Origin of the sequence: Enterobacter sp. GER_MD16_1505_Eko_090, assembly GCF_003331015.1 — a bacterium.
GTDB classification, from domain to species: Bacteria; Pseudomonadota; Gammaproteobacteria; order Enterobacterales; family Enterobacteriaceae; genus Enterobacter; species Enterobacter roggenkampii.
Genome location: NZ_PUQF01000014.1, coordinates 57,158 through 146,048, shown reverse-complemented (window position 1 = coordinate 146,048; position 88,891 = coordinate 57,158). Strand labels below are relative to the sequence as shown.

At 56.9% G+C, this 88,891-nt stretch carries 84 protein-coding genes, 1 tRNA gene and 2 pseudogenes (1 of these 87 only partly in view); 35 read left to right on the top strand and 52 right to left on the bottom strand.

Annotation, left to right across the window (positions count from 1 at the left end):
* Nucleotides 1-69: 69 nt before the first annotated feature.
* A pseudogene (locus C6A40_RS16935) lies at nucleotides 70-762 on the bottom strand (restriction endonuclease); the annotation flags it as partial.
* A 363-nt stretch (nucleotides 763-1,125) separates the two neighbouring features.
* Between C6A40_RS16935 and C6A40_RS25295 the strand changes: the two are divergent.
* Both C6A40_RS25295 and C6A40_RS25290 read left to right on the top strand, forming a co-directional pair.
* Nucleotides 1,126-2,895: a hypothetical protein gene (locus C6A40_RS25295; protein ID WP_239991052.1), complete on the top strand. Its 1,770-nt coding sequence runs from the start codon at nucleotides 1,126-1,128 to the stop codon at nucleotides 2,893-2,895.
* Nucleotides 2,838-4,433 carry a DEAD/DEAH box helicase gene (locus C6A40_RS25290; protein WP_239991051.1) on the top strand — a complete coding sequence of 532 codons (1,596 nt, stop codon included), beginning with the start codon at nucleotides 2,838-2,840 and terminating at the stop codon, nucleotides 4,431-4,433. Before C6A40_RS25295 ends, C6A40_RS25290 begins: the two co-directional genes overlap by 58 nt.
* A gap of 373 nt (nucleotides 4,434-4,806) precedes the next feature.
* On the opposite strand, the gene C6A40_RS16925 is transcribed toward C6A40_RS25290, so the two are convergent.
* The 4 genes from C6A40_RS16925 to rraB form a co-directional block, all read right to left on the bottom strand.
* Nucleotides 4,807-4,891, bottom strand: a tRNA-Leu gene (locus C6A40_RS16925).
* Nucleotides 4,892-4,996: 105 nt separating this feature from the next.
* Nucleotides 4,997-5,719, bottom strand: coding sequence for a hypothetical protein (locus C6A40_RS16920; RefSeq protein ID WP_021240664.1), 723 nt, complete (start codon nucleotides 5,717-5,719; stop codon nucleotides 4,997-4,999).
* 30 nt (nucleotides 5,720-5,749) lie between these two features.
* Nucleotides 5,750-6,508: a tRNA isopentenyl-2-thiomethyl-A-37 hydroxylase MiaE gene (gene miaE / locus C6A40_RS16915; RefSeq protein ID WP_045335525.1), complete on the bottom strand. Its 759-nt coding sequence runs from the start codon at nucleotides 6,506-6,508 to the stop codon at nucleotides 5,750-5,752.
* 46 nt (nucleotides 6,509-6,554) lie between these two features.
* Complete coding sequence (gene rraB, locus C6A40_RS16910; protein ID WP_025759886.1) at nucleotides 6,555-6,980, bottom strand: ribonuclease E inhibitor RraB; 426 nt, start codon at nucleotides 6,978-6,980, stop codon at nucleotides 6,555-6,557.
* A gap of 99 nt (nucleotides 6,981-7,079) precedes the next feature.
* Between rraB and argL the strand changes: the two genes are divergently transcribed.
* From argL to xynR, 3 genes are all read left to right on the top strand, one after another.
* Nucleotides 7,080-7,175, top strand: coding sequence for a putative translational regulatory protein ArgL (argL, locus tag C6A40_RS25285; protein WP_213014347.1), 96 nt, complete (start codon nucleotides 7,080-7,082; stop codon nucleotides 7,173-7,175).
* On the top strand, nucleotides 7,145-8,149 hold the full coding sequence (gene argF / locus C6A40_RS16905) for an ornithine carbamoyltransferase (protein ID WP_045335524.1): 1,005 nt from the start codon (nucleotides 7,145-7,147) through the stop codon (nucleotides 8,147-8,149). The genes argL and argF (C6A40_RS16905) overlap by 31 nt, the downstream gene beginning before the upstream one ends.
* Nucleotides 8,150-8,340: 191 nt before the next feature.
* On the top strand, nucleotides 8,341-9,099 hold the full coding sequence (gene xynR / locus C6A40_RS16900; RefSeq protein ID WP_045335523.1) for a DNA-binding transcriptional repressor XynR: 759 nt from the start codon (nucleotides 8,341-8,343) through the stop codon (nucleotides 9,097-9,099).
* A gap of 4 nt (nucleotides 9,100-9,103) precedes the next feature.
* Here xynR and C6A40_RS16895 read toward each other — a convergent pair whose 3' ends face one another.
* The 5 genes from C6A40_RS16895 to C6A40_RS16875 all read right to left on the bottom strand — a co-directional run bounded on the left by C6A40_RS16895 (nucleotide 9,104) and on the right by C6A40_RS16875 (nucleotide 15,901).
* A complete protein-coding gene (locus C6A40_RS16895; protein ID WP_045335522.1) occupies nucleotides 9,104-10,714 on the bottom strand; it encodes a glycoside hydrolase family 43 protein in 1,611 nt (536 codons plus the stop codon).
* An 11-nt stretch (nucleotides 10,715-10,725) separates the two neighbouring features.
* Nucleotides 10,726-12,108 carry an MFS transporter gene (locus C6A40_RS16890; protein WP_021240668.1) on the bottom strand — a complete coding sequence of 461 codons (1,383 nt, stop codon included), beginning with the start codon at nucleotides 12,106-12,108 and terminating at the stop codon, nucleotides 10,726-10,728.
* A 226-nt stretch (nucleotides 12,109-12,334) separates the two neighbouring features.
* A complete protein-coding gene (gene yagF, locus C6A40_RS16885; protein ID WP_058657713.1) occupies nucleotides 12,335-14,302 on the bottom strand; it encodes a xylonate dehydratase YagF in 1,968 nt (655 codons plus the stop codon).
* Nucleotides 14,303-14,316: 14 nt separating this feature from the next.
* Nucleotides 14,317-15,225: a 2-keto-3-deoxygluconate aldolase gene (gene yagE, locus C6A40_RS16880; RefSeq protein WP_045335521.1), complete on the bottom strand. Its 909-nt coding sequence runs from the start codon at nucleotides 15,223-15,225 to the stop codon at nucleotides 14,317-14,319.
* Nucleotides 15,226-15,448: 223 nt separating this feature from the next.
* Nucleotides 15,449-15,901, bottom strand: a complete 453-nt coding sequence (locus tag C6A40_RS16875) for a YhcH/YjgK/YiaL family protein (RefSeq protein ID WP_045335721.1) — start codon at nucleotides 15,899-15,901, stop codon at nucleotides 15,449-15,451.
* Between the two features lie 675 nt (nucleotides 15,902-16,576).
* On the opposite strand from C6A40_RS16875, the gene arcA reads away from it, so the two are divergent.
* The 5 genes from arcA (at nucleotide 16,577) to C6A40_RS16850 (ending at nucleotide 21,761) form a co-directional block, all read left to right on the top strand.
* Nucleotides 16,577-17,797: an arginine deiminase gene (gene arcA, locus C6A40_RS16870; RefSeq protein WP_114191316.1), complete on the top strand. Its 1,221-nt coding sequence runs from the start codon at nucleotides 16,577-16,579 to the stop codon at nucleotides 17,795-17,797.
* Nucleotides 17,798-17,807: 10 nt separating this feature from the next.
* Nucleotides 17,808-18,719: a carbamate kinase gene (gene arcC / locus C6A40_RS16865; protein WP_045335520.1), complete on the top strand. Its 912-nt coding sequence runs from the start codon at nucleotides 17,808-17,810 to the stop codon at nucleotides 18,717-18,719.
* A 26-nt stretch (nucleotides 18,720-18,745) separates the two neighbouring features.
* A complete protein-coding gene (gene argF / locus C6A40_RS16860) occupies nucleotides 18,746-19,750 on the top strand; it encodes an ornithine carbamoyltransferase (RefSeq protein WP_045335519.1) in 1,005 nt (334 codons plus the stop codon).
* A gap of 47 nt (nucleotides 19,751-19,797) precedes the next feature.
* A complete protein-coding gene (locus C6A40_RS16855; RefSeq protein WP_008501387.1) occupies nucleotides 19,798-21,201 on the top strand; it encodes a YfcC family protein in 1,404 nt (467 codons plus the stop codon).
* 80 nt (nucleotides 21,202-21,281) lie between these two features.
* Nucleotides 21,282-21,761, top strand: coding sequence for an arginine repressor (locus C6A40_RS16850; RefSeq protein WP_025912003.1), 480 nt, complete (start codon nucleotides 21,282-21,284; stop codon nucleotides 21,759-21,761).
* Nucleotides 21,762-21,764: 3 nt separating this feature from the next.
* On the opposite strand, the pseudogene C6A40_RS16845 reads toward C6A40_RS16850, so the two are convergent.
* Nucleotides 21,765-21,882 (bottom strand): annotated as a pseudogene (locus tag C6A40_RS16845) (hypothetical protein).
* Here C6A40_RS16845 and C6A40_RS16840 point away from each other — a divergent pair.
* The 4 genes from C6A40_RS16840 to ridA all read left to right on the top strand — a co-directional run bounded on the left by C6A40_RS16840 (nucleotide 21,862) and on the right by ridA (nucleotide 23,867).
* Entirely contained in the window at nucleotides 21,862-21,966 is a 105-nt protein-coding gene (locus tag C6A40_RS16840) for a pyrBI operon leader peptide (protein WP_022646880.1), read from the top strand. The pseudogene C6A40_RS16845 and the gene C6A40_RS16840 sit on opposite strands and share 21 nt — an antisense overlap.
* Nucleotides 21,967-22,000: 34 nt before the next feature.
* A complete protein-coding gene (gene pyrB / locus C6A40_RS16835) occupies nucleotides 22,001-22,933 on the top strand; it encodes an aspartate carbamoyltransferase (RefSeq protein ID WP_045335518.1) in 933 nt (310 codons plus the stop codon).
* A gap of 12 nt (nucleotides 22,934-22,945) precedes the next feature.
* Nucleotides 22,946-23,407 (top strand): aspartate carbamoyltransferase regulatory subunit, encoded by a 462-nt coding sequence (gene pyrI / locus C6A40_RS16830; protein ID WP_008501390.1) that lies wholly within the window; start codon nucleotides 22,946-22,948, stop codon nucleotides 23,405-23,407.
* A 73-nt stretch (nucleotides 23,408-23,480) separates the two neighbouring features.
* A complete protein-coding gene (gene ridA / locus C6A40_RS16825) occupies nucleotides 23,481-23,867 on the top strand; it encodes a 2-iminobutanoate/2-iminopropanoate deaminase (protein ID WP_008501391.1) in 387 nt (128 codons plus the stop codon).
* A gap of 51 nt (nucleotides 23,868-23,918) precedes the next feature.
* Here the strand turns inward: ridA and C6A40_RS16820 are convergent, their stop codons facing one another.
* Together C6A40_RS16820 and mgtA are read right to left on the bottom strand one after the other, a co-directional pair.
* On the bottom strand, nucleotides 23,919-26,303 hold the full coding sequence (locus C6A40_RS16820; RefSeq protein WP_045335517.1) for a beta-N-acetylhexosaminidase: 2,385 nt from the start codon (nucleotides 26,301-26,303) through the stop codon (nucleotides 23,919-23,921).
* Nucleotides 26,304-26,502: 199 nt separating this feature from the next.
* Nucleotides 26,503-29,211, bottom strand: coding sequence for a magnesium-translocating P-type ATPase (mgtA, locus tag C6A40_RS16815; RefSeq protein ID WP_045335516.1), 2,709 nt, complete (start codon nucleotides 29,209-29,211; stop codon nucleotides 26,503-26,505).
* 391 nt (nucleotides 29,212-29,602) lie between these two features.
* Between mgtA and treR the strand changes: the two genes are divergently transcribed.
* From treR to nrdG, 5 genes are all read left to right on the top strand, one after another.
* Nucleotides 29,603-30,550, top strand: coding sequence for a trehalose operon repressor TreR (gene treR, locus C6A40_RS16810; protein WP_021240675.1), 948 nt, complete (start codon nucleotides 29,603-29,605; stop codon nucleotides 30,548-30,550).
* A 129-nt stretch (nucleotides 30,551-30,679) separates the two neighbouring features.
* A complete protein-coding gene (treB, locus tag C6A40_RS16805; RefSeq protein ID WP_045335720.1) occupies nucleotides 30,680-32,098 on the top strand; it encodes a PTS trehalose transporter subunit IIBC in 1,419 nt (472 codons plus the stop codon).
* A gap of 51 nt (nucleotides 32,099-32,149) precedes the next feature.
* Nucleotides 32,150-33,793 (top strand): alpha,alpha-phosphotrehalase, encoded by a 1,644-nt coding sequence (gene treC / locus C6A40_RS16800; RefSeq protein WP_045335515.1) that lies wholly within the window; start codon nucleotides 32,150-32,152, stop codon nucleotides 33,791-33,793.
* A 375-nt stretch (nucleotides 33,794-34,168) separates the two neighbouring features.
* Nucleotides 34,169-36,307 (top strand): anaerobic ribonucleoside-triphosphate reductase, encoded by a 2,139-nt coding sequence (gene nrdD / locus C6A40_RS16795; RefSeq protein WP_008501397.1) that lies wholly within the window; start codon nucleotides 34,169-34,171, stop codon nucleotides 36,305-36,307.
* Between the two features lie 105 nt (nucleotides 36,308-36,412).
* Nucleotides 36,413-36,877 (top strand): anaerobic ribonucleoside-triphosphate reductase-activating protein, encoded by a 465-nt coding sequence (nrdG, locus tag C6A40_RS16790; RefSeq protein ID WP_045335514.1) that lies wholly within the window; start codon nucleotides 36,413-36,415, stop codon nucleotides 36,875-36,877.
* Nucleotides 36,878-36,880: 3 nt separating this feature from the next.
* On the opposite strand, the gene C6A40_RS16785 is transcribed toward nrdG, so the two are convergent.
* The 14 genes from C6A40_RS16785 to pmbA form a co-directional block, all read right to left on the bottom strand.
* Nucleotides 36,881-37,165 carry a type II toxin-antitoxin system RelE family toxin gene (locus C6A40_RS16785; protein WP_008501399.1) on the bottom strand — a complete coding sequence of 95 codons (285 nt, stop codon included), beginning with the start codon at nucleotides 37,163-37,165 and terminating at the stop codon, nucleotides 36,881-36,883.
* Complete coding sequence (locus C6A40_RS16780; protein WP_008501400.1) at nucleotides 37,155-37,397, bottom strand: type II toxin-antitoxin system RelB/DinJ family antitoxin; 243 nt, start codon at nucleotides 37,395-37,397, stop codon at nucleotides 37,155-37,157. The genes C6A40_RS16785 and C6A40_RS16780 overlap by 11 nt, the downstream gene beginning before the upstream one ends.
* A 77-nt stretch (nucleotides 37,398-37,474) precedes the next feature.
* Nucleotides 37,475-39,385, bottom strand: coding sequence for a BglG family transcription antiterminator (locus C6A40_RS16775; RefSeq protein ID WP_045335513.1), 1,911 nt, complete (start codon nucleotides 39,383-39,385; stop codon nucleotides 37,475-37,477).
* 19 nt (nucleotides 39,386-39,404) lie between these two features.
* Nucleotides 39,405-40,541, bottom strand: coding sequence for a lactonase family protein (locus C6A40_RS16770; protein WP_045335512.1), 1,137 nt, complete (start codon nucleotides 40,539-40,541; stop codon nucleotides 39,405-39,407).
* 25 nt (nucleotides 40,542-40,566) lie between these two features.
* Complete coding sequence (gene dagF, locus C6A40_RS16765) at nucleotides 40,567-41,307, bottom strand: 2-dehydro-3-deoxy-phosphogluconate aldolase (protein WP_008501404.1); 741 nt, start codon at nucleotides 41,305-41,307, stop codon at nucleotides 40,567-40,569.
* Complete coding sequence (locus tag C6A40_RS16760) at nucleotides 41,304-42,422, bottom strand: DgaE family pyridoxal phosphate-dependent ammonia lyase (RefSeq protein WP_032664559.1); 1,119 nt, start codon at nucleotides 42,420-42,422, stop codon at nucleotides 41,304-41,306. The genes dagF and C6A40_RS16760 overlap by 4 nt, the downstream gene beginning before the upstream one ends.
* Nucleotides 42,406-43,539 (bottom strand): amidohydrolase/deacetylase family metallohydrolase, encoded by a 1,134-nt coding sequence (locus C6A40_RS16755; protein WP_045335511.1) that lies wholly within the window; start codon nucleotides 43,537-43,539, stop codon nucleotides 42,406-42,408. Before C6A40_RS16755 ends, C6A40_RS16760 begins: the two co-directional genes overlap by 17 nt.
* 42 nt (nucleotides 43,540-43,581) lie before the next feature.
* Nucleotides 43,582-44,223, bottom strand: coding sequence for a DUF4310 family protein (locus C6A40_RS16750; protein ID WP_008501407.1), 642 nt, complete (start codon nucleotides 44,221-44,223; stop codon nucleotides 43,582-43,584).
* Nucleotides 44,224-44,236: 13 nt separating this feature from the next.
* Nucleotides 44,237-45,013 carry a DUF4311 domain-containing protein gene (locus C6A40_RS16745; protein WP_008501408.1) on the bottom strand — a complete coding sequence of 259 codons (777 nt, stop codon included), beginning with the start codon at nucleotides 45,011-45,013 and terminating at the stop codon, nucleotides 44,237-44,239.
* A gap of 22 nt (nucleotides 45,014-45,035) precedes the next feature.
* Nucleotides 45,036-45,335 carry a DUF4312 family protein gene (locus C6A40_RS16740; protein ID WP_006810338.1) on the bottom strand — a complete coding sequence of 100 codons (300 nt, stop codon included), beginning with the start codon at nucleotides 45,333-45,335 and terminating at the stop codon, nucleotides 45,036-45,038.
* A gap of 2 nt (nucleotides 45,336-45,337) precedes the next feature.
* A complete protein-coding gene (locus C6A40_RS16735; RefSeq protein WP_006810339.1) occupies nucleotides 45,338-45,700 on the bottom strand; it encodes an SFCGS family glycine-rich protein in 363 nt (120 codons plus the stop codon).
* Between the two features lie 10 nt (nucleotides 45,701-45,710).
* The gene (locus tag C6A40_RS16730; RefSeq protein ID WP_025911967.1) at nucleotides 45,711-46,049 is read right to left on the bottom strand and encodes a glycine dehydrogenase; all 339 of its coding nucleotides are present in this window, start codon (nucleotides 46,047-46,049) and stop codon (nucleotides 45,711-45,713) included.
* Between the two features lie 315 nt (nucleotides 46,050-46,364).
* Nucleotides 46,365-46,751, bottom strand: a complete 387-nt coding sequence (gene cybC / locus C6A40_RS16725; RefSeq protein ID WP_008501412.1) for a cytochrome b562 — start codon at nucleotides 46,749-46,751, stop codon at nucleotides 46,365-46,367.
* A 38-nt stretch (nucleotides 46,752-46,789) separates the two neighbouring features.
* On the bottom strand, nucleotides 46,790-48,142 hold the full coding sequence (gene pmbA, locus C6A40_RS16720) for a metalloprotease PmbA (protein ID WP_008501413.1): 1,353 nt from the start codon (nucleotides 48,140-48,142) through the stop codon (nucleotides 46,790-46,792).
* A gap of 95 nt (nucleotides 48,143-48,237) precedes the next feature.
* Here pmbA and yjgA point away from each other — a divergent pair, with 95 nt between their 5' ends.
* On the top strand, nucleotides 48,238-48,789 hold the full coding sequence (gene yjgA / locus C6A40_RS16715) for a ribosome biogenesis factor YjgA (RefSeq protein ID WP_008501414.1): 552 nt from the start codon (nucleotides 48,238-48,240) through the stop codon (nucleotides 48,787-48,789).
* Between the two features lie 77 nt (nucleotides 48,790-48,866).
* Here yjgA and mpl read toward each other — a convergent pair whose 3' ends face one another.
* Complete coding sequence (mpl, locus tag C6A40_RS16710) at nucleotides 48,867-50,246, bottom strand: UDP-N-acetylmuramate:L-alanyl-gamma-D-glutamyl-meso-diaminopimelate ligase (RefSeq protein ID WP_045335509.1); 1,380 nt, start codon at nucleotides 50,244-50,246, stop codon at nucleotides 48,867-48,869.
* Nucleotides 50,247-50,443: 197 nt separating this feature from the next.
* Here mpl and fbp point away from each other — a divergent pair, with 197 nt between their 5' ends.
* Together fbp and C6A40_RS16700 are read left to right on the top strand one after the other, a co-directional pair.
* Nucleotides 50,444-51,442, top strand: a complete 999-nt coding sequence (gene fbp / locus C6A40_RS16705; protein ID WP_008501416.1) for a class 1 fructose-bisphosphatase — start codon at nucleotides 50,444-50,446, stop codon at nucleotides 51,440-51,442.
* A gap of 150 nt (nucleotides 51,443-51,592) precedes the next feature.
* Nucleotides 51,593-51,949: a helix-turn-helix domain-containing protein gene (locus C6A40_RS16700; RefSeq protein ID WP_039024039.1), complete on the top strand. Its 357-nt coding sequence runs from the start codon at nucleotides 51,593-51,595 to the stop codon at nucleotides 51,947-51,949.
* On the opposite strand, the gene C6A40_RS16695 is transcribed toward C6A40_RS16700, so the two are convergent.
* The 5 genes from C6A40_RS16695 to ytfQ form a co-directional block, all read right to left on the bottom strand.
* A complete protein-coding gene (locus C6A40_RS16695; RefSeq protein ID WP_023326568.1) occupies nucleotides 51,921-53,492 on the bottom strand; it encodes a methyl-accepting chemotaxis protein in 1,572 nt (523 codons plus the stop codon). The genes C6A40_RS16700 and C6A40_RS16695 overlap by 29 nt on opposite strands.
* Before the next feature lie 84 nt (nucleotides 53,493-53,576).
* Nucleotides 53,577-54,578 carry a galactofuranose ABC transporter, permease protein YjfF gene (gene yjfF / locus C6A40_RS16690; protein WP_008501419.1) on the bottom strand — a complete coding sequence of 334 codons (1,002 nt, stop codon included), beginning with the start codon at nucleotides 54,576-54,578 and terminating at the stop codon, nucleotides 53,577-53,579.
* Nucleotides 54,565-55,590, bottom strand: a complete 1,026-nt coding sequence (gene ytfT, locus C6A40_RS16685; RefSeq protein WP_161958632.1) for a galactofuranose ABC transporter, ATP-binding protein YtfT — start codon at nucleotides 55,588-55,590, stop codon at nucleotides 54,565-54,567. Before ytfT ends, yjfF begins: the two co-directional genes overlap by 14 nt.
* A 10-nt stretch (nucleotides 55,591-55,600) precedes the next feature.
* On the bottom strand, nucleotides 55,601-57,103 hold the full coding sequence (gene ytfR, locus C6A40_RS16680) for a galactofuranose ABC transporter, ATP-binding protein YtfR (RefSeq protein WP_029741733.1): 1,503 nt from the start codon (nucleotides 57,101-57,103) through the stop codon (nucleotides 55,601-55,603).
* Nucleotides 57,104-57,208: 105 nt separating this feature from the next.
* Nucleotides 57,209-58,165, bottom strand: coding sequence for a galactofuranose ABC transporter substrate-binding protein YtfQ (gene ytfQ, locus C6A40_RS16675; protein ID WP_021240696.1), 957 nt, complete (start codon nucleotides 58,163-58,165; stop codon nucleotides 57,209-57,211).
* A gap of 309 nt (nucleotides 58,166-58,474) precedes the next feature.
* Here ytfQ and ppa point away from each other — a divergent pair, with 309 nt between their 5' ends.
* On the top strand, nucleotides 58,475-59,005 hold the full coding sequence (gene ppa / locus C6A40_RS16670) for an inorganic diphosphatase (protein ID WP_008501423.1): 531 nt from the start codon (nucleotides 58,475-58,477) through the stop codon (nucleotides 59,003-59,005).
* Between the two features lie 54 nt (nucleotides 59,006-59,059).
* Here the strand turns inward: ppa and C6A40_RS16665 are convergent, their stop codons facing one another.
* From C6A40_RS16665 to tamA, 3 genes are read right to left on the bottom strand one after another with little or no spacing between them, the layout of a single operon-like run.
* Nucleotides 59,060-59,404: a gamma-glutamylcyclotransferase family protein gene (locus tag C6A40_RS16665; protein ID WP_008501424.1), complete on the bottom strand. Its 345-nt coding sequence runs from the start codon at nucleotides 59,402-59,404 to the stop codon at nucleotides 59,060-59,062.
* 2 nt (nucleotides 59,405-59,406) lie between these two features.
* Nucleotides 59,407-63,183 (bottom strand): autotransporter assembly complex protein TamB, encoded by a 3,777-nt coding sequence (tamB, locus tag C6A40_RS16660; RefSeq protein ID WP_058657716.1) that lies wholly within the window; start codon nucleotides 63,181-63,183, stop codon nucleotides 59,407-59,409.
* Nucleotides 63,180-64,913 (bottom strand): autotransporter assembly complex protein TamA, encoded by a 1,734-nt coding sequence (gene tamA / locus C6A40_RS16655; protein ID WP_008501426.1) that lies wholly within the window; start codon nucleotides 64,911-64,913, stop codon nucleotides 63,180-63,182. The genes tamB and tamA overlap by 4 nt, the downstream gene beginning before the upstream one ends.
* Nucleotides 64,914-65,137: 224 nt before the next feature.
* Between tamA and msrA the strand changes: the two genes are divergently transcribed.
* Both msrA and C6A40_RS16645 read left to right on the top strand, forming a co-directional pair.
* A complete protein-coding gene (gene msrA, locus C6A40_RS16650) occupies nucleotides 65,138-65,779 on the top strand; it encodes a peptide-methionine (S)-S-oxide reductase MsrA (RefSeq protein ID WP_008501428.1) in 642 nt (213 codons plus the stop codon).
* Between the two features lie 211 nt (nucleotides 65,780-65,990).
* The gene (locus C6A40_RS16645) at nucleotides 65,991-67,328 is read left to right on the top strand and encodes a hemolysin family protein (RefSeq protein ID WP_008501429.1); all 1,338 of its coding nucleotides are present in this window, start codon (nucleotides 65,991-65,993) and stop codon (nucleotides 67,326-67,328) included.
* A 71-nt stretch (nucleotides 67,329-67,399) separates the two neighbouring features.
* Here C6A40_RS16645 and C6A40_RS16640 read toward each other — a convergent pair whose 3' ends face one another.
* Nucleotides 67,400-67,606 (bottom strand): DUF1107 domain-containing protein, encoded by a 207-nt coding sequence (locus C6A40_RS16640; protein ID WP_008501430.1) that lies wholly within the window; start codon nucleotides 67,604-67,606, stop codon nucleotides 67,400-67,402.
* Nucleotides 67,607-67,930: 324 nt separating this feature from the next.
* Between C6A40_RS16640 and C6A40_RS16635 the strand changes: the two genes are divergently transcribed.
* A complete protein-coding gene (locus C6A40_RS16635; protein ID WP_023326561.1) occupies nucleotides 67,931-68,488 on the top strand; it encodes a YtfJ family protein in 558 nt (185 codons plus the stop codon).
* On the opposite strand, the gene cysQ is transcribed toward C6A40_RS16635, so the two are convergent.
* The gene (gene cysQ, locus C6A40_RS16630) at nucleotides 68,482-69,222 is read right to left on the bottom strand and encodes a 3'(2'),5'-bisphosphate nucleotidase CysQ (protein ID WP_008501432.1); all 741 of its coding nucleotides are present in this window, start codon (nucleotides 69,220-69,222) and stop codon (nucleotides 68,482-68,484) included. The two genes, C6A40_RS16635 and cysQ, sit on opposite strands and share 7 nt — an antisense overlap.
* A gap of 190 nt (nucleotides 69,223-69,412) precedes the next feature.
* Between cysQ and C6A40_RS16625 the strand changes: the two genes are divergently transcribed.
* Complete coding sequence (locus C6A40_RS16625; protein WP_032655227.1) at nucleotides 69,413-71,356, top strand: bifunctional 2',3'-cyclic-nucleotide 2'-phosphodiesterase/3'-nucleotidase; 1,944 nt, start codon at nucleotides 69,413-69,415, stop codon at nucleotides 71,354-71,356.
* 91 nt (nucleotides 71,357-71,447) lie between these two features.
* Here C6A40_RS16625 and C6A40_RS16620 read toward each other — a convergent pair whose 3' ends face one another.
* Nucleotides 71,448-71,834, bottom strand: coding sequence for a winged helix-turn-helix transcriptional regulator (locus C6A40_RS16620; RefSeq protein ID WP_008502885.1), 387 nt, complete (start codon nucleotides 71,832-71,834; stop codon nucleotides 71,448-71,450).
* An 84-nt stretch (nucleotides 71,835-71,918) separates the two neighbouring features.
* On the opposite strand from C6A40_RS16620, the gene C6A40_RS16615 reads away from it, so the two are divergent.
* The 3 genes from C6A40_RS16615 to C6A40_RS16605 all read left to right on the top strand — a co-directional run bounded on the left by C6A40_RS16615 (nucleotide 71,919) and on the right by C6A40_RS16605 (nucleotide 74,714).
* Nucleotides 71,919-72,767: an SDR family oxidoreductase gene (locus C6A40_RS16615; RefSeq protein WP_045335506.1), complete on the top strand. Its 849-nt coding sequence runs from the start codon at nucleotides 71,919-71,921 to the stop codon at nucleotides 72,765-72,767.
* 81 nt (nucleotides 72,768-72,848) lie between these two features.
* The gene (locus C6A40_RS16610; protein ID WP_008502887.1) at nucleotides 72,849-73,673 is read left to right on the top strand and encodes an AraC family transcriptional regulator; all 825 of its coding nucleotides are present in this window, start codon (nucleotides 72,849-72,851) and stop codon (nucleotides 73,671-73,673) included.
* Between the two features lie 75 nt (nucleotides 73,674-73,748).
* A complete protein-coding gene (locus C6A40_RS16605; protein ID WP_045335505.1) occupies nucleotides 73,749-74,714 on the top strand; it encodes a DMT family transporter in 966 nt (321 codons plus the stop codon).
* An 87-nt stretch (nucleotides 74,715-74,801) separates the two neighbouring features.
* Here the strand turns inward: C6A40_RS16605 and C6A40_RS16600 are convergent, their stop codons facing one another.
* A complete protein-coding gene (locus tag C6A40_RS16600) occupies nucleotides 74,802-76,451 on the bottom strand; it encodes a methyl-accepting chemotaxis protein (RefSeq protein WP_045335504.1) in 1,650 nt (549 codons plus the stop codon).
* Between the two features lie 244 nt (nucleotides 76,452-76,695).
* Between C6A40_RS16600 and ytfE the strand changes: the two genes are divergently transcribed.
* Nucleotides 76,696-77,358, top strand: coding sequence for an iron-sulfur cluster repair protein YtfE (ytfE, locus tag C6A40_RS16595; protein WP_008502890.1), 663 nt, complete (start codon nucleotides 76,696-76,698; stop codon nucleotides 77,356-77,358).
* Nucleotides 77,359-77,444: 86 nt separating this feature from the next.
* Here the strand turns inward: ytfE and cycA are convergent, their stop codons facing one another.
* Together cycA and fklB are read right to left on the bottom strand one after the other, a co-directional pair.
* Nucleotides 77,445-78,854 carry a D-serine/D-alanine/glycine transporter gene (gene cycA, locus C6A40_RS16590; protein ID WP_008502891.1) on the bottom strand — a complete coding sequence of 470 codons (1,410 nt, stop codon included), beginning with the start codon at nucleotides 78,852-78,854 and terminating at the stop codon, nucleotides 77,445-77,447.
* 312 nt (nucleotides 78,855-79,166) lie between these two features.
* Nucleotides 79,167-79,787 (bottom strand): FKBP-type peptidyl-prolyl cis-trans isomerase, encoded by a 621-nt coding sequence (fklB, locus tag C6A40_RS16585; RefSeq protein ID WP_008502892.1) that lies wholly within the window; start codon nucleotides 79,785-79,787, stop codon nucleotides 79,167-79,169.
* 233 nt (nucleotides 79,788-80,020) lie between these two features.
* Between fklB and C6A40_RS16580 the strand changes: the two genes are divergently transcribed.
* Nucleotides 80,021-80,665 (top strand): OapA family protein, encoded by a 645-nt coding sequence (locus tag C6A40_RS16580; protein ID WP_008502893.1) that lies wholly within the window; start codon nucleotides 80,021-80,023, stop codon nucleotides 80,663-80,665.
* A gap of 68 nt (nucleotides 80,666-80,733) precedes the next feature.
* On the opposite strand, the gene rplI is transcribed toward C6A40_RS16580, so the two are convergent.
* From rplI to rpsF, 4 genes are read right to left on the bottom strand one after another with little or no spacing between them, the layout of a single operon-like run.
* The gene (gene rplI, locus C6A40_RS16575) at nucleotides 80,734-81,183 is read right to left on the bottom strand and encodes a 50S ribosomal protein L9 (RefSeq protein ID WP_008502894.1); all 450 of its coding nucleotides are present in this window, start codon (nucleotides 81,181-81,183) and stop codon (nucleotides 80,734-80,736) included.
* A 41-nt stretch (nucleotides 81,184-81,224) separates the two neighbouring features.
* Nucleotides 81,225-81,452, bottom strand: coding sequence for a 30S ribosomal protein S18 (gene rpsR, locus C6A40_RS16570; protein WP_000135199.1), 228 nt, complete (start codon nucleotides 81,450-81,452; stop codon nucleotides 81,225-81,227).
* A gap of 4 nt (nucleotides 81,453-81,456) precedes the next feature.
* Entirely contained in the window at nucleotides 81,457-81,771 is a 315-nt protein-coding gene (priB, locus tag C6A40_RS16565) for a primosomal replication protein N (RefSeq protein ID WP_008502895.1), read from the bottom strand.
* A gap of 6 nt (nucleotides 81,772-81,777) precedes the next feature.
* Nucleotides 81,778-82,173: a 30S ribosomal protein S6 gene (gene rpsF, locus C6A40_RS16560; RefSeq protein WP_008502896.1), complete on the bottom strand. Its 396-nt coding sequence runs from the start codon at nucleotides 82,171-82,173 to the stop codon at nucleotides 81,778-81,780.
* A gap of 341 nt (nucleotides 82,174-82,514) precedes the next feature.
* Between rpsF and yjfY the strand changes: the two genes are divergently transcribed.
* Nucleotides 82,515-82,790 (top strand): DUF1471 family protein YjfY, encoded by a 276-nt coding sequence (gene yjfY / locus C6A40_RS16555; RefSeq protein WP_008502898.1) that lies wholly within the window; start codon nucleotides 82,515-82,517, stop codon nucleotides 82,788-82,790.
* A 140-nt stretch (nucleotides 82,791-82,930) separates the two neighbouring features.
* Here the strand turns inward: yjfY and C6A40_RS16550 are convergent, their stop codons facing one another.
* The 6 genes from C6A40_RS16550 to ulaA are packed head-to-tail and all read right to left on the bottom strand — an operon-like array spanning nucleotide 82,931 to nucleotide 87,338.
* Entirely contained in the window at nucleotides 82,931-83,617 is a 687-nt protein-coding gene (locus tag C6A40_RS16550; RefSeq protein WP_045335503.1) for an L-ribulose-5-phosphate 4-epimerase, read from the bottom strand.
* Entirely contained in the window at nucleotides 83,610-84,470 is an 861-nt protein-coding gene (locus C6A40_RS16545; RefSeq protein ID WP_008502900.1) for an L-ribulose-5-phosphate 3-epimerase, read from the bottom strand. The genes C6A40_RS16550 and C6A40_RS16545 overlap by 8 nt, the downstream gene beginning before the upstream one ends.
* A 9-nt stretch (nucleotides 84,471-84,479) precedes the next feature.
* Entirely contained in the window at nucleotides 84,480-85,130 is a 651-nt protein-coding gene (gene ulaD / locus C6A40_RS16540) for a 3-keto-L-gulonate-6-phosphate decarboxylase UlaD (RefSeq protein ID WP_008502901.1), read from the bottom strand.
* Nucleotides 85,131-85,142: 12 nt separating this feature from the next.
* Nucleotides 85,143-85,610 carry a PTS ascorbate transporter subunit IIA gene (ulaC, locus tag C6A40_RS16535; RefSeq protein WP_003856024.1) on the bottom strand — a complete coding sequence of 156 codons (468 nt, stop codon included), beginning with the start codon at nucleotides 85,608-85,610 and terminating at the stop codon, nucleotides 85,143-85,145.
* Nucleotides 85,611-85,619: 9 nt separating this feature from the next.
* The gene (gene ulaB / locus C6A40_RS16530) at nucleotides 85,620-85,925 is read right to left on the bottom strand and encodes a PTS ascorbate transporter subunit IIB (RefSeq protein ID WP_003856022.1); all 306 of its coding nucleotides are present in this window, start codon (nucleotides 85,923-85,925) and stop codon (nucleotides 85,620-85,622) included.
* 12 nt (nucleotides 85,926-85,937) lie between these two features.
* Nucleotides 85,938-87,338, bottom strand: coding sequence for a PTS ascorbate transporter subunit IIC (ulaA, locus tag C6A40_RS16525; RefSeq protein WP_021240705.1), 1,401 nt, complete (start codon nucleotides 87,336-87,338; stop codon nucleotides 85,938-85,940).
* A 359-nt stretch (nucleotides 87,339-87,697) separates the two neighbouring features.
* Here ulaA and ulaG point away from each other — a divergent pair, with 359 nt between their 5' ends.
* A complete protein-coding gene (ulaG, locus tag C6A40_RS16520; RefSeq protein ID WP_006810379.1) occupies nucleotides 87,698-88,762 on the top strand; it encodes an L-ascorbate 6-phosphate lactonase in 1,065 nt (354 codons plus the stop codon).
* Between the two features lie 109 nt (nucleotides 88,763-88,871).
* On the top strand, nucleotides 88,872-88,891 hold the 5' end (the start) of the coding sequence (gene ulaR / locus C6A40_RS16515) for an HTH-type transcriptional regulator UlaR (protein ID WP_008502904.1). Its footprint extends 736 nt past the window's final position; 20 of the gene's 756 nt are visible here — the first part of the coding sequence; it begins with the start codon at nucleotides 88,872-88,874; its stop codon lies off the right edge, out of view.

The window sequence follows — 88,891 nt, the reverse complement described above, 5'->3', positions numbered from 1 at the left end:
TGTATTCAGAGGAGCAGATTAACCCCTGGATCAATTTTCAACCGCTGGGGTGGATCAGTTTTGCACCGTTGGTAACACAATGATATCTTTCCCACGGTCAGCACCTGCAGGCGATACCTGAGTGTTATATCCCATGCTGCGTAACACGCCAGCGACCAGATTCTGCATCTCATCCCAGTCGAGACGGTTGATACGATCCTTGATACCTTCAAAAGCGATCATCTCCATGTCGCGCAGAGGATTAGAAACAACCTCATCCTCTCCATCTGAAACAGGTACTTCCGGCACAACATCTGAGACAGGCTTTTTGCCCTGCACTAATTCATTCACTGCAAAATCAGGCACCTGAAAAACCGTTAGCGTAGAGCCAAGGGTGTTTCTGGTTGCATCGCTCAGACTATCGCGCTTAATCTCTTCCGCGTTCCACTTCACTTTACGAGCGATGCCCATGCCATCTTCAAGCCACTCGGCATGAAACTCAAAATCTGAGGCGATTTTCCCTATCAAATAAGTCCGATTAGAAGGTGAATAAGTGATAGCCCAGTCACCTTTCTGCATCTCATTCACAAAGCGCCAGACCTGGGAAGCACCGGAACGAACTGTGCCTGGCTTAGTCTGTGGCTCAAGCTCCTGATACCGGGTAAACAACTGCTCTCTTGAGCATCCCGGTTTCACATAGGGAGCGAGCTGCGACCAGCCGATTGCAACAACCTGTTTGTCCCTGAAGTCATCGTACAATTTTCCGCCATCACCGCGGATCATCCACATTTTCCATGTCATAGTTTGCCCTTTTGAATCAGCTTCTGGCCGCTACTTTAGCATGATGAGAAGCACTTTACCGGGAGTTAATCATTTATACGTTATATCTGCTTGTTCACTTCTGCGAAGCTATTCTGCATAAGCTTACCCCTAAGCTAGCATTAATTTCGTTCGTTCACGAAGCCGCAATACGTACCTTCTAATATAGCTCTTCCAACTAACCAGCCTCGCAGCGCTTTAGTTGCACCTCAGGTTGGGTTCAGTTAATTTTTTGCTCCACCAAGAGTAGTCTGGCTCTACACAAACATTGCAGAAGAGAGTAATCTTAACAGCCTAAATAGAAATTGTAGAAATAAAAGGGCTAAGATGGCCAGAACATCTCAACAACATGATATATTACGAGCATGGCAACGTATTGAATTTTTTCACCCTTACACTCTTGAGCATAAAGAGAGTTTCCTGAGAATTTCTCTTGAGAAACTCATCAAATATGGTGATATTTTACTTCCGTGGCATTCAGAGGAATTATGTCAACAACAACAAATCCCGCTTAAATCTAACTTTACTCTACATATTGGTATCTTTGACAAAAGCATTGCGAACGAAATTAGCCGAGAAATATTAGGTGACAACCATGATGAAGAGTGCGAGCAGCGACTGAATCAGGAAGGAATGACATGTTTTGCCAAAGTACAGTTAAATAATGAAGGCGTACCAGCCCTAGATAAGTTATCAGTTAGCTCACTCCCCTGGGCTCTTGGGCATTTAAAAAATGAGCGATTCCAGAAGCTTGAATCAAAGATATTTGCCACGGACTGCAGGCAACTTGCCGATACGCTCAGTATGTTCAGGAATACACTAAAACCAGCACAAAAAGAGGGTCCTGGTGTATTACGCTCTAGTGACATCATTACGCTACTGCTAACACATTTAGTTGAGTGGGCTGATTTTAGGCCTGAATGGCAATATGCAATACAAATTGAATGGTTTGAGAGTAATGCAACCAGAGAAAAATCTCAACAGGATGAATTAGATGAGGATGAAGCAGAAAAAATATTTTCACTCCCCATCCTAAATAGTTTCTATTTCGAAGACCTGGAAAGCACTATTGAGGAACTACGGCATAACAAGGGGAAAGCTCTTAATAGTTATCTTTCTCAAGGGATAAATAGAAAGCCAGACCTATACTCAAAAGGGGGCCTTGCTTCAATTATTGATAAATTGCATCCAAGCAGAATGCCGCAAGGACGATGGCCTTCAGAGCCAAATCATACCATGTCGCTAATGCAACAATTTACGATAAATACAGCTGTAGAAGAACTTGTAGATGGAGGCCTTTTATCTGTCAATGGACCTCCAGGCACAGGAAAAACGACTCTTCTCCGAGATCTTGTAGCACATAATGTAGTTGAGCGTGCGAAAGTACTTGCAAAATATGACAACGCTGAAGATACATTAGATCAGCAGGGCTTTATCGTCCCGGAATTAACCGGGTACGAAATGATCATTGCGTCTTCCAATAATTCGGCAGTAGAAAACATTTCAAAGGAGTTACCGCAAAAAAATTCCCTGGCGAAAAATTTTCAAAACTTTGAATATATTTGTGCTACAGCTAACCAAGTTGCAGCCGAATACTTACCAAAAAGCAAACGAAAAAAATACAAATCATTAAGCGGCAATGAAAAAGAATTTAATATTTTTCGACCACTTGATGATGATAAACTGTGTTGGGGCTTAGTATCAGCGGCGTTAGGGAAAAAGCATAATAGGGAAAACTTTTCTCAAAGACTATTATTTGATGAACATTTCTTACGCAATACTTTATCTGAATCGCAGCGCTCAGATAAAGATAATTTCCTGAGCCTGTGGCGATGGAAAGCGTGTCAACATAAGCTTTCATTCGCTGATTCTAAAAAGCATTTTGTCAATGCCCTTCGTAAAGTCGAAGAAGAGCAAAGACTGTTAGAAACCTACTGCAAGCTCTTGGATGAAAAACCAGACAATACTTATACTGAGCTTTCTTTTGAGTTGGAAAAAAAACAATCCAACGCGAAAATGACCTCAATAAAATCAATGAATTGGAACTGGAAAGAGATATCATTTCCAAAAAAATCGATCATACAAATCGTCAGTTAAAACTCATAAAAAGCGAAGCACCTGGATTTCTGTCGCGTCTATTTAATAGAAAAAAAACAAATTCCTATAAAGATCTAACAAATAAAACAAAACAGCAATTAGTTGAGTTGACAAAACATTTGATTGAGAAAATGCAGCACGTTGCGGACAGTAATATTGAGCTGATAAAAAACCAAACGGCAATCCGAGATATAGAGTTTAGATTGAATGAAATAAAAAAACAAAAAGCAACAAGCGAGCAAAAATTAAATGATTTACAAAATAGATTCCATAATATCGCTATCCCTAACCATAATTTATCCATTGATGATGCAAATCTGCAACGTACTGCATTCTGGCAAAATGAGGAGATAAATCGTCTGCGTTCAGAACTTTTTCTGACAGCGATGAGCTTACATGAAGCATGGCTATATGAAGCAATGGAGATAAAGCGTTTCAAGAGTTTCATTTTTACACTAAACAAATTTCTCAGCGCTCCTCAACATCACCCTACCCCATTACGATGCTGGCAAACGCTATGTATGTTCGTTCCTGTACTGTCTACTACTTTTGCCTCTATCGGCCGAATGTTGACGGGAGTGAAAAGTGAAGAAATTGGATGGTTAATGATTGATGAGGCAGGTCAGGCATCTCCGCAACAGGCTGTTGGGGCCATTTTTCGAGCAAAACGTGTATTAGTCGTAGGAGATCCATTACAGATCGAGCCGGTATTTACTGCCTCGCCAAGTTTGGTTAAACGTCTCTGCGAAGATGTTTTACAAGAACGAGCGGATGACTGGAATCCTGCAAAACTATCAGTTCAGCAGCTGGCAGATCGCATTAACCATTGGGGTTGTGAATTAGAAGTAATGAATAAAAATATATGGATTGGTATCCCATTATGGGTGCATCGGCGTTGTATCGAGCCTATGTTTAGCATAGCCAACAAGCTCGCTTATAATAATCGAATGATCCATGGTCTCGATGCTGCAAAAATTCGTAGTCAATTTGTAAATGGAAATCTTGATAATCACTGGCTCGTTGCGAATGGCGGCCAGGGCGAACGACAGTATCGGGACAGCCACGGGCAAAGCCTACTTATATTACTTGATCGTCTTTTATATGAAAATGTCCCTCTGGAGTCAATTTTTGTAATTACCCCTTTTAAAGCGGTGAAATCGGAAGTATCTAAACTTATAACACAACGCCCCTTGCAAATCTGGCAACAATCCTCACCATTGATTAAGGCAAAAAGTATTAAGCAATGGCAAAAAAATTGTATTGGGACAGTGCATACATTTCAGGGAAAAGAAAATGATATTGTAATTTTCATCCTTGGATGTGACGAAGAAAATAATGGCGGTGCTAAGTGGGCCTCAAGCAAACCGAATCTGTTAAATGTTGCTGTAACGCGCGCCAAAAAGAATATATTTTTCATTGGTGATCCGAATGTTTGGAGCGCTTTACCTGGATTTAATAGTGTTACATATACTCTAAAAGAGCTTCAGCCTAATGACATTGCAATGCTCAGCGACCGTGAACATTTTTTAGAGCTTTAAGGCTGGCAAAGCTGAAGTAGCAGGTGGACAGAACCGTTACCACCAAATTCCATAGCAGAAACATCAAAGCCATGCTGGACCAGAAGCAATCTACTGCTCCAGCAACTTCTTTAGGCTCTCCGCTAGTTTGCTTGGAATAGTTATCGATTAAATTGCAGTACTTCTGTATGAATCAGACGACTGTGTTGTACGGAACAAGAACGCGTGCCTTGGCTAGCCGGAATGCAAATGGAGTTTTTACACAATATACGTAAAAGGAAGTCGTTTGCCAGCATGCACGTTAAAATCCCTGCATAGAGGTATGTCAAAAAATCTCTTCACACATTGATTTTAAAGAAATAAAAACTTTCTCGGATGGTCTTGGAAGTACTAATGGTGCCGAAGGCCGGACTCGAACCGGCACGTATTTCTACGGTTGATTTTGAATCAACTGCGTCTACCGATTTCGCCACTTCGGCACTGAAGGGGATGCGGAAACGTTGTGGATTATACCTGTCGCGCGCCGCCATGCAAGCGACGACGCGCTAAACCCGCGCTAAGTGCCCAAAAAACCAGCGCTACCGTCAGTCCAGCTCAGACACCGCCAGCCGAATCACCCTCGCTGCCTTCTGCTCCGGCAGCGCCAGCACCTTCGCCCACATCTCCTGCACCATATCGCAGGAGAGCTTCTCTTTGCCCGCCGCCTTCTCCGGCATCTGCAGCAGCTGGATGTCCTCGCCGTACTTATCGGCAAGCGCCTTCATAATCGGCCGCACATCCTCGACAGCCGCCTCGCGTTCGGCCGGGGTCACGGTGTGGCGATTTTTGCCGTAGGCCGCGCGCATCATGTCGGCATCGGCCTGCATGCGCCGCGCCATCAGATCTTTATCCAGCATGCGCATTGGGTTGATGCCGCCCTTCACCATCGGGTAGAGGAAGCGGAAGCAGGCGTCGTCGCTCACCTTCTGGATGGCGGCGGTCTGCTCCATGTTGATGGTCATGTAGTTCACCACGTTGGCGTCCGGGGCGTTTTGCAGGCGCGACATCTGCAGATGCAGGATCTGCGGCTGGATGGTGTCGATAATCTGCTGCTCCGGCTCGCCCGCTTTTTGCAGGGCGGCCATCTGGTCGAGGATGCGCTGATGCAGCGCGGGCTCCTGCTCCTTAATCACCTGCCAGGCGGGCATCGCGTTAAGGGCGTTATCCATCTGCCGTTCCGGGGCGCGCTGCCTGTCGAAAAACACCCAGAACGCCACGGCGGCAGCCGCAATGACGACAATCACAATACGGGTCCACGTTTTATTCATCTCGCATCCTTATCCTTGAGTTATGCCGGTTTACACCGGCACGCCGCTGTGGAAGCGAAACTCGTTGTCCGGTGTCGAGATAAGTGTGGCTTCAATTTCGCCAAAAAGCTTTATACGCGGTGAGATATCGTCGTCGCTCACCTGCTGCGCCAGCGTCAGGTAATCCTGATAGTGGCGCGCTTCCGAGCGCAGCAGCGAGAGATAGAACTTCTGCAGGTCGTCGTCGAGGAACGGAGCCAGCGCGGCGAAGCGTTCGCAGGAGCGGGCTTCGATGTAGGCACCACAGATGAGCTTGTCGATCAGCGTCAGCGGTTCGTGGGTGCGCACTTCTTTCAGCATCCCTTTGGCGTAGCGGCTGGCGGTGATTTTGACGTACGGAATGTCGCGGGCCAGCATCGCCTCTCGCACCTGCCAGAAGTGGTGCAGCTCCTCTTTAATCAGCAGCACCATGCTGTCGATGAGCGCCTGGCCCCACGGGTCGTCGGTTTTGGGCATCACGCTTTTGCCAATCTGCCTGTGCAGGGCGATGAAGTCTGGCTCCGGGCCGTCGCGGAAGGTGAACTGTTCGTAGGGTTTGAGCCACTCGAGCAGCGCGTCGGCACCGCTTTCGTCGGCGACGTATTTACGCACCAGCAGCAGCGCGGTCTGGGCGGCCTTGAGCTCGCACACCATGTGGTCGGTGAGCAGCAGCGGCAGGTTCGCCGGGTCGCGGGCTTTATCAATCCATGCTTGCGAGGTCGGGCACTGGAGGAAGTTGAGTACGGGGGCGAGTATCTGCGGGTAATCCATGGTTCTGCCTTGAAAAAGCGGTGGCGCGGGCCACCGCCTGAAACGCTTAGTGACGCACGCCGTCGTCGTCTTCGTCGATATAATCTTCGTCGTCGCCTTCTTCGCCGTCTTCACCGTTCGGATCTTCGAAGTAGGTCCCCCAGCCGTCGTATTCCACATCAAACTTCTCGGCCAGGTTCATCAGCTGTTCTACCTGCGCGTCGATCAGCTCCGCCTTCAGCGCGCCTTCGCTCAGAATGTCGCAGCAGATGACGGTGTCGCCCTCTTCCACTTCCAGCTCTTCAGGCTCGGTCACTTCGTAACCCAGCTTGAAGGCTTCCACGGCCATTTTTTCCAGCGCGTCGAAATCATCCGCAGAGAAATGGTGCTCGATGGTGTACAGCGCGTCCGGATCGCTACCGTCTTCCAGCAGCTCTTCAATAATCAGACGCGTCTCTTCGCGTTGCTCTTCCAGGTGTTCCGGGTTTGCCATGGCTCAATCCTCTTTAAAGTGCGGCAGATACTTCTATTTTCACACACGGACGGGTTTGCCTCCACCTTTGTTGGAAAGATTTGTGAAACGGGGTTGCAAATGAATAATTACACATATAAAGTGAATTTTAATTCAATAAGTGGCGTTCGCCATGTGAGGATAAAATGTCTGATCTGTACAAGAAACACTTTCTGAAATTGCTCGACTTTACCCCTGCACAGTTCACTTCTCTGCTGACCCTTGCCGCACAGCTCAAGGCCGATAAAAAAAAGGGCAAGGAAGTACAAAAGCTTACCGGTAAGAACATCGCGCTCATCTTCGAAAAAGACTCGACCCGTACCCGTTGCTCTTTCGAAGTTGCCGCATTTGACCAGGGTGCGCGCGTTACCTATTTAGGGCCGAGCGGCAGCCAGATTGGGCATAAAGAGTCAATTAAGGATACCGCGCGCGTGCTCGGGCGGATGTACGACGGCATTCAGTATCGCGGCCACGGCCAGGAAGTGGTCGAAACGCTGGCGCAGTATGCGGGCGTGCCGGTGTGGAACGGGCTGACCAACGAGTTCCACCCGACGCAGCTGCTGGCGGACCTGCTGACCATGCAGGAGCACCTGCCGGGCAAGGCGTTCAACGAGATGACGCTGGTCTACGCGGGCGACGCGCGCAACAACATGGGCAACTCGATGCTGGAAGCGGCGGCGCTGACCGGGCTGGATCTGCGCCTGGTGGCCCCGAAAGCCTGCTGGCCGGAAGAGAGCCTGGTGGCGGAGTGCAGCGCGCTTGCGGAAAAGCACGGCGGGAAGATCACCCTGACGGAAGACGTGGCGGCGGGCGTGAAGGGCGCGGACTTTATCTATACCGACGTGTGGGTGTCGATGGGCGAAGCCAAAGAGAAGTGGGCGGAGCGGATTGCGCTGCTGCGCGGGTATCAGGTGAACGCGCAGATGATAGCGCTGACCGGCAACCCGGACGTGAAGTTCCTGCACTGTCTGCCGGCGTTCCATGACGACCAGACCACGCTCGGCAAGCAGATGGCGAAAGAGTTCGACCTGCACGGCGGGATGGAAGTGACGGACGAGGTGTTTGAGTCGGCGGCGAGCATCGTGTTCGACCAGGCGGAAAACCGGATGCATACGATTAAGGCGGTGATGGTGGCGACGCTTGGGGAGTGATCCTTTCTCCCACTTTATTGATTCGGTGTGCTCTTCTTGCCGGGTGGCGCTGCGCTTACCCGGCCTACACAACCCGTAGGCCCGTGCAAGCGTAGCGCCGCCGGGCGGATCAGGCCAGCTCCATTTCATTGATTTTTCACCCCGAAAAAGGTACGTTTTCGCCTTAATTCCAGCGTGGACATACCAGCATTATGCCGATTATTCAGTCTGTTGAACGTGCGTTGCAGATCCTCGACCTGTTCAACGAGCAGGCCACCGAGCTTAAGATCACCGACATCAGCAAACTGATGGGGCTGAGCAAGAGTACCCTCCACTCGCTGCTGAAAACCCTGCAGCTGCATGGCTATATCGATCAGAACCCGGAAAACGGTAAGTATCGCCTCGGCATGAAGCTGGTCGAGCGCGGCCATTTTGTCGTGGGCTCCATCGATATTCGGCAGAAGGCGAAAGGCTGGCTGACGGAGCTGTCCCAGCGTACCGGGCAGACCACCCATCTGGGGATCCTGGACGGGCGTGAAGGGGTTTATATCGAGAAGATTGAAGGCAAGCTGGCCGCCATCGCCTATTCGCGCATTGGCCGCCGCCTGCCGGTTCACGCCACCGCCATCGGCAAGGTGTTGATTGCCTGGCTGGGCGAGGCCGAGCTGAACGCCCTGCTGGAGGGTTATCAGTACACCACCTATACCCCTTCCACCCTCGCCTCTCGCGAAGCATTAATGGCCGCTCTGGCGCAGACCCGCGAGCAGGGTTACGCCCTGGATAGCGAAGAGAACGAGCAGGGCGTGCGCTGCGTGGCGGTGCCGGTGTGGAACCATGAATCCCGCGTCATCGCCGCCCTGAGCCTGTCGACCCTGACCTCGCGCGTGGACGACGCAGAGCTGGCTAATTTCCGCGAGCAGCTTCAGCAGGCCGGGCTCGCGCTGTCACGCGCGCTGGGCTACCCGGCCTGAGCCGTTAAACCGGCTCGTAGGTGAAGTAGTCGAAGTCCGCGTGACAGCCGTCGCCGCTGATGTCCTCGCAGTGCAGCCCCACAAACGCGCCGGTAAAGAAGCCGCGCCCGCCGATGTAGTCATCCGACAGCTTCCACGCCTCATACGTCACCGGCACGGTGTGCCACGTCTCGCCGTCGAACGAGTAGCTGTAGCGGTAAACCAGCGTATCCACGTCCACGCGCAGCCAGATGCTCTCTGCATGTTCCGGCACCGGAATCGGCTGCTCGTGCAGCGGCCATGACGGCACGTTGTGGTCGAGCTGAATAACCTTGATGGTTCTCCCCTGCCCCTCCTCGTAGTCCACAAAGCAGTAGCTCCAGTTTTTACTGTTGTAGTAGCAGGTCAGTCCGGCGCTTTGCTGGAAGTGAACCGGCGAGAACTGCATCCGCGTTTCTGAGCGGAAAGCGAAGTGCTGCCAGCGGCGCGCCACGGTCGACTGGGTGAAGGTGGAGTTGAGCGAGTCGTTGCCGTAGAGCCGTAAATAGCCGGGGCGTGCGGTGAGTGAGCCGAGAGTGTCGTCGAACGGGATGCGCAGGGTCTGCAGTTCCGGGTCAAGCGTGCTGCCGTCAAAGTCCTCCCGCCAGTTGCCCTGAACGGATGCAGGCTGTTCCGCCACCTGCGGGCCTTTCACGGTTAGTTGCGCGTGCTTGCCCCCTTCCACGTACGGCCAGCCGTCGCGCCATTCAATGCGGGCGATACCGGTCTCGCGTCCCAGCGGGCAGTAGCCGCGTCCGCCGGAGGCCAGCAGCGGCACGCCGGGCAGACGCAGCGGGCGGCTGGTGAGGTAGGCCATGTACCACTCCCCGGTGTGGGTCTGCAGCAGCGAGCCGTGGCCGCTCTTCTGCAGCGGGTTCTCCGGCAGGTGCCAGCTGGTCATCATCGTCACGTCCGGGTGCAGCTCGTACGGCCCGTCGATGGTTTTTGAACGCAGCACCACAACCGCGTGCTCGTAGCTGGTGCCGCCTTCGGCCACCATCAGGTAGTACCATCCCGCGTGGCGATACAGGTGCGCGCCTTCGGTGTAGCAGAGCGGCGTGCCGGTAAACAGGGTTTTGCGCTCCGGCGAGAGCGTGCCGGTCTGCGGATCAAACGCCTGCAACACGATGGTGTTGTGCGGGTTGCTGTGGTGGCGCGGCCCCCACGGGCGGTAGAGGTAGTACTTGCGGCCATCGTCGTCGTGGAACAGGGACGGATCAAACCCGCCGTTGCCCATCGGGATCGGCTCGCTCCACGGTCCCTCAATGGACGGCGCGGTGACGAGGAAGTTGCGGCCGTTTTTCCACGGCGAGTCGACAATCTTTACGTCGGTGTAGAGCAGCCAGAATTTGCCGTCGGCGTAGCTCAGGCACGGCGCCCAGATGCCGCCGGAGTCCGGGTTGCCCTTCATGTCCAGCATCGACACGCGGTCCAGCGGCGTGCTGACCAGCGACCAGTTTTTCAGGTCACGGGAGTGGTAGATGCGCACGCCCGGGAACCACTCGAAGGTCGAGGTGGCGATGTAGTAGTCCTCGCCCTGGCGGCACAGGGACGGGTCCGGGTTGAAGCCGGTGAGTATTGGGTTGGTGATTTCCATATTGCCTCCGGTTAATGGGATGCGGCTGTCGCGGCGTCGGGAACGGCCTCGCCCTGCGCCGCGCGGTGCTTGATCAGCTGCTGGCTGATGGCCTCCACGCGAGCGTCGGTGAGCTTGTAGAACGACAGCATGATGAACATGCCCGCGTAGAGCACCACCGGCACCACGCAGAACAGAATTTTGATGGTGGTCAGCACCTCGACCGGCTGCACGCTGCTGCTGGCGGAGTAGTTCACGTACGCCAGGATCCAGCCCACCACCGCCCCGCCAATTGCCAGGCCAATCTTCAGGCTGAACAGATAGGTGGAGAACACCAGCCCGTCGAGGCGGCGCCCGCTGCGGCTCTCCTCGTAGTCCACCACGTCAGAGGCCATCAGCCACTGTAGCGGCGTGGTGGTGTTAAAGACGAACAGGAAGAGGATGTTGAGGGCGAAGATCAGCGCGATGTGCTCGGCCGGGGTGACGAAAATCAGCAGGCTGATGAGCGAGTAGGCGACGATGATCCACTTGAAGGCGGTGACGCGATCGAAGCGGCCCAGCAGTCGGGAGGAGCAGAGCGAGCCAAACATGGTGGCGAGGCTGCCGTAGAGTAAAAACTGGGTCGCCATCTCCGGGTGATCCATCACGTATTTGACGAAGTAGAGCGTCGCCCCGCCGCGCACCACGTTGGAACAGGTCGCCATCATCTTGAACGCGCACATGATCCGCCACTGGCCGTTGCCGAGCAGCAGCCTGAGATCTTTCGCCACCGACGAGCCCGGCTGCACCTCAAAGGTGTAACGTTCTTTGGTGGTAAAGAAGCAGACGTAGAGCAGCACCACGCCGGTCAGTCCCAGCACGCACATGGCGCCGAAGTAGCCCGCCTGCTCGTCCCCTTTACCGATGATGCTCACCAGCGGCAGCGCGATGCCGCTGATGGCGAGCGATCCCGCCGCCGCCAGGAAGAAACGCCAGGACTGCAGGGCGTGACGCTCTTTCGGGTCAGCGGTGATGACGCCGGGCATGGCGCAGTACGGCACGTTAACGAAGGTGTAGACCAGGGTCAGGAGAATGTAGGTCACGCAGGCGTAGATGATTTTGCCCTGCGCGGAGAAGTCCGGCGTGTAGAAGGTCAGCACGCAGACGATGCCAAACGGGATGGCGCCCCACAGCAGGAACGGGCGGAACTGGCCGTGACGCGTGCGGGTGCGGTCGACCAGCAGCCCCATCAGCGGGTCGGTGACGGCGTCGAGCACGCGGGAGACCAAAAACAGCGTGCCCATAATCCCCGCCGACAGGCCGAAGACGTCGGTGTAGAAATAGGCCAGCAGGAACATGGTAGCCTGCCAGACGAAGCCGCAGGCGGTGTCACCCAGCCCGTAGCCAATTTTGTCTTTCATGGTTAATTGCGTCATCAGAATTACACCCTTATGTAGTGTGCTGAATTACAACATCGTGTTAATGGAGTGTAATGAGCTGTTCAATTAACCAGCAATGGTCATATCTTATTTCTGAATTACGTTATTTTGCTTTTGTGACGCCAACGATATATCGCAAACCATTGCTTAAATTACTAAATTTCAGAAACGAGAAAGCCGTCCGCGGAATATTTCCCGCAGACGGTTTTATCTCTGAAAATAATTAAATGCCGAGCGCTTTTTTACCGGCGTTAATTACCTCGATAATTTTATCGGTGTCATAAATACAGCCTTTCCAGGTGCCGCCGCTCACCGACTGCAGTGCTGCCCACAGGCGGGTGTCGTCCGGCAAAAAGTCGTGGGCGTGCAGGTCCGGGTGCGTCTGCCGCATTGCCAGCTCGCGTGCCCCCTCCTCCGGCGTCAGCGGGTTGTCCGCGGTGCCGATAAAGTTCACGCTGCCCGTTAACGTCAGCCGGTCGACGGCTATCTCGATGATGTCATTATCGCGCAGCTTGCCAATCGGCCCGCCCGCCAGCGCCTCCGGCGACACGTGGCCGAAGCAGGCGCCTGTCGACACGCCCGAGAAGCGCGCATCGGTGATTAACGACACCGTCTTGCCCCACGAGATATGCTTCAGCGCGGAGGTGAGCTGGTAGGTCTCTTCCATGCCGGTGCCGGACGGCCCGCCGCCGATCACCACCATGATATCGCCCTGCGCAATCTCTTCCCGCTTGATGGCCTTGATCGCCTGCGCTTCCGAGACAAACACCCGCGCCCGACCGGTGTGGCGGTAAACGCCATCTTCACCGACGACCGACGGGTCGATCGCCGTGGCCTTGATCACCGATCCTTCCGGCGCAATGTTGCCCGTCGGGAAGCAAACCGTCGAGGTCAGCCCTTTCGCTTTTGCTTTCTCCGGCGGCAGGATCACGTCATCCGGATCCACGCCATCCTGCTCGCGCAGGCACTGGCGGAAGCGCTTACGTCGCTCGGACGCCTGCCACCAGTCGAGGTTCTCGCCGACCGTCTGGCCGGTCACGGTCATGGCGTCCAGATGCAGCAGGCCAAGATCGCGCAGGTGGAGCATCACCTCCGGCACGCCGCCCGCGAGGAAGGCGCGCACGGTCGGGTGATAGTCCGGGCCGTTGGGCAGCACGCTCACCAGGCGCGGCACCCTGCGGTTGACGCGCGTCCAGTGCTCTACGTCCGGGATTGTGCAGCCCGCCGCGTGGGCGATGGCCGGAATGTGCAGCAGTAAATTGGTCGAGCCGCCGAACGCCGCATGGATCACCATGGCGTTTTCGATGGCTTTGTCGGTGAGGATATCGCGCGTGGTGATGCCGCGGTTATCCAGCTCGCTCACCGCCCGCGCCGACTGGCGGGCGATCTCCAGCCACACCGCCTGCCCGGACGGCGCCAGCGCGGAGTGCGGCAGCGCCAGCCCCAGCGCTTCGGCCACCACCTGCGAGGTGCCAGCCGTGCCGAGGAACTGACACCCGCCGCCCGGCGAGGCGCAGGCGCGACAGCCCAGCTCGGCGGCCTCCTGCAGGGAGAGTTCGTGGTTGGCAAAGCGCGCGCCGATGGTCTGCACCTTGCCCGCGTCTTCCCCCACGGTTGGCGGCAGCGTCGCCCCGCCCGGCACCAGAATGGTCGGCAGGTCGTGCATCGCGGCCAGGGCAATCATGGTGGCGGGTAGCCCTTTATCACAGGTGGCGACGCCAATCACCGCCCGGCGCGTCGGGAGGGAACGGATCAGGCGGCGAAACACGATCGCCGCGTCGTTACGGTACGGCAGGGAGTCGAACATGCCGTGCGTGCCCTGCGAGCGCCCGTCGCACGGATCGCTGACGAAGGCCGCAAACGGGATCCCGCCGTTGCGGGTGATCTCCTTCGCCGCCGCCTGCATCTGCATGCCGATCTCCCAGTGCCCGGTGTGGTAGCCCAGCGCGACCGGGCGTCCGTCCCCGGCGCGGATGCCGCCCTGAGTGCCGATAATTAGCACCTCTTTGCCGGTCAGCTTGTTGGCATCCCAGCCCATCCCGGCGTTCTGCGTCATGCCGAACAGGTTGCCGCTGGGGGATTCCATCAGCATCTGCGGGGTCAGCGGCAGCGCGCCCTGCGGCCCCGCCGCGTGGGTGATCACCGCATAAAACGCATCGTCCTGTGGGGTGAAAATCTTCTCGATGGTCATGGTTATCGTCCGGCTCAGCAGAGCTTGAGCTGTTGCAGCAGGGTTTTCAGCTGCGCCTTACGCGGCTCGTCCAGCGCAGAGGCAGGCGGCAGCACGTGCGTGGAAATCGGGCGGCCGCAGAGCACAATCGCCTCTTTAATGACGTTCACAAACGGCGTATCCAGCTGATACATCTGCGGAATTTGCAGCAGGGTCTGATGATACTCAGCCGCTTTCGCCACGTCTTTATCCCGCCAGGCTTTCAGAAGATTCACCGACACCTGTGGGGCAAAGTTGCCGCTGGCCGAGATCGCCCCGTCGCCGCCGAGCAGCAGGGTATTAAAGAGATGATCGTCGTAGCCGCACAGCACGGTGAAGTGCGGATGGGCGGCTTTGACGGTGTGGATCATGCTGCGCAGGTGGGCCACGGAATCGATGGTGTCTTTGATGCCGACGATGTTGCTGCGCGAGTCGGCCAGGGTTTTGACCAGCGGCGGGGTCAGATCCTGCCCGGTCAGCGCCGGGAAGTTATAGAGCATCACCGGCAGCGTGACGCTGTCCGCCACCTGCTCGAAATAGCGGATCAGGTTCGCTTCCGACACTTTCCAGTAGTAAGGGTTGATCACCACGATGCCGTCCGCCCCCGCCTGCTGCGCGTGCTGGCTGAGCGCAATGGTTTCACGGGCGTTGGTGCCGCCGGTGCCGATCAGGACCGGCACGCGACGATCGACATGATCGATCGCAAATTGGGCAATGGTTTTACGCTCTTCGGCGCCGAGCTGGGAGAACTCGCCGCCGCTGCCCAGGAAGAACAGGCCGTCAACGCCTGCTTTGATGAGATCGTCGATCAGCGCGGCGGTGCCCTGCTTATCGAGCTGGCCGTCGGCGGTAAAAATGGTGGAGACAGGGGGAATGATTCCCGTAAACAACGCGGACTGCGGCATGAGATCTCCTTGCTGAATCATTTTGTTCTACATTATAGAACAGCGTTCGTTAAATTAACGATCATACTATGACGCAGGAAAAGCGCAGGTAAATGAGAGATGAAGAGGGAGTGCGGGAAATTTAAGCTGGATCACATATTGGAAGGTGCGGCCTGATGCCCTCACCCTAACCCTCTCCCACAGGGAGAGGGAACTTTTACACCCTCTCCCCTTGGGAGAGGGGTTACTCTACAAGCATCTTCACCACCACTTTCCTGACCTTAGCAGGCGCACCCACCGCGCACAGCGGCTTGTGCACCTCACCCGGCCAGAACACCACAAAATCCCCTTCGCTCAGCACCACGGTTTTCTCCTGCTCGCCTTCCGGCAGGAAGGCGATATCTTTATCCGCCAGCCAGTCGGTGTCCGGCGTGCCGGGCGGCAGGGTGCTGAAGGTCATCCCTTCCTGACCCTTCATCACGATCTGAATATCCAGATAGCGCGCGTGGTACTCGGCGCGACGCTCGGCGAACGGCTGGGTTGTATCTTCGGAGACCAGATAAAACAGGCTGTTGCCGTTGACGTCGTGCTTGCCGAGCGGCGTGGTGTCGGTGACGTGAGTTTTAACGTGCTCAATGGCCTGTCGCAGCTCGTCAGGCAGCCAGGAGTGCAGATGGTGGATGTTGCCGATAATCATCAGAAAACCCTCGATATAAAACATCGTTTCATTTTTATCTTTTATACGAGAATCCCGACTGCCATACCAGCGCTTTTTAGACGGGTTTTGCGCGAACGCATGTTTATCGGGAATGGTGTTAATTTGCTGTTAAGCCCTCGCAGGCATTTATGCAGTCATTATGCATATCTTCAGCTCTTCGTTATCCCGCCCTTGCGCTAACTCATTGATCGTCAGGCCTTAACAACAAAACTGGCTACCGCTTCACATTTTAGCACTTTGATAATTTGCTATTAAATTCAATAAATATTTATTGATTTTCCTTAAGCCAAAAATAGTTAATTAGCAATATTGCATAGTCATTCCACGAAAACCACAAAGACATTTAAAATCAATATCTTAACAAAATATTTCAAAGCATTAAATTCTACAAAACACTAACAACTGCAAATAATGACAACGGATAGTGCTTAGCTATTCACCTCGCCAGAATAGCCAATTAATCATTATCTGATGCGAATCATGCAAATGAAAACAAACCGCTTAATATCCATTTTCGCGTGAGCAATATCACAATACGGATTATTTAACTGCCTAGTATGAACCACGAAATCAATTGAGCTTAGCCGCCATGCAATTAAATACATGACATGGCGCATGCCCTTTTTATTCTGAAAAACAGTTAAAGGAATAATTATGGAAAAGCATTACGTCGGTTCTGAAATTGGTCAATTGCGTAGCGTTATGCTGCACCGCCCAAATTTAAGTCTGAAACGGTTAACCCCCTCAAACTGTCAGGAGCTGCTATTTGATGACGTGCTCTCGGTTGAGCGGGCGGGTGAGGAGCATGACATCTTCGCAAACACGCTGCGTGAGCAGGGGGTGGAAGTCCTGCTGCTGACCGACCTGCTGATACAAACCCTTGATATCGCTGAGGCGAAAGCCTGGCTGCTGGAGACGCAAATCTCTGACTACCGCCTCGGCCCAACCTTTGCTGGCGACGTGCGCGGCTGGCTGGCGGATATGCCGCACCGGGAACTGGCGCGCAGATTAAGCGGCGGATTAACCTACGGTGAAATTCCGGCAGCCATTAAAAATATGGTGGTGGATACCCACACGGCGAATGATTTTATTATGAAGCCACTGCCCAACCATTTATTTACCCGCGATACCTCCTGCTGGATCTATAACGGCGTCTCTATTAACCCGATGGCCAAACCGGCGCGTCAGCGTGAAACCAATAACCTGCGGGCAATATATCGCTGGCACCCGGCGTTCGCCGACGGCGATTTTATTAAGTATTTCGGCGACGAGAATATTAATTACGACCACGCCACCTTAGAAGGCGGTGACGTATTAGTGATTGGCCGCGGTGCGGTATTGATCGGCATGTCCGAGCGCACGACGCCGCAGGGCGTGGAGTTCCTCGCCAACAGCCTGTTCAAACACCGTCAGGCCGAGCGTGTGATCGCCGTTGAGCTGCCAAAACACCGCTCCTGCATGCACCTCGACACCGTCATGACCCACATCGACGTGGACACTTTCTCCGTCTACCCGGAAGTGGTGCGTAAAGACGCCCAGTGCTGGACGCTCACCCCGGACGGACGCGGCGGCCTGCTGCGCACCCAGGAAACCGACCTCCTGCACGCCATCGAGAAAGCGCTCGGCATTAATCAGGTACGCCTGATCACCACCGGCGGCGACGCCTTTGAAGCTGAACGCGAGCAGTGGAACGACGCGAACAACGTGCTGACCATCCGCCCCGGCGTGGTGATCGGCTACGAGCGCAACGTCTGGACCAACGAGAAGTACGACAAAGCGGGCATCACCGTGCTACCCATCCCTGGCGACGAGCTCGGACGCGGCCGCGGCGGCGCGCGCTGCATGAGCTGCCCGCTGGAACGCGACGGAATTTAAAGGAGCCATAATGGAACGAAAACCCACTCTGGTTGTGGCCCTGGGCGGCAACGCGCTGCTCAAGCGCGGCGAGCCGCTGGAAGCGGAGATCCAGCGCCAGAACATCGAGCAGGCCGCCCGCACCATCGCCGGCTTAACGGCGCAGTGGCGCGTGGTGCTGGTGCACGGCAACGGCCCGCAGGTCGGACTGCTGGCGCTGCAAAACAGCGCCTACGACAAAGTCACGCCCTACCCGCTGGACGTTCTCGGCGCCGAAAGCCAGGGAATGATCGGCTACATGCTCCAGCAGGCGCTGAAAAACAGCCTGCCGCAGCGGGAGGTGAGCGTTCTGCTCACCCAGGTAGAAGTGGACGCCGCCGACCCGGCCTTCAGCAACCCGACCAAATACATCGGCCCGGTCTACAGCGAAGCCCAGGCGAAAGCGCTGGCCGCGGAGAAAGGCTGGGTGTTCAAGGCCGACGGCAGCTACGTCCGCCGCGTGGTGCCGTCGCCGCAGCCGAAGCGCATCGTCGAGAGCGACGCCATCACCGCGCTGATTCAGCGCGACCACCTGGTGATCTGCAACGGCGGCGGCGGCGTACCGGTGGTGGAAAACGCCAACGGCTATCGCGGGATTGAGGCGGTGATCGACAAAGACCTCTCCGCTGCCCTGCTGGCGAGGCAGGTCGAGGCCGACGCCCTGCTGATTTTGACCGATGCCGACGCGGTGTACCTCGACTGGGGCAAACCGACCCAGCGTCCGCTGGCGCAGGTGACGCCGGAGCTGCTCAGAGGCATGCAGTTCGACGCCGGATCGATGGGGCCGAAGGTGGCCGCCTGCCGCGAGTTCGTTGAAGCCTGCAATGGGATAGCCGGGATCGGCGCGCTGGCCGACGGCGCGGAGATCCTCGCGGGCGAGAAAGGCACGTTGATTCGTAACTGAACACTCATTTTAAAAAGGATTTACCCATGACCATCAACCTGAAAAACCGCAACTTCCTCAAACTGCTGGACTACACCCCGGCGGAGATCCAGTACCTGATCGACCTCGCCATCGAGCTCAAGGCCGCCAAAAAAGCCGGGCGCGAGAAGCAAACCCTGGTCGGGAAAAACATCGCCCTGATCTTTGAAAAAACCTCCACCCGCACCCGCTGCGCCTTCGAAGTGGGCGCGTTCGACCAGGGCGCGCAGGTCACCTATCTCGGCCCAAGCGGATCGCAGATTGGCCATAAAGAGTCAATGAAAGACACCGCCCGCGTGCTGGGCCGCATGTATGACGGCATCGAATATCGCGGCTACGGGCAGGCCATCGTCGAAGAGCTGGGCGAGTACGCGGGCGTGCCGGTGTGGAACGGCCTGACCGACGAGTTCCACCCAACGCAAATTCTCGCCGACCTGATGACCATGCTGGAGCACTCCCCGGGCAAAACCCTGCCTGAGCTGAGCTTTGCCTATCTCGGCGACGCGCGCAACAACATGGGCAACTCCCTGATGGTCGGTGCGGCCAAGATGGGGATGGATATCCGCCTCGTTGCGCCGAAATCCTTCTGGCCGGAGGCAGGCCTGGTTGAGCAGTGCCGCGCCATTGCGAAAGAGACGGGCGCGCGCATCACCCTCACCGACGACGTGGATGAAGGCGTGCAGGGGACCGATTTCCTCTACACCGACGTGTGGGTCTCCATGGGCGAGCCGAAGGAAGCCTGGGCCGAGCGCGTCAGCCTGATGAAGCCGTATCAGATTAACGCGCAGGTGATGAAGGCCACCGGCAACCCGAACGTCAAATTCATGCACTGCCTGCCGGCATTCCACAACGAGCACACGAAGGTGGGCCGCGAGATCGAGATGGCGTACGGGCTGAAGGGGCTGGAGGTGACGGAAGAGGTCTTCGAATCACCGAACTCCATCGTCTTCGACGAAGCAGAGAACCGCATGCACACCATTAAAGCGGTCATGGTGGCGACACTCGGCGACTAATCACCGCCCGGCGCGCCGCGGGGTGCGCCGGGTTTCAGGAGAACATCATGGGCAAGTTCAAGTTTCCCTCCGCTTACACCATTCTCTTTTTTCTGATTGCCGTCGTGGCCGTGCTGACGTGGATTGTCCCGGCCGGGCAGTACCATATGGCAATGAACGAGGCGCTCGGCAAAGACGTCCCCGTTGCAGGCACCTACGCGCACGTCGCGGCGCATCCGCAGGGGCTGGTTTCGGTGCTGATGGCGCCGATTGCCGGGCTGTACGATCCGGAATCCGGCCAGGCCGGGGCGATCGACGTGGCGCTGTTTATTCTGATCATCGGGGGATTCCTCGGGATCGTCACCAAAACCGGGGCGATTGACGCCGGGATCGAGCGTGTGACCACCCGACTGCGCGGACGCGAGGAGTGGATGATCCCGATCCTGATGGCGCTGTTTGCCGCAGGCGGCACGATTTACGGTATGGCCGAAGAGTCACTGCCCTTCTATACCTTACTGGTGCCGGTGATGCTGGCCGCGCGGTTCGATCCGGTTGTCGCTGCCTCTACCGTGCTGCTCGGGGCGGGGATCGGCACCCTCGGCTCCACCATTAACCCGTTTGCCACGGTGATCGCCGCCAACGCCGCCGGGATCCCCTTCACCAACGGCATCGCCCTGCGCGTGGCGCTGCTGGTCATCGGCTGGATCATCTGCGTGGCGTGGGTGATGCGCTACGCCCGCAAGGTACGCAAGGATCCCTCGCAGTCCATCGTTGCAGACAAGCAGGAGGAGAACCTCGCCCATTTCCTCGGCAACAAGGGCGAACAGTCCCTGGAATTCACCCCGGTGCGCAAAATCATCCTGGTGATTTTCGCTCTGGCCTTCGCGGTGATGATTTACGGCGTGGCGGTGCTGGGCTGGTGGATGGCGGAGATTTCAGCGGTATTTCTCGCCAGCGCGATCATCGTCGGCCTGATTGCCCGCATGAGCGAAGAGGAGCTGACGTCGACGTTTATCAACGGCGCGCGAGATTTGCTGGGCGTCGCGCTGATTATCGGCATCGCGCGCGGTATCGTAGTCATCATGGATAAGGGCATGATTACCCACACCATTTTGCACAGCGCGGAAGGGCTGGTCAGCGGGTTGTCCACGGTAGCGTTTATCAACGTGATGTACTGGCTGGAAGTCGTGCTGTCGTTTCTTGTGCCTTCTTCATCCGGCCTGGCCGTTCTGACGATGCCGATCATGGCGCCGCTTGCTGATTTCGCTAACGTCAACCGCGACCTGGTGGTTACGGCTTACCAGTCGGCCTCCGGCATCGTTAACCTCGTCACGCCGACCTCTGCGGTGGTCATGGGCGGGCTGGCTATCGCCCGGGTACCTTACGTGCGCTACCTGAAATGGGTGGCGCCGCTGCTGGCGATCCTGACGGTGGTGATTATGGTGGCGTTAAGTCTGGGGGCGTTGTTGTAATTTGCCGGATGGCGCTGCGCTTATCCGGCCTACGGATCGGTGCGGTGTCACCGGTTATTTCGGGAACTGATATGGGAAACATGATGGATTACGAAGAGTACTCTCCCAAAGAACAGCTGCAGCTCACGGTGTGCCAGCGTTTGATCGCCGAAAAGAGTTACCTTTCGCAGGAAGAGATTCGCCGCGACCTGCAGGAGAGAGGGTTTGACAGCATCAGCCAGTCGACCGTTTCGCGATTGCTGAAGTTGCTCGGAGTCATAAAAATTCGAAATGCCAAAGGGCTAAAGATTTATTCGTTGAATCCTCAGCTGCGCCCTGCCCCCGACGCCGCGCGTACCGTTTCGGAAATGGTGGTCAGCGTTGAGCATAATAGCGAGTTTATCCTTGTCCATACCGTCGCCGGATATGGCCGCGCGGTGGCGCGTATTCTGGATTATCACCAGCTTCCGGAAATTTTAGGCGTGGTGGCCGGCAGCAGTATTGTCTGGGTCGCCCCCCGGGTGGTGAAGCGCACCGCGCTGGTGCATAAGCAAATTAATTATTTACTCAGAACGCATTAATATTCACAAAGAACCGTTTGCATTGAGTAAAGCGTGCATTAAATCGCTTGATCCGAAAAGCGAGCTGCGTATAATGCCCGACAATTTGCCGGGAGGAAGCATGGTCAAGCGTGTACGACACAACGTCTTACCGCGTCTGAAATCAGACGCTGGCCTGCCGTTTTTCTTCCCGTTGCTAAACCTATTCCCAGAGCCCCTCATTTGAGGGGCTTTTTTTTGCCCGGCGTCAGGAGATAAACATGAATCCGCTTTATCAAAAACACATCATTTCCATAAACGACCTCAGCCGCGAAGAGCTGGAACTGGTTCTGGAAACCGCGGCAAAACTGAAGGCCAATCCGCAACCGGAGCTGCTGAAGCACAAGGTGATTGCGAGCTGCTTCTTTGAAGCCTCGACCCGCACCCGCCTCTCCTTTGAGACCTCCATGCACCGCCTGGGCGCGAGCGTGGTGGGCTTCTCTGACAGCAGCAACACGTCGCTGGGTAAAAAAGGCGAGACCCTGGCGGATACCATTTCAGTGATCAGCACCTACGTCGACGCGATTGTGATGCGTCACCCGCAGGAGGGCGCGGCGCGCCTGGCAACCGAGTTTTCCGGCGGCATTCCGGTGCTGAACGCCGGTGACGGTGCCAACCAGCACCCAACGCAGACGCTGCTGGATCTGTTCACCATTCAGGAGACCCAGGGCACGCTTGAGAACCTGAACATCGCCATGGTTGGCGACCTGAAGTATGGCCGCACCGTCCACTCCCTGACCCAGGCGCTGGCGAAATTTAACGGCAACCGCTTCTACTTCATCGCCCCGGAGGCGCTGGCGATGCCGCAGTACATTCTCGACATGCTGGACGAGAAAGGCATTGCGTGGAGCCTGCATGCCAGCATCGAAGAGGTGATGAGCCACGTGGATATTCTGTACATGACCCGCGTGCAGAAAGAGCGTCTGGATCCGTCCGAATACGCCAACGTGAAGGCGCAGTTCGTGCTGCGCCCCAGCGACCTGGAAGGCGCGCGCGACAACATGAAGGTCCTGCATCCGCTGCCGCGCATCGATGAAATCACCACAGACGTGGATAAAACGCCGCACGCCTGGTACTTCCAGCAGGCCGGGAACGGCATCTTCGCTCGCCAGGCGTTACTGGCACTGGTTCTGAATCGCGAATTAGCTCTGTAAGGGGAGACGACCATGACACACGATAACAAACTCCAGGTTGAAGCCATCAAGCGTGGCACCGTGATTGACCATATCCCTGCGCAGGTGGGCTTTAAGCTGCTGACGCTGTTCAAACTGACCGAAACTGACCAGCGCATCACCATCGGCCTGAACCTGCCGTCGGGCGAGATGGGCCGCAAAGACCTGATCAAAATCGAGAACACCTTCCTGACCGACGAGCAGGTTAACCAGCTGTCGCTGTACGCGCCGGACGCCACCGTCAACCGCATCGACGAGTACGAAGTGGTCGGCAAATCACGCCCGAGCCTGCCAGAACGTATCGAAAGCGTGCTGGTCTGCCCGAACAGCAACTGCATCAGTCATGCTGAACCGGTTTCCTCCAGTTTCGCAGTGAAAAAGCGCGCGAATGACATCGCGCTCAAATGCAAATACTGCGAAAAAGAGTTTTCTCATTATGTGGTGCTGGCCAACTAATTGAGGTTGGTAATGAAATCCCGGCTGTTATAATGGCCGGGAACATTCTTAACGCTGTAATTCTGGAGAAAACATGAGCAAAGTACTCGCGACGGAAAATGCACCAGCCGCTATCGGCCCTTACGTTCAGGGCGTTGATCTGGGCAGCATGATCATCACTTCAGGTCAGATCCCCGTAAACCCAAAAACCGGCGCGGTGCCGGAAGATGTCGCGGCGCAGGCGCGTCAGTCGCTGGAAAACGTGCAGGCTATCGTGGAATCTGCCGGTCTGAAAGTGGGTGATATCGTGAAAACCACCGTGTTCGTGAAGGATCTGAACGATTTCGCGACCGTTAACGCCACCTACGAAGCGTTCTTCACCGAGCATAACGCCACCTTCCCGGCGCGCTCCTGCGTGGAAGTGGCGCGTCTGCCAAAAGACGTGAAAATTGAAATCGAAGCGATTGCCGTTCGTCGCTAATTCGCTTTGGCGATGAAAAAAGGCAGCCCAGGCTGCCTTTTTTGTTGCTTGCTACTGATTCCGCGTGGCGCGCAGCAGCGTCTCCAGCGGGTACACCGCCGCAATCACCACTTCGTCCTGCACCTTCGCCGCGTTATCCAGCTCGCTCTGAATCGAGGCGATCTCTTTGTCATCCAGCGTGCCCTGACGCGCCACCAGGTCGGTGAGCCGCAGGCCAATCGAGGCCAGCTTATCCACCTCCTGGATCACCGGCTTCATCGCCTTCAGCTGATAGCTGTTTTCGCTTAAGGCCAGCGCGTCGCTGGTGTTGCTCTGCCAGCGGTTAAAGATGTGGCGCAGGGCGTCGGCGCTTTCCGTGTCTTCCGCATCGCTCACCAGACGGTCCGCCCACTTGTGCATCTGGCGCACGGTGGCGCTTTCAGCGTTCAGCGCATCCGCAAAGCGGTTGAGCGGCTCGAACTGATGATAGTTTCCGGCCTGGAACTTCAGGTGCTGACGGGTGTAATACTGCGCCGGTTCAATGGCCTGAGCGAGGATCTGCAGCGGCAGGGTGTCGGCATTACCGGCGAGGCGCGTGAACTGCACCTGCTGCTGGGTATGCTGCTGCAGCCCGACCGACACCGTCGACCAGCTGTCCATCGCCTGCAGGCGGGTGTACATGTTGTCGACGTCGTTGACGTCCTGCGCGGACCAGAGCCGCTCCGCCACCGCAAACGTACGCGGCCACAGGCGAATATCCAGCACCGGCGCCACCACGTTTTCCGCCCACAGCGCCGCTTCGCCGCCGAGCAGGTTGGACTGGTTCGCCACGTCCGGCACGACGGGCGGAACGCCTTTCGGCACGTCGTCCAGACGCGTGCCGCTAATCGGGTAGCGCGTATTCCCGACGAGGAAATAACCGGAGAGTTTGTCGTTATCAACGGTGACAACCGGGCGCGTTTCGCCCATCCAGGTATCGACGGTGAAGGTCACCTGATTGTCATCCCGCCATTCAATATCCTGCACCGCGCGGCGGGATTTCCCGGCAAAATCAATAAACCCGCGCCAGCCGGCATCCCCTTTCACCAGCGTGAAGCTCCCCTCCACCGGCTTGCCCTTCAGGCGCGGCATGGAGAAGGCCCAGCTCTGGGCGCTGTCGGTGTCCGCTATCACGTCCACGCCGTTTAACCCCTGCGGGACGATCTCGTTGCGGTAGTGATAGGCGGTGGACTGGGGCTGGTCGAGATAAAAGCCGGTCGACAGAATGCCCCTGTAGCCGTTCTGCGCCACCTGCCCCAGCGCGTCCTGGCCCTGCCAGGACTGGATCAGAATGCTTTTCGGCAGGTCAGGATGGTAGATCTCATCCCAGCCGACCATCTGGCGGTGATGCTTCTCAAGGATCGTTTCCAGCCTGCGGTTGAAGTACGCCTGCAGCGCGTGGCTGTCCGCCAGCCTGTTGTCGCGCATAAACTGCTGGATGGCCGGATTCGCTTTCCACTGGCTGTCGTCCACCTCGTCACCGCCGATGTGCAGATACGGATCGGGGAAAATCGCCGCCAGTTCGCTGACCATCGCGTCGGCAAAGGCGTAAGTTGCGTCTTTTGTGGGATCCAGCACCGGCTTCAGCACGCCCCAGTGGCGTTCCATGGCGTATGGCCCCGGGGCGCTCATCAGCTCCGGATAGGCCACGGCAATCGCCGAGGCGTGGCCCGGCATGTCGATCTCCGGCACCACGCGAATGCCGCGCTCGGCGGCGTAACGCACCACCTCGCGCATCTGCTCAGGCGTGTAGAACAGCCCGTCGCTGGCAAGCTGGGTTAATTTTGGATAACGCTTCGAGCTGAAGCGCCAGCCCTGGTCGTCGGTCAAATGCCAGTGCAGCACGTTGAGCTTCGCCGCGGCCATGCCGTCGATCTGGCGTTTAATATCCGGCAGCGGGAGAAAGTGGCGTGCCGAATCGAGCAGCAGCCCGCGCCACGGGAAGCGCGGTGAATCTTCAATGGTCACCCACGGGATCGAGGTGTTTTCCGCTCCGTTCTGCACCAGCTGGAGCAGGGTTTCCATGGCGCGCAAGGCACCGAAGCGGGTGTTGGCAGAGATGTTCACGCCGTTGGCGTCCACCGTGAGCTTATAGCTTTCATCGCTGTCCGGCAGCGGCTGCGGCTTCACCTTTTTAGCGATGGCGATGCGGATAGTTGGTTTGTCTGGCTTTTCAGCCTGAGGCTGCAGCGTCCAGCCGGTTTGCAGGGCGATGCGCTGGCGCAGTCGGTTGACGGCGTCACCGAGATCGTCCCCGCTGACGCTTACAGAAACGTTGTTGCTGAGCACCAGTGCGCCCTGGGTGGTCGGGCGTTCGACCTTCGCAGGCCAGGGCATTAAGGGGAGATCCCCTGCCGGGGCGGCAAAGGCAGAGGCGCCGAGCATCAGCCCGGCGGTTAAGAGACTGTACCGTAACATGAATGTTCCTTATCTGACGGGCCAAATAAAGGCAAAACATTCTGTTAACATGCGCTCATTTTGTCGTCAAGCGAATGCGCCGACGGAGATCACAGGTTGTTGAATTTGGGAGGAAAGCTATTGCCGGGTGGCGGCTTCGCCTTATCCGGCCTACGATCCGAACGTAGGCCCGGTAAGCGCAGCGCCACCGGGCTTGCCGTTACTGCCAGCCATACCGACGCGCATAGAACCCTTTCACCATCTGGGTCAGCACCATATAACCGGCGAGGATCGCCACCAGCCACGGGAAGTAGCTCAGCGGCAGCGCCTGCAGCTGCAGGTAGCTTGCCAGCGGTGAGAACGGCAGCGCGATGCCGAGCGCCATCACAATGCCCGTCATTACAATCAGCGGCCACGCGGCACGGCTCTGGATAAACGGAATGCGGCGGGTGCGGATCATATGCACAATCAGCGTCTGGGACAGCAGACCTACCACGAACCAGCCGGACTGGAACAGCGTCTGGTGTTCCGGGGTGTTGGCGTGGAACACAAACCACATCAGGCAGAAGGTCAGGATGTCGAAGATGGAGCTGATCGGGCCAAAGAACAGCATAAAGCGCCCAAGATCTGCCGGGTTCCAGTGCTGCGGCTTCTGGATCTGCTCGTCGTCCACGTTATCAAACGGGATCGCCACCTGAGACACGTCGTACATCAGGTTCTGGATCAGCAGGTGCAGCGGCAGCATCGGCAGGAACGGCAGAAACGCGCTCGCCACCAGCACGCTGAAGACGTTACCGAAGTTGGAGCTGGCGGTCATCTTGATGTACTTGAGCATATTGGCAAAGGTACGGCGCCCTTCAATCACGCCCTCCTCCAGCACCATCAGGCTCTTTTCCAGCAGAATGATATCCGCCGCTTCGCGGGCAATATCCACCGCCCCGTCTACGGAGATACCGATATCCGCCGCACGCAGGGCGGGCGCGTCGTTGATGCCGTCGCCCATGAAGCCCACCACGTGCCCTTCTCGCTTAAGCAGGGTGACGATGCGCTCTTTGTGCATCGGCGTCAGGCGGGCAAACAGCGTGGTGCGCTGGGCCAGCTTCGCCAGCTCGTCATCGGAGAGATGTTCAATATCGCTCCCCACCACCACATCACCCGCGTCCAGCCCCACCTCGTGGCACACTTTCGCCGCCACCAGCTCGCTGTCGCCGGTGAGGATTTTCACGGTAATACCGCTCGCCTTCAGCGCTTTCAGCGCCGGGGCGGTGGTCTCTTTCGGCGGATCGAGGAAGGCGATGTAACCCTCGAGGATCAGATCGGATTCGTCGATACGCTGATAGTCCCCCTCGCGCGCCGGCAGGAACTTGCTCGCCACCGCCACCACGCGCAGCCCCTGACGGTTGAGGTTGTCGGTGACGCGCTTGATGCGGCGCAGCATGGTGTCGTCCAGCGGCACGATGTCGCCGTTATAGCGTACCTGCGTCGACACGTTCAGGATCTCCTGCAGCGCCCCTTTGCAGATCAGCTGATGCACATCCGTCTGCTCGCTCACCACCACCGACATGCGGCGGCGCTCGAAGTCGAACGGGATCTCATCCACCTTCTGCCAGCGGCCGGAGAGCGTGCGGGCTGACTCTTCATCTACCCCTTCCAGCACCGCGACGTCGAGCAGGTTTTTCAGCCCGGTCTGATAATGGCTGTTCAGCCACGCGCTGTGCAGCACGCGCTCGCTGGTTTTGCCGGAGATATCAGTGTGGTTCTCCAGCACGATTTTGTCCTGCGTCAGGGTGCCGGTTTTATCGGTGCAGAGAATGTCCATCGCGCCAAAGTTTTGAATGGCGTCGAGGTGTTTGACGATCACCTTCTGTTTAGAGAGCTTCACCGCCCCGCGCGCCAGCGTAGAGGTGACAATCATCGGCAGCATTTCCGGCGTTAAGCCGACCGCCACGGAGAGCGCAAACAGCGCCGCCTCCCACCAGTCGCCTTTGGTGTAGCCGTTAATCAGCAGCACGATCGGCGTCATCACCATCATAAAGCGGATCAGCAGCATGCTGACGCGGCCAATCCCTTTCTGGAAGGCATTCGGCTCGCTCTCCTGCTCGCTGACGCGCCCGGCAAGCTGACCAAACCAGGTGTTGCCCCCGGTGGCGGTGACAATCGCCTGCGCGGTGCCGCTGACGACCGTGGTCCCCATAAAGCACAGGGTGTCGCACTCGAGCGGGTTCATCTGCTGCGGGTCGCGGCTGCGCGCCACCTTCTCAACGGGCAGGGATTCGCCGGTCAGGGAAGCCTGCGCCACAAACAGATCGCGCGCCTGGATGATGCGTAAATCCGCCGGGATCATGTCCCCCGCGGCCAGCTTCACCAGATCGCCCGGCACCAGCTGGTCGATAGGCAATTCCACCCAGGCGTTTTCGCCGAGATCGTTGATCACGCGCGAGACGGTCGCGGTGTTGCTGACCATCGCCTTCAGGGCGTCCGCCGCTTTGGTGGAGCGGGCCTCCTGAATAAAGTTCAGCAGCGTGGAGATGCCCACCATCAGGGCAATCACCCCTGCGGCAAACAGATCTTCCGTCGCGTAGGAGATGAGGCCGAGCACGGTCAGCAGCAGGTTGAACGGGTTGCGGTAGCAGAGCCACAGATGCACCCACCACGGAGACGGCTTTTGCGCCGGAATGAGGTTATCGCCATGCACGGCGCGGATTTTTTCCACTTCTGCCGCGTTCAGCCCTTCCGGGTGTCCGCCAAAGGCGCGCCAGACTTCGTTTTCATCCATCGCCGCCACGTTCAGGCAGCGTTCGGTCAGGGACGCGGGGATCGCCGCCCCCGCCATGTTTTTGGCGTTTGGCAGCGGGTCGCGCTGAACAAGACGGTGTGGCAGGTGGCGGCTCAGCAGGGCCTGCAGCTGCCGGGTGATATTTTTAAACATCGTCATTCCTCCGCATCCGCAAAGGCGGACGCAGCATTTCCTTCAGGCGTGGCAAAGCCGTACCTGAGAGGCACTCAATTTTTCAAGCAGGAACGTTTGGAACGCTGCTGCCTCACATCACCGGTGAGTCAGCAACAGGCTGGCTTACCGGAAAGAACGCATTCTCCCGTTCAGGAGAGGTGTGGGATCGGGATCCATGAAGCCTCCGGTAAGTAAAAAGTAGGGTGTCGCCGCGCAGTATAAGGATTTAAGCGTACCCTTTTTGATGATTCGGGCGGTATTATACCCCCCTGCAAATAAACCGAACGTAAACCAGATTTAGCCCATAGCGAAATCGCGCTATAGCATTAGGCTCAATTCATTACATTGTCGTTGTTACAGGGAATACAGCATGCAGAACCGCCTTACGATTAAAGACATCGCGCGTTTAAGCGGCGTGGGGAAATCGACCGTCTCACGCGTGCTGAACAACGAAAGCGGCGTCAGCGAACGCACCCGCGAGCGCGTTGAGGCGGTCATGAATCAGCACGGCTTTTCCCCTTCCCGCTCCGCGCGCGCCATGCGCGGGCAGAGTGACAAAGTGGTCGCCATCATTGTCTCGCGTCTGGATTCTCTGTCTGAAAACCTCGCCGTGCAGACCATGCTGCCCGCCTTCTACGAGCAGGGATATGACCCGATCATGATGGAGAGCCAGTTCTCGCCCCAGCTGGTGGAAGAGCATCTGGGGATGCTTCAGCGGCGCAACATTGACGGCGTGGTGCTGTTCGGCTTTACCGGCATCAAAGACGAGATGCTGAAACCCTGGCAGCCGTCGCTGGTGCTGCTGGCGCGCGATGCCCACGGTTTTGCCTCCGTCTGCTATGACGACGAGGGCGCGATTATCACCCTGATGCAGCGCCTGTTTGACGAAGGCCATCGCCACATCAGCTTCCTCGGCGTACCGCACGCGGACGTTACCACCGGCAAGCGACGCCATGAGGCCTATCTGGCGTTTTGCAAAAAGCACAACCTCTCCGCCGTGGCCTCCCTGCCGGGGCTGGGCATGAAGCAGGGCTACGAGCAGGTCGCCAGCGTCCTGACGCCGCAGACCACCGCGCTGGTGTGCGCCACGGATACGCTGGCGCTGGGCGCGAGTAAATATCTGCAGGAGCAGCGTATCGACGGTCTGCAGGTGGCGAGCGTCGGCAGCACGCCGCTGATGAAGTTTTTGCACCCGGAGATCATCACCGTCGATCCGGGCTACGCTGAGTCCGGCAGACAGGCCGCCGCGCAGCTGATCGAGCAGATCAACGGGCGCGCAGAGCCGCGTCAGATCGTTATTCCTGCCCACCTTTCATAACCCCCACCAATCGGTTTATTGTGATCTTCGCCCGATTTCGGGAACGTTCCCATTTTCGCCGTCACGCTGAAGGAGTAGGCTTGCGCTCAGGTCATTACACCCCCTCACCATCTGTCATGAGGTTTCATGATGAGTAAAGTCAAACAAGCAGATATTGATCAGCTGATCGTCCTGGTCGGCGGCCGCGAAAACATCGCAACCGTCAGCCATTGCATTACCCGCCTGCGCTTCGTGCTGAACGATCCGGCCAAAGCGAACCCGAAGGCGATTGAAGAGCTTTCCATGGTAAAAGGCTGCTTCACCAACGCCGGTCAGTTCCAGGTGGTGATTGGTACCGAAGTGGGCGATTACTATCAGGCTCTGCTGGCGACCACCGGGCACAGCGCGGCGGATAAAGAGCAGGCCAAGAAGGCTGCGCGCCAGAATATGAAGTGGCACGAGCAGCTGATTTCCCACTTCGCGGAGATCTTCTTCCCGCTGCTGCCGGCGCTGATCAGCGGAGGCCTGATTTTAGGCTTCCGTAACGTCATCGGTGATGTGCCGATGAGCGACGGCAAAACCCTGGCGCAGATGTACCCGGCGCTGAAAACCGTGTACGACTTCCTGTGGCTGATTGGCGAAGCGATCTTCTTCTATCTGCCGGTCGGGATTTGCTGGTCCGCAGTGCGCAAGATGGGCGGTACGCCGATCCTCGGTATTGTACTCGGCGTCACGTTGGTCTCTCCGCAGTTAATGAACGCTTACTTACTTGGTCAACAGGTGCCGGAGGTGTGGAACTTTGGCCTGTTTACCATCGCCAAAGTGGGCTATCAGGCGCAGGTCATTCCGGCCCTGCTGGCGGGCCTGGCGCTGGGCTTTATTGAAACCCGACTGAAACGCATCGTGCCGGATTACCTTTATCTGGTGGTGGTGCCGGTGTGCTCGCTGATTCTGGCGGTCTTCCTGGCGCATGCCTTTATCGGTCCGTTTGGCCGCATGGTTGGCGACGGCGTGGCCTTCGCGGTGCGTCACCTGATGACCGGCAGCTTCGCCCCGATTGGCGCCGCGCTGTTTGGCTTCCTGTACGCCCCGCTGGTGATCACCGGCGTGCACCAGACCACGCTGGCGATTGATATGCAGATGATCCAGAGCCTCGGCGGCACGCCGGTCTGGCCGATTATCGCCCTGTCTAACATTGCCCAGGCGTCCGCGGTGACCGGCATCATTATCGTCAGCCGCAAGCACAACGAACGCGAGATCTCCGTTCCGGCGGCCATCTCCGCCTACCTCGGCGTCACCGAACCGGCAATGTACGGTATCAACCTGAAATACCGCTTCCCGATGCTCTGCGCGATGATCGGTTCCGGTCTGGCAGGCCTGGTGTGTGGACTGAACGGCGTGATGGCGAACGGGATTGGCGTCGGCGGCCTGCCGGGCATCCTCTCCATCCAGCCCGCTTACTGGCAGGTGTTTGCCCTGGCAATGGCCATCGCCATCATCGTCCCAATGGCGCTCACCACCGTGGTTTACCAGCGTAAGTTCCGTCAGGGCTCGCTGCAGATTGTTTAACTTCATCTTTCGGGGCGCAGTTGCGCCCCTTCGCATTTGCAGGAACGCATTATGAATACCCTTCCTCACTGGTGGCAGAACGGCGTCATCTACCAGATTTACCCAAAGAGCTTCCAGGACACCACCGGCAGCGGCACCGGCGATTTACGCGGCGTGACGCAGCGTCTGGACTATCTGAAAACCCTCGGCATTGACGCCATCTGGCTGACGCCGTTTTATATCTCTCCGCAGGTGGACAACGGCTACGACGTGGCGAACTACACCGCCATCGATCCGGCCTACGGCACGCTGGATGATTTCGACGAGCTGGTCGCTGAGGCGCACGCGCGCGGCATTCGCATCGTGCTGGACATGGTGTTTAACCACACCTCAACCCAGCACGCCTGGTTCCGCGAGTCGCTGAACAAAGCGAGCCCGTACCGCCAGTTCTACATCTGGCGCGACGGCACGCCGGAGCAGCTTCCCAACAACTGGCGCTCCAAGTTTGGCGGTAACGCCTGGCGCTGGCACGCCGAGAGCGAGCAGTATTATCTGCACCTCTTCGCCCCGGAGCAGGCGGACCTCAACTGGGAAAACCCGGCGGTGCGCGCCGAGCTGAAAAAGGTGTGCGAGTTCTGGGCCGATCGCGGCGTCGACGGCCTGCGTCTGGACGTCATTAACCTGATTTCGAAAGATCAGGATTTCCCGAATGACGAGACGGGTGACGGTCGCCGCTTCTACACTGACGGGCCGCGCATCCATGAATATCTCCAGGAGATGAGCCGCGACGTCTTTACCCCGCGCAACCTGATGACGGTAGGCGAGATGTCCTCGACCTCGCTGGAGAACTGCCAGCAGTATGCGTCTCTCGATGGCCGCGAGCTGTCGATGACCTTTAACTTCCATCATCTGAAGGTGGATTACCCCGGCGGCGAAAAGTGGACGCTGGCGAAGCCGGACTTCGTGGCGCTGAAAACCCTCTTCCGCCACTGGCAGCAGGGGATGCACAACAAAGCCTGGAATGCGCTGTTCTGGTGTAACCACGACCAGCCGCGCATCGTGTCGCGCTTTGGTGATGAAGGCGAACACCGCGTACCGGCGGCGAAGATGCTCGGCATGGTGCTGCACGGGATGCAGGGCACGCCGTATATCTATCAGGGTGAAGAGCTTGGCATGACCAACCCGCACTTCAGCCGCATCACCGACTATCGCGACGTGGAAAGCCTGAACATGTTCGCCGAACTGCGCGCCAGCGGCCGCGAGCCGGATGAATTACTGGCGATTCTGGCGAGTAAATCCCGCGACAACGGGCGAACCCCAATGCAGTGGGACGCGTCGCACAACGCGGGCTTTACCGAGGGCGAGCCGTGGATTGGCGTCTGCGATAACTACGAAACCGTGAACGCCCGCGCGGCGCTGGACGATGCGGATTCGGTGTTCTACACCTATCAGTCGCTGATTCGCCTGCGCAAAACCCTGCCGGTGCTGACGTGGGGGGATTATGAGGATCTCCTGCCGGAACACCCTTCCCTGTGGTGCTATCGCCGCCAGTGGCAGGGGCAGACGCTGATGGTGGTGGCGAACCTGAGTAATACGCCTCAGGAATGGCAGACAGAGGCTCTCAGCGATAAGTCGCAGGTGCTGATGAGTAACTACCCGGCACCGCAAACGACGTCACTCCGTCCGTTTGAAGCCGTCTGGTGGTTGCAGCAGTAACTTTCCCTGCCGGGTGCGGCTCAGCACCCGGCTTACTTTACTGTTTTTGTTGAATAATTAATCAGATTTTTCTCGCCCGCCTTTACAATCGCTGAAGCGCCCGTCGTTTGTACTCTCGTCTTTTTACTTTGTTCTGCATCAAATAAATCGCAAACATGTTTGATGCAAATCACTATATGTAGCACTTAAAATGCACGCCGACCCAACATCTTGTATTTATCGTCTACTATTCCAACAACAAGACGGCGCTTACGCTGGCCGGAATTGTGGATAACACGAGCTGGGAACGCGGGAAGTCTTTGGCCTGGCGGGAAATGCGTCCGGTGAATACTTCTCCACCTCTGTGGATAACCTGTTTTTAATAATGGAGTGATCATGACACCGCATGTGATGAAACGTGATGGCTGTAAAGTGCCGTTTAAATCAGAGCGCATCCAGGAAGCCATTCTGCGTGCAGCTAAAGCAGCGGGAGTCGATGACGCAGATTACTGCGCCACCGTCGCAGAAGTCGTTAGCAGCCAGATGAATGAACGCAGCCAGGTTGATATCAACGAGATCCAGACCGCGGTTGAGAACCAGCTCATGGCAGGACCTTACAAGCAGCTGGCGCGCGCCTACATTGAGTACCGCCACGATCGAGACGTCCAGCGCGAGAAGCGCGGCCGACTGAACCAGGAGATCCGTGGCCTGGTGGAGCAGACCAACTCTGCGCTGCTCAATGAAAACGCCAATAAAGACAGTAAAGTGATCCCCACCCAGCGCGACCTGCTGGCCGGTATCGTCGCCAAACACTATGCCCGCCAGCATCTGCTGCCGCGCGACGTGGTCTCGGCGCACGAGCGCGGCGAGATCCACTACCACGATCTCGACTATTCGCCGTTCTTCCCGATGTTCAACTGCATGCTGATCGATCTGAAAGGCATGCTGACCCACGGCTTTAAAATGGGTAACGCGGAGATTGAACCGCCTAAGTCGATCTCCACGGCTACCGCGGTCACGGCGCAGATTATCGCCCAGGTCGCCAGCCATATTTACGGCGGCACCACCATTAACCGCATTGACGAAGTGCTGGCCCCGTTCGTGACGGCGAGCTTCAACAAGCACCGGAAAACCGCCGAAGAGTGGCAGATTCCGGACGCGGACGGCTATGCGCATTCCCGTACCGAGAAAGAGTGCTACGACGCCTTCCAGTCGCTGGAATATGAGGTGAACACGCTGCACACCGCCAACGGCCAGACGCCGTTTGTAACCTTCGGCTTTGGGCTGGGCACCAGCTGGGAATCACGCCTGATCCAGCAGTCGATCCTGCGCAACCGTATTTCCGGCCTCGGCAAAAACCGTAAAACCGCCGTGTTCCCGAAACTGGTGTTCGCGATTCGCGACGGCCTGAACCACAAGTTTGGCGATCCGAACTACGACATCAAACAGCTGGCGCTGGAGTGCGCGAGCAAGCGCATGTACCCGGACATCCTGAACTACGATCAGGTCGTCAAAGTCACCGGTTCGTTTAAAACGCCAATGGGCTGCCGTAGCTTCCTCGGCGTGTACGAGGATGAAAACGGCGAGCAGATCCACGACGGGCGTAACAACCTGGGCGTGATCAGCCTCAACCTGCCGCGCATCGCGCTGGAGGCAAAAGGTAATGAAGCTGAATTCTGGAAACTGCTGGATGAGCGCCTGCAGCTGGCGCGTAAGGCGCTGATGACCCGCATTGCGCGCCTCGAAGGGGTCAAAGCCCGCGTGGCGCCGATCCTCTATATGGAAGGGGCCTGCGGCGTGCGCCTGAAGGCGGACGATGACGTATCCGAGATCTTCAAAAACGGCCGCGCGTCGATTTCGCTGGGCTACATCGGCATTCACGAGACCATCAACGCCCTGTTTGGCGACACGCACATGTACGACAGCGAAGCCCTGCGTGAGAAAGGCATCGCCATCGTTCAGCGCCTGCGCGACGCGGTAGACCAGTGGAAAGAGGAAACCGGCTACGGTTTCAGCCTGTACAGCACCCCAAGCGAGAACCTGTGCGACCGCTTCTGCCGTCTGGACACCGCCGAATTCGGGATTGTGGAAGGCGTGACCGATAAAGGGTACTACACCAACAGCTTCCACCTCGACGTCGAGAAAAAGGTGAACCCGTACGACAAGATCGACTTCGAAGCAGCGTATCCACCGATCGCCAGCGGCGGCTTCATCTGCTACGGCGAGTACCCAAACATTCAGCACAACCTCAAGGCGCTGGAGGACGTGTGGGACTATAGCTACCAGCACGTGCCGTATTACGGGACCAACACGCCAATTGATGAGTGTTACGAGTGCGGCTTCACCGGTGAGTTTGAATGTACCAGTAAAGGCTTCACCTGCCCGAAATGCGGCAACCACGATGCGGCTCGCGTCTCCGTGACCCGTCGCGTATGCGGCTATCTCGGCAGCCCGGACGCCCGTCCGTTTAACGCCGGCAAACAGGAAGAAGTGAAGCGCCGCGTGAAGCATCTGGGAAATGGGCAGATCGGTTAATCCGCTGCCACATTAATGCCCGGTGGCGCTGCGCTTACCGGGCCTACGGAACGCTCTCTTTTGTAGGCCGGGTAAGCGCAGCGCCACCCGGCGTGGTTATTCACAATGAACTATCACCAGTACTACCCTGTCGACATCGTCAACGGTCCCGGTACAAGGTGCACCCTGTTTGTTTCAGGGTGCATTCACGAATGCCCCGGCTGCTACAACAAAAGCACCTGGCGTCTGAACTCCGGCATGCCGTTTACCGCGGAGATGGAAGATAAAATCATCAACGACCTGAACGACACGCGCATCAAACGCCAGGGGATCTCGCTCTCCGGCGGCGATCCCCTGCACCCGCAAAACGTGCCGGATATGTTGAAGCTGGTGGAGCGCATTCGCGCAGAGTGTCCGGGAAAAGATATCTGGATCTGGACGGGCTACAAGCTGGATGAACTGAATGCGCGGCAAATGGAAGTCGTGGATCTGATTAACGTGCTGGTCGACGGCAAGTTCATGCAGGATTTAAAAGACCCGGCGCTCATCTGGCGCGGCAGCAGCAACCAGGTTGTGCATCATTTGCGATGAACGCTAAAGCCGTTTATTTGCGTCGTGATAAGCGGCTGATTTCTCTCTTTTCCCAACGGCGATAACAAATACCGTTATAACGCTGTCCTGAACCTGATAAACCAGGCGATAGCCAGACGCCTTGAGTTTGATTTTGTAGCAATCAGGCAGATTATGCAGGCGGGCCGATTCGACCCGGGGATTTGCCAATACCCCGGCAAGTTTCTTCTTAAACTGGTTTTTGACCGTATCCCCCAGCTTGCTCCACTCCTTTAACGCCCTCGGGTCAAATTCCAGTTCATAAGTCATCCAGACTAACCTTTATTCCCTTTTGCGGATTAGCCAGTCGCTCCCGGACTGTCTGTATCAGCGCATCTTCGCTGTCGCTAATGGTGACCGTTTTCACCGGCATGCGCCCCGTTTCAGCAACGTACTGAAACAGCAATCGCACCGCTTCCGTTGGGGTAATATTGAGTTTTTCCAGCACGGCATAAGCCTCGTTTTTGAGTTTGTCATCCAGACGGACGTTTAGCGTGGCCATTATGCCTCCAGAAAAATCGAATGTGTAATGCAGTTTAGCATTACATTCGCATTACATCGAATTCTGGATAATGCCTCTCAAAAACGACTCAAACTCTCCATCGCCACCGCCTTAAACCCGGCAAAATCCTCGCAGCTACAGAGCCGTGACATGGCCCGCTCGCGCAGGAAGGTGACGAAAATATCATAAATCGCCATCGCCTCTTCGTACTCGCTTTTGCTGATGGCGAGCAGGAAGATAACGTGCGCGGTTTCGTCGCCCCACTGCACGCCGTGCGGGGCGAGCACGGTGTAGACCACCGTTTTCTGCGCCAGCAGGCCGAGGGAGTGCGGCAGCGCGATGCCGTCGCCGAGCATGGTGCTGACGATAGCTTCACGCTCAACAACCGAATCCAGAAACTCCGCGCCAACAAAGCCTTCGGCCTCAAGCTGTTCACACAGCTCGCGGAACAGCGTCTGCTGATCGATCGGCTTGTCGATAATGCGGAAGTGGGCCGCGTCGAAGTATTTATCCAGCATCCACGGGCGGGTGCGGTCCACCAGCACCAGTTTGCCAATCTGTTCTAACTGATAGTCGGTCGGGAACGGGGCGATCATCACCACCGGTTTTGACTTTTCGCTGACGCGGGCGGTGGCGATCACAAAGTCTTCGCCAATCGTTTCCGCCAGCTCGTACTCGCGCAGGGTGAGCGTGCTCGTTACCTCAATCTGCGGGTATTTACGCTGCAGTACCGCCTCAATCATGCGCACCATCGCGTTACCGGCGTCGCATACCAGCAGCACGCGCGGCTGACGCTGGTAGCCAATGTTGTAGTGGCGCTCCAGCCCGACACCAATATGCAGCACCAGGAAACCAACCTCGTTTTCGCTGATCACATACGGCGTGTATTTGCCCCAGCTCGACACCGCCGCCAGCGTCATGTCCCACGCCATCGGGTAGTGCTGCTTGATGTTATCCAGCAGCGGATTGGGGATCATGATTTGATACCGCACGCGGGTGATCATGGTTTTAATATGCGTCAGCAGATCCGCGTGCAGCTGCGCGTCGCTGAGCAGGTTGTAGTTATAGTGAGTGTTGATATAGCGCAGGATGTAGTTGACCAGCGCCTCGTCGTCGTCAGCGTTAATGGCGCTGGGCGCGATCTCCTGAATCTGCCGCGCCGCAATGTGCACGCACAGCCAGCTCTCCTCCGACGGCGAAAGCGCCTTGCCCGCCAGCTGCTGGATGGTCACCGCGATATCCTTCGCCGCCTCGCGCACGTTCTCTTCCACGTCTTCGGCATGGAATTCCGGCAGCGGGTAACCTTCGCTGATGCGACGTACCGACACCGCGCAGTACAGGCGCAGGAACAGCTCGCCTTCATCGGTCAGGCGAATGTGGTGACGGGTCAAGGCGTCGTGCAGCACCGGCACCATCTGCTCCGCCACGCCCGCATTCAGCGCCACGTCGGTCACCAGCGGGTTCAGGCTGTCGTGCTGCGCCAGCTCCCAGAGCAGATCGGTCAGGCAGGCGCGGGTCGACATCTCGCTGCCAAACAGCTTCATGCCGTGGCGCGGACGGGTTTCCAGCGTCAGGTTGTAGCGATGAAACCACTCGCGCACCTCCGCCATATCGCTTTGCAGCGTGGCGCGGCTGACGAACCATTCGTCCGCCAGATCCTCCAGCTTAAGCGAAAACGCAGAGGTCAGAAAACGCACCACCAGATAATGCACGCGCTCCGGCCCGGTCCGCGGGATACGCAGCGCGCGCGGGTGGGATGCCTGAAGCTGCTGATAGCGCTCGGCATCCTCAATTTTGAGCTGGTAGCCGTTGCCCCGGCTCAGGATGAACTGCGCGCCGTGGCTGGCCAGCAGCGCGTTCAGGGCGGTGATGTCCGCACGGACGGTTCGCGTGGAGACCGACAGCCGCTGCGCCAGCTCGTCCTGCGGCAGCGTCTCGTTTTGCAACAGGTCGAAAAGTTGCGCCAAACGTTGGTTCGGAAATCGCACGTCGTTGTCCTCTTACGGCTTAAGGTGAAATGACCATCTGGGATGGGCTGCCGACCGGGGTATAGTCTGGCTCAAAGCTCAATTTCCCGTCCTGCGCCACGCGGAAGCGGGTAATGTTGTCGCTGCGCTGGTTCATGACGTACAGCCAGCGCCCCTGTTTATCGAGCGTCAGGGTGCGCGGGTAGTCACCGCGCGTCCACACATCGTCCTGATGCGTCAGCGTGCCCTCCGCCGTTACGGTAAAGTGCCCGATGCTGTTATGCAAACGGTTAGCCACATACAGCTGCTTACCGTCGGCGCTTAATGCGAGCCCGGCAGCAAAGCTGGTGCCTTTGTAACCTTCCGGCAGGGCAGAGACCGTTTTATCCTCTTTCAGGGTGCCGTTGGTATTCACGGTATACCGGGTGAGCGTAGACGCCTCTTCGTTAATCAGCCACAGGGCATCGCCCTTCGGCGTAAAGACAAAGTGGCGCGGCCCGGCACCTTTCGAGGAGGCGCTGATAAACGGCGGATCGTTCGGCGTCAGCTTTCCTGTCCGATCGTCAAAGCGGTATTGGTAGATGCGATCCAGCCCAAGATCGGTGGAAAACACGTATTTCCCGCTCGGATCGGCGGCGATCATATGCGCATGGGGGCCGTTATGATCGCTGATCGCGAAGCTGCCCTCGACGGCAGCTGCCGGCTTCGCCGCGCCCGGTTCGCCTTGATCCTGATGTGTGTCCGTGGCGTCACCCAGGCTGCCGTCTGCGTTAACGGGTAAAACGGCAATGGAGCCGCTGACATAGTTCGCCACCAGCAGATGCTGGCCGTTCGGCGTCAGGGAGAGATACACAGGCCCGGCACCGCCGGAGGCCACCTGACTGAGCTCGCTCAGCTCACCGTTATCGCCGACGCGCAGCGCCTGCACCACGCCCTGCTCCACTTCGCTTGCCAGATACAGCGTTTTGCCGTCCTGTGAAAGGGTCAACTGCGCCGCATTCGGCAGTTTGCTTACCAACGTTTTATCGTTCAGTGCACCGGTTTGCGGGTTAACAGTAAAACGGTACAGCCCTTCACCGTTCGGATTATAGGTACCCACCCAGGCGTATTGCGTCTGGGCGACAGCGGCGGTGGCGAACATTGAGAGTGAAGCGACAAGCAAGGTACGGGTGTGCATGGTGGCTCCTGTATAGGTGTGAGTTCTACTTCACCAGCTTCTTCGTCATCGCCAGCAGCGTACGCACATCTTCCGGACGCGTATCACCGCTGGCTTTGTCGATAATCGAGCTGTAGATATGCGGGATGATTTTGCTCACGCCCGCGTCGAGGGCGATCTGCAGGATCTCCTCATAGTTTTCCAGATCGATACCTCCGGTCGGCTCCAGCCAGAAGTCGTGACGGGCGCAGGCTTCCGCCACCGCTTTGTACTCGTCACGGCACTTCAGGCCGCCCATCGGGAAGTATTTGATAGAGCTGCCGCCGAAATCTTTCAGCAGAGCAATCGCCGTTTCCACCGGCACAATGCCGTCCGGCGCCGCGCTGCTCAACGGGCCGGTGGAGATTTTCACCATCCCGACGGTGCCGGTCGGAGAGACCAGACCGTTGACCACGGAGTCATTTTGCCCCAGCAGCGCGCGGCTGGTGGCCACGCCGGTAAAGACCTGGTTAACGTGCTGCGGCTGTACCTGGCGGGAGATCTCGCTCACCATCGCCGACTGGTTCGGATCGCCCGCGCCCAGGCCAACGGAGAGCGCGTTATCAATCAGCTTCGCGTATTCGCGCATATCGGCAACGGCGCTCGCCACGTCCGGGTAATTTTTGGAGAGCACGCCCACCAGCACGTGGCCTTCCGCCGCCTCGTAGATGGCGCTGGCGTTGGCCTTTGAGCCAGCCAGCACGTTCAGACAGACGCGGTCACGGTAAAAGTTGGGGGTCAGTTTCATGCGTTTTTCTCCTGTCCTAATACTTCACTAATGCGGCGGTACACAATGTTCAGCTGGTCAGCGTTTACGCTGCGCACATCCGCTTCGATAATCCCTTCGTTGGCCTTGTAGCCACGGAAGTAAATGGCGTATTCGCCCTGCTTCAGCTTCGCCACCAGGTCACCCGTGCCGACGCCGGTGGTGGCTTCGTCAAATTTAATCTCGGTGCGGGCGATGTCGCGTCCGGCGCTGTCCCAGACCACGCGCGCGGTCACTCCGTTCAGGGTGTTGAGCGCCTCGATAAACGGCGTCATTTTCGCCACCATCTCGGCGCCGCTCTCTTTGGTGGCCGTCAGATAGTGTTCGATGGCGCAGGTCAGGCCAAGAATGCCCTCTTTACCCACCTTCATGGCGCGGCCAATCCCCGCCGTCTGGCGCTTCACCCACTCAACGTACTGGGTCTTGCCGATCACCAGCCCGCTGGTGGGGCCTTCGATCGCCTTCGCACCGCTGTAGATCACCAGGTCCGCGCCGGCGCGGTAGTACGCGTGCAGATCTTCTTCCGCCGCGGCATCGACGATGAGCGGCAAGTCGTGTTTACGTGCGACAACCGCCGCCTGCTCGACGCTGAGCATGCTTTTCTGCACGCAGTGGTGAGATTTGATGTACATGATCGCCGCCGTGCGCGGGGTAATCGCCGCCGCCAGCTGATCGGCGGAACATTCGTTGGCGTAGCCCGCTTCCACCAGCCTGCCGCCGCCAAGCGCCACCATGGTGCCCACCGGCGCGCCAAAGTTCACGTTGTGCCCTTTCGGCAGGACGATCTCGTTGTTCTCAATCGGGGTCACGTGCAGGTTTTCCAGCAGCCAGTCGCTGTCTTTCACCAGCACCGCGGCCACGGACTGGGCAATGCCCGCCGACGCGCAGGAGACCACCGTCGCGCCTTCCACGTCCAGCAGCTTCGCGATGTACTCCCCGGTTTTATTGACCAGATCCTTCATCTCGAAATAGTGATTCATGCCGTCCATCGCCGCCTGTACCACCTCCGGACGCGGCGTGGAGACGCCCAGCGCCGTCATGCGGCCAGAGGTGTTGATCACCTGCTTTAAGCGGTACTTCTCATAAATCGAAGGCATTTTCCGTGCTCCCTTGTTCGGTCATGTAGCCCTTGCCTGCGCGGATCGCAGCAAGCGGCACCAGAATGTGTTCAGCCTGCAGGCTGTCGTTTTCGGCATCCGTCAGCACCGTCGGCTGGCGTTTAATCGTGAACAGCGTCAGGTCGGCATCGAGACCCGGCTGAATGCGGCCTTTACGCGTCAGGCGCAGGCCATCGGCGGCGTTCGCCGTGACGCAGTCAATCACCTGCGGCAATGACATGCCGATGGCGAGGAATTTCGACATCACGCTTGCCAGCGAGCCCACCGGGCCGTTGATGCGGTTGCGGCAGTAGATGTCCGAGCTGATGGTGTGCGGCAGGATGCCCATCGCGATGGCGCGTTTTGCCACCTCAAAGCTGAAGCTCGCCGTGCCGTGGCCGACGTCCAGACGCACGCCGCGCTTCAGCGCAGACGTAATGGAGGCGCGCAGCTCGCCGGAGGGCGTCAGAATGCGGTTAGGCTTGCCGTTGTAGCAGTGGGTGATGATGTCGCCAGAGCTCAGCAGCTCGGCAATTTCGTCGAGGTTCGGCGGGTTGTTGCCAATGTGCACCATCAGCGGCAGGTCGCCGTTCTCTTTCTGAATGGCTTTGGCGCGCGCCAGCGGCGTGATGCCGTTGTCACCGACCACGCTGCTGCTCATGCGCGCCTTCAGGCCGACGATAAAATCAGGATGGCGTTTCACCGCCTCTTTCACCGCGTCGGCGTCAATATTGGCCATGTTGGCCAGCTCGTTCTGGGCAATCAGCCCCACGCGGGAGATGTTCAGCAGGGCAAAGACCTCGGTGGAGGCCTTGCGGGTAATCGCGTAGAAATCGTCCACGTCGTCGGCCCCGGTGCTGCCCGCGTCTACCACGGTGGTCACGCCGGTGGCAACGCCCACGCTGTCCGGTTCGTCGTGGTAAATCGGGGAGTTCGGATAGCAGTGTACGTGGGAGTCAATCCAGCCTGCGCTGACGAACACGTCACCGTTTAGCTCCACCGTTTTGCGGGCGGGAGCGTCTATGTCACCCGTCGCGGCGATCTTCCCGTCCTGAATGGCGATATCGGTCAGGGTATCGTCGGCGAGGCGCGCACGGCGCAGGAGTAAATCAAACATGAGGATCTCCTGAAAAGGCAGGCGCCGAAGCGCCCGCGGGTATTAAAGGGCAACCGGGAACAGCCAGCCCAGAATCATTGCGCCGAGGATAGCGCCACCGGTAATGGGCTTCTGCCAGATGTAGAACAGCAGCGCACCCAGCAGAGAACCCACGCCAATCGGAATGGAGGCGGTCATGGCGCTGAGGATAATCAACGGTCCGAGGAAGCGGCCGGAAGCGTTGCCCGCCCCCATCATCACGTCTGCGCCGTAGGTGGAGTTGCTCTGGTTGATGGTGAACTTACGCGCCAGGATGATGACGTAGCCAATCGCAAGGCCAATCACCAGGCCGGTGATCAGCGCGGCAATGAAGTTGGTCACCGGGAACATGATCCCCGCGCCCAGCAGCAGCGCCGGAACCCCGAGGCCCACGCCGGTCTGGATCGCCCCGCCGATGTCGAGAATACCGACCAGCGAGCCTTCGATAATACGGGCGAACAGGAAGCTCGCGCCGAACGCCGCCACCGCGCCGTAAACGCCGGTATCAATCCCCGCTTTCAGCATCGCCACGAAGGCCACTTCGTTAAACGCGCCGATGCCGTAGAGGTAGTACATGTGCGTCCCGGCAAACACGCCGGAGGAGAGCAGGCCAACGAAGATCGGGAACGACCAGTCGGCATACCAAAAACCTTTATTCTGTTCCATGTCGAGGCTCCTGTTATTTACCGCTGAGCGAGTTGTGGATCATGTCGAGCCAGTTCGGCACGGTCAGATGGAAGGATTCGATCATCTTCATGTCGAAACCGCGGAAGAAGCCGCTCAGCACGAAGAGCAGCACGATCGCCGCCATCATCACTTTGGTGACGTGGTTCCAGCCGCTCTCTTCCACGCCTTTACCGATCAGGATCCCCAGCACCAGGCCCGGTACGGCGTTGCCCATAATCAGCTGCGCCGCGCCGCCAAAGATGGTGGCCCAGAAGCCCGATTTTTTACCCGCGTCGATGGCCGCCAGCCAGAAGATCACCGGCATCACGGTGTTGACCAGCAGGTTTGCAGCAGGCACCAGCACCTTCACGGCGGTGACCTGAAGCGCAGCGGGCACGGAGGAGGCGGTCAGGTTAAGGAAGGTCACGACGATCATGCCGATCACGCCGCAGGCAATCGCCATTTTGCGCGGATCGTGCAGCGTTTCGCCGACGTTACGGTTTTTGATCATCAGCGCGGCCGCACCCCAGTTCGGGATGATGCGGTGGTCAACGTCCTGTGTGAAAGCCCCTGCGGCCACGGAAGAGGCCCAGGCGTTAAAGAAGAAGCCTAACCCAAAGGAGAAGTGGGACGCCGGATCCCCTTCGCAGGAGTTCAGTTCCCCCAACGTACGAAACGCGCCCATACCCTGAGTGGTAGGCGCATGAAACATGCGTGCAGCCCCGGCCCCGACACCGACGCCTACCAGGCCGCCGATGATGAGCGATTTTATTAATATAATTAAGAACATCAGTCTGCCCTTTTATGAATAATCAGCGTTGCGTGACGAAATCCACCTGGTCGAGATTGATGGCGGTCACGTTGACGGTCACATCCAGCTCCACGCTGTAGGTGCGTCTTTCCCGGCGCAGAAAGAAGAACAGAAACGCTTCTTTTCGCACCGCTTCTTGCGCCTGAACGACCTGCACATCCTGTGGCTCAATACGCAGTAAGATATGCGGTGAGGCTTTCATCACCGCGGCCTGAACGTGGTTGAGCGCGTCGGCAAAGGCGCGCGCTTTGGCGTCGCCCTTCCCCTTCACTCTCACCGTGGTTGTGAACTGTTCTTTCATGCTTATGCGCCGTATTTTTTCTGCCACGCCTGTACCAGACGCTCGCCCAGCTCTTCTTTATCCATAAAGCCAAAGCCCAGCACGTTGCAGCCTTCGTTGATGGCGGTGACGCCTTCATCCACGGAACGCATACCGTATTTGGCCTTGTAGCCATATTTGGTCTGGGCGGTGATGGCACCCGCGCCGCCGCTGCCGCAGAAGGAGATGCCGAAGGTGGCGTTTTCCGCTTTCATCACGTCGCCGAGCTTCATGTCTGCCGCCATGCCCGGTACGACAACCGCGCGTCCACCTGCTTTTTCCACACCGGCCGCCACTTTCTGACCTTTACCCAGGCGATCGCCAATCACGACTGTAATCTGTTCCATGTGTTGCTCCTTAAAGGTTGTCTTTCGCGACTTCAAAGTGAACGGAGAGCAGCCAGGCTTCTTCATCAGGAAGGTTGCCAAACTGCGCTACCACTTCACGGGCAAGCCGCATTGAATCCGGTGAAATTTCGTCAAACAGCTCTGCTTCAACCTCCGGCAGCGGCTCGCCGGTCACGGACCGGTGCGCCATGGCGCGCACGTGGGAAGTAAGCATCTGCTCCTGTACCGCATTGGGGATGATGTTGTTCCGGGCCAGCAGGGCATAAACCTGCTGCAGCATGGTGTTCGCGAGCTGTTCTGTTTGCTCTGCCTGTTCCCCAACGTCGTTCATTACCGCTCCGTTAATCACTGGTCTTACCCCGTTAATGGCTCTGGAATAAAACTAACGTTGGGGGGGAATTGTTTGTAGCGAGTTGTTTTCCACTTCGAAGTGGAAAGGGGAGCCGCAGCAGTGATCTGTGCCACATAAATACGGTGAATCTGGATTAATCACGGCATTCGCGTGATGAATATCACGTATTCCAGCGGCAAAACGCGCGCCGGGGAAACGAAAACGTTCAGGCGTGGTGACGCAAAAATGTGATGGCGATAGGGTTTACTTATTACCGCGCAAAAAAACGGGGGCCACTGGCCCCCGCTGGTTGTTTGTCAGATGCGCGATCGGTTAACGGTATTTCTTGTGATACGTATTACGGGTCGTCACAAACTGCTCGGCCGCCGCCTGGGCTTCCTTCACTTTGCCTTCGTTAGCGAGCTTCAGCGCACCGTCGATCTGGCCGACCAGCACGTCAAAGCCGTGGCGGTAGTCTTTCATCTCTGCGCTGTCTGCCGCTTTGCTTTCCAGCTTTGGAGGCGTCGCTTTTTGTGCGTCCAGCGCCGCTTCACGCATTTTGGTCAGCGCGTCTTTCATTTCCGCCGCATTGTCGGTTTTCTGCACCACCTTCAGGTTTTGCCCGAGGATGCCCATGTCGTCTTCAAGATCGGCAGCAAACGCAGAAGAACCAAGAACCAGCGTTGAAGCCGCGACGATCGCTAACAGATGTTTACGCATTGCTCACTTCCTTTTTTATTATTAACAAAACGCTATCTCTATTGTCCGGCGATTTTCATTTCCGGGAGTAATACAGAACCACACTGTATATTGCTGCGTGTTTCAATATCGTTACCGACCGTAACGATATTGCGCCACATATCCTTCAGATTGCCAGCGATGGTAATTTCGCTCACCGGATACTGGATTTCGCCGTTTTCAACCCAGAAGCCCGCCGCGCCGCGAGAGTAATCGCCGGTGATGCCGCTGACGCCCTGACCCATCAGCTCGGTCACCACCAGACCGGTGCCCATCTCTTTCAGCATCTGCTCAAAGTTGAGGCCCTGCCCGGCAATGCGCCAGTTGTGAATGCCGCCCGCGTGCCCGGTGCTTTTCAGCCCCAGCTTGCGCGCGGAGTAGTTGGTCAGAAGCCACTGGGTCAGAATGCCATCTTTCACGATGTCACGACGCTCCGTGCGCACGCCTTCGCTGTCGAACGGCGTGGAGGCCAGGCCTTTCAGCAGGTGCGGATGCTCTTCGATGGTGAGCCATTCCGGCAGGATCTGCTTGCCCAGCGAGTCGAGCAGGAAGGTCGATTTACGGTAAACGGAGCCGCCCGCGATAGCGCCCACCAGATGGCCAAACAGGCCGGTCGCCACTTCGTTGGCAAAAATCACCGGGGCTTTCATGGTGGAGAGCTTGCGCGGCGACAGGCGAGACAGCGTGCGTTCGGCGCACTCTTTGCCTACCCACTCCGGAGACTGCAAATCCCCCAGCGCGCGGCCAATGGTGTAGGCGTAGTCGCGCTCCATGTCACCGTTCTCTTCGGCGATGACGCAGCTGGAGAGCGAGTGGCGGGTAGAGCAGTAGCCCTGCAGCATGCCGTGGCTGTTGCCGAAGACTTTGATGCCGTAGTGGCTGTTAAAGCTGCCGCCTTCGGTATTGGTGATGCGCTTGTCGGCCTGCAGGGACGCCTGCTCGGCGCGCGCGGCCAGCTCAATCGCTTCGTCCGGCGTCACTTCCGCCGGATGGAACAGGTCGAGATCCGGCGCGTCAAACGCCAGCAGATCTTTATCCGCCACGCCGGCGTAAGGATCCGGTGAGGTATAACGGGCGATATCCAGCGCGGCCTGCACCGTACGGGCGATGGCATCCGGACTGAGATCGGTGGAGGACGCACTGCCTTTGCGATTCTGGTGGTATACCGTGATACCCAGCGCGCCGTCGCTGTTGAATTCAACATTCTCCACTTCGCCATAGCGGGTGCTCACGCTAATGCCGGTGGTTTTGCTGACCGCCACTTCGGCGCCATCTGATTTTTCTGAAGCAAGCATCAGCGCGGTGGAGACGGCTTCTTCCAGAATCTTACGCTGCGCTTCAACTTGTGAGGTTACTTTCATCGCAAATGCCATACTGTAAGAGAGAGTTAACTGAAGTCTAACAGAGAACCGTTTTTCAGTGCGCGTCTTAACTGGTAACATTAGCCTCTTTTTTTAAGGAGCCTGACATGACTAAGCAGCCCGAAGACTGGCTCGACGACGTTCCCGGTGATGACATCGAAGACGAAGATGATGAGATCATCTGGGTCAGTAAAAGTGAAATTAAACGTGACGCCGAAGAGTTAAAACAGCTTGGCGCGGAAATGGTAGAACTGGGTAAAAACGCGCTGGATAAGATCCCGCTCGACCAGGATCTGCGCGATGCCATTGAACTGGCACAGAAAATCAAAAAAGAAGGCCGTCGTCGCCAGCTTCAGCTTATCGGGAAAATGCTGCGTCAGCGCGACGTCGATCCGATCCGCCAGGCGCTGGACAAGCTGAAAAACCGCCACAACCAGCAGGTTGCGCTGTTCCATAAGCTGGAGCAGATCCGCGATCGTCTGATTGAACAGGGTGATGACGCCGTACCGGAAGTGTTGAACCTGTGGCCGGATGCCGACCGCCAGCAGCTGCGATCGCTTATCCGCAACGCGAAGAAAGAGAAAGAAGGGAATAAGCCGCCGAAGTCTGCGCGCCTGATTTTCCAGTATCTGCGCGAGCTGTCTGAGAACGAAGAGTAATCCGTTCCCCTCACCCCGGAGGGGCGAGGGGGAAAAGAACGTAGGCCCGGTAAGCGCTAGCGCCACCGGGCTTTTTTTTACGCCTCGGCGGCCGCTTCCGCTTTCTTCGCCAGCCCGTCCAGCAGCTTCTGATGGATCCCACCAAAACCGCCGTTGCTCATCACCAGAATATGGTCGCCGGGCTGAGCGGCTTTCACCACCATATCCGCGAGCGTATCCACATCTGCACTCCAGTGTGCCGGCTGAATGCAGGCATCGGCCACTTCCGCCACCTGCCACGGAATATGCTGCGGCTGCAGCAGGAAGACTTCATCAGCACGTCCTAACGACGGCGCGAGATCGTCTTTGCAGATGCCCATCTTCATGGTGTTCGAGCGCGGTTCCAGCACCGCCAGAATGCGCGCGGTACCGCCAACTTTGCCACGCAGGGCGGCAAGCGTGGCCAGAATGGCCGTTGGGTGGTGCGCGAAATCGTCATACACGGTGACGCCGTGGGCTTCACCGCGCAGTTCCAGACGGCGGCGGGCATTGATAAACGAACCCAGCGCATTGGCTGCATCCGCAGGCAGAACGCCCACGTGACGCGCTGCCGCAATCGCCATCAGGCCGTTGTGCATGTTGTGTTCGCCCACCAGGCCCCACTTCACCTCGCCCACTTTTTCGCCGTCGAGCAGCACTTCCCACTCGGAGGCATCGGCGTTGAGTTTCTTCGCCTGCCAGTGGCCCTGCTCGCCCACCAGCTCCTGCTCGCTCCAGCAGCCCATTGCCAGGGTCTGCTTCAGGTTGATGTCGTTTTCCGGCAGGATGATGCGGCCCTGGCCCGGCACGATGCGCACCAGGTGGTGGAACTGTTTCTGTATGGCCTTCAGGTCGTCAAAAATATCCGCGTGGTCAAACTCAAGGTTGTTGAGGATCAGCGTGCGCGGGCAGTAGTGCACGAACTTGGAGCGCTTGTCGAAGAACGCGCAGTCATACTCGTCGGCTTCGATCACAAAGAACGGGCTGTCCCCCAGGCGCGCAGAGACGTCGAAATTACCCGGTACGCCGCCGATGACGAAGCCCGGCTTGTAGCCGCAGGCTTCGAGGATCCAGGTCGCCATGCCCGCGGTGGTCGTTTTGCCGTGGGTACCGGCCACGGCAACAACCCAACGGTCACGCAGGACGAAATCATGCAGCCACTGTGGGCCAGACATGAACGGAATATTGCGTTCCAGTACCGCCTCAACGCACGGATTACCTCGCGTCATGGCGTTGCCAATGATCACCAGATCCGGCGCGGGATCCAGCTGGCTGGCATCATAACCCTGAATCAGAGAGATGCCCTGTTTCTCCAGGAGCGTGCTCATCGGCGGATACACATTGGCGTCCGAACCTGTCACTTCATGGCCCAGCGAGCGCGCCAGCATTGCCAGTCCGCCCATGAAAGTGCCACAAATCCCCAATATATGAATGCGCATACGTCACTATCCTTCTTCAATGTGGCGCACATTTTACTCACATGTTAGCGGCTGTGAAACGCATTTCAGGTAAATCCGTATGTTGCTGGCGCGATTCACCTCTGCGCTACTATTTGAATATTTGTTAAGATTGTTGGGCTTTAGTCGTTTTAGTGAACATACAATCGCTCTACTCACAAAGATGCAGGGAAAGTGTTATGAAAACGTTAGGTGAATTTATTGTCGAAAAGCAGCACGAGTTCTCTCATGCTACCGGTGAACTCACTGCTTTGCTGTCGGCAATAAAGCTGGGCGCTAAGATCATCCACCGTGATATCAACAAGGCCGGTCTGGTCGATATCCTGGGTGCCAGCGGTGCCGAGAACGTTCAGGGCGAGGTTCAACAGAAACTCGATCTGTTCGCAAATGAAAAACTGAAAGCTGCACTGCGCGCGCGCGACATCGTTGCGGGTATCGCCTCCGAAGAAGAAGATGAAATTGTTGTTTTCGAAGGGTGTGAACACGCGAAATACGTTGTTCTGATGGATCCGCTCGACGGCTCCTCCAACATCGACGTTAACGTTTCTGTCGGTACCATTTTCTCCATCTACCGCCGCGTCACGCCTGTTGGCACGCCGGTGACCGAAGAAGATTTCCTGCAGCCGGGCATTAATCAGGTTGCTGCCGGTTACGTCGTCTATGGCTCCTCCACCATGCTGGTCTACACCACCGGTTGCGGGGTACACGCCTTTACGTACGATCCTTCCCTGGGCGTTTTCTGTCTGAGCCAGGAACGCATGCGCTTCCCGGAGAAGGGCAATACCTACTCCATTAACGAAGGTAACTACATCCGCTTCCCGAACGGCGTGAAGAAGTACATCAAATTCTGCCAGGAAGAAGATAAAGCGACGCAGCGCCCGTATACGTCCCGCTATATTGGCTCTCTGGTCGCGGATTTCCACCGTAACCTGCTGAAAGGCGGCATTTACCTCTACCCAAGCACCGCCAGCCACCCGGACGGGAAACTGCGTCTGCTGTACGAATGCAACCCGATGGCGTTCCTGGCCGAACAGGCGGGCGGTAAGGCGAGCGACGGTAAAGAGCGTATTCTGGAGATCGTGCCGGAAAGCCTTCACCAGCGCCGTTCGTTCTTCGTCGGCAACAACCACATGGTTGAAGACGTTGAACGCTTTATCCGCGAGTACCCGGACGCGTAATCCCTCTCTTCAGGGGAGCCGATCCGGCTCCCCTGTTCATTTATATATTTTACCGTATAAGTGTTTATAAAAAACACGCTTTAATATTCGCCACTGCTCCTGCATTATTTCCATAACAGTTTGACAGATATTTCGTGGAGCAGAAACGCAATGAAAAATTATTCCCGTGCTAATACCGGCATTGATTTAAATCTTATCCCTGTATTTATTGAAATCGTCCGCTGCGGCAGCATGGCAAAGGCCTCTTTGCGTCTGGAGATGTCACGCCCTGCGGTGAGTCTGGCATTAAAGCGTTTTAATCAACTCTTTGATGAGCCGTTATTTCTCCGCAAAGGCTTATATCTTGAGCCGACGGAAAAAGCATTAGCCTTAACCAGCTCGCTGGAAATATTAATGGGCGAAATTCACGATAATATCGGGGCGCTTAATTCCGCAACGAATAAAACCCCGGCACAGAACGTACCGGGGCTGGGTAATATTATGCCGCGTTCTGAGTCGTCACTTTGAATGATGACATAGCTTCCATCAGCTGACGCGACTGCTCCTCAAGGGAGCGGGTCGCGGCGGAGGATTGCTGCACCAGCGCCGCATTCTGCTGCGCGGTTTCGTCCATCTGGTTTACCGCAATATTCACCTGCTCAATGCCGCGGCTCTGCTCCTGAGACGCGGTCGCAATCTCACGCATCAGTTTGGTCATGCGCAGCACTTCTGTTGCGATCTCATCCATCGTTTCGCCCGCCTGCTGGGCCAGCTCGCTGCCCTCGTTAACGTGGGTTTGCGAATCACTGATAAGAGAACGAATCTCCTTCGCCGCGTCGGCGCTGCGGCTGGCCAGGTTTCGCACCTCGCCCGCGACGACGGCAAACCCGCGCCCCTGCTCGCCCGCGCGCGCCGCCTCTACGGAGGCGTTAAGCGCCAGGATATTGGTCTGGAAGGCAATGCCGTCGATCACGCTCAGGATGTCAGCGATGCGCGCCGAGCTGCCGGAGATATCGCGCATTTTTTCAATCACGTAGCAGACCATTTCGCTGCCGTGATCGGCCGTGTCGGAGACCGACTTCGCCAGCTGGTGCGCCTGCTCGGCGTTATCGGCGTTGAGCTTCACCGTGGCGGTGATCTGTTCCATGCTCGCCGCCGTCTGCTCCAGCGACGTGGCGGTGGATTCCGTTCGCTCGGCGAGATCCCGGTTCCCCAGCGTCAGCTCGCGGCTGCCGGTGTCAATCTGCGCGCTGGCATCGCGTACCCGCAGAACCGAGTTCATCAGCGACTGACGCATCTCCTCAATGACCGCGTTAAGGCGGTTAAACTCCTGGCTCGCGGGCGCGGCCAGCGTATGGGTTAAATCGCCCGCCGCCACGTTCTCCAGCTGAGCAATGGAGGCCGAGAGCGGCTTGAGCAGCATATGGCGCAGCGCCAGCCAGGCCAGCACGATAATGCCCGCCGTCAGCAGCGCGGCGACGATAATCAGGATCAGGACGCGGGTTTTGCTCGCCTGCACGGCACTCACTTCCGCCTGACCTCGCGCTTCGCTCCATTTCTGAAACGCCTGCATGTCGTTATCAAACGCTGACGCCAGCGGGATCAGCGTCTTCTCCAGCAGGTCGTAATACCCGTCCGCGCTCTGGTCATTGAGGGTTTTCAGCATCGGGTTGATCCCCTGCTGGTTATACGCCGCCAGGCTGGCTGCCACTTTATCGAGCAGCTGCTGCCCCTGCTCGTCAGCCACGCCGCCGTCGATCACGCCCTTCAGCGTTTTCTGGGCCAGAGCGACTTCCTGATTGATGTTTTTTACCGCGTTGGCCGCATCCTCCAGCATGCCGATTTCCATCATGCGAACGGCCTGACCCGCTTCATTGCGCGCGCGCAGGATCAGCGTATAGCCTGAATTAAGCTGCACCATCTGCTCACCCTGAAGATGATTAATGCGCTGCAGCGAAGAAGAACTCTGTGTGAGGGCATAAATGCCAATGCCGCTGACAATCAGCAGCAGAAGGGTCATAACGGCCAGTAAAGAGAGCAAGCCGGTACGAATCGATAGCGTTTTCAGCATGATATTATTTCCGGTAGCGAGATATTTCTGGGCATAAAAAAAGAGTATCGGCCGCTACCGGAAAATGTTTAGACTTTCAGCATGTTATCGCTCTGTTACCGATGTGTTCACGCGGGTAACAGGCGAGCTTTGACGGTTCTCCCAGAGCACCGTCAGGCCGCGCTGCAGGGCAATAAAAATAAACAGCAGAATGCCGATGGCGATCTTCGTCCACCAGGAGCTGAGCGTGCCGTCAAAGTTGATATAGGTCTGGATCAGCCCCTGAATCGCCACGCCGAACAGCGTCCCCAGCACCGTCCCCACGCCGCCGCTGAGCAGCGTACCGCCGATGACCACAGAAGCAATCGCATCCAGCTCCACGCCAACGCCTGCAAGGGCATAGCCCGCCTGGGTATACACCGAGAAGACGATCCCCGCCAGCGTCGCCAGGCCGGTCGAGAGCATATAGATGCGGATGGTGGTGCTGCGGGTCGAGATCCCCATCAGGTTGGCCGACGTGGCGTTGCCGCCAATGGCGTAAACCTGATTGCCAAACCGGGTGCGGTGGGCGAGGAAGATGCCAATCACTACCACGCCCAGCATCAGCAGCCCCATCGCGCTCAGGCGGCCGCCGCCGGGGATTTTCCACGCCAGGCTGGAGAGCGTGTCATACACTGGATGGTTAATGGGAATCGACTCTTCCGACACCAGGTAGCTCACCCCGCGCAGGAAGAACATCCCTGCGAGGGTAATGATAAACGCCGGAATTTTTAACGCGTCGATCAGCAGCCCCATAAAGGCGCCAAACGCGCAGCCCATCACCAGCACCAGCGGGAACGCCAGCAGCGGTGAGATGCCCCAGAAGCCGATCGCTTTCGCGAGGAACACGCCCGTAAACGCGATCACCGAGCCGACGGAGAGGTCGATCCCGCCGGAGAGGATCACAAAGGTCATCCCGACGGCGATGATGCCTAAAAAGGCGTTATCGGTCAGGATATTGCAGATCACGCGCGTCGAGGCAAACCCCGGGAACTGGGTCAGGCAGTAGAGATAGCCCAGCACAAACACGCCCAGCGTGATCATTAACGGTAAATTACGTTTTATCATGGCCACGGATCCCCTTAATGATGCTGACAAAGCGCGGCGACTGGACGATCAGCACGCAGAGCACGACCACCGCTTTCACCACCTGGTTGAGTTCCGGCTGGAATCCCGAAAGCAGGATCCCGGTGTTCATGCCCTGAATGATCAGCGCGCCGATCGCCGAGAGCAGCAGGTTAAAGCGCCCGCCCATCAGCGACCCGCCGCCGATGACCACCGCCAGGATCGCATCCAGCTCCAGCCAGAGCCCGGCGTTGTTGGCATCGGCTCCGCGAATATCCGCCGCGACGATCACGCCGGCGATGGCGGCGCAAATACCGCTCAGCACGTAGGTCAGCATCACCATCAGCCGCGTGTTGACCCCGGCGTTGCGCGCGGCGCGGATATTGATCCCGACGGCCTCAATGAACATGCCCAGCGCCGTTTTGCGGGTGAAGAGCCAGAACACCACTAGCGTCACCAGGGCAATCATCACCGGCGTCGGGAAGAACAGAAGGTTGCCGCTGCCGAGCCACGCCAGGCTCGGCGAGTTAAAGGTGACAATCTGTCCGGAGGTAATCAGCTGCGCGACGCCGCGCCCGGCCACCATTAAAATGAGCGTGGCGACAAAGGGCTGGATTTTCAGCACCGCCACCAGAATGCCGTTCCATAATCCGGCCAGCACGCCAGTGCCTAAGGCTGCAAGCAGGACCTCCGGCAGGCTATGCCCGGCCACGGTCATGGAGGCTGCCGTGGCCCCGGCGATAGCCATCACCGCGCCGACGGAGAGATCAATCCCGCCGGTGGCGATGACCAGCGTCATCCCGATGGCCAGCAGCGCCACGGGCGCGGCGCGGTTTAAAATGTCTATCGGGCTGCCAAACAGGCGGCCATCCTGCACGATAATCTGGAAGAAATGCGGCGCGACCAGGCTATCCACCAGTAAAACCACCAGCAGCGCCGCGATTTGCGGCGTGCCGGTCGGCCAGCTGAAGCGGCGCTTTGACTCACCGGTTTGCGAAAGCGAACGGGACATCACGATTCACTCCTTATGCCGCGATGGCATTCATGATCGCCGGAACGGACAGCTTATCCAGCGGGATCTCTGCCACCTGTTTACGATCGCGCATGATGATGACGCGATCGGCATAGCCCACCAGCTCTTCCAGCTCGGACGAAATGACCAGCAGGGCCAGACCGTCTGCGCACAGGGTTTCGATAAGCCGGATAATTTCGGCGTGCGCCCCTACGTCAATGCCGCGGGTCGGTTCGTCGAGGATCAGGAACTGGGGTTTGGTCAGCAACCAGCGGGAGAGCAGCACTTTCTGCTGGTTACCACCGGAGAGGAACTCGATGGGCTGTTCCGCGCTCGGGGTGCGGATGCCGAGCTGGCGGATAAAGCGCTCAGCAATGGCGTTCTGCTCTTTGCGTGGGATCGGCCGCAGCCAGCCGCGCTGCGCCTGAAGCGCCAGAATGATATTTTCCCGCACCGAGGCGGCGGCAATAATGCCGTCCGTTTTCCTGTCTTCCGGGCAGAAACCCACACCCAGACAGGAGGCCTGATGCGGCGATCGCAGGGTTTGCGGTTTGCCCTTGATCAGCGCGGTGCCGCTGTCGGCGGGCTTGATCCCGAAGATCACCTCGGCGGTTTCGGTACGCCCCGAGCCCAGCAGGCCCGCCAGCCCGACAATTTCGCCCGGCCGCACCTCAAGGTTAAACGGCGAGATGACCCCTTTTTTGCCGTAATCGCTGAACGCGGCGACCGGCTTCTCGCTCAGCAGCGTGCGGCCCGCGCGCTGAAGGGCGTTGGTCTCCAGCTCGCGGCCCAGCATCATTTTGACCAGCTCGATCTGCGGCAGCTCGCGGGTTTCGCGGCAGCCGACAAAGCTGCCGTTGCGCAGCACCGTAATGCGGTCGCTCACCTCATACACCTGATCGAGGAAGTGGGTAACGAAGATCAGGCTGACGCCCTGATCGCGCAGCTGGCGCATCAGGGTAAAGAGCATTTCCACCTCCTGGGTATCGAGGCTGGCGGTGGGTTCGTCGAGGATCAGCACCTTTGCCGAGAGATCGATCGCGCGGCAAATGGCGACGATCTGCTGCATCGCCACGGAAAAGCGGTTCAGCGGCTCGCGGACGTCGAGGGAGAAGCCGTAGGATTCCATCAGCTTTGTCGCCCGCGCCTCCATCTCTTTACGGCGCAGCAGGCCAAAGCGTCGTGGCTCACGGCCAATAAACAGGTTATCCGCCACCGACATATTCGGCAGCAGGTTCACTTCCTGGTATACCGTCCCGATCCCCAACTGCTGGGCATGGGCGGTGTTTTTGGGCGAAATGGCGTTGCCTTCCAGCCAGATGGTGCCGCGGTCGGCGTGATAAACGCCGGTCAGAGATTTAATCAGCGTCGATTTTCCCGCGCCGTTTTCCCCCAGCAGCGCCATGATCTCCCCGCGCCGCAGGCTGAAATCAACGTTATCCAGCGCCTTTACGCCGGGGAAGAATTTACTCAAGCCCTCTGTGCGGAGGATTTCCTGGTGTTGTTCAGTGGTCATGGTTTCCCCCTGCATCAAGCCGGATGGCGCTACGCTTATCCGGCCTACAAAAGAGCGTATCGTAGGCCGGGTAAGCGCAGCGTCACCCGGCATGTTCAGACAGGCTTAGTAGCCCATATTTTTCTTCTTCTCTAACTCTTCTTTCGCCGTGTCAGGCAGGTAGAGCGTGGATTTGGTGACCGTCACTTTCTCCGGCATCGTGCCGTCTTTCTTGAATTTCTCCAGCGCGTCGAATGCCGGGCCGGCCATGTTTGGCGTCAGCTCCACGCTGGCGTTGGCTTCGCCGTCGATCATCGCTTTGTAGATATCAGGCACGCCGTCGATAGAGCCGGTGAGGATATCTTTGCCCGGCTTCAGGCCCGCTTCTTTAATTGCCTGAATCGCGCCGATCGCCATGTCATCGTTGTGGGCGTAAACCATGCAGATGTTCTTGCCGTTGTTTTCAGCCTTAATGAAGCTCTCCATCACCTCTTTACCTTTGCTGCGGGTAAAGTCGCCGGACTGAGAGCGGATAATCTTGATGTTTGGCGCTTTCGCGATGGCTTCAGCAAAGCCTTTTTTACGATCGATGGCCACGCTCGCCCCGACGGTGCCCTGCAGTTCAACAACGTTACACGGCTTGCCGTCGACCTGTTTTATCAGCCAGTCGCCAATTAGCTGCCCTTCCAGCACGTTGTTGGCCGTCACGGTGGTCATATAGAGAGATTTGTCTTTAACGTCGATGGAACGATCGAGCAGGAAGACCGGGATTTCAGCGTCTTTCGCTTCCTTCAGGACGGGTTCCCAGCCGGTCGCCACGACGGGTGCAATAAAGATGGCATCCACGCCCTGGGCGATAAAGGAGCGCACGGCTTTGATCTGATTCTCTTGTTTTTGCTGACCATCGGCGATTTTCAGGGTAATGCCGCGTTTCTGAGCTTCGCTTTTCGCCACGTTGGTTTCTGCCGCTCGCCAGCCAGATTCAGAGCCGACCTGCGAAAAACCTACGGTTAAGGGAGCGGCCATCGCCATAGACGACATGGCTGCCGAAACTGCTGTGACAAGGAGTAAGCGCTTCCACATATGAACGTCCTCGTAGGGTGAGTTATTGTTGGTTAAAAGATGTTCTGCGGAATGACTATAGCCCATGAAATATGTAACGAATTGCGTTACATCACACTTCAGAAAAGTGAATAAAACGTTAATCACAAGTTTGTAATCGCTTTCATTTCTCCATGAAAAATGCGGCTGAGTTTATGGATTTTTCTGTCATGGAATCGGTCTGAAAAGTGGGAAGAACGTGGAGAGAAGGCGAAAACAGGCGGAGACATTCAGCGCGAGTTGGCTATAATACCTGCCACTTGTTTACCATCCATTTTAAAGGACACCGACATGAGCTTACTCAACGTCCCAGCGGGTAAAGAACTGCCAGAAGACATCTACGTAGTTATCGAAATCCCGGCTAACGCAGATCCGATCAAATACGAAGTGGACAAAGAGAGCGGCGCCCTGTTCGTAGACCGCTTCATGTCTACCGCGATGTTCTATCCGTGCAACTACGGTTACATCAACCACACCCTGTCTCTGGACGGTGACCCGGTTGACGTGCTGGTTCCAACGCCATACCCACTGCAGCCAGGCGCAGTGATTCGCTGCCGTCCCGTTGGCGTGCTGAAAATGACCGACGAATCCGGTGAAGATGCGAAGCTGGTTGCGGTACCGCACACCAAGCTGAGCAAAGAATACGATCACATCAAAGATGTGAACGACCTGCCAGAGCTGCTGAAAGCGCAGATCACTCACTTCTTCGAGCACTACAAAGACCTCGAAAAAGGCAAGTGGGTTAAAGTTGACGGCTGGGACAACGCAGAAGCAGCGAAAGCGGAAATCATCGCCTCTTTCGAACGCGCTGCTAAGAAGTAATTCTTACTGCCAGACACAAAAAACAACGCCACCTTACGGTGGCGTTGTCGTTTTTCAGTACTGGTCTCTGTCTAACCAGTTACCGCTTACGATCCGCGTTAACCCGTCGACTGGACGCTGGTAGACATACATCCACGCGCTTCCGTACGGCGTCTGGATCAACTGGCGTGCGTATTCACCGCCCCTGGTGCGCAAGGCATCAAGTTCGGCAAGCGTCGCGTTATCAATACGATAAACTTCACCCTGTACTGTTCCTTCACCCGGAACCGCGCCTGGATAGTGGCCCAGGCTGTACAACTGGTAGTTCTCGATATTGTAATTCCCCAGTAGCTGGGCATTGGTCATCCAGTGACTGTTGCCTTGCCTGGTTCGTAAACTGCCGTAGACAAATATTCGCATTGCTAAAACTCAAACTGATAGAGCAGATCAAGTGCCTGGTCTACGCCGGACACTGCTTCCAGATATAGCTTAGGCATCAGGCGATAGCGTAACGTGAGTGTTGCCAGTGAGTCAAAGATCCCCACACCATATTTTACCTGCAGACCCGGCAGTACATAGCCGCTGACCACCACCTGCGAGGAGTCACCCACGCCCTGGGTGTCCAGCGCCAGATTGCTTACGCCGAACGTCTCGCCGATTTTACCCACAACCTGCCCACTTTGTGCAACCCCCAGCCCCACTAACATCGAAGTCATCGCCGCGCTGTCGCTCTGACCGCTGTCGAGACCTTGACCACGCAGCAGGTAAGAGAGGGCTTCCTGCTGGGACATCGCCGGGTCAGAGAAGATCTCCGCCTTCGGTTCGTCGGCGGAACCGGTGACGCGTACCCCGGCAATGACGTCGTTTTCCGTCGCTTCCGGGTTACGAATCGCTTCGATGTTCAGCAGCGGTTGATCCGGTGGACCGGAGAACAGCAGCTCGCCTTTACGGACAATCAGATCCTGACCATAGGCGTGGAATCGCCCTTCAGGGATATTGATCTGCCCGTTCAGGCCAAGCCCTTGTTTATCCTGCGCCACCTTCAGGTCGCCCGTAAGCCTCGCCTTCAGCCCAAACGCATCCAACCGCACGTTATTCCCCACGTGCACGATAAGGTTACTATTAATCGGGATGCCCGCGCTCTTCTGTTCGACCGGTTTCAGATTTTCATTGAGCATAACTTCATCACTTGAGACGCCGACCGCACTTTCCGGCACGTCGTGAACCACGATGCGCGCCCACGGCACGTCGACGCGACCGTCAAGCGTGAAGAGGCTTGGCGTGGCTTCAAAGACCACATCAGGCGAGACGTCCAGTCGCACCATCGGCGGTACGGTGATGCGCACCTTACTGCCCTTCGCGGCAATACGGGCGCGCCAGTTGTCGAGCTGGCTCCAGTCCGCGTCGCCGCTCAGGTTGATTTGCCCCTGCTGCGTCAGTACCGATCCGCTCAGCGTCGAGCTCATGCCGTTGAAGTTCATCGCGATCTGGCTCGGCTGCATGTCAAACGGCATAAAGTTGCCGTCAATATCCACGCCGCTGAGGCGCAGCTGGCCGAACAGCTGTGGGCTTTGCGCATTGCCCGCCAGGCGCAGGTTGGCATTTACCATGCCCTCGGCTTTTTCCCCGCGTGCGAAAATCGGGTTCACCATCGCCAGGTTGAAGTTGCGGATAGTGACGTTGCCGCCCAGATTTCGCCGTCCCTGTGGGTCGGTAATTTGAACCTTGCCGTCAAACTGACCGTTGTTGGTGAGACGAATCAGCCAGCCCAGCTCCGCACGGTTGTTATGCAGATCTGCGCTCAGGTTCAGGGTGTCGAAGGCCACCGGCAGCGGCGCGTCATTCACCTCCTGCGTCACCTTCACGTTACGCCCGGACAGCGTGACGCTGCCCTGCGGCAGCCCCTCTTTGGTGGTGTCCCAGGCGACATCGGCTTTTCCGCTGAAGACGCCGCTGGCCTGGGTAGTATCCGGCATAAACGGTTTCAGCATCGCCAGATCGAAGCGGTTGAGGTTGATCTGCGCGCGTCCTTCCGCGCCCGCGTCGATGGTCTGCGGCACGCACAGTTCCGCATTCGGGTTGGTCCAGCAGTGCGGCCCAATGCTGATCTTCTGCTCGGCGTTGCGGTAGTCCAGCGCGATGGCGCGCGACAGCGCCAGCGGCCCGACCGGCGTGTTGAAGCGGGTGTTATCCAGCGTCCCTTTCCAGCGCTCCTCTTTGCGGTCGAAGCTGCCGGTCAGGTGAAGCTGGCCGGAGACCGGCTCGCCCTGCACGCGCAGCTGGAGATCGTGCTGCTTCTCGTTCCCTTTCGCGTCCAGGGTGACCAGGCTGATGTTGACGTCCGGCTGAGAAATGCGCTCCACGCGCAGGTTCAGGTTTCCGCCGATCTGGTCAGTGGATTTCACATCCCCTTCCACGCGAACGCGGGCAACGCTCAGCGCCTGCCAGCGCAGGTTATTGGCGGTAATGTCAGCCAGCAGCTGCGGCGCGTCTACCGTGCCGCGCACCTTCAGGAGCCCCTTCGCCGTACCGCCCAGGCCCGGCAGGGCGTTATCCAGATTCGGCGCGTCGATGGTGGCGTCCAGATTGAGATCTTTCACCCCCAGCTCGCCGTTGATATCCGCCGTGTTGCGGCCCAGCGCCACGTGCAGACCCGGGATAATCCACTGCAGGTAGCTGTTGCCTTTCACCGAGCCTTCAACGTTTACCTTGTTCTGCTTCACGTTCCCGGTGAGCTTGATCTCCGGCACGTCCATCTGCCACGTGCCGCCGTACAGGCTGCCGCGGGTTTTGATCAGGCCATCCAGCTTCGACGGCCAGTCCGGCACCTCTTTGGCGGTGTTAATGCCCGTCAGCTTCAGCTCGCCGCGCCAGCTGATCGCCTGCTGCCAGTCGAGCAGCGCGGTCAACTCGGTTTTGCCTTCCAGCGCCGCGACGGTCAGCTTGTCGAGGTTAACCTGCTGTTCGTTGCCCTTCGCATCCAGGGTGATGTTCGCGGGCGGCACGCCCTGCCCCTTCACTGCGGTGCGGAACGAGAGCGTATAGTCGGTCATCTTACCGCTCAGCTTCAGCTTCAGGTCATCGGCCTGGTACTGTTTTTCGCCAGTGAATGGCCAGTAAAGCTGCTTGCTGACCACCTCAAGATTGAGCGGCAGCCCGGCTTCCGCCAGCTGGGTTTGCGCACGCAGAACCATGTCCACCGGGCCGGAGAGATTAACCCCGACATCCAGCTTCTCGCGCAGCGCCCCGCCCACTTTGACCTTCACCTTCTCGCCTTTGAGCGGGTCAATGTTCAGGGCGCTATTCAGCGTGATATCCACCGGCCAGTTGTCGCGCAGCAGGGCGTTGCCTGACGCGTTCACCGAGCCCTGATTGGTGTCGATATCCAGCGCGTCGAGCTTCATGTTGCCGTCAATGCTGCTGACTTTCAGCAGCATGTTATAGACCGTCAGGTCGGTATCGCCGGTCAGGCGCAGCTGCTCGCCTTTGAACTCTTCAATATTGAGGTTCAGCGGCAGATGCACATCGGTCATTTCCGGCAGGACAGGCTTCGAGAAGAGGTCTTTCAGCGTTTCGCCCAGCGGCTTCTCTTCCGGCTGCGGGTTCTGGATCTTCGGCTCGACGATCTCTTCCTGCGCCACGTCGGCCACTTTCGGCAGCGCGATCAGCAAGCCCTGCAGGGAGGTTGGCGTCAGGGTGAGGTTTTTCTCCTGCCAGCGCAGGCCGGAGCTGAAATCCATCACGGACACGGTGGTGTCGTCGATTTTGACATTGACGTTATCAAGCGCCACCCGATAAAGCGCGATAGGGTACGGCGTGGAGAGATTCAGCGGACCGCTGTCCTCTTCCTCTACTGGCGCAGACTTCGGCATTTTCTTAGAATCTATCGCCACGTTGACGTCTTTTAGCGACAAGTCGTTGACGCAGAGCTTGCTGTCACGCAGACAGCCCAGCTTCACCGCCAGGTGAAACTCCCCGGCGTTCACCGCCACGCCCGGCTGCTCATAGCGGATGTTCTTCAGGCGCAGGTCGCGCCAGCCGCCCGTCACCTGGCCAATCTCCAGCCCCGGCACCCAGCGGTTCGCGGCGTTAAACAGCAGATGCAGCCCGGTCGTCGTTCCCACCAGAAACGCCACCGTACCGAGCAGCAGCACGATAAAAATCAGCACCCCGAGGCTTATCTTCTTCCATAAACTCATAATTCAGGCCCCAGACCGATGTAAAACTGTAATCCGTGTTCTTCTTTGTCGCCCACCGGCACGGCGAAATCGAGCTTAATGGGCCCGACGGGTGACTGCCAGCGTACGCCGACGCCCGCGCCGGTTTTAAAATCGCTGCGGCGGATATCGCTCACCGCTTCGCCGCCGTCGACGAACATGGCGCCCCACCATTTTCCGCTGACGTTGTACTGGTACTCCAGCGAGCCGGTAGCCAGCTTAGAGGCACCGATCAGCTTGCCGTCATCGTCCTTAGGCGCGATGGATTTGTATTTATAGCCGCGGATGCTGCGATCGCCCCCGGCGAAGAAGCGCAGGTCCGGCGGGACCTTGTCGAAGTCGCCGGTTTCAATCCAGCCGAGGTTGCCGCGCACCACAAAGCGGTGTTTGTCATACAGCGTGCGGATCCAGACGTTCTGCGCCTGAATCACCGAGAAATCCACGTCGGAACCCCACATGGTGTTGGAGTAATCGATAGAGTAACGCTGGGAATCGCCCCAGGTCGGCATCAGGCCGCCGCGCGAGCGGGTGCGGCTGATCATCACCCCAGGATAGAGCAGCATGGTGGTGTTGGTGACGTTGGCCTGGGTAAAGTGATCAAGGCTCCAGCGCAGGTTGATGGCGCGCTGCCAGCCGCTGGAGAGATCCCAGTAACGCGACACGGCAAGCGTGGTGGAATCGGACTCGGTATCGTTGAGGTCGGTGCGCTTAAAGCCCCCCTGAACCAGGTAATATTGCTCAAGCGGATTTTTCAGCAGCGGCATTTTATAGCTGAAATCGAGCTGCTGTTCCGGGGCGGAAATGCTGGCGCTGGTGGTCAGGCTATGGCCGTAGGAGTTCATCCACGGCTTTTTCCAGGTGGCCTTCACGCGCGGGCCAACGTCCGTCGAATAGCCCACACCGGTTTCAATGGTGTTCTCGGTGCGCGGCGAAACAACGCCGTGCAGCGGCAACACCTTAGTTTTGCGAGACTTATCAAATTCAGGGGCGACAACCACGGAGTTAAACCAGCCGGTGGCTGAGAGCCGTCGGTTCAGCTCTCCCAGGTCGCTCGACTGGTAGTAATCCCCTTTTTTAAAGGGCACGAGGTTTTGCAGGTACTCTTCACGAATTTGCGACCCTTCGAACGTCACGTCGCCAAAGCGGTAGCGTTCTCCGCTGTCGTAGTCGATATCCCAGAAGGCCTGACGTCGCGCCAGCGCAATGCCCAGCTGGCTTTTATTGAACTGGCTGTCAAAGTAGCCCTTACGCAGGGAAACGCTGGTCAGCTCTTTTTTGAAGTGGTCGTAGTCACCGTGGTTGAGCACGGTGCCGATTTTCGGCCGCGTGCTGAGCAGGTCCAGGTAATCCCGGTCGGTACGCGCCCCGCCGCGCAGGATGACGTTGGTGCCGCCAATCAGCACCGGCTCGCCCGGCGAAACGCGGGCAATAAGCACCTGGCGCCCCTTCTTTGGGGGCGGGCGGAGATCGAAATCAATGGTGGGTTCGTAATACCCCAGCGCTTTTAGTCCTTCACGGATGGCATCATCGACACGCGCGCGGAAACGCCGGTCCGGCGTCACCTCATCACTCTGGATGGTCGATAGCTGCGCACGCACGTTTTTTTGTAGCGCCCCGGATAACCCCTCAACCTGCAAACGGACATTCGCCGCGCTGGCAATCCCGCTTGTCAGCAACAGACTGACTAAACATAACTGGCGGATTTTTGTCACGTTTTCTCCTGAATATCCCTGTTTCCACCCTGGAAGCAAATGAAGTGCCGCTCCGCGGCAAAATACGGCCTGTTGGCCAAAAACCCGAATCTCGGGTTGAAAATGGGTGTAACACCCAAATATTTCTTATGATTAAATCTAGACTCATTCAGCGCATTTATTGTGTTCAATTAAACGCGCCGTGACAACCTTAACCGAAACATCGCACCCCGGGAGGCCCCACCGTGAGTTTATTCGACAAAAAGCATCTGGTTTCACAAGCTGATGCATTACCGGGACGCAACACCCCTATGCCTGTGGCGACTTTACACGCCGTCAATGGCCATTCCATGACTAACGTTCCTGATGGCATGGAAATCGCCCTGTTCGCTATGGGCTGCTTCTGGGGCGTTGAGCGCCTCTTCTGGCAGCTGCCTGGCGTTTACAGCACGGCAGCCGGCTACACGGGCGGTTACACGCCGAATCCAACCTACCGCGAAGTCTGCTCCGGCGAAACCGGCCATGCGGAAGCGGTACGCGTAGTGTACGACCCGACGGTAATCAGCTACGAACAGCTCCTGCAGGTCTTCTGGGAAAACCACGACCCGGCGCAGGGCATGCGTCAGGGCAACGACCACGGCACGCAGTACCGCTCGGCTATCTATCCGCTCACCCCTGAGCAGGATGCCGCCGCGCGCGCCAGCCTTGAGCGTTTCCAGCAGGCCATGCGTGAAGCGGGCGATACGCGCGAGGTGACCACGGAAATCACCACCGCGAAACCGTTCTACTACGCCGAGGACGATCACCAGCAGTATCTGCATAAAAACCCGTACGGCTACTGCGGAATCGGAGGTATCGGCGTCTGCCTGCCGCCACAGCTGGCCTGATTATCAGCCGTTAGATCGTCGCCCGTACCGGGCAGCACCCGCTGTCCGGTCTGTTTTATGTAAAAATGTGACCTCTGGCAGATTTACATCTCTTTACGCTATACTAGCCGCTGAAATAATCGGCTCAACGCTACGAGCTGATGTTCAATGTGTTTCCACACAAATGGTATCAACTCCCCTTCTGAGGATCTGGCGAGAAGCCGGATAAACTATGTTAAACAGTATTTTAGTAATACTTTGTCTGATTGCCGTCAGTGCATTTTTCTCGATATCCGAGATCTCGCTGGCCGCGTCCCGTAAAATCAAACTGAAGCTGCTCGCCGACGAGGGCAACATCAACGCCTCACGCATTCTCAAAATGCAGGAAAACCCCGGTACCTTCTTTACCGTGGTGCAAATTGGTCTGAACGCGGTGGCTATCCTGGGCGGTATCGTGGGCGATGCGGCGTTTTCCCCGGCGTTTTATAGCCTCTTTGCGCAGTACATGTCCGCCGAACTGGCCGAACAGCTGAGCTTTATCCTCTCCTTCTCGCTGGTGACCGGGCTGTTCATCCTCTTCGCCGACCTGACCCCGAAACGCATCGGTATGATTGCGCCAGAAGCCGTGGCTTTGCGTATCATCAACCCGATGCGCTTCTGCCTGTTTGTGTTCCGCCCGCTGGTGTGGTTCTTCAACGGCCTGGCAAACGTCATTTTCCGCATCTTTAAGCTGCCGATGGTGCGTAAAGATGACATCACCTCTGACGACATTTATGCGGTCGTGGAAGCCGGCGCCCTGGCCGGGGTGCTGCGCAAGCAGGAACACGAGCTGATTGAGAACGTATTCGAACTGGAATCCCGTACCGTGCCCTCTTCCATGACGGGCCGTGAAAGCATTATCTGGTTCGATTTACACGAAGATGAGCAGAGCCTGAAGAACAAAGTGGCGCAGCATCCGCACTCCAAGTTCCTGGTCTGTAATGAAGATATTGACCACATCATCGGTTACGTCGACTCCAAAGACCTGCTGAACCGCGTGCTGGCGAACCAGAGCCTGGCGCTGAACAGCGGCGTGCAAATCCGCAATACCCTGATTGTGCCGGACACCCTGACGCTCTCCGAAGCGCTGGAAAGTTTCAAAACCGCCGGGGAAGACTTCGCGGTGATCATGAACGAATACGCGCTGGTGGTGGGTATTATCACCCTGAACGACGTCATGACCACGCTGATGGGCGACCTGGTAGGCCAGGGGCTGGAAGAGCAGATTGTTCAGCGTGACGATAATTCATGGCTGATTGATGGCGGCACGCCAATTGAAGACGTGATGCGCGTGCTGGATATCGACGAGTTCCCGCAGTCCGGAAACTACGAGACCATCGGCGGCTTTATGATGTTTATGCTGCGTAAGATCCCGAAACGCACCGACTCGGTGAAGTTCTCCGGCTACAAGTTTGAAGTGGTGGATATTGATAACTACCGCATCGACCAGCTGCTGGTGACGCGCATCGACAACAAACCGACCGTACTGGTGCCGAAGCTGCCGGATGCGGAAGAGAAGGTGTCGGCGTAAGGTTCCTGCCCCCACAAACATCAACGGCTCCCATCGGGAGCCGTTTTTTTAACTACTGCATAGCACGTTGGTTAAGCCATCTCAGTTTGCAGACGCATAACCTGACGGTTGACTTCGGACATCACAGACAGGTGCTGTTTGTCCTTCACTTTTGGGACAAGGATTTTGCCCTTATCAAACTCAAAAGCGCCAACATCCTTGATATACAACCGTCCACGGAACAGGATCTTCACGTACTTCGCCACCTGAAGCGGGTTGTAGCGTTGGAAAATTTTCATTCTTGTATCTCCTGCGAATCATACGCTCTTGCGGTGCCACAATCGGCCCGACTGTCCTGAGCGCAAATTTTAATGCCCAATGACTATAGACCAGAACTACGGTGTTACCCAGTGTGCATAAGTTTATTTACCGTTTGATTACAATTATTCAGAATAATCTTTGCAAAGCGTGACTGAGCGCAGTATAAGCCGTCGTTTTTTCATGGATATGTGCGTTCACCCGCAAAGTGGCATCGGGATTGCGGGAAAACCACATTGATCGCACTTATCATTAAAAGTGCATGACCAAGTGGTCGGATCACCTGCAAACAATAAGGAAACGCCATGACCCTACGTACTATCCTTGCAGCAGCCTGCCTGCTGCTGCCCCTGTGGGCGAGTGCTCACAACATTGAAAAAGGACAACGTGTACCGCCAGTCGGCATTGCTGACCGGGGAGAATTGATTCTCGACAATGATAAGTTTAGCTATAAAGCCTGGAATAGCGCGCAGCTCGCGGGCAAAGTGAGAGTTGTACAACATATTGCCGGTCGTACATCTGCAAAAGAGAAAAATGCCAACCTGGTGGAGGCGATCAAGGCGGCAAAATTCCCACACGATCGTTACCAGACCACCACGATCGTGAATACCGATGACGCCATTCCGGGCTCCGGGATGTTTGTGCGTTCAAGCCTTGAGAGCAATAAAAAGCTCTATCCGTGGTCGCAGTTTATCGTCGACAGCAACGGCGTCACCCGTAAGGCCTGGCAGTTGGAGGAAGAGAGCTCTGCGATTGTCGTGCTGGATAAGAACGGCCGAGTACAGTGGGTGAAAGACGGGGCGCTGACCCAGGAAGAGGTGCAGCAGGTTGTCGACCTGCTGCATAAGCTGCTGGCTCAATAAAGAGAGACGCGGAAGCCGGGATTGAGGAAGGATTCGCGCGGGGTGTAGTCCAGCGGCTTGCCCTGCCAGTCATGAACATGCGCCCCGGCGGCCGCGGCAACGGCGTGCCCGGCGGCGGTATCCCAGACGTTCGTCGGCCCAAAGCGGGGATAGAGCTGAGCTTGTCCTTCCGCCACCAGGCAGAATTTCAGCGATGAGCCAATCGAGGTGGTCTGGTGTTCACCCAGCTGCTGCAGATACTCCTGCAGCTCGCTGTCGCTGTGCGAGCGGCTAATCACCACCAGCGGCGGACGCGCGTCGCGCACCTGGATCTGCTTGCGCACGCCGCACTCTTCTTTCCACGCCTTCCCTTCTGCAGCGCTGTACATCACCTTCATGACCGGCGCGTAGACCACGCCCAGCACCGCTTTACCCTTCTCAATCAGGGCGATATTGACGGTGAATTCACCGTTGCGCTTGATGAACTCTTTTGTCCCGTCCAGGGGGTCCACCAGCCAGTAGCGCTGCCAGTGCTGGCGCTCTTCCCAGCTTTGCGGCGCTTCTTCTGACAGGACGGGGATGTCCGGCGTTAAGGCCTGTAACCCTTTCAGGATCACCTTATGCGCCGCGATATCTGCCGCCGTGACCGGAGAGTCGTCCGCTTTGCTGACAACCTCCATGGGTTTACTACCGTCATACACCTGCATGATGGCATCCCCCGCATCCCGTGCGAGCTGACAAATTTTATCTAGCATTTTCCACCTCTTTGTTAACGCAGTGAGGTTAACTCTTTGTTTTAGTTATATCGTAATGTGAACAATTCCGCTATCTGTGAAGCAATTCCGGTTTCAGGTTGCTTTTTTCTGTCAGGATTCACATTTATGTAAGCAACACGTTATAGATACATACTCTTTTGTGGCCTGGATCGAAAAAAGGACTCTTCTGATGATTAAGTTTAGCGCAACGCTCCTGGCGACGCTGATTGCGGCGAGCGTGCAGGCAGCGACGGTCGATTTACGTATTCTGGAAACGACCGATCTGCACAGCAACATGATGGATTTCGATTACTACAAAGATACCCCGACGGAAAAATTCGGACTGGTACGCACGGCGAGTTTGATCAATGCCGCACGCGGCGAAGTGAAAAATAGCGTGCTGGTCGATAACGGCGATCTGATTCAGGGCAGTCCGCTCGGGGACTACATGGCGACCAGGGGGCTGAAAAAAGGCGAGATCCATCCTGTTTATAAAGCGATGAACACCCTGGACTATACCGTCGGTAACCTCGGCAACCATGAATTCAACTACGGTCTGACATACCTGCATGATGCCCTGGCAGGCGCAAAATTCCCGTACGTTAACGCCAATATCATCGACGTTAAGACCCAAAAGCCGCTTTTTACGCCTTACCTGATTAAAGAGACTGAGGTTGTCGATCAGGACGGGAAAAAACAGACGCTGAAAATCGGCTATATCGGTTTTGTCCCGCCGCAGATCATGACGTGGGATAAGGCCAACCTCGATGGTAAGGTGACCGTTAACGACATCACCGAAACCGCGCGTAAATACGTGCCGGAAATGCGCGAAAAAGGCGCCGATCTGGTGGTCGTTGTCGCCCACTCGGGCCTCTCCGCCGATCCGTACCAGGCCATGGCAGAAAACTCCGTTTACTACCTGAGTGAGGTCCCGGGCGTCGATGCGATCCTGTTCGGCCACGCCCACGCGGTCTTCCCGGGCAAAGACTTTGCCAGCATCAAAGGGGCCGATATAGAGAAAGGGACGCTTAACGGCGTGCCGTCGGTGATGCCGGGCATGTGGGGCGACCATCTTGGCGTGGTGGATCTGGTGCTGAATAACGACGGCGGCCGCTGGAAGGTCACGCAGTCAAAAGCCGAAGCGCGCCCAATTTACGACGCTGCGGCGAAAAAATCGCTGGCGGCGGAAGATAAAAAACTGGTCGACGTGCTGAAGCACGATCACGACGCCACGCGCGAATTCGTCAGCAAGCCGATCGGCAAATCCGCCGACAACATGTACAGCTTCCTGGCGCTGGTGCAGGACGATCCGACCGTTCAGGTCGTCAACATGGCGCAGAAAGCCTATGCCGAACATTTTGTGCAGGGCGATCCGGATCTGGCGAAACTGCCGGTACTCTCCGCCGCAGCGCCATTCAAAGTGGGCGGACGTAAGAATGACCCGGCAAGCTATGTGGAGGTCGAAAAGGGCCAGCTCACCTTCCGTAATGCCGCCGATCTCTATCTCTACCCGAATACGCTGGTGGTGGTTAAAGCCACCGGGAAAGAGGTAAAAGAGTGGCTGGAGTGTTCTGCCGGACAGTTTAACCAGATTGACCCACACAGCAGCAAGCCGCAGTCGCTGATTAACTGGGACGGCTTCCGCACCTACAACTTCGACGTGATCGACGGCGTGAACTACCAGATTGACGTCACCCAGCCGGCGAAATATGACGGCGAGTGTCAGGCGATCAACCCGCAGGCGGAGCGCATTAAAAACCTGACCTTCAACGGCAAGGCGATCGACCCGAATGCCACTTTCCTGGTGGTGACCAATAACTACCGTGCCTACGGCGGTAAGTTTGCCGGTACGGGAGATGGACACATCGCCTTTGCCTCGCCGGACGAGAACCGCTCTGTGCTGGCGGCGTGGATCAGCGCCGAGTCGAAAAAGGCCGGCGAAATTCATCCGGCGGTGGATAACAACTGGCGTCTGGCGCCGATCCACAGCGATACGCCGCTGGATATCCGCTTTGAAACGTCACCTTCCGAGAAGGCAGCCGCGTTTATTAAGGAGAAGGCGCAGTATCCGATGAAACAGGTCGCGACGGATGATATTGGGTTCGCGATTTATCACCTGGATTTAAGTAAGTAGCGGCGATTGTGCCGGGTGGCGCTTCGCTTACCCGGCCTACGGGATGGAAGATTATGGGTAGGCCGGGTAAGGCGAAGCCGCCACCCGGCTTTTACGCCGCGCGATCGTCCCGATTCGCCATCACCTTCGGCGTATTCACCTCAATCCAGTCCGCCAGCGCGGCGACTTTCTCGCTGACCTCGATCCCCATCGGGGTCAGGCTATACTCTACGTGCGGCGGCACAACCGGGTACGATACGCGATCGACAAACCCGTCCTGCTCCAGCGCCTGAAGCGACTGGGACAGCATCTTTTCGCTCACCCCGCCCATTTTACGGCGCAGATCGCTAAAGCGATGCGTTCCCTGGCGCAGCGCCAGCAGAATCAGTACCCCCCAGCGGCTGGTAACGTGTTTGAGCACCTCTCGTGAAGGGCACTGTTCCGCGAAGAGATTGCCATCGCGCAATTGTTCGCTGAGCGTCGGTATCGTTGTTTTCATACTTACCTTTTTGTACGTACTTACTAAAAGTTAGCTATGGTGCTAGTGTGCCACAACACCAGACAAACACGAAGGAGATTCATCATGATCGCGATTACCGGCGCCACCGGCCAGCTTGGCCATCTCGTTATCGAACAGCTGTTGAAAACCGTACCGGCTAACCAGATTGTGGCTATCGTACGTAACCCGGCAAAAGCTGAAGCCTTAAGCCAGCAGGGAATTGTGGTGCGTCAGGCGGACTACACGGATGAAGCCGCATTCACCGCCGCGCTGAACGGCGTGGATAAGCTGCTGCTGATCTCGTCCAGCGAAGTCGGCCAGCGCGCGATCCAGCACCAGAACGTGATTAACGCCGCCAAAGCGGCAGGGGTGAAATTTATCGCCTATACCAGCCTGCTGCATGCGGATACCTCGCCGCTCGGTCTGCACGTTGAACACGTTGCCACTGAAAAAGCGCTGGCGGCGTCAGGCATTCCTTATGCCCTGCTGCGCAACGGCTGGTATACCGAAAACTATCTGGCGAGCGCGCCGCCTGCGCTGGAACACGGCGTGTTTATTGGTGCGGCAGGCGAAGGCAAAATTGCCTCTGCCACCCGTGCAGACTATGCCGCGGCGGCAGCGAAAGTGATTGCTGAAGAGGGCCATGCGGGCAAGGTGTATGAACTGGCGGGCGACCACGGCTGGACGCTGAGCGAACTGGCCGCTGAACTGAGCAAACAGAGCGGAAAGCCGGTCACCTACCAGAATCTCAGCGAAGCGGATTTTGCTGCCGCGCTGAAGAGCGTCGGCCTGCCTGCCGGTCTGGCCGATATGCTGGCGGACTCCGACGTGGGCGCCTCGAAAGGCGGCCTTTTCGACGACAGCCGCACCCTGAGCAAACTGATCGGCCATCCGACCACTACGCTGGCGGAGAGCATTAAAGCCATCCTGTAATGGTTACGGGCTGGTTATTTTTTGTGGCATCCCCTCGGGTCATCTTTGATAATGAAAAGATGACCCACGAGGAGGCTCACCGTGCAAGGCGTACCGGAACAGTTTAATGATGAAAGAGACAGCGCGCGCTTTCGCCATCTGGCGCAGCTACCGGGCCTGGAGCTGTATCACGCGCATATTTCTGACTACGCCTTTGAGCCTCACACCCATGAAGCCTTCGGCATCGGCACGATTGAAACCGGTGCCGAACGCTTTCGCTATCGCGGCAGCCAGCATCTCGCGGCGGAGAAATCCGTCGTTACCATGAACCCGGACGAGATCCACACCGGCGAATCCGCCACCGAGGGCGGCTGGCGCTACCGGATGGTCTATATCGAACCCGATCTGCTGGAAGAGGTGACCGGCCTCCGGCACTGGTGGTTCAGCGACGTGACCCGTCATGATCCGTTACGCTCACAGCAAATCGGCAGGCTTATTTACGGCTTGTGGCACACGGACGATCCGCTTGCGCAAAAAGGATTACTGCTGGATCTGATTGAGACCTTCCAGCCGTTTGCCCACCACGCGCCACGGGTTCAGGAAGGCGCGCACCGCTTCGAACGGGTACGCGAGTACCTGCACGACAACTATATGCGCGCTCTGACGCTGGACGAGCTGGCCAGCGTCGTCTCGCTCAGCCCGTATCATTTCCAGCGCCAGTTCAAAGCCCATTTTCACGTGACGCCGCATCAGATGCTGATGGCCATTCGACTCTGGCGCGCCAAAGCGTTTCTCACCCACGGCATGCCCGCCGCAGAGGTTGCCGCCGCAACCGGGCTGACCGATCAGTCACATCTGACCCGCGCGTTTACCCACCGCTACGGCATTACGCCCGTGCGCTACCAGAAGCAGGTTACACGGCGCTAATGCGCAATCTCATACAATACGCGCGCATTCGCCCCTCCTACACTGACTACAGCGTAAATACCTGTGGATGGAAAAATGATTAGTGGAGTGTTGTATGCCCTGCTGGCCGGGATGATGTGGGGACTGATTTTTGTCGGCCCGCTGATCGTGCCCGAGTATCCGGCAATATTACAGTCGACCGGACGTTATCTGGCGCTGGGGCTGATTGCCCTGCCCCTGGCGTGGCTGGGACGCGCGCGCTTGCGCCAGCTCAGCCGTCAGGACTGGGGGACCGCACTGGCGCTGACCATGATGGGCAATCTTATCTATTACGTTTGCCTCGCGAGTGCCATTCAGCGTACCGGTGCGCCGGTATCGACCATGATTATCGGCACGCTGCCGGTCGTCATTCCCGTCTTTGCTAACCTGCTCTACAGCCAGCGCGATGGTAAACTGGCGTGGTCAAAAATGGCCCCGGCGCTGGTATGCACCGCCCTGGGGCTGATATGCGTCAATATTGCCGAGCTGCGCCATGGGCAGGGCGATGTTGACCTGTGGCGGTACGGTTCTGGCATTCTGCTGGCGTTCATTTCCGTGGCGTGCTGGGCATGGTATGCCCTGCGCAACGCGCGCTGGCTGCGTGAGAACCCGGACAAGCACCCGATGATGTGGGCGACGGCGCAGGCGCTGGTCACGCTGCCCGTATCCGTCGTGGGGTATCTCGGCGCATGCCTCTGGCTGGGCCATCAGCAGCCGGACTTCGTCCAGCCCTTCGGGCCAAGACCCTGGGTGTTTATCGGCCTGATGGTGGCGATCGCGGTGCTGTGTTCATGGGTAGGCGCGCTGTGCTGGAATATTGCCAGCCAGAAGCTGCCGACGGTGATATTAGGGCCGCTGATTGTCTTCGAAACCCTGGCCGGACTGCTTTATACCTTCCTCATGCGCCAGAGCGTACCGCCGCTGTTCACGACCTGTGGGATCGTGCTGCTGGTGGTGGGGGTAGTGATGGCGGTGAGAGCGAAGCCGGAAAAACCGAGGGTCGTTCCGGCGTCGGAGGTGTGATATTTGCCGGGTGGCGGCTCCGCCTTACCCGGCCTACAAGGAGCCGTTTCGTAGGCCGGGTAAGCGCCAGCGCCACCCGGCATGATGTTAAAACGTTTCCCAGTTTGCTTCAGACGCCGCCGCTGCAGGCTGCGCTTTTGGCACATAGGTTTTTACCGGCGCCGCTTTGACCGCCTGGTTGCGGGTAATTTTGAACACCGCCACCGCTTCGTTCAGGCGTGCAGCCTGATCTTCCAGCGCCGCCGCCGCGGCCGCAGACTCCTCCACCAGTGAGGCGTTCTGCTGGGTCACGCGGTCCATCTCGGCTACCGCCTGGCCCACCTGGTCGATACCGCGGCTCTGCTCGTCAGAGGCCGAAGCAATTTCGCCCATAATGTCGGTGACGCGAGTAACCGCATTGACGATCTCAGCCATCGTCTCCCCGGCTTCGTTAACCAGCTGCGAGCCCGCGTTCACGCGTTCGCCGGAGTCATCGATCAGCGCTTTGATCTCTTTCGCCGCCTGAGCGCTGCGCTGCGCAAGGGTACGCACTTCCCCTGCCACCACCGCAAAACCACGGCCCTGCTCGCCCGCACGGGCCGCTTCCACCGCCGCGTTCAGCGCCAGAATATTCGTCTGGAAGGCAATCCCGTCGATCACGTTGGTTATTTGCGCGATTTTGCTGGAACTGGTGGCGATTTCGTCCATCGTCCGCACGACGCCTTCCACCACGTTACCGCCCTTCTTCGCCGTTGAGGAGGCATCCAGCGCCAGACGGGAAGCCTGACGCGCGTTATCGGCGTTCTGCTTCACGGTTGCCGTCAGTTGCTCCATGCTGGCTGCCGTCTCTTCCAGAGACGCGGCCTGCTGCTCGGTACGGGAAGAGAGATCGTTACTGCCTGCGGAGATTTCGCCTGCACCGGTGTAAATCGTATCTGCGCCTTCGCGCACCACGCCCACGGTGTTCGCCAGCGAAGTTTGCATCTCCTGCACGTTGCGCGCCAGGATGGCCATTTCATTTTTCCCGTCGGCCTGAATCGGTTGGGTGAGATCGCCTGCCGCAATGGCGCGAATATGGTTAATCACCTCTTCAAGAGGCAGCAGCAGCACGCGGCGCATCGCAATCCAGCTGGAGATAATCACCACGATCACCAGCAGCATGACCGCAGAGAGGATCCACAGGATGCGTTTGTAATCACTTTCGTTATCCTGAATGCCTTTATCCGTGAACGCGGCCTGCGCTTCACGCCATTCACGATAAACCGTCTGCATCGCATTCTGTTTTTGTTCGGCATTCTGCTTGAACATATCTTCCAGTTTGCCCTGGCTCAGCAGAACATTCATTTGCGTCAGCGTTGCAGAGTAAATGCGGTACTGCTCTTCGAGTTGGTTGGTCAGGTTCTCATCCAGGCCTGGCGTATTCGGCAAGGCATAGTATTTATCGTAATGAACCTGGGCTTCAGTCAGCAGATTTTTCGCCGTGGTCACCAGCTCATTCAGCTGACCGCCGTTAATTTGCGAGGCCATGCTGCTTTGCAGGCGCAGCATCCCGCGGTTCAGGGTGACGCGCGCCTGGTTCAGACTGATCCACGCATCGGTAAACTCCGCCACGTTCTTGCTGGAGAGCTGCGACACGGTAAAGTTGTCTTTATCGTTATTCAGGGCGTTGATAAAGATACCGGCGGAAATCACTTGCATGATGCCGAGCACAAGCAGCACCGAAATCAGAAGGGTAATGACTTTTATACGTTTAAACATGCGTTGCCTTTGTTATATGCAGGTTTGTCTGACGTGGATATATCGGCAGGTGCAGCGGGTTGTTTACTGTTTCTCCACCTTTAAAAAGTTTCGAAACCACTTTCCTGAACCCATTCAGAGAGTTAAATCGGATATTTTTTTGTGATCTGCATCTCACTTTTACCCGTCCCTCTAAAGGGTTATAGCGTCGTTTATAAGATGCATTTAATATGCACCTTATATTATTGATGATGAGGTAACTGCTATGGCCTTTCGCGACCAACCCCTGGGCGAGCTGGCGCTCTCCATTCCTCGCGCTTCTGCGCTTTTTCGCAAATACGATATGGACTACTGCTGCGGCGGTAAGCAAACCCTGGCACGGGCGGCCTTACGCAAAGAGCTGAACGTTGAGGTGATTGAAGCCGAGCTGGCGAAGCTGGCCGAGCAGCCCGTCGACAAAGACTGGCGAACCGCTCCGCTCGCGGAAATCATCGACCATATCATCGTGCGTTACCATGACCGTCACCGTGAACAGCTGCCTGAGCTGATCCTGCAGGCGACCAAAGTCGAGCGCGTTCATGCCGACAAACCTTCCGTACCGCGCGGTCTGGCGAAATACCTGACCCTGCTGCACGAAGAGCTTTCCAGCCACATGATGAAAGAAGAGCAGATCCTCTTCCCGATGATTAAACAGGGAATGGGAAGCCAGGCGATGGGGCCCATCAGCGTGATGGAAAGCGAGCATGATGACGCGGGCGAACTGCTGGAAGTGATCAAACACACCACCCACAACGTCACGCCGCCGCCAGAAGCGTGCACAACGTGGAAAGCGATGTACAACGGCATTAACGAGATGATTGACGACCTGATGGAACACATCAGCCTTGAGAACAACGTTCTGTTCCCGCGGGCATTAGCGGGGGAATAAAAAAGCCCGGTGGCGCTAGCGCTTACCGGGCCTGCAAGGTCCTCGAACGTAGGCCGGGTAAGCGTCAGCGCCACCCGGCAACATGCTTAACGCATGCCAGCCATCCGTTTCTTACCGATAAACATCCAGCCCAGCCCCAGCGCGATAAACCACAGCGGCGTGACGATCAGCGCCTGACGGGTATCATCTTCCAGCGTCAGCAGAACCAGCACGAAGACGAAGAACGCCATGCACACCCAGCACATCAGCTTGCCCAGCGGCATCTTGTAGATCGATTTTTCATGCAGGTGTGGGCGCTGTTTGCGGTACACCAGATAGGAACAGAGGATGATGGTCCAGACGAACATAAACAGGATCGCTGAGACCGTGGTAATCATGGTGAACGCGCCAATCACGCTTGGGTTTACGTAGAGCATCACCACGCCGCCCAGCAGGCACATGCAGGAGAAGGTCAGCCCTTTCGCAGGTACCGCACGCTTAGACAGCTTGGCGAACGCGCTCGGCGCCACACCTTCCTGCGCCAGACCAAACAGCATACGGCTGGTTGAGAACACGCCGCTGTTCGCGGAAGACGCCGCTGAGGTCAGCACCACGAAGTTAATCAGGCTCGCCGCCGCAGGCAGCCCCACCAGCACGAACAGCTCAACGAACGGGCTCTTGCTTGGCACCACCGAGCTCCACGGCGTCACGGACATAATGATGATCAGCGCGAAGACGTAGAACATGATGATACGCACCGGAATGGAGTTGATGGCGCGCGGGAGAGATTTCTCCGGATCTTTGGTTTCCGCAGCGGTCGTTCCGACAAGCTCAATCCCTACAAACGCGAACACCGCAATCTGGAAGCCAGCAAAGAAGCCGCTAATGCCTTTCGGGAACCAGCCTCCATCATTCCACAGATGGGTAAACGACGCCTGAACGCCGGTTGGTGACTGGAAGTGGGTGAGCACCATCACCAGGCCCACCACGATGAGCCCGACAATGGCCACGATTTTGATCATCGCGAACCAGAACTCCATCTCACCGAACATTTTAACGGTGGCGAGGTTCAGGCTCAGCAGCAGAACAATAACCGCCAGCGAGGCCACCCAGTCCGACAGCCCGGGGAACCAGAACTGCGCATAGGCGGTTATCGCCACGACGTCCGCCATACCGGTCACGACCCAGCAGAACCAGTAGGTCCAGCCGGTGAAATAGCCCGCCCATGGCCCGAGCAGGTCTGAAGCGAAGTCGCTGAAGGATTTGTATTCGAGGTTCGAGAGCAGCAGCTCACCCATTGCACGCATCACGAAGAACAGCATAAAACCGATAATCATATAAACGAATATGATTGACGGTCCGGCGAGACTGATGGTTTTGCCTGACCCCATAAACAGCCCGGTACCGATGGCACCCCCAATAGCAATGAGCTGAATATGACGGTTTGTGAGATTGCGCCGTAGCGACTGTTCAGACGACGCCTCTTCGTCGGCGACGACTTTGACCTGATCTACCATGTGATATTTTCCTGTTTATGCCTGTCTGTGTTGTTAAGGCTCTTCTGGCCTTTAAATACGTCAAAAAAATGACGTTCCCTTGTTAGGGCTAATCGATATTAGGTAAGAATCGGCGGGATGAATACTATGATTTAGATATTATGTTAATAATATGTTGAAAGTGAGTGTCATATCACTCATGCAGCGCGAAACAGCTCACAAAAATACACGCAACAGTTTCGTTTGCAAGATAAAATATTGATTCCGACTTAACTATAGGTTTTCACGCTATTTTCCCCTCCCCAAGCGGGGAGAGGAAATAAGAAAAGTCGATTACAGAATTTCCAGCAGCTCGACTTCAAAGACCAGAGTGCTGAATGGCGGGATGGACGCGCCAGCGCCGCGCTCGCCGTAAGCCAGGTTGTGCGGGATAGTCAGTTCCCATTTGGAACCGACTGGCATCAGGGTCAGCGCTTCGATCCAGCCTGCGATAACGCCATTCACCGGGAACTCAGCCGGTTCGCCGCGCGCGACGGAGCTGTCGAAGACGGTACCGTCGATCAGCTTACCGGTGTAGTGTACGCGAACGTGGTCGGTACGCGCCGGGATTGCGCCATCGCCCTGATTGATCACGCGGAACTGCAGACCAGACTCGGTGCTGTTCACGCCTTCACGCTCACGGTTCTCTTCCAGATATTTCACACCTTCGGCGGCCATCTCTTCAAAGCGCGCGCGACGCACGGCGTCAGCACGCTCGTGGATTTCACGCAGCGCACGGTGCACAACGTCAACCGGAACGGCAGGCTGTTTACCTTCCAGCGCGTCAGCGATACCCGCCACCAGCGCTTCAGGTAACAGACCTTCCAGGCCGGATTCGCTCAGCTGCTGTCCTACCTGCAAGCCGATACCGTAACTTGCCTGCGCTTCGATAGTGTCAAAAGTCGGGGTGGTCATGGGTTTTCCTTCCATCACATTTAAAGTAGCGGGCAGCATATCAGCCATGCCCTTATGGGTAAAACTTTGTCTGAAGTTAAGGTGACAAACCGCGACGAAACAGAAACAATAGAGAGAACCAGGATTAATCCCGAACTGATGTCACGGATGTCGGGTTTACTACGCCGTTCAGGCAGTTAGCAAACTATACTTCGGGGCACAGGATAAAAAATACGCGGAGCAGGAGGAGTGCCATGCCCGGGCGATTTGAACTGAAACCTACCCTGGCGAAAATCTGGCAGGCGCCGGACAATTTTCGCATCATGGATCCGCTGCCTCCTCTGCATCGCAGAGGGATCATCATTGGTGCGCTGATGGTGATTGTGGGCTTCCTGCTTCCTTCCGGTGGCGATGATGTTGATACTGCCCCCGTCACCCGCAATGCTCAGCTGGACCTTCAGTCGCAAACGCGACCCCAGCCCGACGCACAACCGATGCAGACGCAGCTCGTTACCCCGTCTAACGATCCGGGTCAGGTCGCGCCGGTTGAGCCAGAGCCGATTCAGGACGAACAGCCACAGGAACAGGCCGCCGCCCCGTCTCAGCCTCAGACCCAACAGCCCACCGGCATTGAGCAACAGTGGCGTTCCTATCGCGTAGAGCCGGGGAAAACGCTGGCGCAGCTGTTCCGTGACCACAACCTGCCGCCGACAGACGTGTATGCCATGGCGAAGGTGGAAGGCGCGGGTAAACCGCTCAGTAACCTGCAGAATGGCCAGATGGTGCAAATTCGCCAGAATGCCAGCGGGGTGGTGACAGGATTAACGATTGATACCGGAAATGGACAACAGGTGCTGTTTACCCGCCAGACAGACGGCAGCTTTATCAGGGTACGTTAAGGGCAGGGTTCTGTAAAAAGCAAAACGCCGGCACAAGGCCGGCGTTTCAACGTGAGCAGAGTAAAAAATTACTCAGCTACAACGTTAACAACCAGTTTAGCGAACACTTCGCTGTGAACCTGGAAGTCAACTTCGTGCTCACCAGTGGTACGCAGAACGCCGTTCGGCAGACGAACTTCGCTCTTAGCCACTTTAACGCCTGCTGCAGAAACTGCATCAGCGATATCGCGGGTACCGATGGAACCGAACAGTTTACCTTCGTCGCCAGCTTTGGACGCGATGGTAACGGTGCCCAGTGCGTTGATTGCTTCAGCGCGAGCGTTAGCAGCCGCCAGAACGTCAGCCAGTTTGGCTTCCAGTTCAGCGCGACGTGCTTCGAAAAACTCTACGTTTTTCTTGGTAGCTGGAACAGCTTTACCCTGTGGAACCAGGAAGTTACGAGCGTAACCCGCTTTAACGTTTACCTGATCACCCAGGCTGCCCAGGTTTGCTACTTTATCAAGCAGAATAACTTGCATTACCTTATCCTCTTAAAGTCGTATTAATGGACCGTGCCCGATTACTGATGACGATCAGTGTACGGCAGCAGGGACAGGTAGCGAGCGCGTTTGATAGCGCGAGCCAGCTGACGCTGATATTTTGCACGAGTACCGGTGATACGGCTTGGGACAATCTTACCGCTTTCGGTGATGTAGTTTTTCAGCGTTGCGATATCTTTATAGTCGATCTCTTGAACGCCTTCCGCGGTGAAACGGCAGAACTTGCGACGACGGAAATAACGTGCCATATGGCTAGTCTCCAGAATCTATCAAATCAATCTGCTCGGCATGCAGAACCATTTTGCTCAGACCGTTCTTTGCCTTGTGGCAAGAGATGAACCCCTGAACGATTACTGCACTACCGACCGTTAAACTGTGAGTAATGGCCTGGTTTTCGTGTCCGCTAATAATAACGGGCATTTGGCACCACGCCTGCCGGTGAAACCCGGCTTCCTCTTGCACAGAACGATGCTCAAGCACGAACTGGCAATGCGGAATTCCTGATGGACTGACCTTTCGAAGGGGAGCCCTGCATACGATGCCGGACAACGCCAGACGGTTGGTCATCAGAAATTACTCTTCAGAATCCCCAGCATCAGAATCATCTGCGGTTTCGTTTGCGAAATCATCGCGACGCTCACGGCGCTCGTCTTTCGCTTTAACCATCGGAGATGCTTCGGTCACTGCGTTTTTGGTACGCATAACCATGCTGCGGATAACGGCATCGTTGAAGCGGAAGTTAGTTTCCAGCTCATCGATCACTTCCTGCGGCGCTTCAACGTTCATCAGAACGTAGTGTGCTTTGTGCAGTTTGTTGATCGGATAAGCCAGCTGACGGCGGCCCCAGTCTTCCAGACGGTGGATCGTGCCCGCTGCTGCAGTGATTGCACCAGTGTAGCGCTCGATCATACCCGGAACCTGTTCGCTCTGGTCAGGATGGACCATAAAAACGATTTCGTAATGACGCATCGAATTGCTCCTTACGGATTATTCAGCCTCCTGTCTGGGTCAGCCGAGGCCCGGGGAGGCAAGGAACGTGTTAAAGGTCGGCTGAAAAATTGACGCGTCATAATACTTGCGCGCCCCTGGAAACTCAAGCTGATTGCACAAATAATTCGCACAAAGCGCGAAGCGGGTCTAAGTGGGTGATTTAAAATTACTCACATCCGTAAGCGGTGTTTTTTTGAACAACTGCATCAGAAATGGTCACGCATCCCCGCCGGAGGAATGATTACACTTTAATCAGAGATAACCGAAACAGAAGAAGGAGCATCCCCCCTCTCACAGCACGCAGTCGTGGAGCGCATATCATGAAAAAAATCGCATTAGCCATAATGGCGGCGCTTTTGCTCAGTGCAAACGCGATGGCAGCCATCAAGATAGACAGCCGACAGGCCAGAAACATGGATGATGTGCACAGCTTAGGCGTAATCTATATTAATCATAATTTCGCCACCGAAAGCGAAGCAGATCAGGCATTAAATGAAGAGACCGACGCCCAGGGCGCAACTTATTACCACGTGATGTTAATCCGTGAGCCCGGCAGCAACGGCAATATGCACGCCAGTGCAGATATTTACCGATAACGCCTTAACGCTAGCACCAGGAAAGCCAACAACGAGAACATAGCCATAGTTGACGTTGCCCCCTGCCCGGGGGCTTTTTTTGTGAATGGCTCCGGAATACCACCGGTTACAACTGTTTTTCGGTATTCCAGAGCACTTATTCACTTCTGCCCGTAATAGGCATTCGGGCCATGCTTGCGCATGAAATGCTTGTTCATCAGGTAATCATCAATGCCCTGAAGCTGTGGGTTAATGCCGCGGGCAATCCACGCCATACGTGCCACTTCCTCCATGACGACCGCATTATGGACGGCGTCGTGGGCATCTTTTCCCCAGGCGAACGGGCCGTGCTGATACACCACAATCCCCGGCGTATGCAGCGGCTCGCATTCTCCCAGCGTGTCGATAATCACCTTTCCGGTGTTGAGCTCGTACTCTCCTTCCACTTCATCCTGCGTTAATGCGCGCGTGCAGGGGATGTCGCCAAAGAAGTAGTCCGCATGTGTCGTGCCCAGCGCCGGAATCGCCAGCCCCGCCTGTGCCCAGGCGGTCGCGTGCGTGGAGTGAGTATGCACCACACCGCCAAGGGACGGATAACGCCGATACAGCGCCAGATGGGTCGCCGTGTCCGAAGAAGGACGCCATTTACCGTCAACAACGTTTCCTTCAAGATCGACCACCACCATATCGTCAGCGTTCATGGTGTCATATGCCACACCGCTCGGCTTAATCACGATCAGCCCCTGCTCGCGATCGATAGCGCTGACGTTACCCCAGGTGAAGGTGACCAGGCCATAGCGGGGCAGATCCATGTTGGCTTCAAAGACCTGCTGTTTAAGCTTAAGCATGTTCAGCCTCCAGTAATCCCGCGCGCGCCATACGCTCGCGCACCCAGTCCCGCGCCTTTGCTACTTCCGCAGCAGGGTTGTCCGACGTTTCGCTCCACATCTCAATCAGGTAAGGCCCGCAATAGCCTGTCTGCTTGAGCGTCTCGAAGCACCGTTCGAAATCCACCACCCCGGTGCCGAACGGTACGTTTTTAAACACGCCAGGACGGGTATCTTTGACGTGCACCGCCACGATATGCCCTATGCCTGCCTGCAGCTCCATCTGCACGTCGTTATCCCATGCCGACAGGTTGCCGATATCGGGATAAAGCTGGAACCACGGGTTGTTCAGATAGTGCGCGTAGCCCAGCGCCTTACTGATGGAGTTCATCAGCGGGTAATCCATGATCTCCATTGCCAGCGTGACCTGCGCACGGCTGGCCATCTCAACGCTCTCTTTCAGACCATCACGGAAACGACGGCGCGTTTCATCGTTGGCTTCCTGATAGTAAACGTCATAACCCGCCAGCTGGATCACGCGGATACCCACGTCCTGCGCAAAGCGGATGGCTTTACGCATGATCTCCAGCCCCTGCGCGCGCACGGCATCATCTTCGCTGCCGAGCGGAAAACGACGATGAGCGCTCAGGCACATGGACGGCACGCGCACGCCCGTTTCCGCGATGGCGCTTACCAGTGCCAGGCGCTGTTCGCGGCTCCAGTCGAGGCGAGCAAGACGCTCGTCCGTCTCATCCACCGACATTTCGACAAAATCGAAGCCCAGCTGCTTCGCCAGCTGTAACCGCTCCAGCCAGCACTCCCCCGCGGGGAGTGCCTTTTCATAGATGCCGAGCGGGACCTGTTTTGACAACATACCCGCTCCTTAGCCCCAAAGCTGAGCGATTGAGCGTTTGAACTGACGCGCCGCTTCCACCGGGGACGCCGCATCACGAATGCTGCGACCGGCAATAAAGACGTGAATCGGAATGCCCTTGAACAGCGGCAGATCTTCCAGCGCCAGACCGCCAGTGACGGTCACTTTGAAACCCATATCGGCCAGACGTTTGATGGCGCTGATATCCGCCTCGCCCCACGCCACACCTGCGGCCTGCGCATCACGGCTGCGGTGATATACCACCTGCTGAATGCCCGCGTCGCGCCACTCCTGGGCCTGCTCCCAGGTCCAGAAGCCGGTCAGCTCAATCTGCACGTCGCCGTTAAACTCTTTTGCCACGTCCAGCGCGCCTTTGGCGGTGTTGATATCCGCACAGCAGATCACGGTGACCCAGTCGGCGTTGGCTTCGAAGCACATGCGGGAGAGGATTTTGCCTGCGTCGGCGATTTTGGCATCCGCCAGCACGATTTTATGCGGATAGAGCGCTTTCAGGTCACGAACCGCACGAACGCCTTCGCCCACGCACAGAATGGTGCCCACTTCAATGATGTCCACTTCTTCCGCAATCAGGCGGGTGGTTTCGTAAGCGTGAGACAGCGTTTGGTTATCCAGCGCAACTTGCAACATGGGTAATGACATATTCAATTCCTCTTAAACGGCCGCCGCAGTGGCGTTATCAATTAAATCCAGCACGTCCTGCGCGGTGCGGCAGGCGCGTAAACGGTCAAAATTGGCTTCGTCATCAAACAGATTGACGATCTGCATGATGCCCACCTCCTGGTGGGTATTGGCATCGACAGCCGCCATAGTGATAAGGATGTCGACCGGGTCGTTATCTTCGTGGTTAAACACCAGCGGCGTTTTCAGCGTCACCAGCGCGAAGCCGGTTTTCTTGACGCCCTCTTCCGGGCGGCCATGCGGCATCGCCAGGCCTGGCGCAATCACAAAGTAAGGGCCATGCTGCGCTACGCCATCCAGAATAGCCTGGTAGTAACGAGGCTCGACAACGTCAGCCTTAACCAGCAGATCCACACTCAGCTTCACCGCTTCCTGCCAGGTACTGGCTTCGGCCTGTAAAAGGATGGAGTTATTCTCTGCCAGCGAATCACGTAGTTTCATATGGCGTCCTTACTTCACGTCTTGTGGGAAGTGTTCTTTGATCACTTCCAGCAGTTTTGGTCCGAAATCCGCAGGCGACAGCATGTTGCGTACGCCCACCACATATTTATTACCCGACACACTAATTTCGCCGGCGATATGAGTAGAGGCGATGATGATGTCCGCGCCGTTCAGCTCACTTTTGTATTCACCCACTGCGCAGCTGTTCACCGTGTGGTCGATGTTGGACTGGGTTAAAAACTGGTCCACTTTCATCTTCATGATCATGGAGCTGCCTTGCCCATTACCACACACAGCCAGGATACGTACGGTCATAATCGAAACTCCTTAATGAGCAGACACTTCTGCTGTTTGTTTTTCCGCATCTTCTTCAGCTCGCAGCGAACGGCCAGCGAAGAACATATAAGCCAGAGCAATCAGGATGATGATGGCCATAAAGATCAGTCCGATGGAGGCAAAACCCTGCATCATCGGCGGTGCCAGAATTGACCAGTCCGCCATGCCCATCCAGGCGCTCATACCGGTGAGCTTGACCGCCCACACGCAGCCAAAGATTTCAACCATGCCCATTACCAGGCAGATCTTGAGCGCCGCGCGCCAGCCGCCGAAGTGGTTAGCGAATACGCCGATGGTGGCGTTGGAGAAGAACATCGGGATAAAGCCCGGAATAATCAGGATTGAGGAGCCGCAGCCGACCAGGATACCCACCGCAATCAGCTGGCCGATGGTGCCCCACATAAATCCCCAGACCACCGCGTTTGGCGCGAAGCTATAGATAGCGGCACAGTCGATGGCCAGTACCGCGCCAGGAATCAGGCGCTGAGAGATACCGTTGAAAGCTTCAGACAGTTCGGCGACGAACATACGCACGCCCTGAGTAATGATGAAAATAGCCACGGCGAAAGAGAAACCGGTCTGCAGGATGTAAACCGTCCAGTGGGTTTTCCCCGCCATCGCCTGCACCACATCAATACCGAAGGAGAGCAGAATGGCGCCGAAGAAGAGGGTCATCACAATCGCGGTCGAAACGATGTTGTCATGGAAGATATTCAGCCAGCCAGGCAGCTTAAGGTCTTCAACACTCTCTTCTTTTTTACCCAGGTACGGCGCAACTTTATAAGCAATCCAGGCAGCAAACTGTTGCTGGTGACCGATGGAAAAACCGCAACCGTCGGTCACTATCTGGGTTGGCTTGTACATCATGTTGGAGGTGATACCCCAGTAGAGCGAGACCAGCACCGCGGTGCAGATAATCGTGGTCCACATTGGGTAACCGAAGATATAGAGAGAAACCGCAATCAGCCCCGCCTGCTGGAACATAATGTGCCCAGTTAGCATGATGGTGCGAATACCGGTAATGCGGCGCAGCAGAACATAGATAATGTTCAGCGCCAGCGCGAGCAGAACGGCGTAACCTACCCAGCTATAGGCATCGCCCATACGATCGATGGTCGCCATCATTGAGGCGTAGGTATCAGAGATAGCCCCATTAATGCCATACACTTCCGACATTTTGGCAACGACTGGCTTAAACGTGCTGGTCAGTATGCCCGACCCCGCCTGCAACAACATGAAACCGATAATGGTTTTGATGGTGCCTTTAATAATCACGCTGACGCTTTTACGCAGCAGGATATATCCCAGGCACGTCACGATACCCAGCAACAGCGGGGCGTTGGTCATTACCTGATTAAAGAAAACGGTAAAGACGTTGTAGAGGATCTCCATAACTCTCTCCAGAAATGAGAACACGAGGGGCAATCCCTGTGCGGTTGGTGCCATCACTCTATTAATCACAAATAATCACCACAAGATTGAATTTGATTATTTGTGACGCATCACGCAATTTATTTCCCTTCAGTTAGTAATGATTTTCACTACCGCACAAATGAAATAAATTAGTCCTTATAATTCATGAAATTAATGTTTATTACGCGATAATCTAACAAGTAACAAGCAGAGAGTCTGTGACGTTGAGCAGATAAAATTCCGCATTTTCGCTATTGCAAAGCGCGTAAAATGGTGCCAGCATTAATCACAACAAATCACGATGTGATTACTTTTGATTAAAACCAGGAGTCAAAACGATGAGTAAAGTGAAAACCATCACCCGTGAATCATGGATTCTGAGCACCTTTCCGGAGTGGGGTAGCTGGCTGAACGAAGAAATCGAGCAGGAACAGGTTGCTCCTGGCACGTTTGCAATGTGGTGGCTGGGCTGCACCGGGATCTGGCTGAAATCAGAAGGTGGCGCCAATATCTGCGTCGATTTCTGGTGCGGCACCGGCAAACAGAGCCACGGTAACCCGCTGATGAAAAAAGGCCACCAGATGCAGCGTATGGCCGGCGTTGAAAAACTCCAGCCGAACCTGCGTACTACACCGTTTGTGCTTGATCCTTTTGCCATTCGTCAGATCGATGCCGTGCTCTCTACCCACGATCACAACGACCATATTGATGTAAACGTGGCGGCAGCGGTGATGCAAAACTGCGCGGACGATGTGCCGTTTATCGGGCCGCAGACCTGCGTGGATCTCTGGATTGGCTGGGGTGTGCCGAAAGAGCGCTGCATCGTGATGAAACCGGGCGACGTGGTGAAAATCAAAGACATTGAAATCCATGCTCTTGATGCCTTTGACCGTACCGCTCTGATTACGCTGCCGGCCGATCAAAAAGCGGCAGGTGTACTGCCAGACGGCATGGACGAGCGCGCGGTGAACTACCTGTTCAAAACGCCGGGCGGCTCCCTGTATCACAGCGGTGACTCCCACTACTCCAACTACTACGCTAAGCACGGTAACGAGCATCAGATTGACGTGGCCCTGGGCTCCTACGGCGAGAACCCGCGCGGTATTACGGATAAAATGACCAGCGCCGACATGCTGCGCATGGCGGAAGCGCTGAACACCAAAGTCGTTATTCCGTTCCACCACGATATCTGGTCAAACTTCCAGGCCGATCCGCAGGAAATTCGCGTGTTGTGGGAGATGAAAAAAGACCGCCTGAAGTACGGCTTCAAGCCATTTATCTGGCAGGTAGGCGGCAAGTTCACCTGGCCGCTGGACAAAGACAATCTTGAGTACCACTACCCGCGTGGTTTCGATGATTGCTTCACCATTGAGCCTGACCTGCCGTTTAAGTCCTTCCTCTGATTCCGAGGCCACATCGCCAGACTTGTGTCTGGCGATTTCATATTTATTTTAGTAATTTCACGCTATTTCAAATATCATCTTTTCAAATCAATTCTTATCGGAATAGCTCATGACGGAAGCGCAACGGCA

Coding starts and splice junctions, on each gene's coding strand:
- C6A40_RS25295 (WP_239991052.1), top strand. CDS start 1,126: ATGGCCAGAACATCTCAACAACATGATATATTACGAGCATGGCAACGT.
- C6A40_RS16920 (WP_021240664.1), bottom strand. CDS start 5,719: ATGAATAAAACGTGGACCCGTATTGTGATTGTCGTCATTGCGGCTGCC.
- miaE (WP_045335525.1), bottom strand. CDS start 6,508: ATGGATTACCCGCAGATACTCGCCCCCGTACTCAACTTCCTCCAGTGC.
- rraB (WP_025759886.1), bottom strand. CDS start 6,980: ATGGCAAACCCGGAACACCTGGAAGAGCAACGCGAAGAGACGCGTCTG.
- argL (WP_213014347.1), top strand. CDS start 7,080: ATGAATAATTACACATATAAAGTGAATTTTAATTCAATAAGTGGCGTT.
- argF (WP_045335524.1), top strand. CDS start 7,145: ATGTCTGATCTGTACAAGAAACACTTTCTGAAATTGCTCGACTTTACC.
- xynR (WP_045335523.1), top strand. CDS start 8,341: ATGCCGATTATTCAGTCTGTTGAACGTGCGTTGCAGATCCTCGACCTG.
- C6A40_RS16895 (WP_045335522.1), bottom strand. CDS start 10,714: ATGGAAATCACCAACCCAATACTCACCGGCTTCAACCCGGACCCGTCC.
- C6A40_RS16890 (WP_021240668.1), bottom strand. CDS start 12,108: ATGACGCAATTAACCATGAAAGACAAAATTGGCTACGGGCTGGGTGAC.
- yagF (WP_058657713.1), bottom strand. CDS start 14,302: ATGACCATCGAGAAGATTTTCACCCCACAGGACGATGCGTTTTATGCG.
- yagE (WP_045335521.1), bottom strand. CDS start 15,225: ATGCCGCAGTCCGCGTTGTTTACGGGAATCATTCCCCCTGTCTCCACC.
- C6A40_RS16875 (WP_045335721.1), bottom strand. CDS start 15,901: ATGATTATCGGCAACATCCACCATCTGCACTCCTGGCTGCCTGACGAG.
- arcA (WP_114191316.1), top strand. CDS start 16,577: ATGGAAAAGCATTACGTCGGTTCTGAAATTGGTCAATTGCGTAGCGTT.
- arcC (WP_045335520.1), top strand. CDS start 17,808: ATGGAACGAAAACCCACTCTGGTTGTGGCCCTGGGCGGCAACGCGCTG.
- argF (WP_045335519.1), top strand. CDS start 18,746: ATGACCATCAACCTGAAAAACCGCAACTTCCTCAAACTGCTGGACTAC.
- C6A40_RS16855 (WP_008501387.1), top strand. CDS start 19,798: ATGGGCAAGTTCAAGTTTCCCTCCGCTTACACCATTCTCTTTTTTCTG.
- C6A40_RS16850 (WP_025912003.1), top strand. CDS start 21,282: ATGATGGATTACGAAGAGTACTCTCCCAAAGAACAGCTGCAGCTCACG.
- C6A40_RS16840 (WP_022646880.1), top strand. CDS start 21,862: ATGGTCAAGCGTGTACGACACAACGTCTTACCGCGTCTGAAATCAGAC.
- pyrB (WP_045335518.1), top strand. CDS start 22,001: ATGAATCCGCTTTATCAAAAACACATCATTTCCATAAACGACCTCAGC.
- pyrI (WP_008501390.1), top strand. CDS start 22,946: ATGACACACGATAACAAACTCCAGGTTGAAGCCATCAAGCGTGGCACC.
- ridA (WP_008501391.1), top strand. CDS start 23,481: ATGAGCAAAGTACTCGCGACGGAAAATGCACCAGCCGCTATCGGCCCT.
- C6A40_RS16820 (WP_045335517.1), bottom strand. CDS start 26,303: ATGTTACGGTACAGTCTCTTAACCGCCGGGCTGATGCTCGGCGCCTCT.
- mgtA (WP_045335516.1), bottom strand. CDS start 29,211: ATGTTTAAAAATATCACCCGGCAGCTGCAGGCCCTGCTGAGCCGCCAC.
- treR (WP_021240675.1), top strand. CDS start 29,603: ATGCAGAACCGCCTTACGATTAAAGACATCGCGCGTTTAAGCGGCGTG.
- treB (WP_045335720.1), top strand. CDS start 30,680: ATGAGTAAAGTCAAACAAGCAGATATTGATCAGCTGATCGTCCTGGTC.
- treC (WP_045335515.1), top strand. CDS start 32,150: ATGAATACCCTTCCTCACTGGTGGCAGAACGGCGTCATCTACCAGATT.
- nrdD (WP_008501397.1), top strand. CDS start 34,169: ATGACACCGCATGTGATGAAACGTGATGGCTGTAAAGTGCCGTTTAAA.
- nrdG (WP_045335514.1), top strand. CDS start 36,413: ATGAACTATCACCAGTACTACCCTGTCGACATCGTCAACGGTCCCGGT.
- C6A40_RS16785 (WP_008501399.1), bottom strand. CDS start 37,165: ATGACTTATGAACTGGAATTTGACCCGAGGGCGTTAAAGGAGTGGAGC.
- C6A40_RS16780 (WP_008501400.1), bottom strand. CDS start 37,397: ATGGCCACGCTAAACGTCCGTCTGGATGACAAACTCAAAAACGAGGCT.
- C6A40_RS16770 (WP_045335512.1), bottom strand. CDS start 40,541: ATGCACACCCGTACCTTGCTTGTCGCTTCACTCTCAATGTTCGCCACC.
- dagF (WP_008501404.1), bottom strand. CDS start 41,307: ATGAAACTGACCCCCAACTTTTACCGTGACCGCGTCTGTCTGAACGTG.
- C6A40_RS16760 (WP_032664559.1), bottom strand. CDS start 42,422: ATGCCTTCGATTTATGAGAAGTACCGCTTAAAGCAGGTGATCAACACC.
- C6A40_RS16755 (WP_045335511.1), bottom strand. CDS start 43,539: ATGTTTGATTTACTCCTGCGCCGTGCGCGCCTCGCCGACGATACCCTG.
- C6A40_RS16750 (WP_008501407.1), bottom strand. CDS start 44,223: ATGGAACAGAATAAAGGTTTTTGGTATGCCGACTGGTCGTTCCCGATC.
- C6A40_RS16745 (WP_008501408.1), bottom strand. CDS start 45,013: ATGTTCTTAATTATATTAATAAAATCGCTCATCATCGGCGGCCTGGTA.
- C6A40_RS16740 (WP_006810338.1), bottom strand. CDS start 45,335: ATGAAAGAACAGTTCACAACCACGGTGAGAGTGAAGGGGAAGGGCGAC.
- C6A40_RS16735 (WP_006810339.1), bottom strand. CDS start 45,700: ATGGAACAGATTACAGTCGTGATTGGCGATCGCCTGGGTAAAGGTCAG.
- cybC (WP_008501412.1), bottom strand. CDS start 46,751: ATGCGTAAACATCTGTTAGCGATCGTCGCGGCTTCAACGCTGGTTCTT.
- pmbA (WP_008501413.1), bottom strand. CDS start 48,142: ATGGCATTTGCGATGAAAGTAACCTCACAAGTTGAAGCGCAGCGTAAG.
- yjgA (WP_008501414.1), top strand. CDS start 48,238: ATGACTAAGCAGCCCGAAGACTGGCTCGACGACGTTCCCGGTGATGAC.
- mpl (WP_045335509.1), bottom strand. CDS start 50,246: ATGCGCATTCATATATTGGGGATTTGTGGCACTTTCATGGGCGGACTG.
- fbp (WP_008501416.1), top strand. CDS start 50,444: ATGAAAACGTTAGGTGAATTTATTGTCGAAAAGCAGCACGAGTTCTCT.
- C6A40_RS16700 (WP_039024039.1), top strand. CDS start 51,593: ATGAAAAATTATTCCCGTGCTAATACCGGCATTGATTTAAATCTTATC.
- C6A40_RS16695 (WP_023326568.1), bottom strand. CDS start 53,492: ATGCTGAAAACGCTATCGATTCGTACCGGCTTGCTCTCTTTACTGGCC.
- yjfF (WP_008501419.1), bottom strand. CDS start 54,578: ATGATAAAACGTAATTTACCGTTAATGATCACGCTGGGCGTGTTTGTG.
- ytfR (WP_029741733.1), bottom strand. CDS start 57,103: ATGACCACTGAACAACACCAGGAAATCCTCCGCACAGAGGGCTTGAGT.
- ytfQ (WP_021240696.1), bottom strand. CDS start 58,165: ATGTGGAAGCGCTTACTCCTTGTCACAGCAGTTTCGGCAGCCATGTCG.
- ppa (WP_008501423.1), top strand. CDS start 58,475: ATGAGCTTACTCAACGTCCCAGCGGGTAAAGAACTGCCAGAAGACATC.
- C6A40_RS16665 (WP_008501424.1), bottom strand. CDS start 59,404: ATGCGAATATTTGTCTACGGCAGTTTACGAACCAGGCAAGGCAACAGT.
- tamB (WP_058657716.1), bottom strand. CDS start 63,183: ATGAGTTTATGGAAGAAGATAAGCCTCGGGGTGCTGATTTTTATCGTG.
- C6A40_RS16645 (WP_008501429.1), top strand. CDS start 65,991: ATGTTAAACAGTATTTTAGTAATACTTTGTCTGATTGCCGTCAGTGCA.
- C6A40_RS16640 (WP_008501430.1), bottom strand. CDS start 67,606: ATGAAAATTTTCCAACGCTACAACCCGCTTCAGGTGGCGAAGTACGTG.
- C6A40_RS16635 (WP_023326561.1), top strand. CDS start 67,931: ATGACCCTACGTACTATCCTTGCAGCAGCCTGCCTGCTGCTGCCCCTG.
- cysQ (WP_008501432.1), bottom strand. CDS start 69,222: ATGCTAGATAAAATTTGTCAGCTCGCACGGGATGCGGGGGATGCCATC.
- C6A40_RS16625 (WP_032655227.1), top strand. CDS start 69,413: ATGATTAAGTTTAGCGCAACGCTCCTGGCGACGCTGATTGCGGCGAGC.
- C6A40_RS16620 (WP_008502885.1), bottom strand. CDS start 71,834: ATGAAAACAACGATACCGACGCTCAGCGAACAATTGCGCGATGGCAAT.
- C6A40_RS16615 (WP_045335506.1), top strand. CDS start 71,919: ATGATCGCGATTACCGGCGCCACCGGCCAGCTTGGCCATCTCGTTATC.
- C6A40_RS16605 (WP_045335505.1), top strand. CDS start 73,749: ATGATTAGTGGAGTGTTGTATGCCCTGCTGGCCGGGATGATGTGGGGA.
- C6A40_RS16600 (WP_045335504.1), bottom strand. CDS start 76,451: ATGTTTAAACGTATAAAAGTCATTACCCTTCTGATTTCGGTGCTGCTT.
- ytfE (WP_008502890.1), top strand. CDS start 76,696: ATGGCCTTTCGCGACCAACCCCTGGGCGAGCTGGCGCTCTCCATTCCT.
- cycA (WP_008502891.1), bottom strand. CDS start 78,854: ATGGTAGATCAGGTCAAAGTCGTCGCCGACGAAGAGGCGTCGTCTGAA.
- fklB (WP_008502892.1), bottom strand. CDS start 79,787: ATGACCACCCCGACTTTTGACACTATCGAAGCGCAGGCAAGTTACGGT.
- C6A40_RS16580 (WP_008502893.1), top strand. CDS start 80,021: ATGCCCGGGCGATTTGAACTGAAACCTACCCTGGCGAAAATCTGGCAG.
- rplI (WP_008502894.1), bottom strand. CDS start 81,183: ATGCAAGTTATTCTGCTTGATAAAGTAGCAAACCTGGGCAGCCTGGGT.
- rpsR (WP_000135199.1), bottom strand. CDS start 81,452: ATGGCACGTTATTTCCGTCGTCGCAAGTTCTGCCGTTTCACCGCGGAA.
- priB (WP_008502895.1), bottom strand. CDS start 81,771: ATGACCAACCGTCTGGCGTTGTCCGGCATCGTATGCAGGGCTCCCCTT.
- rpsF (WP_008502896.1), bottom strand. CDS start 82,173: ATGCGTCATTACGAAATCGTTTTTATGGTCCATCCTGACCAGAGCGAA.
- yjfY (WP_008502898.1), top strand. CDS start 82,515: ATGAAAAAAATCGCATTAGCCATAATGGCGGCGCTTTTGCTCAGTGCA.
- C6A40_RS16550 (WP_045335503.1), bottom strand. CDS start 83,617: ATGCTTAAGCTTAAACAGCAGGTCTTTGAAGCCAACATGGATCTGCCC.
- C6A40_RS16545 (WP_008502900.1), bottom strand. CDS start 84,470: ATGTTGTCAAAACAGGTCCCGCTCGGCATCTATGAAAAGGCACTCCCC.
- ulaD (WP_008502901.1), bottom strand. CDS start 85,130: ATGTCATTACCCATGTTGCAAGTTGCGCTGGATAACCAAACGCTGTCT.
- ulaC (WP_003856024.1), bottom strand. CDS start 85,610: ATGAAACTACGTGATTCGCTGGCAGAGAATAACTCCATCCTTTTACAG.
- ulaB (WP_003856022.1), bottom strand. CDS start 85,925: ATGACCGTACGTATCCTGGCTGTGTGTGGTAATGGGCAAGGCAGCTCC.
- ulaA (WP_021240705.1), bottom strand. CDS start 87,338: ATGGAGATCCTCTACAACGTCTTTACCGTTTTCTTTAATCAGGTAATG.
- ulaG (WP_006810379.1), top strand. CDS start 87,698: ATGAGTAAAGTGAAAACCATCACCCGTGAATCATGGATTCTGAGCACC.